84 protein-coding genes and 1 pseudogene are annotated in these 90,567 nt (G+C 69.1%); 42 read left to right on the top strand and 43 right to left on the bottom strand.

What is annotated here, in order from left to right:
• Positions 1–810, top strand: an 810-nt coding sequence (locus AOM45_RS44875; RefSeq protein WP_156249775.1) for a reverse transcriptase domain-containing protein, incomplete at its 5' end; no start/stop codon positions are given.
• Here AOM45_RS44875 and AOM45_RS44870 read toward each other — a convergent pair.
• A complete protein-coding gene (locus AOM45_RS44870) occupies positions 743–1,663 on the bottom strand; it encodes a helix-turn-helix domain-containing protein (RefSeq protein ID WP_156249774.1) in 921 nt (306 codons plus the stop codon). The two genes, AOM45_RS44875 and AOM45_RS44870, sit on opposite strands and share 68 nt — an antisense overlap.
• A 75-nt stretch (positions 1,664–1,738) precedes the next feature.
• Between AOM45_RS44870 and AOM45_RS44865 the strand changes: the two genes are divergently transcribed.
• Complete coding sequence (locus tag AOM45_RS44865; RefSeq protein WP_030472740.1) at positions 1,739–2,251, top strand: DUF402 domain-containing protein; 513 nt, start codon at positions 1,739–1,741, stop codon at positions 2,249–2,251.
• 62 nt (positions 2,252–2,313) lie between these two features.
• On the opposite strand, the gene AOM45_RS44860 is transcribed toward AOM45_RS44865, so the two are convergent.
• From AOM45_RS44860 to AOM45_RS44820, 9 genes are all read right to left on the bottom strand, one after another.
• Positions 2,314–2,874 (bottom strand): acyltransferase, encoded by a 561-nt coding sequence (locus AOM45_RS44860; RefSeq protein WP_030472741.1) that lies wholly within the window; start codon positions 2,872–2,874, stop codon positions 2,314–2,316.
• Positions 2,871–3,953: a DegT/DnrJ/EryC1/StrS family aminotransferase gene (locus AOM45_RS44855; protein WP_030472742.1), complete on the bottom strand. Its 1,083-nt coding sequence runs from the start codon at positions 3,951–3,953 to the stop codon at positions 2,871–2,873. Before AOM45_RS44855 ends, AOM45_RS44860 begins: the two co-directional genes overlap by 4 nt.
• Positions 3,950–4,597, bottom strand: coding sequence for a NeuD/PglB/VioB family sugar acetyltransferase (locus AOM45_RS44850; protein ID WP_030472743.1), 648 nt, complete (start codon positions 4,595–4,597; stop codon positions 3,950–3,952). Before AOM45_RS44850 ends, AOM45_RS44855 begins: the two co-directional genes overlap by 4 nt.
• 7 nt (positions 4,598–4,604) lie before the next feature.
• Positions 4,605–9,323: a DUF4082 domain-containing protein gene (locus tag AOM45_RS44845; RefSeq protein ID WP_236704062.1), complete on the bottom strand. Its 4,719-nt coding sequence runs from the start codon at positions 9,321–9,323 to the stop codon at positions 4,605–4,607.
• Positions 9,324–9,614: 291 nt separating this feature from the next.
• Positions 9,615–10,751 carry a DegT/DnrJ/EryC1/StrS family aminotransferase gene (locus AOM45_RS44840; RefSeq protein WP_236704061.1) on the bottom strand — a complete coding sequence of 379 codons (1,137 nt, stop codon included), beginning with the start codon at positions 10,749–10,751 and terminating at the stop codon, positions 9,615–9,617.
• A 209-nt stretch (positions 10,752–10,960) separates the two neighbouring features.
• Positions 10,961–11,935 carry an NAD-dependent epimerase/dehydratase family protein gene (locus AOM45_RS44835; RefSeq protein WP_030472746.1) on the bottom strand — a complete coding sequence of 325 codons (975 nt, stop codon included), beginning with the start codon at positions 11,933–11,935 and terminating at the stop codon, positions 10,961–10,963.
• Positions 11,932–12,957: a Gfo/Idh/MocA family protein gene (locus AOM45_RS44830; protein WP_236704060.1), complete on the bottom strand. Its 1,026-nt coding sequence runs from the start codon at positions 12,955–12,957 to the stop codon at positions 11,932–11,934. The genes AOM45_RS44835 and AOM45_RS44830 overlap by 4 nt, the downstream gene beginning before the upstream one ends.
• Positions 12,958–12,971: 14 nt before the next feature.
• The gene (locus AOM45_RS44825) at positions 12,972–14,465 is read right to left on the bottom strand and encodes a sugar transferase (protein ID WP_081902697.1); all 1,494 of its coding nucleotides are present in this window, start codon (positions 14,463–14,465) and stop codon (positions 12,972–12,974) included.
• 376 nt (positions 14,466–14,841) lie between these two features.
• On the bottom strand, positions 14,842–15,057 hold the full coding sequence (locus AOM45_RS44820; RefSeq protein WP_030472749.1) for an RNA-binding S4 domain-containing protein: 216 nt from the start codon (positions 15,055–15,057) through the stop codon (positions 14,842–14,844).
• 90 nt (positions 15,058–15,147) lie between these two features.
• Between AOM45_RS44820 and AOM45_RS44815 the strand changes: the two genes are divergently transcribed.
• Positions 15,148–15,840 carry a DUF2306 domain-containing protein gene (locus AOM45_RS44815; RefSeq protein ID WP_081902698.1) on the top strand — a complete coding sequence of 231 codons (693 nt, stop codon included), beginning with the start codon at positions 15,148–15,150 and terminating at the stop codon, positions 15,838–15,840.
• Here the strand turns inward: AOM45_RS44815 and AOM45_RS50270 are convergent.
• From AOM45_RS50270 to AOM45_RS44800, 5 genes are all read right to left on the bottom strand, one after another.
• Complete coding sequence (locus AOM45_RS50270; RefSeq protein ID WP_081902699.1) at positions 15,759–15,959, bottom strand: hypothetical protein; 201 nt, start codon at positions 15,957–15,959, stop codon at positions 15,759–15,761. The genes AOM45_RS44815 and AOM45_RS50270 overlap by 82 nt on opposite strands.
• Before the next feature lie 153 nt (positions 15,960–16,112).
• Positions 16,113–16,529, bottom strand: a complete 417-nt coding sequence (locus AOM45_RS44810; protein WP_030472751.1) for an SLATT domain-containing protein — start codon at positions 16,527–16,529, stop codon at positions 16,113–16,115.
• Positions 16,526–17,728, bottom strand: a complete 1,203-nt coding sequence (locus AOM45_RS44805) for a TRP family putative cation channel (protein ID WP_030472752.1) — start codon at positions 17,726–17,728, stop codon at positions 16,526–16,528. Before AOM45_RS44805 ends, AOM45_RS44810 begins: the two co-directional genes overlap by 4 nt.
• Before the next feature lie 43 nt (positions 17,729–17,771).
• Positions 17,772–17,930 carry a hypothetical protein gene (locus AOM45_RS52060; protein WP_169774301.1) on the bottom strand — a complete coding sequence of 53 codons (159 nt, stop codon included), beginning with the start codon at positions 17,928–17,930 and terminating at the stop codon, positions 17,772–17,774.
• Positions 17,927–18,646: an HAD family hydrolase gene (locus AOM45_RS44800; RefSeq protein ID WP_030472753.1), complete on the bottom strand. Its 720-nt coding sequence runs from the start codon at positions 18,644–18,646 to the stop codon at positions 17,927–17,929. Before AOM45_RS44800 ends, AOM45_RS52060 begins: the two co-directional genes overlap by 4 nt.
• Before the next feature lie 36 nt (positions 18,647–18,682).
• Between AOM45_RS44800 and AOM45_RS44795 the strand changes: the two genes are divergently transcribed.
• The 4 genes from AOM45_RS44795 to AOM45_RS44780 all read left to right on the top strand — a co-directional run bounded on the left by AOM45_RS44795 (position 18,683) and on the right by AOM45_RS44780 (position 24,560).
• The gene (locus AOM45_RS44795) at positions 18,683–20,068 is read left to right on the top strand and encodes an SDR family oxidoreductase (protein WP_030472754.1); all 1,386 of its coding nucleotides are present in this window, start codon (positions 18,683–18,685) and stop codon (positions 20,066–20,068) included.
• A gap of 127 nt (positions 20,069–20,195) precedes the next feature.
• Positions 20,196–20,858, top strand: coding sequence for a non-homologous end joining protein Ku (gene ku, locus AOM45_RS44790; RefSeq protein WP_081902700.1), 663 nt, complete (start codon positions 20,196–20,198; stop codon positions 20,856–20,858).
• 88 nt (positions 20,859–20,946) lie between these two features.
• Positions 20,947–23,811 carry a DEAD/DEAH box helicase gene (locus tag AOM45_RS44785; protein WP_030472755.1) on the top strand — a complete coding sequence of 955 codons (2,865 nt, stop codon included), beginning with the start codon at positions 20,947–20,949 and terminating at the stop codon, positions 23,809–23,811.
• Positions 23,812–23,945: 134 nt separating this feature from the next.
• Positions 23,946–24,560, top strand: coding sequence for an LPXTG cell wall anchor domain-containing protein (locus AOM45_RS44780; RefSeq protein ID WP_236704059.1), 615 nt, complete (start codon positions 23,946–23,948; stop codon positions 24,558–24,560).
• A gap of 65 nt (positions 24,561–24,625) precedes the next feature.
• Here AOM45_RS44780 and AOM45_RS44775 read toward each other — a convergent pair whose 3' ends face one another.
• Both AOM45_RS44775 and AOM45_RS44770 read right to left on the bottom strand, forming a co-directional pair.
• Entirely contained in the window at positions 24,626–25,375 is a 750-nt protein-coding gene (locus AOM45_RS44775; RefSeq protein WP_030472757.1) for a PIG-L family deacetylase, read from the bottom strand.
• Positions 25,376–25,489: 114 nt separating this feature from the next.
• Positions 25,490–27,160 (bottom strand): S8 family peptidase, encoded by a 1,671-nt coding sequence (locus tag AOM45_RS44770; RefSeq protein WP_030472758.1) that lies wholly within the window; start codon positions 27,158–27,160, stop codon positions 25,490–25,492.
• 320 nt (positions 27,161–27,480) lie between these two features.
• On the opposite strand from AOM45_RS44770, the gene AOM45_RS44765 reads away from it, so the two are divergent.
• The 3 genes from AOM45_RS44765 to AOM45_RS44755 all read left to right on the top strand — a co-directional run bounded on the left by AOM45_RS44765 (position 27,481) and on the right by AOM45_RS44755 (position 29,715).
• Positions 27,481–28,407 carry a LuxR C-terminal-related transcriptional regulator gene (locus tag AOM45_RS44765; protein WP_156094353.1) on the top strand — a complete coding sequence of 309 codons (927 nt, stop codon included), beginning with the start codon at positions 27,481–27,483 and terminating at the stop codon, positions 28,405–28,407.
• 82 nt (positions 28,408–28,489) lie between these two features.
• On the top strand, positions 28,490–29,062 hold the full coding sequence (locus AOM45_RS44760; RefSeq protein ID WP_030472760.1) for a hypothetical protein: 573 nt from the start codon (positions 28,490–28,492) through the stop codon (positions 29,060–29,062).
• A gap of 77 nt (positions 29,063–29,139) precedes the next feature.
• On the top strand, positions 29,140–29,715 hold the full coding sequence (locus tag AOM45_RS44755; RefSeq protein ID WP_156094354.1) for a hypothetical protein: 576 nt from the start codon (positions 29,140–29,142) through the stop codon (positions 29,713–29,715).
• Positions 29,716–29,768: 53 nt separating this feature from the next.
• Here the strand turns inward: AOM45_RS44755 and AOM45_RS44750 are convergent, their stop codons facing one another.
• On the bottom strand, positions 29,769–31,646 hold the full coding sequence (locus AOM45_RS44750; protein WP_030472762.1) for a S41 family peptidase: 1,878 nt from the start codon (positions 31,644–31,646) through the stop codon (positions 29,769–29,771).
• A 119-nt stretch (positions 31,647–31,765) separates the two neighbouring features.
• On the opposite strand from AOM45_RS44750, the gene AOM45_RS44745 reads away from it, so the two are divergent.
• Positions 31,766–34,111, top strand: coding sequence for a hypothetical protein (locus AOM45_RS44745; protein ID WP_030472763.1), 2,346 nt, complete (start codon positions 31,766–31,768; stop codon positions 34,109–34,111).
• Here the strand turns inward: AOM45_RS44745 and AOM45_RS44740 are convergent.
• Positions 34,108–35,355 (bottom strand): helix-turn-helix domain-containing protein, encoded by a 1,248-nt coding sequence (locus AOM45_RS44740; protein WP_030472764.1) that lies wholly within the window; start codon positions 35,353–35,355, stop codon positions 34,108–34,110. The two genes, AOM45_RS44745 and AOM45_RS44740, sit on opposite strands and share 4 nt — an antisense overlap.
• Before the next feature lie 143 nt (positions 35,356–35,498).
• On the opposite strand from AOM45_RS44740, the gene lanM reads away from it, so the two are divergent.
• The 3 genes from lanM to AOM45_RS44725 all read left to right on the top strand — a co-directional run bounded on the left by lanM (position 35,499) and on the right by AOM45_RS44725 (position 41,238).
• Positions 35,499–38,093 (top strand): type 2 lanthipeptide synthetase LanM, encoded by a 2,595-nt coding sequence (gene lanM, locus AOM45_RS44735; protein ID WP_051784599.1) that lies wholly within the window; start codon positions 35,499–35,501, stop codon positions 38,091–38,093.
• A gap of 12 nt (positions 38,094–38,105) precedes the next feature.
• Positions 38,106–38,294, top strand: coding sequence for a hypothetical protein (locus AOM45_RS44730; protein ID WP_030472766.1), 189 nt, complete (start codon positions 38,106–38,108; stop codon positions 38,292–38,294).
• Positions 38,295–38,361: 67 nt separating this feature from the next.
• On the top strand, positions 38,362–41,238 hold the full coding sequence (locus AOM45_RS44725) for a LuxR family transcriptional regulator (protein ID WP_030472767.1): 2,877 nt from the start codon (positions 38,362–38,364) through the stop codon (positions 41,236–41,238).
• On the opposite strand, the gene AOM45_RS44720 is transcribed toward AOM45_RS44725, so the two are convergent.
• Entirely contained in the window at positions 41,187–41,585 is a 399-nt protein-coding gene (locus AOM45_RS44720) for a hypothetical protein (RefSeq protein WP_156094355.1), read from the bottom strand. The genes AOM45_RS44725 and AOM45_RS44720 overlap by 52 nt on opposite strands.
• Before the next feature lie 92 nt (positions 41,586–41,677).
• On the opposite strand from AOM45_RS44720, the gene AOM45_RS44715 reads away from it, so the two are divergent.
• Genes AOM45_RS44715 through AOM45_RS44705 form a run of 3 tightly spaced genes read left to right on the top strand, consistent with a single transcriptional unit; the run spans position 41,678 to position 44,067 of the window.
• Complete coding sequence (locus AOM45_RS44715; RefSeq protein ID WP_030472769.1) at positions 41,678–42,109, top strand: DUF4383 domain-containing protein; 432 nt, start codon at positions 41,678–41,680, stop codon at positions 42,107–42,109.
• Entirely contained in the window at positions 42,093–43,070 is a 978-nt protein-coding gene (locus tag AOM45_RS44710; protein WP_236704063.1) for a carboxylate-amine ligase, read from the top strand. The genes AOM45_RS44715 and AOM45_RS44710 overlap by 17 nt, the downstream gene beginning before the upstream one ends.
• Complete coding sequence (locus tag AOM45_RS44705; RefSeq protein ID WP_051784601.1) at positions 43,045–44,067, top strand: iron-containing redox enzyme family protein; 1,023 nt, start codon at positions 43,045–43,047, stop codon at positions 44,065–44,067. Before AOM45_RS44710 ends, AOM45_RS44705 begins: the two co-directional genes overlap by 26 nt.
• Here the strand turns inward: AOM45_RS44705 and AOM45_RS44700 are convergent.
• Positions 43,989–44,216 carry a CDGSH iron-sulfur domain-containing protein gene (locus AOM45_RS44700; RefSeq protein WP_081902702.1) on the bottom strand — a complete coding sequence of 76 codons (228 nt, stop codon included), beginning with the start codon at positions 44,214–44,216 and terminating at the stop codon, positions 43,989–43,991. The genes AOM45_RS44705 and AOM45_RS44700 overlap by 79 nt on opposite strands.
• Positions 44,158–44,853 (bottom strand): HemK2/MTQ2 family protein methyltransferase, encoded by a 696-nt coding sequence (locus AOM45_RS52560; RefSeq protein ID WP_201780182.1) that lies wholly within the window; start codon positions 44,851–44,853, stop codon positions 44,158–44,160. Before AOM45_RS52560 ends, AOM45_RS44700 begins: the two co-directional genes overlap by 59 nt.
• A 73-nt stretch (positions 44,854–44,926) precedes the next feature.
• On the opposite strand from AOM45_RS52560, the gene AOM45_RS52555 reads away from it, so the two are divergent.
• The gene (locus AOM45_RS52555) at positions 44,927–45,460 is read left to right on the top strand and encodes a hypothetical protein (RefSeq protein ID WP_051784603.1); all 534 of its coding nucleotides are present in this window, start codon (positions 44,927–44,929) and stop codon (positions 45,458–45,460) included.
• Here the strand turns inward: AOM45_RS52555 and AOM45_RS44685 are convergent.
• From AOM45_RS44685 to AOM45_RS44675, 3 genes are read right to left on the bottom strand one after another with little or no spacing between them, the layout of a single operon-like run.
• Positions 45,455–45,931 (bottom strand): DUF1360 domain-containing protein, encoded by a 477-nt coding sequence (locus AOM45_RS44685; RefSeq protein WP_030472774.1) that lies wholly within the window; start codon positions 45,929–45,931, stop codon positions 45,455–45,457. The genes AOM45_RS52555 and AOM45_RS44685 overlap by 6 nt on opposite strands.
• The gene (locus tag AOM45_RS44680; RefSeq protein WP_030472775.1) at positions 45,928–46,119 is read right to left on the bottom strand and encodes a DUF2795 domain-containing protein; all 192 of its coding nucleotides are present in this window, start codon (positions 46,117–46,119) and stop codon (positions 45,928–45,930) included. Before AOM45_RS44680 ends, AOM45_RS44685 begins: the two co-directional genes overlap by 4 nt.
• A gap of 16 nt (positions 46,120–46,135) precedes the next feature.
• Entirely contained in the window at positions 46,136–46,930 is a 795-nt protein-coding gene (locus tag AOM45_RS44675; protein WP_156094356.1) for an SDR family NAD(P)-dependent oxidoreductase, read from the bottom strand.
• 140 nt (positions 46,931–47,070) lie between these two features.
• On the opposite strand from AOM45_RS44675, the gene AOM45_RS44670 reads away from it, so the two are divergent.
• From AOM45_RS44670 to AOM45_RS44660, 3 genes are read left to right on the top strand one after another with little or no spacing between them, the layout of a single operon-like run.
• On the top strand, positions 47,071–48,063 hold the full coding sequence (locus tag AOM45_RS44670) for an efflux RND transporter periplasmic adaptor subunit (RefSeq protein WP_030472777.1): 993 nt from the start codon (positions 47,071–47,073) through the stop codon (positions 48,061–48,063).
• Entirely contained in the window at positions 48,063–48,761 is a 699-nt protein-coding gene (locus tag AOM45_RS44665; RefSeq protein WP_030472778.1) for an ABC transporter ATP-binding protein, read from the top strand. Before AOM45_RS44670 ends, AOM45_RS44665 begins: the two co-directional genes overlap by 1 nt.
• Positions 48,761–50,086 (top strand): ABC transporter permease, encoded by a 1,326-nt coding sequence (locus AOM45_RS44660; RefSeq protein ID WP_030472779.1) that lies wholly within the window; start codon positions 48,761–48,763, stop codon positions 50,084–50,086. The genes AOM45_RS44665 and AOM45_RS44660 overlap by 1 nt, the downstream gene beginning before the upstream one ends.
• A 71-nt stretch (positions 50,087–50,157) precedes the next feature.
• On the opposite strand, the gene AOM45_RS44655 is transcribed toward AOM45_RS44660, so the two are convergent.
• Together AOM45_RS44655 and AOM45_RS44650 are read right to left on the bottom strand one after the other, a co-directional pair.
• Positions 50,158–50,949, bottom strand: coding sequence for an aldo/keto reductase (locus AOM45_RS44655; protein ID WP_051784612.1), 792 nt, complete (start codon positions 50,947–50,949; stop codon positions 50,158–50,160).
• A gap of 51 nt (positions 50,950–51,000) precedes the next feature.
• Positions 51,001–51,765: an SDR family NAD(P)-dependent oxidoreductase gene (locus tag AOM45_RS44650; RefSeq protein ID WP_030472781.1), complete on the bottom strand. Its 765-nt coding sequence runs from the start codon at positions 51,763–51,765 to the stop codon at positions 51,001–51,003.
• Between the two features lie 83 nt (positions 51,766–51,848).
• Here AOM45_RS44650 and AOM45_RS44645 point away from each other — a divergent pair, with 83 nt between their 5' ends.
• From AOM45_RS44645 to AOM45_RS44625, 4 genes and pseudogenes are all read left to right on the top strand, one after another.
• Positions 51,849–52,286 (top strand): MarR family winged helix-turn-helix transcriptional regulator, encoded by a 438-nt coding sequence (locus AOM45_RS44645; RefSeq protein ID WP_059363014.1) that lies wholly within the window; start codon positions 51,849–51,851, stop codon positions 52,284–52,286.
• A gap of 22 nt (positions 52,287–52,308) precedes the next feature.
• A pseudogene (locus AOM45_RS54070) lies at positions 52,309–52,515 on the top strand (acyl-CoA dehydrogenase family protein); the annotation flags it as partial.
• 634 nt (positions 52,516–53,149) lie between these two features.
• Positions 53,150–53,896 carry a thymidylate synthase gene (locus AOM45_RS44630; RefSeq protein WP_428829546.1) on the top strand — a complete coding sequence of 249 codons (747 nt, stop codon included), beginning with the start codon at positions 53,150–53,152 and terminating at the stop codon, positions 53,894–53,896.
• Positions 53,893–54,348, top strand: coding sequence for a dihydrofolate reductase (locus AOM45_RS44625; RefSeq protein WP_030472785.1), 456 nt, complete (start codon positions 53,893–53,895; stop codon positions 54,346–54,348). The genes AOM45_RS44630 and AOM45_RS44625 overlap by 4 nt, the downstream gene beginning before the upstream one ends.
• On the opposite strand, the gene AOM45_RS44620 is transcribed toward AOM45_RS44625, so the two are convergent.
• Together AOM45_RS44620 and AOM45_RS44615 are read right to left on the bottom strand one after the other, a co-directional pair.
• The gene (locus tag AOM45_RS44620; protein ID WP_030472786.1) at positions 54,345–54,704 is read right to left on the bottom strand and encodes an MmcQ/YjbR family DNA-binding protein; all 360 of its coding nucleotides are present in this window, start codon (positions 54,702–54,704) and stop codon (positions 54,345–54,347) included. The genes AOM45_RS44625 and AOM45_RS44620 overlap by 4 nt on opposite strands.
• A gap of 9 nt (positions 54,705–54,713) precedes the next feature.
• Positions 54,714–55,601 carry a proteasome assembly chaperone family protein gene (locus AOM45_RS44615; protein ID WP_035913404.1) on the bottom strand — a complete coding sequence of 296 codons (888 nt, stop codon included), beginning with the start codon at positions 55,599–55,601 and terminating at the stop codon, positions 54,714–54,716.
• 129 nt (positions 55,602–55,730) lie between these two features.
• Here AOM45_RS44615 and AOM45_RS44610 point away from each other — a divergent pair, with 129 nt between their 5' ends.
• From AOM45_RS44610 to AOM45_RS44600, 3 genes are all read left to right on the top strand, one after another.
• Positions 55,731–56,342, top strand: a complete 612-nt coding sequence (locus AOM45_RS44610) for a DUF4230 domain-containing protein (RefSeq protein ID WP_236704058.1) — start codon at positions 55,731–55,733, stop codon at positions 56,340–56,342.
• Between the two features lie 71 nt (positions 56,343–56,413).
• The gene (locus AOM45_RS44605) at positions 56,414–58,015 is read left to right on the top strand and encodes a serine/threonine-protein kinase (protein WP_051784604.1); all 1,602 of its coding nucleotides are present in this window, start codon (positions 56,414–56,416) and stop codon (positions 58,013–58,015) included.
• Between the two features lie 45 nt (positions 58,016–58,060).
• Complete coding sequence (locus tag AOM45_RS44600; RefSeq protein ID WP_156094358.1) at positions 58,061–58,576, top strand: hypothetical protein; 516 nt, start codon at positions 58,061–58,063, stop codon at positions 58,574–58,576.
• Between the two features lie 4 nt (positions 58,577–58,580).
• Here AOM45_RS44600 and AOM45_RS44595 read toward each other — a convergent pair whose 3' ends face one another.
• The 4 genes from AOM45_RS44595 to AOM45_RS44580 form a co-directional block, all read right to left on the bottom strand.
• The gene (locus tag AOM45_RS44595; protein WP_030472791.1) at positions 58,581–60,578 is read right to left on the bottom strand and encodes a transglutaminase TgpA family protein; all 1,998 of its coding nucleotides are present in this window, start codon (positions 60,576–60,578) and stop codon (positions 58,581–58,583) included.
• 226 nt (positions 60,579–60,804) lie between these two features.
• Positions 60,805–61,911 carry a DUF58 domain-containing protein gene (locus AOM45_RS44590; RefSeq protein WP_030472792.1) on the bottom strand — a complete coding sequence of 369 codons (1,107 nt, stop codon included), beginning with the start codon at positions 61,909–61,911 and terminating at the stop codon, positions 60,805–60,807.
• The gene (locus tag AOM45_RS44585) at positions 61,908–62,873 is read right to left on the bottom strand and encodes an AAA family ATPase (RefSeq protein WP_030472793.1); all 966 of its coding nucleotides are present in this window, start codon (positions 62,871–62,873) and stop codon (positions 61,908–61,910) included. The genes AOM45_RS44590 and AOM45_RS44585 overlap by 4 nt, the downstream gene beginning before the upstream one ends.
• Positions 62,870–65,032 (bottom strand): NHL repeat-containing protein, encoded by a 2,163-nt coding sequence (locus AOM45_RS44580; protein WP_156094359.1) that lies wholly within the window; start codon positions 65,030–65,032, stop codon positions 62,870–62,872. The genes AOM45_RS44585 and AOM45_RS44580 overlap by 4 nt, the downstream gene beginning before the upstream one ends.
• A gap of 324 nt (positions 65,033–65,356) precedes the next feature.
• On the opposite strand from AOM45_RS44580, the gene AOM45_RS44575 reads away from it, so the two are divergent.
• Entirely contained in the window at positions 65,357–66,001 is a 645-nt protein-coding gene (locus AOM45_RS44575; RefSeq protein WP_035913408.1) for a hypothetical protein, read from the top strand.
• 179 nt (positions 66,002–66,180) lie between these two features.
• Here the strand turns inward: AOM45_RS44575 and AOM45_RS44570 are convergent, their stop codons facing one another.
• Together AOM45_RS44570 and AOM45_RS44565 are read right to left on the bottom strand one after the other, a co-directional pair.
• Positions 66,181–66,834: a fibronectin type III domain-containing protein gene (locus AOM45_RS44570; protein WP_051784605.1), complete on the bottom strand. Its 654-nt coding sequence runs from the start codon at positions 66,832–66,834 to the stop codon at positions 66,181–66,183.
• Positions 66,835–66,848: 14 nt separating this feature from the next.
• Positions 66,849–67,451: a polysaccharide lyase family protein gene (locus AOM45_RS44565; RefSeq protein ID WP_030472797.1), complete on the bottom strand. Its 603-nt coding sequence runs from the start codon at positions 67,449–67,451 to the stop codon at positions 66,849–66,851.
• A 79-nt stretch (positions 67,452–67,530) separates the two neighbouring features.
• Between AOM45_RS44565 and AOM45_RS44560 the strand changes: the two genes are divergently transcribed.
• Positions 67,531–68,418 (top strand): LysR family transcriptional regulator, encoded by an 888-nt coding sequence (locus AOM45_RS44560; protein ID WP_035913410.1) that lies wholly within the window; start codon positions 67,531–67,533, stop codon positions 68,416–68,418.
• Here the strand turns inward: AOM45_RS44560 and AOM45_RS44555 are convergent.
• A complete protein-coding gene (locus AOM45_RS44555) occupies positions 68,321–69,184 on the bottom strand; it encodes an EamA family transporter (RefSeq protein WP_051784606.1) in 864 nt (287 codons plus the stop codon). The two genes, AOM45_RS44560 and AOM45_RS44555, sit on opposite strands and share 98 nt — an antisense overlap.
• Positions 69,185–69,277: 93 nt before the next feature.
• Here AOM45_RS44555 and AOM45_RS44550 point away from each other — a divergent pair, with 93 nt between their 5' ends.
• The gene (locus tag AOM45_RS44550; protein WP_030472800.1) at positions 69,278–70,186 is read left to right on the top strand and encodes an RluA family pseudouridine synthase; all 909 of its coding nucleotides are present in this window, start codon (positions 69,278–69,280) and stop codon (positions 70,184–70,186) included.
• Here the strand turns inward: AOM45_RS44550 and AOM45_RS44545 are convergent.
• Together AOM45_RS44545 and AOM45_RS44540 are read right to left on the bottom strand one after the other, a co-directional pair.
• Positions 70,181–71,074: a phosphotransferase family protein gene (locus AOM45_RS44545; RefSeq protein ID WP_051784607.1), complete on the bottom strand. Its 894-nt coding sequence runs from the start codon at positions 71,072–71,074 to the stop codon at positions 70,181–70,183. The genes AOM45_RS44550 and AOM45_RS44545 overlap by 6 nt on opposite strands.
• Positions 71,074–74,268, bottom strand: a complete 3,195-nt coding sequence (locus tag AOM45_RS44540) for a GH92 family glycosyl hydrolase (RefSeq protein WP_030472802.1) — start codon at positions 74,266–74,268, stop codon at positions 71,074–71,076. The genes AOM45_RS44545 and AOM45_RS44540 overlap by 1 nt, the downstream gene beginning before the upstream one ends.
• A 53-nt stretch (positions 74,269–74,321) precedes the next feature.
• Here AOM45_RS44540 and AOM45_RS44535 point away from each other — a divergent pair, with 53 nt between their 5' ends.
• From AOM45_RS44535 to AOM45_RS44525, 3 genes are all read left to right on the top strand, one after another.
• Positions 74,322–75,608: a BNR-4 repeat-containing protein gene (locus AOM45_RS44535; protein ID WP_030472803.1), complete on the top strand. Its 1,287-nt coding sequence runs from the start codon at positions 74,322–74,324 to the stop codon at positions 75,606–75,608.
• Between the two features lie 72 nt (positions 75,609–75,680).
• Positions 75,681–76,064 (top strand): VOC family protein, encoded by a 384-nt coding sequence (locus tag AOM45_RS44530; protein WP_030472804.1) that lies wholly within the window; start codon positions 75,681–75,683, stop codon positions 76,062–76,064.
• 240 nt (positions 76,065–76,304) lie between these two features.
• Entirely contained in the window at positions 76,305–77,339 is a 1,035-nt protein-coding gene (locus tag AOM45_RS44525; RefSeq protein ID WP_081902705.1) for a chitinase, read from the top strand.
• Between the two features lie 50 nt (positions 77,340–77,389).
• Here AOM45_RS44525 and AOM45_RS44520 read toward each other — a convergent pair whose 3' ends face one another.
• Positions 77,390–77,635, bottom strand: a complete 246-nt coding sequence (locus AOM45_RS44520; protein ID WP_030472806.1) for a mycoredoxin — start codon at positions 77,633–77,635, stop codon at positions 77,390–77,392.
• A 338-nt stretch (positions 77,636–77,973) separates the two neighbouring features.
• Between AOM45_RS44520 and AOM45_RS44515 the strand changes: the two genes are divergently transcribed.
• Positions 77,974–78,591, top strand: coding sequence for a DUF4360 domain-containing protein (locus tag AOM45_RS44515; protein WP_030472807.1), 618 nt, complete (start codon positions 77,974–77,976; stop codon positions 78,589–78,591).
• 57 nt (positions 78,592–78,648) lie between these two features.
• On the top strand, positions 78,649–79,293 hold the full coding sequence (locus tag AOM45_RS44510; protein ID WP_059363012.1) for a DUF4360 domain-containing protein: 645 nt from the start codon (positions 78,649–78,651) through the stop codon (positions 79,291–79,293).
• Positions 79,294–79,321: 28 nt separating this feature from the next.
• Here AOM45_RS44510 and AOM45_RS44505 read toward each other — a convergent pair whose 3' ends face one another.
• Positions 79,322–80,311: a helix-turn-helix transcriptional regulator gene (locus tag AOM45_RS44505; protein WP_030472809.1), complete on the bottom strand. Its 990-nt coding sequence runs from the start codon at positions 80,309–80,311 to the stop codon at positions 79,322–79,324.
• An 84-nt stretch (positions 80,312–80,395) separates the two neighbouring features.
• Between AOM45_RS44505 and AOM45_RS44500 the strand changes: the two genes are divergently transcribed.
• Positions 80,396–80,794, top strand: a complete 399-nt coding sequence (locus tag AOM45_RS44500) for a VOC family protein (protein ID WP_030472810.1) — start codon at positions 80,396–80,398, stop codon at positions 80,792–80,794.
• Here the strand turns inward: AOM45_RS44500 and ilvA are convergent.
• Positions 80,787–82,022 (bottom strand): threonine ammonia-lyase IlvA, encoded by a 1,236-nt coding sequence (gene ilvA, locus AOM45_RS44495; protein WP_030472811.1) that lies wholly within the window; start codon positions 82,020–82,022, stop codon positions 80,787–80,789. The two genes, AOM45_RS44500 and ilvA, sit on opposite strands and share 8 nt — an antisense overlap.
• A 68-nt stretch (positions 82,023–82,090) precedes the next feature.
• On the opposite strand from ilvA, the gene AOM45_RS44490 reads away from it, so the two are divergent.
• Both AOM45_RS44490 and AOM45_RS44485 read left to right on the top strand, forming a co-directional pair.
• Positions 82,091–82,957: a lytic polysaccharide monooxygenase auxiliary activity family 9 protein gene (locus AOM45_RS44490; RefSeq protein WP_035913436.1), complete on the top strand. Its 867-nt coding sequence runs from the start codon at positions 82,091–82,093 to the stop codon at positions 82,955–82,957.
• Between the two features lie 83 nt (positions 82,958–83,040).
• Positions 83,041–84,276: a ThuA domain-containing protein gene (locus AOM45_RS44485; protein WP_030472813.1), complete on the top strand. Its 1,236-nt coding sequence runs from the start codon at positions 83,041–83,043 to the stop codon at positions 84,274–84,276.
• On the opposite strand, the gene AOM45_RS44480 is transcribed toward AOM45_RS44485, so the two are convergent.
• Positions 84,263–84,637: a hypothetical protein gene (locus AOM45_RS44480; RefSeq protein ID WP_030472814.1), complete on the bottom strand. Its 375-nt coding sequence runs from the start codon at positions 84,635–84,637 to the stop codon at positions 84,263–84,265. The two genes, AOM45_RS44485 and AOM45_RS44480, sit on opposite strands and share 14 nt — an antisense overlap.
• Positions 84,638–84,755: 118 nt before the next feature.
• Here AOM45_RS44480 and AOM45_RS44475 point away from each other — a divergent pair, with 118 nt between their 5' ends.
• Together AOM45_RS44475 and AOM45_RS44470 are read left to right on the top strand one after the other, a co-directional pair.
• Positions 84,756–85,820: an ATP-dependent DNA ligase gene (locus AOM45_RS44475; RefSeq protein WP_156094360.1), complete on the top strand. Its 1,065-nt coding sequence runs from the start codon at positions 84,756–84,758 to the stop codon at positions 85,818–85,820.
• Positions 85,817–86,416, top strand: a complete 600-nt coding sequence (locus AOM45_RS44470; RefSeq protein WP_030472816.1) for a YigZ family protein — start codon at positions 85,817–85,819, stop codon at positions 86,414–86,416. The genes AOM45_RS44475 and AOM45_RS44470 overlap by 4 nt, the downstream gene beginning before the upstream one ends.
• Positions 86,417–86,487: 71 nt before the next feature.
• Here AOM45_RS44470 and AOM45_RS44465 read toward each other — a convergent pair whose 3' ends face one another.
• Positions 86,488–89,091, bottom strand: a complete 2,604-nt coding sequence (locus AOM45_RS44465) for a glycoside hydrolase family 3 protein (protein ID WP_030472817.1) — start codon at positions 89,089–89,091, stop codon at positions 86,488–86,490.
• A gap of 739 nt (positions 89,092–89,830) precedes the next feature.
• Here AOM45_RS44465 and AOM45_RS51540 point away from each other — a divergent pair.
• The coding region (locus AOM45_RS51540) for an IS110 family transposase (protein WP_169792652.1) at positions 89,831–90,567 on the top strand (737 nt) is incomplete at its 3' end.

Below are 90,567 nucleotides of genomic sequence, written 5' to 3'. Positions count from 1 at the left end.
GTGCCATGGGACCTCATCGTCACAGCGGTGGAGGAACACGCCGACGCCCCATGGGTCGTGCTGTATGTGAAGCGGTGGCTGCGAGCGCCGCTGCAACATGCGGACGGCCGCCTTGTGCAACGGGATCGCGGCACCCCGCAAGGGTCCGCGGTCTCACCGGTGCTGGCGAATCTGTTCCTGCACTACGCGTTCGACGCGTGGATGGCACGGGAGTTCCCGACCGTCCCGTTCGAACGGTACGTCGATGACGCCGTCGTGCACTGCGCCAGCAAGGCCCAGGCCGAAACTGTGGCCAGGGCGATAGCGCAGCGGATGGAACAGGTCGGGCTGCGACTGCACCCCGACAAGACGAAGATCGTGTACTGCCAGGACGGCAAGCGGCGAGGCTCGCACGAGCACACGTCGTTCACATTCCTGGGATTCACGTTCCGGCAGCGGCGGGCGCGGGGCAAGAACGGGAACTTCAACAGGTTCTTGCCCGCGATCAGCAAGGACGCCCTGAACAAGATCAACGCGGAAGTGCGGTCCTGGCGGCTGCACCGACGTACCGGTCACTCCTTCGCCGACCTCGCAGGCAGGATCAACCCTGTCGTGCGAGGCTGGATGCAGTACTACGGAGCGTTCTACCGCTCCGCCCTGTATCAACTCCTGTCGCGCATCAACGCCTACCTGATGCGCTGGATCCGTAAGAAGTACAAACGGTTGCGGGCCAAGAAGAAATCCTTCCAGTGCTGGTGGGGAATCACGCAGCGACACCCCCGCATGTTCGCGCACTGGACCTGGGTAACTTCGGTCCCGCGCGTCTGGTGACCAGAGTGACAAGAGCCCGGTGACGGGAGACTGTCACGCCGGGATCTGTGGGAGCCCAGGGGTGAAACTCCCCTGGGCTACCCGACTCCAGGGCGACCGCATCCAACCGCTCAAAGAGCTTCCTGGTCGCTGCGATGGCCGCATCGTCCTGGACGAATACCTTGGCCAGGTCGGACTCCGTGTAGGCCAGGGGTGCTGCCTTGGCGAACTCGAACAACGTGCACTTCGAGCGGAGCGTGACGGGTTTGACGCTCGCGGGTACAACTCGCAGGATGTGCGCGTTGAAGAGAAGGCGCAGGTACTGGTCCTCCATGACCTTCGCGTCGCCGATCCGCATCCGCAGCGCCAACTCGTGCACGTAGAACAGGCATTCGGGGCGGTACGGCCGCTGCCAGATGCTCTGCCGCCCCATGCGGCGCGAGACACCGTCCTCGACTTCTTCCGGCGAATGGCATCCGACCTCCGTGAACAGCGCGCGTGCGAAGGACTCCGTCTGCAGAAGACCCGGAATCGCCAAGACTTCGTAGACGAAGATCTTCGTTGCCATCGACTCGGCCATGGTGAGTGTGCGCAGTGTGGTCGGCCCCTGGGCGAAGTACAGGTCGAAGGCGTGGCGGTAGCGGTTGCCGAAGTCCTGGAGGTAGTCGAGGTCCTTGCCGCACGTCGCCAGGTACTGGGCGAGGTCGACGTCGCTCGCGCGGGCCTTGCCGGTCTCGATGTTCGACACCTTGCTCGGGTCCCACCCGAGTTGGGCGGCCATCGCGCGGCCGCCGAAGCTGGTGCAGGTCTCTCGTATCCTGCGCAGCTCGTCGCCCAGATCGCGGCTGTACGCGGTGGAAATGATCGCGGTCATGCTCTTGCACGCTAACCGTTGAAGCAACTCCAAAGAACGGCTCGTTCGGGTGAAAACAGACGGTACCGTCGCGTCATGGGGGAAAACGAAGTCCAGGTCGTGGTCCGCAAGTTCGACGGCAGTCCGCACCGGCACATTTCCATGATTCGGCTGGGTGAGGACGAGTACGGGATCTGGCTCGGTGCGAGGATCGGGACGATCTGCAGCGACGGCAGCCGGATCGCGTTGTACGCGACCGAAGAGCGCCGAGTCATGCTCTTTCCTCACGATGCCTGGTGGACGGCTCTGTTTCAGGCAGCTCCGGCTCGCCTGGACGTGTACTGCGACATCACCACCCCGGCCCACTGGCCGCACCCCGGGGAAGTGACCACGGTCGACCTGGATCTGGACGTCTGCCGCACACGGGCCGACGGGTCCGTCTTCGTCGACGACGAGGACGAGTTCGCGCTGCATCAGATCCGCTACGGCTATCCGCCGGACGTCATCGCACGTGCCGAGGCGACCTCCGGGTGGCTGTCAGCAGCACTGCGCGAGCCTGCGGAACCTTTCCGAAGCCGCTATCGCACGTGGCTCGACCAGGTCAGTTGACCTGAACACACGCAAGAGCCGCCGAAGCCTGCAAGCAGGGCTCCGGCGGCTCAGGAAGCGCGCTAGAGGGCCTTCAGGCCGTCCGGGGTCTCCTCGTGCCGGGTACCGCACTCCTGGCACGCCAGGTCGCCGTCGAGCCGCGCACCGCACGCGCAGACCCAGCCCTTGATCACCGCCGGGTTGCCCGCCACGAACGCGTGCGCCGGCACCGAGCGGGTGATCACGGAACCGGCCGCGGCGAACGCGTGCTCGCCGATCTCCGTGCCGCACACCACGACCGTGCCCGCGCCCAGCGTCGCGCCGCGGCGGACCAGCGTGGTCTCCAGGGCGTCGCCGGTCTTCTTGATGTGCGCGCGGGGGCGCAGGTCGTTGGTGAACAACACGTTCGGGCCGAGGAACACGTCGTCCTCGCACGTCACGCCGTCGAAGACCAACGTGCTGTTCTTGACCGTCACGTTGTTGCCCAGCACCGCGCGCGACTCGACGAACGCGCCGTCGCAGATGTTGCAGTCACGGCCGATGCGCGCGCCTGGCAGCACGTGCGCGAACGCCCACACGCGCGTGCCCTCCCCTACGTCGTCGGACTCGCACAGTCCCTGGGGGTGCACCCGCACGCCGCTCATCGCAATGCCTCCGTCAGCGCTTCAACGACCCGAGCCTGCTGCGACTCGGTGATCTCCGGGAACAACGGTAGCGACAACAGCTCCGCGGCCGACGACTCGGCGACCGGGAACGCGCCGTCCAGCGAAGCGAACGCGCCGGTCTTGTGCAGCGGCGTCGGGTAGTGGATGCCGGCACCGATCCCGGCGGCGTGCAGAGCAGAAAGCACGCGGTCGCGGTCCGGCACGCGCACTACGTACAGGTGCCACACCGGTAGGTTGCCGTCCAACACGACCGGCACCCGCACGCGTTCGACGTCGGCGAGCATCTCGGTGTAGCGCTGTGCAGCGAGACGGCGCGCCTGGTTCCAGCCCTCCAGCCGGCGCAGCTTCGCGGACAGCACCACGGCCTGGAGCGTGTCGAGGCGGCTGTTGAACCCGAGCACCGGGTGCTCGTACTTGCGCGGCGACCCGTGCTCGCGCAGCAGCTTCACCGACTCGGCGATGGCGTCCGACGTGGTGAGCACCGCGCCGCCGTCGCCGTACGCGCCGAGGTTCTTGCCGGGGTAGAACGAGGTGGCGGCGGCGACGCCGAGGCCGCCGACGGCGACACCGTTGCGGCGTGCGCCCTGGGCCTGGGCGGCGTCCTCGACGACCGGGAGGCCGGCGGGCAGCAGCTCGACCGGCGCGGCCTGGCCGTACAGGTGCACCGGCACAACGGCCTTGGTGCGGGAAGTGACCACAGAGGACACCTGCGAGTGGTCGATCAGCAGCGTGTCGTCGACGCAGTCCACGAGCACCGGCGTCGCGCCGCAGCGGGCGACGGCTTCGGCCGTGGCGATGAACGTGTTGGCGGGCAGGACGACCTCGTCACCGTGGCCGACGCCCAGCGCACGCAGCGCGAGCTCGATCGCGTCGGTGCCGTTGCCGACACCGATGGCGTGCGGAACTTCCTGGTAGGCAGCGAACTCCGACTCGAAGCGGGCAACCTGCGGGCCGTTGATGAAGGCTGTCGTCTTGAGCACCTCTGCCCAACCGTCGGCCACCTCGTCGGCCACCTGTTCGTGCTGGGCACGCAGGTCCACCAGCGGAATCTCGATCACGCGCTCTCCCCACGCAACGGGCGGGCCGGCACGCCGGCCCACGTCTCTCCTGCCGGAACATCCCGCAGGACAACGGCTCCCATGCCAACCACCGCACCGGAACCGATCTTCACACCCTCGCGCACCATGGCTCCCTGTCCCAGGTACGCGGATTCCCCGACGTGCACCGAACCCCCGAGCGAGGCACGGCCGGCGAAAGTCACGCCGTCAGAAACGACGTCGTCGTGAGTGATCAGCACGTGGGGCATGGCCACCACGTGCCGGCCAACGGAAAGCGGGGTCGTGATCACGACACCCGCGAGAAGAACCGTGCCGCAGCCCAGCGTCGCGCCGGAGGTCACGGCCGCCGGGTGCACGATCGTCGCCCACCGCTGCTCCGGCAGGTCGAGTCGCGACACCAGCGAGAGGCGGGACAACGGCCGTCGCGCGTTGGCGATGCACGCCACGACGGCCGCGTCCGGATGTTGGTCGATCTGGTCGAGCCCGCCCAGCACGGGCACCCCGTCGATCAGGGTGCCGTGCAGGGCGGTGGAGTCGTCCAGAGCCCCGATCGGGTTCCAGAGCTCCGGGAGGAGGCGGACCGCCGCGATCACCTCGCGAGCGAGTCCACCTGCCCCGATGAACAGCAGTGGTCGTGCAGTCACAGCGGTATCACTGGAACACCACGTCCACCCAGTAGTTGCCACCGTTGTAGGTCGAGGTCGGGAACCCGGACCCGCCGGTGAACACACCGGCCGACGCCGAGGCGGCGAGCGGCGGCGAGGTCACCGAACCGAAGTAGCCGGAGTTCACGGCGTAGTGACCCGTGGTGGTCGTGTAGGACGCCACGTACGTGGTTCCCGCCGTGATCGACACCGGCGACGAGAACGTCAGCGTCTGCCAGCCCGACTCGGTCTCGTTCGAGAACGTGCCGGTCGCCAGGCGGGTGCCGTCCGCGGACCAGAGCGATCCGGTGTGGGTGCCGGTGTTGCCGGCGCCCTTGTAGAACTTCACACCGGTGATCTGGCCGTTCGCCGTGGACGTGAACTTCACGCCCAGCTCGTACGCTCCGGCGTCGTCAGCCGAGGTGACGGAAGGCACCGTCGCCGCGCTGAACAACGAGCACGGACAGGTCTGCGTCGTCGCCGAGGTGAACGACCACGTGACCGGGTTCGCCATGACGTTGCCGAACGTGTCACCGATCTTCGCGCTCACCGAGTACACAGTGGACGCTGCGAACCTCGCGGCAGGCGTGAAGGTGACCATCCTGCCGTCCGGCGAGAGCGCCAGCGTGCCACCGATCTTCGCGCCACCGGGGTCGGTGACCGAGAACTGCGCCGTGCTCAGGTCGACCGCCTCGTCGAACGACACGGTGATCGTCGAGGTCAGGTCCACTTCGGACGCACCGGACAGCGGCGTGTGCGACTGCGCCACCGGCGCGGTGTTGTCCGCGTTCGGCTGGTAGACGACGTCGACCCAGTAGTTGCCGGAGCCGTACGTCATCGTCGGGAACCCAGTGCCAGGAACGAACACGCCGTTCTGGTCCTGCGGTGCCGTCAGCGGCGGCGAGTTCACCCCGCCGGTCGAGAAGTACCCGCCGTTCACCGCGTAGTGGCCGGTGGTGGTCGTGTACGACGCGGTGTAGGTCTGCCCGGCGCTGACGATCACCGGCTGCGAGAACGTCAGCGTCTGCCAGCCGCTCGCGGTCTCGTTGCCGAACGTGCCGGTCGCGAGACGCTGACCGGAGGCGCTCCACAGCGAACCCGTGTGCGTGCCGGTGTTGCCCGCGCCCTTGTAGAAGCGGACACCGGTGATCTGGCCGGACTGCGACGGGCTGAACCGCACACCGAGCTCGTACGCGCCGGCGTCGTCGGACGACGTCACCGTCGGCACCGTCGCCGTGCTGAACAGCGAACACGGACAGGTCGGCGTGGTCGTGGTCGTGAAGCCCCACTCCGCGGGTGTCGGCATCGCGATGCCGTTGACGTCCGCGATGCCCACGTGCGCCTGGTACCGCGTGCCGGCGACGAGCTTGCCGGACGGCGTCCACGTGACCGTCTTCTGGTCGGCGGACAGCGACACCGAGCCGGAGAGCTTGGCGCCCTTGGGGTCCGTCAGCCAGATCTGTGCCGACGCGGGGTCGACCGGTTCGTTGAACGTCGCCGTCAGCGTGGTCTGCAGGCCCACGTTCGTCGCGTCGACGGCCGGCGTGCGGTTCGTCAGCGACGGCGGCGTGGTGTCGCCGTTGAGACCGTTGCGGTAGATGGCGTCGACCCAGTAGTTCGTGGCGTTGTACGACGAGTTCGGGAACCCGCCGCCGCTGCCGTAGCGGTAGACGCCGTTGCCGCCGTCGACACCGTTCGCGAGCGCGTGCAGCGACTGGTAGTCCGCGCCCTGGCCGTTGAAGTAGCCGGAGCTGACGGAGTACCGGCCGTTCGGGGCGTAGTACGACACGACGTAGGTCGTGTTCGCCTGCACCGCCACCGGCGAGTTGAACATCAGCTTCTGCCAGCCGGACGTGGTCTCGGCGCTGAACGTGCCCTGAGCCAGCAGCTGGCCGGACGAGGTCCACAGCGAGCCGATGTGCGTGCCGGTGTTGCCGGTGCCCTTGTAGAAGCGGACGCCGAGCACCTCGCCCTTGCCGTCGAAACGGACCTTGGTGCCGAGCTCGACCGCGGTGTTGTCACCGGCGTCGATCACCGCCGGTGCCGCGAAGTCGTCCCAGATCGTGCACGGGCAGGCCGCGGGGCGCGGCGAGCCGGTCGTGAACGTCCAGTTCGACTGCGACGACATGTTGTTCGACGCGTCCGCGGCCTTCATCGTGACCGTGTAGGACGTCGCGGCCGCCAGTGGTGCCGACGGCGTGAACGTCACCGTGCGGGCGTCGGCCGACAGCGACTTCGTGCCGGTCACCGCGCCGGACGGGCCGGTCACCGTGACGACGGCCGAGTTCAGCGTGACGTTCTCGTCGAACGTGCCGGACACCGTGGTGTTGAGCGCGACCGAACCGGCGTTGGACACCGGGGACATCGCGGTCTGGATCGGCGCGCGGGTGTCGGGACCGGGGTCCTGCGCCCACACCACGTCGACCCAGTAGTTGGTGTTGTCGAACGTGCTGTTCGGGAAGCCGGCGCCGAAGCGGAACACGCCGTTCGGTCCGTCCACACCGGACTTCAAGCCGGTGACGGGCTCCATGTACGCCTGCTGGTCGTAGAACCCGCCGGAGTCGTACGCGAAGTGCCCGGTCGGCGTGTAGTACGACACGATGTAGGTCGTGTTGCCGGTCACCGCGATCGGCGACGGGAAGAGCAGCGTCTGCCAGCCCGTCGGCGACTCGTTGGTGAACGTGCCGGTGGCGAGCAGGTCACCGTTGGCGGACCAGAGCGAACCGGTGTGCGTGCCGGTGTTGCCCGTGCCCTTGTAGAACTTCACGCCACGGACGTAGCCGTTGCTCGCGGCCTTCCACTTCACCCCGAGCTCGAGCTGCGAGGCGTCGTCGGCGGAGGTGACCTTCGGGACCTCCTGGCCGGAGAACATGCCGCACGGACAGGTGCGGGCGGCCACGTTCGGCGAGGCCTGCACCGGGGTGGACAGGTTCAGCGAGTCGTCGACGGCGCGGACCCGCAGGGCAGCGGCGCCGGACTGCGACGGCGTGTAGGTGTAGCTCCACGTCGTCTGGCCCGCCTGCCAGGTGGCGTAGTGCCAGCGGGTGCCGCCGTCGGTGGACACCTCGACGCCCGCGACCTTGCCCGCGGCGTCGATCACGGTGCCGCTGAACGTGTACGGCTGCCCGACCGTCGACTGCGACGGCAGGTTCGTGATCTGCACGCCGGGTGCGGCGTTGTCGTTGATGGCGCCGGAGATGACGAGCTGGTCCGCTCCCCACAGCTGGTAGGGCTGCACGCCCATGTCCGCGAGGAAGTTGACCGTCGCCTGCTTGATCCGCTTGTCCGACGTCGGCGTGTTGGTGAGGAACGCGTGTTCGTCGTCCACGCCCCACGCCCACTGCACCGTGCCGGCGCCGAACACCAGCGCACCGGAAGGCGCGCGGTAGTAGGTGATCGCGTGCGTCTCGGGGCCGCCGCCGTACTCGTCGCCGTAGTTCTTCAGGCCGTAGTAGCCCTCGAGGTTCACGGTCGTGCGCGACATCTGCGCGACACCGGCGGGCTGGAAGCCGTTGTCGTACACGGTGTTCCACTCGTAGCCCAGCGTGCCGGGCTGGAACGTGTACGTGCTGCCGGAGGTCATGCTCTGCAGGTCGGTGTTGCGCCAGAGCCGCATCTTGCCGTACTCGGCCGGCACCTTCAGCGCGTCTTCACGACGACCGTTGACGGTGAACATGTTGCCCAGCAACGCGTTCTCCGGCCTGCCACCGTCCTGCGGCGGGCTGTAACGCGGGTCGCGCCACGTGCCGGTCCAGGTGTTCGTGCCGTCGTTCTGGGTGCCCTTGGTCTCCTTGAAGCAGGAGATCGTGCGCCAGTCCGTCTGGGAGGAGTCGATGCTCTTCTCCCACTTGGTCTTCCAGAAGATCTCGTTGCCGGTGAGGAACGCCATGTGCACGCCCGCGTCACGGGCGGCCATCACGTTCGCCATCTGCTCGTTCGACCAGTACTCGTCGTGGCCGACCGCCATGAACACCTTGTGGTTCTTGATCAGGTTGCCGCGGCGCGCCGAGTCCACATCGGTCGTGTAGCTCAGGTCGTACCCGTTGCGCTCCAGGAACCTCAGCATCGGGTACTCGGCGTTGAAGATGAAGTTCTCGTCGCCGTCGCCGCCGGTGTACGGGCGGTTGTAGCTGACCTTGTACGAGCTGCCGCCCTGGCCGGGGCCGTCACCGAAGTAGAGGCTGTTGCCGCCGTAGCGGTTGTAGGCGACCCAGGTGGCGTCGGAGGTCTGGAAGAAGATCTTCGACTGGGAGCTGTCGTCGCGGACGACGAACGCCATCTCGTTCTCGGCACCGGTGTCGTTGCGCGTCATGCGCACGTAGTAGATGCCGGACACGGCGTTGGACGGAATGTTCCAGGTGACCGAAACGGCCCAGTTGCCGCAGTCGATGAGCGCGGTCGGCCCGTCCCGCAGACATGGTGGCTGGTTCTGCGGGGTGTTCCGGTTGACCGTGCCCATGTACCGGGCACCCTTGCCGCCGTACCAACCCATCCGGTAGATGTCGAGCTTGTACGACGACGCGGACGTCAGCATCTTGAAGCTGACGGTCTGGCCGACGTTGTAGCTGATGTCCGTTGTGTACCCGAGGATCGCGTCGTCCCGGTACTGCGCCTGCCAGTTGTCCGCACCGGGCTGCGTGTTCTCACACGCGACCTTGTTGGTGACCGGGAAGTCACATGGTGCGGCGTGCGCGTTCGGTGCGTTGAAGACTCCTAGTACGAACAACGTTGATGCGACTAACGCTGTGATCACAAGCACCCGCACGAGACGCGACTGCTGAGCCACCATTGGTTTTCACCTCTCGGACGGAGTTACCGTGTGTGATCCGCGCACTACGCTGGACAGCACAGGGCTGCTACTCCGAACGTCGGCGATCTCGTTGGAACTGTTACGTGTCAACACAAAAATGTTCCGGTACAACCCGAATCTTTATCTTTCAACCACGTACGGTCAGATGAGGTGTGTGGAGAGTTCCCGACAACGCTGACACTGCTCACTTTCGAGCGCTGTCGTACATCAGGCCGGCACGCGCCCTGCGGTGAGCGCCGCCGACAGCGCCGACACGACCTGGTCCTGTTCGGACTCGGTCATGTCGTGGAACAGCGGGAGGATCAGCGTCCGGGCCGTGAAGGCCTCCGTCACCGGCAGTGCAGCGCTGGGGTGACCCTCGTAGGCGGGTTCGAGGTGTGACGCCATGATCCCGCGCCGTGCCGAGACTCCGCGTTCGGCAAGGCCCGCAAGGACTTCCTGACGGTCCGGCGCGCCTTCCGGCAGCCAGACCCAGAACGACTGGTAGTTGGTCGTGCCGTACTCCGGGTCGCGGACGGCGGTGACGCCGGTGCCTTCCAGCAACTCGTGGTAGCGCGCGGCCAACTCACGGCGACGAGCGATGATCGCGTCCAGTTTGGACAGCTGCACCAGGCCGACGGCGGCCTGGATGTCGGTCATCCGGTAGTTGAACGCGGTCTCCAGGTACTGCTCGATCACGGCGGTGTTGCCGTGGTGCCGATCGGCCGCGGACACGCTCATCCCGTGTTCCCGCAACCGCTTGAGCCGAACGGCCCAGTCGGCGTCGTCCGTTGTGACCATGCCGCCCTCACCGGTGGTGAGGAGCTTGCGCGGGTGGAACGACCAGGCGGCGAGGAGTGCGTTGGTGCCGACCGGCTTGCCCTTGTAGGTGGAGCCGGCCGCGCAGGCCGCGTCCTCGATGACGGCGATGCCCCTGGGCTCGCAGAGAGCTTTGAGCTCGTCGACGTCGGCGGGCACGCCGGCCTGGTGCACGACCATGACCGCGCGGGTCCTGCCGGTGAGGACCGGTTCCACAGTGGACGCGCTGAGGTTGCCGGTGGTGGCGTCGACGTCGGCGAACACCGGCGTCGCACCGGTGTAGCGCACGGCGTTGGCGGTCGCGATGAACGACAGCGACGGCACGACGACCTCGTCGCCGGGCCCGACACCGAGCAGGTGCACGGCGAGGTGCAGGCCCGTGGTGCAGGAGGAGACGGCGACGCCGTGCCGGGCTCCGACCGACGCGGCGAACGCTTCCTCGAACTCGCGGACCCGCGGGCCCTGCGCCACCCACCCGGACCGCACGGCCTCGGCGGCGGCGAGGGCTTCTTCTTCGCCGAGCAACGGCCGCATAACCGGAATCACTTGCGCTACCTCTTCGGTCTGGTGGGACGAACGTTCGTGCTGAGAGGGTGCGGCCGCGGCGCCGTCCGGCCTGGGGGTGTCCGGCGGCGCCGCAGCCGCGGCTTCTGGGATGCGGGCGGGCCGCATCTTGGTGCGGTGCGACCGCGGGTGCCAGACCCGCGGTCGCGACTTCTGCGGACGCGGGCGTGAGACCCGCGACCAGCCTGGTGCTACGCGTTCTGCTTCTCGGCGCGCCACCACGCGACCAGGTCGCGCAGCCCGCCGTCCATCTCGATCTCGGGCTTCCACCCGAGGTCCTTGGCCGCGGCGCTGATGTCGGCGAGCCGGCGCGTCACGCCGTTCACCTTGCGCTCGGGGCCGTGCTCCAGCGGCAGGTCGGAGTCCATCGCGGCGAGCAACGCGAGGGCGAGCTCCTTGAGCGAGGTCTCCTTCGAGGACGCGATGTTGTACACCGTGTCCGTGACCGGCGACTGAGCCGCGAGGATGTTCGCGCGGGCGATGTCGTGCACGTGCACGAAGTCCATCGTCTGCGCGCCGTCACCGAAGATCAGCGGGGACTTGCCGTCGACGATGCGCTCCATCCAGCGGATGAGCACCTCGGTGTACAGGCCGTGGACGTCCATCCGCGGGCCGTACACGTTGAAGTAGCGCAGTGCCACGTAGTCGAGGTCGTACATGGCCTTGAAGCTGCGCAGCATTCCCTCGTTGAACGCCTTCGCGGCGCCGTAGAAGGTGTCGTTGTTGTACGGGTGGTGCCGTTCGTTGGTCGGGAACGACTCCGCGAGGCCGTAGACCGAGGCCGACGACGACGCGATGACCTTCTTCACGCCGGCGGCCGCGGCGGCCTCCAGGATCGTGAACGTGCCGTCGACCAGACACTCCAGCGCGAGGCGCGGTTCCTCGGCGCACTGGGTGATGCGGATGGCGGCGAGGTGGAAGACGAGGTCCACGCCCTCGGTCAGCTCACGGACGAGCGCCTTGTCGTTGATGTCGCCCTCGACGATGCGGACGACACCGGACTTCAGGGCGGAAGCCAGGTTCTCGCGGCGGCCGCGCACGAAGTTGTCCAGCACGACGACCTCGGCCGCACCGGCCTCGACGAGCTGGTCCACCACCGAGGAGCCGATCGTGCCCGCACCACCGGTGACGAGGGCACGCTGCCCGGTGATCGGCTGTGCCGTCATGAAGAAACCCTGCTTTCCACTTGTTGAACGGGAACGAACACTCCGCCGGAGCGCAGCGACTCCGACGCCGCCTCCAGCACCGCGAGGACGCGCAGGCCCGCGCGGCCGTCGGTCAGGGGTGGGCGCTTCTCGGTGATGGACGCCGCGAACTCGGCCATCATCGTGCGCAGCGCCTCGCGTTCCACCAGCGCCGGCGCGACCATGTCGCCGGTGCGGTAGGAGATCTTCTGCTGTTCCACGGAACGGTCGACGCCGCGGTCGTAGATCGACAGCCGCTGCGCCGGGTTGTTGTCGTCCCACACGACCGTGCGCTGCGAACCGCCGATGACCATCGTGCGGATCTTGGTCGGCGACAGCCAGTTCACGTGCACGTGCGTGATCGCCCCGTTGGACAGCCGGACCGTCAGGTGGCCGACGCACGCGACGCCCGCACCGATCGGGTCCGAGCCGTGCGCCGCGACCTCCACCGGGCGAACGTCGTCGGGCAGGATCGCCTCGAAGATCGACAGGTCGTGCGGGGCGAGATCCCACAGCACGTCCACGTCCGGCTGCACCAGACCGAGGTTGATGCGCACCGAGTCGATGTACTGGATGTCACCGATCTCGCCGCCGCGAATGATCTTGCGCAGGTGCTGCACGGCGGAGGTGTAGGCGAACGTGTGGTCCAGCATCAAGGTCAGGCCGCGCTGTTCGGCGGTCTCGACGAGCTTGCGGCCGTCGGAGAAGTTCGCCGCGAGCGGCTTCTCGACCAGGACGTGCTTGCCGGCTTCCAGCGCTGCCATCGCGACGGGCAGGTGCGTGGCGGCCGGTGTGGCGATCGCGACCGCCTGGACCTCGGGGTCGGCGAGCACCTCGTCGAGCGACGCGGTGGCGCGCACCGTCGAGTACTCCCCCAGCACGCGCTGAGCCTTCTCCACGTCGAGGTCGCACAGGTGACGCAGGCGCAACGAGGGCGTGGCCTGCGCGTTGCGGACGAGGTTCGGGCCCCAGTACCCGGCGCCGATGACAGCAATGCCAATCACAGGAGACTTCTCCATCAGTAGGCCCCCTGACCGCCGAAGACGGCGCGGAAGGTCTTCCACAAGATCACGGCGTCGAGCGCGAGCGACCAGTTCTCGACGTAGCGCAGGTCGAGGCGGATCGACTCCTCCCACGACAGGTCGCTGCGTCCGCTCACCTGCCACAGACCGGTCAGGCCGGGCTTCACGAGCAGGCGGCGCCGCACGTCCGAGGAGTACTTCGCGGTCTCCTCCGGCAGCGGCGGGCGTGGACCGACGAGCGACATGCTGCCCGCGAGGACGTTGAACAGCTGCGGAAGTTCGTCGATCGAGTACCGGCGCAGGAACGTGCCGACCCTGGTGATGCGCGGGTCCTTCTTCATCTTGAACAGCAGACCGTGCCCCTCGTTGGCGGCGGCCAGCCTGGTGCGCAACGCGTCGGCGTTGGTGACCATGGTGCGGAACTTGATGATCGTGAACGGCACGCCGCTCTTGCCGACCCGCTTCTGGCGGTAGAACACGGGTCCACGGCTGTCGATCATCACGAAGGCGGCTACGGCGAACATCAGCGGCGCCAGCAGGATCAGCAGGAAGAACGCACCGACGCGGTCGACGACTTCCTTGACCAGGCGGCGGAACCCGCTCAGCGCGGGCTCGCTGACCCGCAGCAGCGGCATGCCGAGGACCGCGCTCATGTGCAACCGCGGGCCCGCGACCTCCATCAGGCCGGGCGAAACGACCATCTCGGCACCGGAACCCTCCAGGGCCCAGGCGAGCTGCTGGAGCCGGCGGGGCGTCCAGTAGGCGTCGGGAGTGACGGCGACGATGCGGTAGCCGCCGCGGCGCACGTGGTCGGCGAGCTCGCGCAGCTGGCCGACGACGGGCACGCCGTCGACCTCCGTGCCGGAGCGGCCGCGGCCGTCGATCGTGCAGATCGCGTCGACGCGCCAGCCCAGGTGGGCGACCCGCTTGGTGCGGTGGATGAGGTCCTCGACGGTGTCCAGGTTGCCGGCGGCGAGGACGGAGAGCAGGAAACGGCCTTCACTGCGGCCGCGGTGCAGCGGGCGGCGCAGCAGATAACGCATGGGGAACGCGACCAGGGCGATCGCGGGTACCACGACGAAGACCCACAGGCGTGCGCCGGGGATGTCGACGGCGAGCGCTCCGAGGCCGAGCGCCACGACTGCACCGAACAAACCCCGGCCCAGTCTTCGGAACTCCTCGGCCCCCTGACCGAGAACGGTCGGCGTCCAGACCCGGTTGATCGCGAGCGATCCGGCGACGACGACCACTGTGAGTATGTCCAGCAGGGCAAGAGAAAGCGGCCCGAAGGCGGCGTGGCGGATGCTCATGACGGCGCCGGTGGCGATGACGACCAGGGCAACGGTCAGCACATCGGCCGTGATCACGGCGTAGCGGTAGCGACTTTCCCACCGGGCGACAGGTGGGTGAGTCTGTCTGTGTTCGGACAGCGGATTGAGCGTGGAGCGCAGCCCGTCGACATCACGGGCAGCGCGGACCTGCTCACTCATCGTTCTGATCTCCCCGGCTCAGCGGCGATTCCGGACGTGCACGTACGCAGGTCACCCCGAGGACCCTGGAACCTGGATCTGTCGCGATCTTCTGCAACGCCTCTTTCAGGCTCGGCGCCCGAAGCTCGCAACCGGTGATTCGCGCGTCCCGGCATCCGCGTTACAGGCCACGGAAAAATCTTTCCCGGATGGCCCGAATATGGGAGTGACGCGCGTCTCACCGTCTTGAAACCCTGGCCGCGCAAGACGATTCCACGTGTCCACTTGGGACATAAAGATTACGTATGCCACGTGGAAATGGTTCAGAAGAGGTCTTCAGGCCCTAGCCTGATCGACTGCGATTGTGCATGCTCTTACCGCTGAACGGAGTAATGTCCTACCTCCGAACGGAAATGCGGACCTCATCACCCTCGACGACCACCACGTCGCCGTCGCGCAGCTGGGCACCGCGCCGCAGCTCCACAGAGCCGTTGACGTGGACTTCCCCGTCCTCGATGAGCTCCTTCGCGTGCCCGCCGTCCTCGGCGAGCTGCGCCAGCTTGAGGAACTGCCCTAGCCTGATCGGCTCTTCGGAGATCTCCACCGTCCGCATGAGCCCATCATCCCAGTAGGGCGCACCCCAGTGCTTGCTCGGGGGCACACACCAGCGCGTTCGGGTGAAGTCGTTGACAGGCTTGAACACATGAAAACTTCGAGGGGACACATCGCCTGGTTGGCGGTGTCCGGAGTGGTGTGCGTCGCGATAACGATCTTCGCCGCGAGCGCGTACGTCACTCTGGACATGGCCCAGGCGCGGCCCGCGTTGCGCGGACCTGTCCATTACGGCCTGCTCGTCACCCACATCTTCACCGGAACGGTCGCCGTCCTGGCGGGTGTCTCGCAGTTCTGGCCGGGTCTGCGCGCGCGGCATCCGCGCGTGCACCGGGTGCTGGGACGCGTGTACTTCGCCGGCGTGCTGCCGTCGTCGTTGCTCGGCGTCGTCGTGGCTCAGCTCTCGCTGTACGGCCTCGCCACGTCGGGACCGCTGACGGTCCTGTCGGTGCTCTGGTTCGTCAGCGCGGTCCAGGGCCTGCGAACGGCACGGCGGCGTCAGTTCGGCGAGCACCGCATCTGGATGATCCGCGGTTTCGCACTGACCACCGCCGCCGTGACCGGCCGGCTGTGGGGACTGCTGCTCGGCGCACTGCTCAACCCTGCCGACGACGCTGCCGGGCTGATGGTCTTCGCCACCGCGAACTGGCTGTCGTTCGTGGTGAACCTGCTGGTCGCCGAGTGGTGGATCCAGTCGCGGGGTTACACCCGCACCTTGCCCTCCTCGGCGCTCAGGCCGAGCATCTCGAGCAGGTCGGCGCAGTCGAGCGCGTCCGTGGCGTGACAGGCCACGGTCCGCGCCGCCTTGCTGTTCTGAATCGTGCTGTGCTCCTTCTCCAGAGCTTTGGCCTCGGCGAAGGTGCCGGTTTCGGGCTCGGCGATCGCGGGACGCGCCCAAGTCATGTCGTGCCTGCTTCCGCATCGGGGGATGCGGTCATCATGACAACGGGATCACCGAAACACCAGAACTTGTGCTTTCCGTAATCGATCACCCACGCTGCGTGCCAACGGTGGGAGCGCTTTCTTCGTTCGCATTTCAAACGATTTTCGCCGGTTTTATCGGCCGTACCTCAGCACCGACTCCACTTCGGTCACAAATGCAACCAGCCGTTCGTCGTCGACGTCATCCGGCGTGGGACCGTCCACCGCGAGCCGTTGCAGCGCAACGGAAGTGGTGGCGCTCTCCCGCGCCAGGCGGCGGAACCCGAACGTCGCCTCGTAGAGCGACACCGCGGTGGCCAGTGCGGCCAAAGTCGTTGCGGCGAAACCCCACACGGCCCTGCGCGGCCCGTCCGCCATCCCCACCGCGGCGGCGGCAGCGGCGGCGATGAAGAGGGCGGCCGCGATCGCGACCGTCCACGTCCGCGCGCTGGAGTACCGCTTGCGGGCACGCTCGAAGTGGTCGAGGCGGTCCTGGAAGCGGTGCCGCAGATAGGCTTCGACGAACTGGGCCTGGCGTTGCTTGTCGCTCATGTCCTGACCACCTCGTGCTTGCGGTCGCTGACCGCGGCCTCCAGATCCGCCACCTTGTCCTGGCGTTCTTCCTCGGTGCCCGGCGCGGGTGACGCCAGGTGCGCGAAGTACAGCGCCCGCAGGCGTTCCGCGCGAGAACGGGCGGTGAGGTACTTGTCGAGCGACTCGCGCTTGCGGGCCACGATCGTGATGGTCGCGGCGAACGCACCGCCCGCCACGACGAGCACACCGGGCCACGGCGTGTCCTTGAGCCACGTCTGCAACGCGGCGAACACCGTCGTCGTCAGCCCGCCCGCGATCGCGAGCACAGCGGTGAGGCGGTAGCGGTTCTGCTCGACCTCGGCCTGCGCGTCGAGCTCCTGGAACGCCGGTGCGACTACCTGGTTGGCGTCGTGGATGGCGTCCGCGAGCGTCGGGTACGCGACGACGAAACCGGGGTCGACCAACGGCCGCGCTTCCGGTGCCCGGTAACGGACCTTGGGCCAGATCCTCGGCGGCTTGACGGGCTTCTCCTTGCCCAGCAACCGTTCCAGCGCGGTGACGACCTTGCCGGCACCTTCGTCGACGTGCACGATGAAGATCTTGCCGCTGCGCACCAGGACCGCGAGGTCACCGGTGAGGTCACCGGTCGCGATGCGGTCGGCGAGGCCACCGGTGCCGGCGATCACCAGCAGCGGCCTGTCCCCGCTGAGGTGGTCGACGACCTCCTTCTCGTTCTCGCCTCCGACGACGAGAGCGATCACCGGCTTCTTGTGCCGGACGGCGTCGATCGTGCGGAACAGCACCGGGGTCGCGTCCGTCCACTCCGAACCGGGGACGATGACGGCGACGCTGTGGTTGGGTTCCAGCGCGATCTGACCGTTGGTGGAGGTTTCGGTGAGGTCGTGGACCTTGCTGCTCGGTGCGACACCGACGACGACGGGCCAGCGCTGCTCGCAGGCCTGCAAAGCCATGCCCAGCAAGTGGACAACGCCTCTGTCGGTACCTTCGGTGACGAACACGGCACTGTTGCGCGCCGCGGTCACGACGACGGATCTGAGCACCGGCAACAACTTCGCGGCGAGATCCGTCTCGATGTCTTCGGTGGAGCCGAAGACCGAGATCACCGTCCGCCCTCGGGGCAAGCCGAGGGCCTTGGGTTTGATGTCGGCGTCCGGCTGGGACAGCCGTTTGACTGTCGGGCCGCCTGCTGTGGGCATGCCGCGCACGATAACGCCGTGATCGATGCCAGACCAGAGCCCGTTAGATCTCATCCTCCTCGTCCACGGGCACTTCCTGCTGCTGCTCGTAGGCGTCGGCCTCGTTGGCCTCCAGCGGCGCCTGCGGCGTCTCAGCAGGCTCACGCGGGACGACCTCCCGCTGCTGCTCCTGCACGTCCGCTTCGGGTGCTTCGGGGTTCATGCCGAGCGGTTTCCCCGGGCGGCGGTCTTCCACACGTGCCTGATCAGCTCGTCGAGGTCGCTCAGGTCGTCGACGACCGCCGTCGCTCCAGCTTCGTGGAGGTCCTGCCTGCTGCTGCGTCCTGTCGCGACGGCCACCAGCCGCACGCCCGCGGTCGTGGCCGCGTAGACGTCGTGCGGGGTGTCACCGATGAGCACGACCTCGTCCGGTGTGAACGGGCGGATGTGCCCGGCGCGTTCGCGGGCGAACCTCACCAGCTCCGCGCGGTCGGCGTGGTCGTCGCCGAACGCGCTCACGTCCCAGTCGACGAGATCCGCGAGCCCGAACGCCTCCAGCTTGATCTTCGCGACGCTTCGGAGGTTCGCGGTCAGCACGCCCTGGTGCACGCGCGGGTCGTTCGCGAAGTGACGCAGTGCCTCCAGCGCGCCGGGCAGCACCTCGCTGTGACCGGGGAGGTCGTGGCGCCGGGTCTCGAAGGAGTTCGCGAGCGCGGTGGCGAGCAGCTGGGACGCCTCGTCGGTGTGCTCGATGTCGTGCTGCTTCAAGATCTCGGCGATGACGTCCAGCTCGGTGCGTCCACCGAGGTCGACGGGGACGCTGAGCTCCCTGCCGAACGCCTGGAGAAACGCCTCGCGGTACATCAGCTTGCCGAAGCCTCGTGCCGAGATCAGCGTGTTGTCGATGTCCCACAGCACCAGCAGTTCGGGCCCGGTCACCGGACCACCACCCCTCCACCCGTAAAATGCCTGCTCATGACCTCGATCGACCCCGCAGAGCTGGAAGTCTGCCTGCGCGTGCTTGCCCAGGTCGAGGACCTGCCCGCGGAGCACGAGGACGCGGTGCGCGTCCGCCGGGCCACCGCGAAGATCTTCAAGGCCGCGAAGAAGTTCCGGAAGTCCGAGCGCAAGGCCGCCATCACGGCCAACGACCGGGCCGTGACGGCGCTCACCGCCACCGGCTCGCCGGACCGCATCGACGACGAGACCCAGGGCCTGCCCCTGGTGTCGAACGCCGTCGGAGCTTCCGCCGGCACGTTGATGCGCGCCAGGTCCTGCTACACGTGCCGCAAGCGGTTCGTCGAGGTGGACGCCTTCTACCACAACCTGTGCCCGTCGTGTGCCGCGTTCAACCACAGCAAACGCGACGCCCGCACGGACCTGACCGGCCGCAACGCGCTGCTGACCGGTGGGCGCGCGAAGATCGGCATGTACATCGCGCTGCGGCTGCTGCGTGACGGCGCGCACACCACGATCACGACCAGGTTCCCGAAGGACGCCGCGCGCCGGTTCGCCTCGATGCCCGACTCCGCCGAGTGGATCGACCGGCTGAAGATCGTGGGCATCGACCTGCGCGACCCGGCCCAGGTGCTGGCGCTGGCGGACGAGGTGGCCGGGCACGGCCCGTTGGACGTGCTCATCAACAACGCCGCGCAGACGGTCCGCCGCTCTGCCGGTGCCTACGCGCCCCTGGCGTCCGCCGAGCACGAGGCGCTGACCGGCGACGCGCGCAGGCCGGAGCTGATCTCGTTCGGCGGCCACGGCCAGCTCGCACTGCCCGGCACGGCCGTTCCCGAGGCGCACTCGGTGACGACCCTGGCGTTGATGGCGGGCTCCAAGGACATCGACGCGGGCGGCCTGGTGCCGGACACCGCGGCGGTGAACTCGTGGATCCAGAACGTCGACGAGGTGGACCCGGTGGAGCTGCTCGAGGTGCAGCTGTGCAACTCGACCGCGCCGTTCCTGCTGATCTCGCGCCTGCGTTCGGCGATGGCGAAGTCGTCGTTCCGGCGCAAGTACGTGGTGAACGTGTCCGCGATGGAGGGTCAGTTCTCCCGCGCCTACAAGGGTTCCGGGCACCCGCACACGAACATGGCCAAGGCCGCGCTGAACATGTTGACGCGCACGAGCGCCGAGGAGATGCTGCAGACCGACGGCATCCTGATGACGGCCGTCGACACGGGCTGGATCACCGACGAGCGCCCGCACCCGTTGAAGATGCGGCTCGCCGACGAGGGCTTCCACGCCCCGTTGGACCTGGTGGACGGCGCGGCGCGGGTGTACGACCCGATCGTGCGCGGTGAGGCGGGCGAGGACCTGTACGGCTGCTTCCTGAAGGACTACGCGCCGGCTGCCTGGTAGGGCTGGTAGGCCTGGTAGGCCGATTGCTGGTCACGCACGTGTCCGAGGTACCCGTCGGACGCACCCGAACGAGCCCTTTCGTCACCGGTCAGGTCTATTCGACCACGTGTTCGAGTACTCATTTGTCATGAGGACTGTGTGGCGGGGAGCACTCCGGTTCGGGATGACGACGATGACGGTGCGGCTGGTGTCGGCGGCCACCGAGCACCGCAGCAGGGTGCACCTGGTGCACCGCGAGGACAGCGGGCGCGTGCGCCATCAGCAGGTGTGCGGCGAGTGCTCGTTGAGGCTGACGCCGGAGGACATCGGTCGGGGCTACGAGCTCGACGACGGCCGCATCGTGCAGATCGACCCCGGCGACCTGCCGACGCCCGAGGACGGCGTGATCGACGTCCAGCAGTTCGCACCGCAGGTCGACCTCGACCCGGTGGCGCTGCACCGCCCGTACTACGTCGAGCCGGACGACCTGTCGGTGCGGTCGTACGTGCTGCTGCGGGAGACGCTGGAGCGCACCAAGACGGCGGCGATCGTGAAGTTCGGGTTGCGGGGCAAGGACACCCTGGCCGCGCTGAGGCCGCAGCACGGGGTGATCGTCCTGCACACGCTGCTGTGGCCGGACGAGGTGCGGGAGCCGCACTTCGCGTTCCTGCACCGCGACACGGAGGTGCGGACCGGGGAGCTGGCGGCCGCGGCGGCGCTGGTGCGGGCGCAGACCCGGCCGTTCAAGCCGCACGACTACCCGAACACGCACCAGGAGGCGTTGCTGCACCTCGTGGAGGCGAACGTCTAGCTCCTGAGGGTGCGGGCGGACGACGCGCGTACCGGGGATGAACGCGGGTCGTCCGCCCGTGCTCCCAGGGGCACTACTATCGGCGACCATGCTCGCCGGCCCGTCCGACCTCGTCGACCTGCTCGAATGCGAGCACCGCAGCTACCTCGGCCGAGCCGACCGCCAGGGCGACCCGGACGCGCTGCACGTCGAGGCCGAGCGCACGGCCGCCGAGATGCGGGCCGGCAAGGACCTCGTCGAGAACGCCGTGTTCTTCGACGGCGTCTTCCACTGCACGGCGCAAACGCTCGTGCGCACCCCGGACGGCTACGAACCGTGCGAGGAGGCCCAGGAGGCCACTCCTCTGGCCGTTCTCGGCTTGACCGCGGCCGCGCAGGCGTTGGGGGCCGCTCGCGCGCACCTGGTCGTCGACGGCCGGCGCACGACGTTCCGGGTCGCCGACTTCACGCCGCTGCTGAGTCGGCTGAAAACCCGGCTCGCGAAGCCCTCACCTGCGCCCAAGCGGTCGTGGGGCGACGTCAGGGCCGCGTGCAACGGCTGCCGTTTCGCCCGTCACTGTGCCGCCGGACGTGAGGAGGCGCGTGACCTCTCGCTCGTGGCGGGACTGCGGGCCGACCAGCGGCGGAAGCTGGTTTCAGCCGGCATTGACACGATCGACGCGCTTGCGGCCACCGAGGAACGGCCCGCCACGCTGTCCCCCGCGAGCTTCACCGCGCTGACCGCGCAGGCCCGGCTCCAGGTGCAGCAGGAACGGACCGGCGTGACCACCTACGAGGTCGTCGCCCCGGAAGCGCTGCAGAACCTGCCCGACCCCGCCGACGACGACGTCTTCCTCGAAGTCGACGGCGACACGTTCCGCACGCCCGGCTGGGAGGGCACGTTCGCGGAGTTCGTCGGCCGCACACCGTCCGGCACGGTCTACCACTTCACGCCGCACGACCTCGCCGGCCGGGCCGCGCGGTCCGCGACACTCGAGTCCGAAGTGGACGAACTCGTGCGGAGGTGCGTCGACCTCGGTGCGTTGACGCGGCGGGTGCTGCGGGTGTCCACCCGGGAGTACACGCTGCAGGCGCTGAAACCGTTGCTGGACGACGAGAATCCGACCCGAGGTGTCCGCGATCTGCTGGAGCGGGTCAAGCGCGAGCACGAGATCGAGACCGCGCCGCCGCAGGAGCAGGACGAGGCGGCGCGCGAGAAGGCCGCCGAGCGGGCACGGCGGATGGCCGCGCTGACCGAGCCGTTGATCGCCGAGGGGCACGCGTTGTTCGCGGCGACGGTCGGCTACCACCGGCGTGAGGCGAGTCCGGCGTGGGGTGACTTCTTCCGGCAGGCCAGCGCGCCCATCTCCGACCTGGAGACCGACTCCAACTGCGCGGTGCCGATCACGCTGCGCGCCGAGGACTGGGTGCCGCCGAGCGGGCGGGTGCGCACGCACAAACGTCAGGTCCACGCGCGGATCGACCCGGAGCGGCCGCACCCGTTCGGCGCGGGCGAGCAGGTCCGGCTGCTCTACCCCGGCAACGTCACGCGCAACGCCGTCGTGGCCGACGACAACCCGTACGAGCTCGTGCTGACCGAGAGCAACGCGCAGGAGCACTCCGAACTGCCCGTCGCCGTGCTGCCGGGCAGTCCGGTGCCCGCCGCGCCCAAGGACGAGGCCGTCGCGGAACTGGCCGAGCAGGCGATCCACCTGCTGCCGCTGCTCCCCCGCAACCCCGGCATCGACCTGCTGCTGCGCACCCCGCCGGGGCCGTTGCCGCAACATCCGGACGTCGTGCAGGCCGTGATCAAGGCCGTCGACCAGCTCGACGGCGGCACGCTGGCCGTGCAGGGACCACCCGGCGCCGGCAAGACGTACCTCGCGACCAAGCTCGTGAAGCACCTGATCGACCAGGGCAAAACCGTCGCGGTGACGTCCACGTCGCACAAGGCCGTCGAGAACGTGCTGTCCAGTGCGGACCCGAGCATCCCGATGGCCAAGCGCCCCAAGGGAAAGCCCGAGGAGGGCCTGCCCTGGGACCAGCCAAGGGACAACGGCGCGCTGGCCCGGTGGCGCGAGGAACACCCGCAGGGGCACCTGGTCGGCGGCACCGCGTGGACGTTCTCCAACGCCGTGATCAAGGCGCAGCCGTTCGACGTGATGATCATCGACGAGGCCGGCCAGTTCGCGCTGGCCGACGCCGTCGCGGTCGCCACGGCGGCGAAGAACCTCGTGCTGCTGGGAGATCCGCAGCAGCTGCCGCAGGTCGTGCAGGGCGTGCACCCGCCGGGAAGCGACGCCTCCGCGCTCGGCCACCTGCTCGGCGACGCGGACGTCATCCCCGAGCACCTCGGCTACTTCCTCGCCGAGACGCGCCGGATGCACCCGGCCGTGTGCCGGCCGGTGTCCGATCTCTCCTACGCCGGGCTGCTCCATTCGCACGAAACCGCCGCCCACCGGTGGATCGACGGCATCGACCCCGGGATCTACCTGCGCGAGGTCGATCACCGCCACAACATCACGTCGTCGGCCGAGGAGGCGGACGCGGTGGTGGACACGGTCCGCGCGCTCGTCGGTCGTACGTGGACGGACAACGGCAAAACGCGCGAACTGGTCGATGGGGACATCCTCGTCGTGGCGCCGTACAACCTGCAGGTCAGGGTGATCAGGCGCAGGCTCGCCGATGCGGGCTTCGACGAAACGCGGGTGGGCACAGTGGACCGCTTCCAGGGCCAGGAGGCACCTGCGGTCATCATGTCCATGACGTCGTCGTCCACCGTGGACCTACCCCGTGGCCTGGACTTTCTTTTGTCACGTAACAGATTGAACGTGGCACTGTCCCGTGCCCAGGCACTCGCGGTGATGATCTGCTCGCCCAGGCTGCTCGACGCCGACGTTCGCGGCGTGGACCAGATGCGGCTGGTGGCCGGGATGCTCGGCCTCCTCGAAAAGGTGAAGAAATTCCCCATTTGACGATGCAAGTGTTGCCGGACAGTGACCTTTCCACCCCTCTGTGTTGCTAGCGTGGCGCGGTTCACCCAGTCGGGTGATCAAGAAACTGAATGTGCTCGATCCGCCGCGCACCAACCAGAGCAGGAGAAACACCGTTGGCAAGTAGAGTTCTCGGCGCGTTCGTGGTGGCTGGCACCGCGGTTCTGGCCTCGTTGGCGCTCACCACCCCGGCGTTCGCGCACACCCCGGCGGTGAACGTCGAGTGTGATGAGGCGGGTCAGAAGTCCGTGCTGAGTGTGGAACTCAAGGACTACAACACCTACAGGGGCAAGAACACCCTGACCGTCGAGGTCGACGGGAAGCAGGTCGACCAGATCAAGTTCGACAACGGCCTGCCGACCAAGAAGTGGCCGACCACCAGCACTGATGACCACACCTACAAGGTGACGGTCCTGGCCTCGGACGACCCCGACCTCGAGAACAAGAACCCGTACTGGAGCCGGGTCTTCACCCTCGACAACAAGAAGTGCGTGAAGACGCCGCCGGCCACGACGACGAAGCCGGTCAAGCAGGTCACCACGACCACGGAGGCGCCCTCGTCTTCCGCGCCGTCGTCGACGCCGACCGCGCCGGCACCCGGTGGCAGCACGCCGGAACCGCCGCTCGCGGCGACCGGTGCGTCCCCGATGTGGCTGCTGCTCTCGGGTCTGGGTCTCGTCGGTGCCGGTGCCGGCACGCTGCTGTTCCTGCGCCGCCGCCGCAGCGCGTGATGTGAGAGTACGCGGGGAGCTTTCGTACTCTCCTGGAGGACGAAGGCGCCCCGCGTGCGGTCAGATCAGAGGTCCAGAGCGGTTTCCTGTTCGTGGCCCTCGCGGATGAACCACTCGGTGCCGAACGCGAAGGCGAACGTCTCGTCGTCCATCGCCAGGAAGAACGACTGCTCCGGGATCTGTGAGGCGTGCGCGCGCATCGCGGCCCGCTTCACGTCCAGGTACTTCGTCACGTCGACCCGTGCGGTGATCTCCGCTTCCGGCGTGCCCGACTCCTCCGGCGCCTCGAGGTTCTCGACACCGACGCGCCGGAACGCTTCCCGCATGTTCTCGCGGCTCATCGTCGCCTGGTAGACGACCGGTGTGCCCGCGATCTCCGCGGCCCGCTTGCCCACCCGGTGGACCTGGATGTGGTCCGGGTGGCCGTAGCCGCCGAAGCTGTCGTAGATCGTGAGGACCTGCGCGTCCTCGTCGGCGAGGATCGCCGCCAGTTTCCGGGCCGCTTCCTCGACGTCCGCGGTCCAGAACGATCCGGGCCGGTCGTTGAGCTCGTCCCCCATCATCCCGGAGTCGTTGTACCCCAGGAACTCCACGCGTGCGACGCCCAGCAGGTCGGCCGACGCGTGCGTTTCCACCACCCGCCGCTGCCAGAGTTCCTCGTTCTCCTCCAGGAAGTCCGGGATCTCGCCTGCCTCGCCACGGGTCGCCACGACGAGCACGACCCGGTGCCCCTCCTCGAACGCCTTCCGCATCACGCCACCCGTCACGATGCACTCGTCGTCGGGATGCGCGTGGAACGTCACCAGTGTGGCCATGCCGACGACGTTACCCGCCAAGGGACTTCGGCAATCCCCAACGCATGTGAAAGGGCGGCGCCTCCCCCAGAACACCAGGTCTGGAAGGCGCCGCCCCTCGGCGAACAGGTGGAGCTATCGCAGGGTCAGGTTCCAGGCGTTGATGTACCCGGTGTCACCGGAGTACACGTCCTGGACCCGCAGCTTCCACGTGCCCGCCGCGACCTCGGACGAGGCGTTGACCGTGTAGGTCGCCACCACGTTGTCGGCACTGTCCGAAGAGGACGAGTTCTTCAGCCGGTAAGCGGTGCCGTCCGGCGCGATCAGGTCGATCACCAGGTCACCGCGGTAGGTGTGGACGATGTCCACGCCGACCTTGGTGGTGGAGGACGCGTTGCCCGTCACCGTCGAGGCGATCGAGGACGTGCCCGTGCCCATGTCGGGGATCGCGACGTCGGTCGTGTTCTCCAGGCCACCGCTGGGCGGCGGCGTGGTGTCCACGGCGTTGACGGCCTTGGTCGCGTCCGCGAGACCGGCGCCGCAGCCGCCCGAGCAGGTGCCGGGAAGCGGGCGGGCGGTGGTCTTGATCAGGTCCTTGACCTGGGCCGGGGTGAGCGACGGCTTCTTGGCCACCAGCAGTGCCGCGAGGCCCGCGATGTGCGGGGCGGCCATCGACGTGCCCTGGTAGGGCTTGTAGGTCTCGGAACCGGGGGTGGTGGCGCCGGTGTTCAGCGTCGACCAGATTCCGTTCTCCGGCGTGGTGATGGTGCCGGGGGTGTCGGTGCCGCGACGGGTCTCGCCGCCGGGCGCCGCGATGTCGATGCGGGTGCCGTAGTTCGAGTAGAACGCCTTGTTGCCCTCACGGCCGGTGGCCGCGACGGTGATGACACCGGAGCAGTTGGCCGGGGTGAAGTTCGCGACGTTCATGTTCGAGTTGCCGGCCGCGACGACGACCGTGGTGCCGCGGTTGATGGCACCGTTGATCGCGTTCTGGTAGGTCGTCGAGCAGGACGACTGACCGCCCAGCGACATGTTGATGACCTTGGCGGGCGTGGCGTTCGCGGGAACACCGCTCACCGTGCCGCCGGACGCCCAGGTGATCGCGTCGGCGATGTCCGAGGTCGCGCCACCGCACTGCGCCAGCACGCGCAGCGGCTGGATCTTGGCGTCGTAGGCGATGCCCGCGATGCCCTTGCTGTTGTTGGTGGACGCGGCGATCGTGCCGGCCACGTGGGTGCCGTGCCAGGACGAACCCTGGTCCTGGGCGGGCACCGGGTTGCCGTTGGCGTCGGTGCCGCAGTCACCGGCCTTCATCCAGTCGCCTTCGTCGGCCGGGTTGTTGTCGCGGCCGCCGCCGTCACGGGCACGCGAGGCGTCCGAGACGAAGTCGTAGCCGGCGACGATCTTGGCCGAGAGGTCGCTGTGCGCGACGTAGCCGGTGTCGATCACGGCGACGGTCACGCCGGAGCCGGTGGTGCTGGACCACGCGCCGGGCACGTTCATGCCGGCGGTGGCTTCGAACAGGTCCCACTGCCGGGAGTACTCGGTGTCGTTCGGGTCGGCGAACGGCTGCATCAGCAGGTCCGGCTCGACGTAGGCGACATCGGGGTCGTTCTTGAACGCCTGGATCGTGTTGTCCGCGTTCGCGGTCTTCGAGCCGAGGTCGACGACGACGGCACCACTCGACATGCGGCGGTGCACGGACTTGCCCTTGCTCTTCACGTCGTCCGAGGCAGCGGAGTCGGACGAGGCTTCAGCGGTGCCGGGCTTGTAGCCGACGATCAGCCGCTCGAAGGGGCGGTTCACCTGAGTTGAGTCCGGCTGGGACTGGACTGGGAGGGTGCCAGCCCAAGAAAAACCAACGTTGACTGGTGAGACAACGCTGAGCACAGCGGCGGAGACTGCCGCGGCGCACAGGCTCGTGCGTCGCAATCCGTTCACGAGACGGGTCCTTCCACACAGGGCCTTCGCGTGCCGTTGAGGGCGTCAGGGATCTGAACCGGCTGCGGAGGTGACGAGGACCGTAAGTCGCGGCAAACCCGCGAAAACAGGTCTAGCGGAGTCCGAATAACGACACTGGCGTGTTCACGACACGGCCACTGCTCTGAATGGCGCACAATATGGCCGTGTTCGGACACTTGGGCGTCTCATCGGAGCTGACCGCCGTCTACGAGCTCCTGGTGACGGGCGGCAGCCGCACGACCGAGGAGATCGGCGTCGCGCGCGAGCTGCTGGAACAGATGGCAGAGCTGGGCATGGTCCGCCACCTGCCGGGAGACGTCTGGCAGGCGGTCGCGCCGGACCTCGCCGTGGAGGCGCTCATCGCCACCCGCGAGGAGCAGAACCGCAGGGCGCGCGCGGACGTCGGCCCGCTGATGGAGCTGTACCTGCGCAACCGCGACGAGGAGCTGGCGGACAACGCGTTCGTCGACGTGGTGTCCGGTGCGGGCGCGGTGCGCGAGCTGTGGCACACCCTGCTGCGCGGCGCCCGCGAGGAGGTCTGCGTGCTGGACCAGCCGCCGTACGTGACGCCGCTGGGCGAACACGTGGCGCTGGAGGACGAAACGCGCGAACGGGACGTGCAGTGGCGCGTGGTCTACGACCGGTCCGCTGTGGACATCCCCGGCCGCGTCACCGAGATCATCGAACTGGTCGCGGCCGGCGAACGGGCCCGCGTCACCCCGACGCTGCCGTTCAAGCTCGCCGTGATCGACACGCACGCGGCCGTCCTGCCCGTGGCGAACGGCGACGTGGTCGACAAGGTGCTGCTGATCCGGCCGTCGGCGTTGCTGGACGTGCTGCGGTCGACGTTCGAGCTGTACTGGGACAAGGGAATCCCGTTCAGTCCGGGTGGGATCTACGCGGCGGCTGCTGACGTGGACCCGAACCTGCTCGGGCTGCTCGCGGCGGGACTCACCGACGAGTCCATCGCGCGGCAGCTGGGGCTGGCGCCGCGGACGGTGCAGCGGCGGGTGCGGCAGCTGATGGACCGGTGCGGGGCGCAGACGCGGTTTCAGGCCGGGGTGCAGGCGATGCGGCGAGGGTGGTTGTAAGACTTCGAAAGACTCGTGCAACCTCGCGCGACCCCAGCGGCATTTATCTCTGTGCAAGCACAAACCACAGCATGGGGGATACATGCGCAAGGTGTTGGCCGCTGCCCTGACGGGCGCGGCACTCGTCGGTCTCGCGAGCACGGCGTCCGCCGCTGACCAGACCGACTTCCCGTGGCCACCGAAGGACATCACGCCGGTCCACAAGACCAAGGCGGAACTGCAGAAGCAGGCCGAGGAGTTCTCCGCGCACCAGCGGCAGACCTTCCCGGTGATCATCTCCGGGGCCCAGTACGTCACGCCGGGCCTCTGGGGTGGCGAGCGCGGCGGACAGTTCGAAGAAGGCATGCAGTACATGGCGAACCAGGTCTTCTTCCGCCAGCACGGCGAGAGGGCCAGCGTGATCATGCAGGTCAACGCGCCCGGCTTCTTCGACCGCTCACCGCAGGAGTTCTGCGAGCACACGACGTGCACCGCAACGGTCAGCGACAACCAGGGGGGCGTGATCGTCATCTCCGAGGACAGCGCTTACCACGAACGGGACGCGCACAACTTCCGCCCGAACGGCGAGGTGGTGTGGATCCAGGGCAGCACTCAGGACGATCCCGCTGTGCTGGGAGCGGTGGCCTCCGACCGCGCCTACACGTTCACGCGCTAGCGAGAACTCGCGTGCAACCTCTGGTGATCTTGAAGCGTCTCCCTCTGTGCAAGCAAGAACTCGCCATTGGGGGATCAATGCGCAAGGTAATGGCGGCTGCCCTGACGGGCCTCGCACTCGTCGCTCTCGCGGGCACCGCGTCGGCACAGTCCACAACGGCCGACTACCCGTGGCCGCCGAAGGACGTCACGCCGGTCCACAAGACCAAGGCGGAGCTGCAGAAGCAGGCCGACGGCTTCTCCGCGCGTCAGGAGCAGACCTACCCGCGTGCCTTCCGGGGCGCGCAGAACGTCGAGCCGGGCCCGTGGGGCGGTGAGGCGGCGGGTGTGTTCGACGACATGCAGTACATGGACAACACCGTGACGTTCGACTACAAGGGCCAGAACGTCATGACGTACACGCAGGTCAACGCGCCGGGCTTCCTCACGTGGTCGCCCAGGGAGTACTGCGAGAAGTACGCCAAGTGCACCGGCAGCGTCCCGGACCACAAGGGCGGTCTGACCGTCTTCAGCAAGGACGAGCAGTTCGGCATCACCTCGGCCCGGAACTGGCGGCCGAACGGTGAGGTCGTCTGGGTCCAGAGCTGGACGCCGGGCACCGAGGCGCAGCTGGCGGTTCTGGCCGCCGACCGCGCCTTCACGTTCACCAGGTAGGGCAACAGGAGCGGGCGCTTCCGGTCGTGGAGTCACCGGAAGCGCCCGTTCTGTCAGCTGGCGACCTTGCGCGCGGCCACCAGTTGTCCGTCCGCGAAGCCCTCGACGCGCACCTCGCGTCCGGTCGCGGTCAACGTGGCGGTGTGCGCGCCGTCGGTCACGTCCAGGGAGGTGGCCGGGCGGCCGTCCACGTAGATGTCCACCCGGTCGAGGTTCACGGTGTCCAGCGAGACGGTCGTTCCCGCGACCGCCACTCCGAGCCGGCGCACCGGCAGCGCGGCGAGCAGCGAGCCCGCCCGTGCGAGCAGATCCACGTTGCCCTGCAACAGATCCGCACGCGTCACCTGGTGCTGGTGCGTCGGGCGCACGCCGAGGTCTTCCACCGGAGTCCCGGCGAGCTTGCCGACGCGCAACGTGCGGCGGATCGACACGCGCATGTTCGCCTTGTTGGGCAACGGCTTGTACGGCGAGTCGGGGTCGAGCGGCGCCGGGATCTTCAGCAGCGTCGTCAGCAATCCGTGCGTCCACACGTTCGCGCCGCCGGCACCGGTGTTGTCGTCCACGCCGAGGATCGGGCCGAGCTCGTGGTCGGCCCAGCCCGCGGCGAAGATGTCGGTGGCGGAGTAGCACCGCGCGTCGGTGATCAGCAGGACCGGGCCGTGGTAGGTCTGGCCCACGGCGTTCGCGCCGTCGACGGGCGTGATCGTGTGCGCGCAGGAGAACGCCTGGCCGGTCTCGGTCGAGGAGTCGAGCGACGGGAACCACGGGCCGAGGTCGATCTGCCCGGTCGGGTCGTCCGCGTGACGCCGGCAGATCCGCAGGTTCAGCGGCGTGCTGAGGAACTGCACGGGTTCCGGGTCGATGCGGCGCGGCGTCATCGTCTGCAGCAGGAACTCCGACGCGAAGATGTGACCGCCGCCGTTGTCGCGGACGTCGACGACGAGTCCGTTCTGCGGCAACAAAGCCGCGAGCCGCACGAACTCGGCGAGGAACGCCTCCGGGTCGTCCACGCTGAACGTGAAGATCCGCAGGTGCCCGAACTCACCGGACGGCGTGGTGACCGGACGCGCCCGGAACACGCCGGGCATGGTCGTCGGCACGTCCTGCGCCGCCATCGCGACAGCGCCACCCGCCGCTTCCGCCTGCACGACCTTGGGCGCGTGCAACAACTTCTTGGCGCGGGACTTCTCGTCCGAGTCCAGGTCGACGCCCTGCGCCGCCGCGGCCGGGCTGAGTGAGTCGACGTCGGTCATCGGCGGCAGGTTGTCGGTGACCTGCCAGTCGACCCGGATCTCCTCCTGAGCGCCGTTTTCGGTGCGGTAGCTGACGACCACCCAGTCCTCGTCGGGCGGGAGCTGGATCACCAAGGGGCGCAACGTGAGCGACTCGAGGCCGCGGGCGAGGTTCGCGGCGGTGTTGCTGCCCGCGAAGATCGCGCCGTTGAGCGCCACGGCACGCGCGATCGGGGTGCCGTTCCAGTGCGTCACCTCGGCGCCGACGGCCAGTCCGTCGAAGTTCGCGACCGTGCGGGCCACGAGGTAGTGCTCGGTGCCGTCCGCGGCGAAGCAGCGCTCCAGCTGGAACGGCAGGAAGGCGATCTTGCCCGCGAACGGCGCGGGCAGCAGGTAGTTCGTGTGCAGGTCGCGCACCGAGTGGAACGTGCTCGACAGCTCGCGGTGGAACTGCCACTCCGGCTCGGCGGTGGCGTCGGTCTGCCGTTCGAGTCTGGCTCTGAGCACCCTGAGTCTCTGCACGGGGTTCACCGCGTGCATCGCGACCTTCAGAGGCAGGTGCGCGTAGTTCTGCTCGAGCAACACCAATGCCTGATCGACGATCAGCTTGCGCTGCGCCAGGGTGAGCGTGCCCGCCGTGGCGAGGAACTCGGCGAGTCCGACGGAGTTCACGACGTTCGGGTGAGCGGTTGCGGTCATGGTGGGGCCTCCTTGCCAAGTAGAGGCTTTCCAGGGCCGCTGGATACACCTTTTTCACCCGTTCGGCCGCTAACCGGAGCAGTTTCGAGGACGACAACTGGAGTAAAGGGAGGGCGGCGATGAGTCCACGGACCCTGGAACTGCGCATCCACGGTGTCAACAACACGCCGCCGTACGCGATGCTGGCCCTCCCCGACCACGCGGTCGAACAGTTCCGCGGCGATCGTTTCGGCAGTTTCTGGGGCCCGAAGCCGGACAAGCTCGCCGAACTGCCTGCCGACCACGCCGGGCAGGTGGCGCAGGACGTGCGGCGCGAGGCGTACTCGTGGGGCGGCATGGCGCGCAGCAGCCCCGGCGTGCCGGGCAGCGGGGTGCCGTCGGTGCTCGCGAACGCGCTGGGGCGCGTCGGATGGGCGTTGCTGCTCCCGTTCGGCCTGGCGAACGTCGCCTACTGGTCGCGCAGGCTGCCCGACGACTCGATTCCGACCACCAAGCGCATGGTGTGGTGGAACGCGGGGCGCGGCGCCGCCTCGACCCGGCTGTTCGGGCTGGGGCTCACGGTGTTGTTGGTGCTCGCGGTGTGCGAGGTGGCGATCGACGTCTACGCGGTCCAGTGCTCGTTGCCCGGCGTCACGTGCAAGCGGCTGCCGGAGTTCATGGACCTGCTCGGCGATCCGCCGCGGCACGTCCGGGTGCTCGCCGCGTCCGCCGTGCCGGTGCTGCTGTTGCTCGGACTGCTGGCGCTGACCTCGTTGTCGCGCAGCAGGTACGAGATGACGACGATGCGCCGCGCCCCCGTGCGACGGCCGGGGGTGATGCTCAGCCGGTCGTCGATGTGGGAGGGCAGTCCGCGGATCCGCCGGCTCACCCGCCTGCACATCGCGGCGGGGTGCTGCGTGGTGGTGCTGGCGACGAGCACCCAGTTGTGGCAGCACGGGTTCTTCCTCGTGCTCACCGCGTTGGCGGGCGGAGTTCTGGCGCTCGTGACGGCACGCGTGGTGGTGACCGCGACCGACTGCCCGGACGTGCCGTCGACCGAGAAGGGCGGCCTGTGGTCGTGGCTGCTGATGATCTCGGCGGTGGTCGTGCTGGGAGCGCACGGGTTCGCGCTGTACGCGATCGCGCCGGCCTTCGACGGGCCGCTGTGGCTGACGTCGTGGGGACCGCCGGTCGTCACCGTGGCGCTGGTCGGGTCGGTGCTGGCGGCGTGGTCGTGGCGGCGCAACGACGCCAAGGGACCGCTGGTCCTGCTGGTGCTCTTCGTGGCGTTCATGGTTGCCACGTACTGGGTTCCGCTCGCCTGGGTCGGTGCCGCGGTGGTCGGCGGGGCGCTCGCGTGGCGGGCCAGGCCGCGTGCCGGTGACGAGTGGCAGGCCTGGCGCGGCGCGGGGCCCGGTGTGCTGCTCGGGTTGTCGCTGGCGTCGTCGGTGATGCTGTCGACGGTGCTGGTGCTGACGTTCCGCGGCTGGGTCGGCACGGGCCTGCGGGTGCCGTCGTTCTACTCGTGGTTCAGCGCGGCCTTCGCGTGCGCGCTGGTTCCGTTGGTGCTGCTGGTGATCGCGCAGGCTTTCGTGCTGTTGTCCCGGGTTGTGCGGCCTTCGGTGCTCGACGACGAGGCCGAGGTGCTCGTGGTGCGGGTGCGGCACGTCGTCGCCGTGACGCACCGCGCGGAGAACGTCGCCGGTGTGCTGTCGACGCTCGGTGTGCTGGCGCTGGTGCTGACGTGCTACCTGACGTTCGCGTCGCCGGCGTGGTCTGCCTGGTGGGGTGTGACGTGGGTGGTGGACAAGGGCGACTGGGTGACCGGGCTCGCCGGGGTCGCGCTGATCGGGTCGTTCGTGGGCGCGGGGATGCTGACCAACCGCAGGCCGCTCGGGCTGCTGTGGGACCTGATGTGCTTCCTGCCGCGCACGGCCCACCCGTTCGCGCCGCCGTGCTACGCCGAGCGCGCGGTGCCGGAGATCGCCGACCGTGCCCGCGAGTTCCTGGACTCCGGGCGTGATCACCGTGTCGTGCTGTCCGCGCACAGCCTCGGCGCGGTGCTGGCGGTGGCGGCGCTGTTCGCGTTGCCGGAAGGGTATTTGCAGCGCGTTCAGCTGCTGACGTACGGCGTGCAGCTGCGGCCGTACTTCGGGCGGATCTTCCCGGAGCTGCTCGGTCCGGCCGTGCTGGGCACTCCGGAGGTGCGGGCGGGCGCGATGTTCTCGTGCGACCCGTGGCGCCGGGAGCCCGGTGCGACACCGGACCGAGGGCTGTCGGTGCTGCTCGGCGCGAACTGGATCAACCTGTGGCGCCGCACCGACTACCTCGGTTTTCCGGTGCACGGCTGGGAACCGAACTCCGTCGACCGCCGTGCGTCCGAGACCGACGGGTCTCCGGACAAGGTGGAGACCCACGGCGACTACCACTGCAGCGCGGCGTACCGGCAGGCGTTCACCGACCTGGTCGCGCGTGACCTGGGCTAACAGGGCCAGGTCAGGGCCACACCTCCAGCGAAGTGCGGCCCTGACACCGGTTCCCGCACCGCCGCGCGCACGAGGTTGAGCACCTCGTATCGGGGTCCGGCGCGGCGGACCAGTCCGCGCACGCTCAGCGCGTGCGCGTCGTCGTGGCACTCGTGGTCGATCATGCGCTCCAGCGTCGCGCGTTGCTGCTCGTCCAATGTGGACAGCGAACGCCGCAGCGAGTCGCGCAGGTGGGCCGAGGTCGGGTCCATCGGGTTGGAGCGCAACCGTTCCAGCAGGTGCTGCGGCGAGTAGACCATGAACCAGCCCGCGGCGAACTCGAGCGCGGACGGCAGCCCGTCCAGCTCGCGCACGAGACCGGTGAGCGCGGCCTGGTTCGACGGCTCTGGCCGGAAGCCGGGCCGCACCCGGTGCACGAGCGTGAGCAGGAGCCTCAGCGCCGCGTCGTCGGCGAGCGGGCCGAGCGGGAACACGTGCTCGCCGGGCAGTCCGGTGGGGGCGAGCGCCGTGACGACGACACGCAGCCTCGGGTGGGCGTCGAGCAGGCGGAGGTCGGGCCGGTGGTCGGTGACGAGGAGGGTGTCCTGGTCGTCGTCGACCGACGGGCGGGCCGCCGGGTACCAGAGCACGGACCAGCCGCGGCGGAGGTGGAGCTCGCCGGCGACCTCGAGGGCCAGGCGGGTCTTGCCGGAGCCGCTGACGCCGGTGATGGTGACGAGTCGGCGGGGGACGCGGGATGGTCCTGTGTGGGTGCGTGGTGCGGGAGCTGTGGCCAGGCGGTGCTCGGCCGGGCCCGCGCCACCAGCCGGACCGGCCAGGCGCTGCCTCGTGGCCACCGAGCCCGACCCGGCCAGGCCTTGCCCCTCGCCCGAACCACCCGAACCTGGCAGGCACCGCCCCTCCTCCACACCGCCAACAGACGACCCGGCCCCCTCCACCAGCAGCGCCCCCAACGCCGCCGCCTCCGCCTCGCGCCCCACGATCGCCATCATCGGCGCGGGCGGCGCCACCGGCATGCGGCCGGACGTCCGGCCGCCCGCCTGCTGCAGGTCGGCTCGGCTGCCCTCGTCCAGACGCAGGCCGTCCGCGAGCAGCCGCACCGTCTCCGCGCGTGGTGAGCGGGTTCTGCCGCACTCCAGGTCGCGGATCGCGCGCACGCTCACCATCGCGAAGTCGGCCAGCTGTTGCTGGGTCAGGCCCGCGTGGATGCGGTGCGTGCGCAGTAGTTCCCCGAACTCCCTCATGCCCGTTCCCTCCTCGGTGACACGAGTCTCGGGGCGATCGGGCGGCAGAACATGGGGACGAAACCCCCATATTCACGTCCGGCGCAAATCTGGGGGACCGGTACCCATGTGCCGGCTCGCCCGCGCGTGCGAGGTTGGTCCCCGTGACCTCAGCGGCCGAGACCACCACGGGTGAGAGCTGGACAGCTGCCTTCGCCCACGCCCTGCGTCCGCTGATCGACGCCGCGCGCACCGAGGTGGCGCCGCCGTTCGACGCGTCGTTCGCCGAGCAGCTCGGACGCAAACTCGTCGCCATCGCCACCCGCACGCTGGTCCTGGAGCTGCACAAGGCACGCGGCACGCTGCAAAGCCACACCAGCGAAGAGCGGTTCACCGAGTTCACCAGGGCGCTCGACCTGACGGCGCTCTTCCACCGCTACCCCGTGCTGGCGCGGCTCCTCGCGCAGGCCTGTGAGCAGGCCGTTTCCACGCACCACGAGCTGTCGTCGCGGTTCACGCGCGACCGCGGCGAGATCGTGCGGACGGTGTTCGGCGGGCTCGACCCCGGCGCGCTGACCTCGATCGAGATGGGGCAGGGCGACGCGCACCAGCAGGGGCGCACGGTGGCGGTGCTGACCTTCGACTCCGGCGCGAAGCTCATCTACCGGCCTCGCGCGACGGCACTGCACGTGCGGTTCGTGGCCCAGCTCAGATGGCTTTCCAAGCGAACTGGAATATCCTTCCGGTCGCCGTGCCTGCTCCCCCGCGACGGCTACGGGTGGATCGAGCACATCGAGCACCGGCCGTGCGCGGACGTCGCCGGGGTCGCCGAGTTCTACCGGCGGCTCGGTGCGCTGCTGGCTCTGCTCTACGCGGTCGACGGCACGGACATGCACTACGAGAACCTCATCGCGTGCGGCGACCAGCCCGTGCTCGTGGACGTCGAGACGCTGTTCCACCCGACGCTCACGCCGGACACCGACCCCGCCGCGCTGGCCCTCGTGCGGTCGGTGCACCGCACGGCTCTGCTCCCCCACGTGCTGCTCGGCGACAACGGCGTCGCGGACGTGTCAGGTGTGGGTGGTGATCGTGGTGTGCCGTCGCCGTTGGACGTCGTCGACTGGGCCGACGCCGGGACCGACCGGATGCGGCTCGTGCGGCGGCCGCGGGAGACGTCGGGGGCGCACAACCGGCCGTTGCTCGGTGACAAGCCGGCCGAGCCCGCCGACTACCAGGACTCGCTGCTGGCCGGGTTCCGCGCGGGCTACGACGCGATCGTGGCTCATCGGGACGAGCTGCTGCAGCTGGTGCGCACGTGTGCCGACGACGAGGTGCGGTTCATCGCCCGTGCGACGCGTCAGTACGCACGGTTGCTCGACGAGTCGACGCACCCGTCGGTGCTCGCCGACGCACTGGACCGCGACCTCGCGTTCGGGGTGCTGGTGGTCGACGATCCGCTGCTCGACCGGCTGGTGCCGTTCGAGGTCTCCGACCTGTGGCGCGGTGACGTGCCGTTGTTCACGTGCCGTCCGGGGTCGGCCGACCTGTGGACCGCGTCCGGGCTCCGGCTGCCGGGGATGCTGCCGGAGCCCGGGCTGCTCGCGGTGGAACGCAAGATCGCGGCGATGAGCGAGGTCGACCGGCACGACCAGCAGTGGGTGATCACCGCGCTGCTGGCGTCACGGCCGCGGCCGGTGTCGCACCACAGCGGTGACGCGCTGCCGGGTCACGTCGCCGCGGTCGACCCGGACCCCGCGCGGTTGCTGGTCGCCGCGTGCGGGATCGCCGACCAGATCCTCGCGCACGCCGTCACCGGCAGGAACCGCGTCAACTGGCTCGGCCTCGAGCTCGTCGACGACCGGCACTGGACCGTGCAGCCGCTCGGTGCGGGTCTGTCCAACGGCTACACGGGCGTGGCGTTGTTCCTGGCCGAGCTCGGCGCGTTGACCGGTGCCGCCAGGTATGTCGACTTCGCCCACGACGCGCTGCGCCCGTTGCCCGCGCTGCTCGAGATGTTCGCCGCGGAGCCCGAGCTCGTCGAGGCGGCGGGCGGCGGGGTGCACGGCCTGGGCGGCCTCTGCTACGGCCTCAAGCGCCTGACCACGCTGCTCGGCCTCGACCCGTCGCTGCTGGACCGCGCCGTGTCGGTGATGCCGCGCGAGGACTCGGTCCCCGGCGTCGTGGACGGCCTCGCGGGGTCGCTGGCCGCCGTGCTCGCCGTCGGCACGCCCGAGTCACTCGCCCTCGCGGACCACTACGCGTCCGTGCTGCGCACCGTTCAGTGCAGCGCGAACGGCTTCGCTCGCGGCCAGTCCGGAATCGGATGGGCCCTGCGGCGTTACGCGGCAACGGTTCGCGACGAGTTAACGGGTGTGGCAGCGGAAGCGTTCCTGGAGAGCGACGCCATCGACCCGACGGATGCCGGGTGGTGCGCGGGACTCTCAGGTGCTGCACTGGCACGCGACGACGAACGACTGGCCGGTCTGCTGGCGTCACGGGAACCGTTGCGGGACATGAGTCTCTGCCACGGTGAACTGGGCGTCGTCGAAGCACTGGCCGCCCACCACCCCAGCGCCGCGACCCGCCGCACGGCGCTGTTGCTGGGAGCACTGGACGAGCACGGCGCACGGTGCGCCACACCGGGTGGCGTTCCGTCGCCCGGCCTGCTCACGGGTCTGGCCGGCATCGGCCACGGCCTGCTGCGCCAGGGCTTTCCGGTGCCATCAGTCCTGCAGCTCGAACCCGATCCGACACACTGAGGAGTGCACCCGATGAACGAGTCCCTGCACCGCACGGCCGCCCAGCCCGAGCCGGCCGAGCACGTGATCGGGGAGATGGAGCTCGCCCCGAAGACCCGCGCGGGAGCGAGGGCGCGAGCGTTGATGGGCCTGACCCTCGCGATGAGCGCGGTCTCGGCGATCACGCCCACGCTGGCCGAGACGACCGTCAGCGCCCGGTGATCCATTCGGCCTGAATGCGTCTGTGCAGCCGACACGGAGGGCTTCACACGGCCGTTAGGGTCCAGGAATGCAGACCCGAGCGCCCCACGTGGTCGGCCGCGACCGAGAGGTCGCGGCCATCACCGGGGCACTCGGACACATCCGTGAATCCCGTGGTGGCGCCCTCTTCCTGACAGGTGAGGCCGGCATCGGCAAGTCCAGGCTCGCGCGGTACGCGGCGGGCCGGGCGTTCGACGAGGGCATGCGGGTGCTCAAGGGACGCGGCACGACGATCGGGCCGATGGTGCCGTTTCGTCCAATCGCGGAAGCCCTTCTGGGTCTCTTCCGCGGCGAACCGCCGGACGACTCCGCGCTCGGTCCCTACAAACCCGTGCTGGGCACGCTGATCCCGGAGTGGCAGGACCACCGGTCCACGACGGAGTCGGTCGTGGTGCTGGCCGAGGCGGTGCTGCGGCTGCTCGCGTCCGTCGCGCGCAAGACGCCGTGCCTGCTGGTCCTCGAAGACCTGCACGAGGCGGACGCCGAGACGCTCGCCGTCGTCGAGTACCTCGCGGACAACCTGGAGGACCAGCCGGTCCTGCTGCTCGCGACGATCCGCACCGAACCCGGCCACGCGTGGGAGCTCGTCCACCGGATCGTGCAACGCGGTTCCGCCGTCCTGCTCGAACTGCACCGGCTCTCGCAGGCCGAGGTCGGGCAGATGACCGCCGCCTGCCTGGAGAGCACGCAGGTCCCGCACGAGCTGACCGATCGCTTGTGGACGGACAGCGCCGGAAACCCGTTCCTGGTCGAGGAACTGCTGCACAGCATGGTGAGCAGCGGGCTCCTGCTGTCCGGCGAGCACGGGTGGCAGGTGCTCGGCGAGCTCAAGCTGCCGGTGCCCGCGGCGTTCGTGCGCAGCGTCGCGCACCGCACGGACAGGCTCGGGCCGCAGGGCCGCGAGGTGCTGTCGATCGCCGCGGTGCTCGGCCACCGCTTCCCGCTCTCGGTGGTGCAGAAGGTGACCGGCACCGACGACCGCCGTCTGCTCAGCCACCTGCACGCGGGGGTCGCCGCTCAGCTCGTGACGCCGGACGAGCCCGCTCCCGACTGGTACGCGTTCCGGCACCCGCTCACCGCGGACGCGTTGCTCGCCCAGCTGACGCCCGCCGAACGTGCGGACCTGTCCCAGCGCACCGCCGACGTGATCGAGGAACTGCACCCCGGACTGCCAGGAGACTGGTGCCCGCTCGTCGCGAAGCTGCGGTCCGACGCCGGATCTCCCACGCAGGCAGGCCTTCTGTTCGCCGAGGCGGGCAGACGGGCGCTGGCGGGCGGCGCGGCGGGCTCGGCCGTCACGTTGCTCGACCGCGCGCAACAACTGCTGGCGGACGACATCTCCGCACGCGCCGACGTCCTGGACACGCTCCTTCCCGCGCTGGCCGAGACGGGCGACTTCGAACGGGCCTTCGCGCTGGACGTCCCCGGCCTGCACGGCCTGGAGGGCTCCCGCCGCGCCAAGCTCCACACGCGACTCGCCCGCGTCGCCCACATCGCCGGGTGGTTCACCGAAGGCGTGGAACAGGTGCGCATCGCCCGCACGCTGCTCGGACCGGACGCACCCGACGAGCTGACCGCACAGCTCGACGTGAACTCGGCCTACCTCACGCTGAACATCCCGAGCCCCGACCGGATCTCCTCGGCGGCGGCCCTCGCGCGGCAGGCGGCTCTCGCTGCGGACCGGGCGCACCTGCCGGCGGTGGCGTGCGAGGCGTGGCAGCTGCTGGGGGTCATCGCGCGCGAACAGGACCTCCACGAGGCCAACGCGTGCTTCGGCAAGGCACTCGCGCTCGCGGACACCCACCGGATGCCGATCCAGCACGTCTACGCGCTGGTGCGCCTGGCGGGCAACGACTGGCTCGAACACGGCAGCACCGAAGCACTGGGCCGCACGCACGCCGAGGCGTACCGGGCGGGTGCGATCACGGTGGCGCACAACGTGGACGCCATCCTGGCGTTGCAGTCCGTGCTCACCGGCGACTACGCGGTGGCCGCCGAGCAGATCGAACGGTGCCTGCACACGACCACGCGCCTGCGGCTGCACGTCCTGACCCGGTACCTGTTGATGGCGAAGGCGACGCTGGCCGCGCACCGCGGCGACCGCGCCGGAACCGACGACGCCATCAGGGAGTTCGAAGCGATCGCGAAGAGCGGCACGCAGGAGTTCCCGCTCTGCTACGGACTCGCGAGCGCGTTCTGCGCCCTCCTCGAAGAAAACCGCGCCCTGGCAACGCAGGAGCTCGACCGGGCGCGCGCCCTGGAGTCGCAGAACCCCACCACGTTCCACCTCTCCGGCACGCACGGCCTGGACGTGCTCCTCGGGGTGCTCGACGGCCGGTTCGACTGGCACGACTACCTCGTGCTGGCCAAGGGTTCTCCCTCCGGCATGCGGTGGAACCGGCAGTTCACCGAGCTCGCGCACGCCGTGCTGCTCGGCCGCGACAACAGGTTCGAGGAGGCTCTGGAGGCGTTCCGGTGCGCCCAGGACGCCGCCGCCATCTACCCGATGGCACGGCACCTGGGCCTGCGGCTCGTCGCACCGGAGGCCGCCGCGTGGGGTGATCCGGTGTCGTGGCTGCGTTCGGCCGAGGAGCACTTCCACCAGGCGTCGATCCCCGCGGTGGCGTCGGCGTGCCGAAGCCTGCTCAGGCAGGCCGGTGCACCCGTCCAGCAACGCCGCACCGGCACCGAACAGGTGCCGCAGCAGCTGCGCGGGCACGGCGTTACGGTGCGCGAGTTCGAGGTGTTCGTGCTGTTGGCGGACCGGATGGGCAACAAGGCCATCGGGACCAGGCTGCACATCTCGCCGCGCACGGTGGAGAAGCACGTCGCGTCGCTGATCGCCAAGACGGGTCAGCCGGACCGGGAGTCCCTCTCCGCGTACGCCGCCGCGCTGAGCCGCTGACGTTCGCGCTTGAGCCGTGCCTCGTACTCGTGACGCCTGCCGTTGCCCAGGGCGTCCCGCGTCGCCCGTTCCACGTCACGGAAGACGTCGTAGTAGGTGTCGTCGTACTGCTCGACGACCTCGAACGTCCACCGCCCCGGCAGCACGTTGCGGCCGAGCAGCTCCCGTTGCACCCGGTCCGCGTGCTCGTGGTGGCCCGCCTCGCGCAGTGCCGCGATCGCCTCGTCCAGCATGAAGTCGGCCGATCCGGTGAGCTGGTGGAACGAGTACAGGTGGCCGCGCGCCCGTTCGGTGGTCTCCAGCGCCTTGCTCAGCTTGCCCAGGGCTTCGATCGTCTGGTCGTCCATGCCGCACCGAATACCCCGCGAGCGTTTGTGCCTACCCTGCCCGGGTAGCCGGTGATCGACCACGTTCACGACCAAACCACGAGGTGAGTTCGATGGTCGACGTCACCACCCGCACGCGGGTCCAGCAGGCCGCACTCGTCGTCGCAGCGGTGTTCGCACTGGTCGGCGTGCTCGGCTTCATCCCGGGCATCACGACGGACTACGACCAGATGACCTTCGCGGGTCACGAGTCCGGCGCCATGCTCCTCGGCGTCTTCATGGTGTCGATCCTGCACAACATCGTGCACCTGCTGTTCGGCGTGGCGGGCTTCCTGTCCGCGCGCACGCCGGCGGGCGCGCGGGCGTTCCTGATCGGCGGCGGCGCGATCTACCTCGTGCTGTGGCTGTACGGGCTCGTGATCGACAAGACGAGCGACGCGAACTTCGTGCCGCTCAACTCCGCGGACGACTGGCTGCACTTCGTCCTGGGCCTCGGCATGATCGGACTGGGAGTCGCACTTGGCCGGCGTGCCGCAGTGCGCTGACACCGTTGGCGTAGAAGAAGAGTTCCTTCTGGTCGACACGGCGTCCGGACGCACCTCGGTGCGGGCGGACGCCGTGCTGGCGCGTGTCCAGGACAGCGAGCTCACCAGGTTCCACGCCGAGCTCGCGGGCACGCAGGTCGAGGCGGCGACCGGTCCGTGCACCTCGGTCACCGACCTCGGCGAGGCGTTGCGGCAGGCCCGCACGGCACTCGAGAAGGCGGCCGAGGAGGTCGGTCTGGGGCTGCTTTCCCGTGGCACCCCGCGGAAACCGTCGAAGCAGGAGATCGTCAGCCGCGGCAACCCGCGCTTCCGCCACGTGCTGGACACCTACGCGGGCGTCGTCGAGCACTACGAGGCGTGCGGGTGTCACGTCCACGTCGGTGTGCCCGACCGCGAGACCGGCGTGCGCGTGCTGAACCACGTCCGGCCGTGGCTGCCCACGCTGCTCGCCTTGTCCGCCAGCTCACCGGACAACGGCTACGCGAGCTGGCGGATGGTGGAGCAGTCGCGGTTCCCGGGCTCCGGTGTGCCTCCGGTCTTCTCCGGGGCCGCCGAGTACGACGCCGCCGTCGCCAGGATGGTCGCGTGTGGAACGCTCGTGGACCACGCCCAGTCGTTCTGGCTCGCCCGCCTGTCGCCGAAGCTGCCGACCGTGGAGTTCCGCGCGGCGGACGCGGCGGCGACGGTCGAGGACGCGGTGCTGCAAGCGGCCCTGTCGCGCGCTCTCGTCCACACGGCGTGCCACGGGGTCGAGTCACCCCCGGTGCGGGACGACGTGTGCGCAGCGGCCGTCTGGGCGGCTTCCCGGTACGGTCTGGACGGTGCGGGGGTCGATCCGTGGCGGGAGTGCCGGGTGCCCGCGACCGCTCTGCTCGAACGGCTGGTGGAGCACGTGACACCGGCGCTGGAGGAACGCGGCGAGCTCGCGCTCGTGCATGACCTGGTCGGGCAGAGGGTATGACACCGGGGTGAAGCTTCCCTCGCCCCGAGGCCCGCTCTCGGAGACCGTCATCAGCACGCTGAGCGGTGACCCGGACGGCCGCCCGATCCCGTTCACCGACGCCGACCCGCACGGCGAGGACCTGACCATCGCGCTGCACGTGCTGTACGAGCTGCACTACGGCGGTTTCGACGGCGTGCACCCCGCCTGGGAGTGGGATCCGCAGCTGCTCGCCCTGCGCGCCCAGGCCGAGATCGTCTTCCTCGCCGCGCTGCGGTCCGATGTGGACGGCGGGGACGACCTCGACACCGCGCTGGACGCGTTGCTGGTCGAACACGTGCCCGGCAGCGGGGTGTCGCACCACCTGCGGGACAACGGGACGTGGGACGAGATGCGGGAGTACTTCGCGCACAGGTCGGTGTACCACCACAAGGAAGCCGACCCGCACGCGTGGGTGATCCCGAGGCTGCGCGGCAGGGCCAAGGCGGCGCTCGTCGCGGTGGAGTTCGACGAGTTCGGCGGCGGCAAGGCCGACCGGATGCACTCGCGCCTCTACGCCGGCCTGCTCGAAGGCGCGGGGATGTCGCCGGACTACCTGCACTACCTCGACGACGTGCCGGCACCGGCCATCGCGATCGTCAACATGATGTCGCTGTTCGGTCTGCACCGGTCGTTGCGCGGCGCACTCGTCGGCCACTTCGCCGCCGCGGAGATCACCACCGCCCCGAGCGCGCACCGGATGGCGCAGGCGCTGGACCGGCTCGGCGCCGACCCGCGGTGCGTCGAGTTCTTCACCGAGCACATCGAGGCCGACGCCGTGCACGAGCAGATCATGCGCCGCGACGTCATCGGGTCACTGCTGGAGCAGGAGCCGGAGCTCAAGAGCGACGTGGTGTTCGGCGTCCAGGCCACGGAACTGCTGGAGGCGCGGCTCGCGGATCACCTGTTGTCCTCGTGGCGTTCCGGAGAGTCCTCGCTGCGCACGCGCTTGCGGTGGCTGGTGTCGCAGAACGGGTAGCGCTTGCTGCGGCGGCACGCGCACACCGCGACCACGAACCGGTCGCTGGTGTGCGTCACACCGTCGTCGGTGACGAGCTCGACCGGACCCTCAACGAGCACCGGGCCGTTCGGCACCACCGTCACCCTGCGGGCGTTCTGGCCGGTCACCGCGGATCACCACCAGTTCCTCTTGCCGCTGACCGGGCGCGATCAGCCCGTGCCTCTCCAGGAAGTCGGTCCTGCCGTTCATCACCGGCCCGAACGGCACCCAGCGCCGTTGCACGACCGCCGCTTTCAGGCCGTTGTCCCGCAGCTGCCGCACCGTCGTGTCCACTCCGCACAGTGCCGAGTGGACGATCAGCACGACCCCGCCCGGCACCAGGAGGTCGAACATCCTGGCGCACAACGGGTCCAGCAGCTGACGTCCGTCCACGCCCGCGTCCCACGCCCGTGCCGGACCGCGTGCCGCACAAGGGTCGGCAGCGGGCACGTAGGGCGGATTGGCGAGCACCAGGTCGAAACGCTCGCCCGCGATGACGTCCAGGGCATTGCCGAGCTTGACGCGCAACGGAAGTCGTTGCAGGGCCGCGTTGACCCGTGCGGTCCACACGGCACGCCGCGAGACGTCCACACCGGTCACCTCGGCGGCTCCGGCGCGGATCGCGGCGATGGCCAGCGCACCGGTGCCGGTGCCGATGTCGAGCACGCGGGCACCCGCCGGGATCGCCGCGGCGCGCATCGCCTCGACGAGGAGCGCGGTGTCGTCCTGGGGCGCGTACACGCCGGGAGCTCTGAGCAGCCTCACCCCGTGAGAGTCCCCCGCCGGAAGACCTTGAAACACCGCGTTTTTCCAGGCTTTTCCCGGGTACACACCGGATGTGCTGACCACCGTCTTCCGCCTGCTCGCCAAGGCGCGCGACGGCCGCGCACCGCATCCTCGCGGCCTGCGGACGACCGGCGAGCTGCGCGGCACCGCACCGTTCCCCGAGACCGCCACCGTCGTCGTGTGTCTGACCGAGCACACGGGCAAGCCCGAGGTGCTCAGCCTCGCGCTGCGGGTGCCGACCGAGTCGGGCGACTGGGACCTGCTGCTGTCGAGCACCGGCACGGGCAAGCGCACGCGGTTGCTGCCGAAGTTCGTGCGCCGCTGGGAGGACGCCCGCCTCGGCACGTTGACGCCGTACCGCCACCGCGGCGAGCTGGTGTGGTTCATGGCCGTTCCGGACGGAGGTGAGCCGCCGACGCGGTTCACCCTCCACGCTTCGGGAAAGGACGCGGAGTGGCGCCAGGTCGCCGCCGTGACGCTGAACCCGCAGAACGGGGACGCGCCACCGCCGGCGTTCGACCCGGCGCTCAACCGGCCACCGGACGTGGAACCGGCGCCGCGCCGGCGCGGCCTCCAGGAGTCATGACTTCAGCTTGTCGTACGCCAGGTTCAGCGCGTCCGAGGCCGCGACGGCGGTCAGCGCGGTCGCGACGAGGCGGGTGAGCCTCGGTGCGAACACGAGACCGGCCGTGAGCCCGCTCGCGATCCAGACGCCCGCGCAGAACGGGCACGTGAGCAGCTCGCCGATCGCGTGCTGCGCCGGGTGGTCGTCACGAGGGCTCTCCCTGAGTTCCGCGTGGCCCGCCGGTGCCTCGTAGCGGGTGAACGGGGCCCGCAGCGGGCTCGTCACCGCCTCCTTGGTCAGCAACCGGCTCGCCTTGTGCGTCGCCACGCCGACGAGCGCGGTGTCGCGCAGCGAGAACCGCTCGGGCAGCCGGACGCCGGTGAGGCGCCCGGCCACCGAGACGGCGCCGGCCAGAGCCGCGTAGCTGCCGATGGCGAGGAGGTAGCCGGGCAGCGGCCTGCCCTCGCCGTAGGCCTGCCAGATCTTCCTCACGCCTTCGTTACCTCCGCGCTCACCGCGTTCGGACCGTTGTAGTCGCGCTCCGGCAGCTTTTCCAGCGCGGCCAGCACGTCCTCGTCCGCGCCGTTCTCCCTGGCCTTGTCCAGCAACTGCCGCTTGGTGACCGGGTAGTCCACGCCGGAGAGGTACTTCTGGATCTCGATGGGGTTCGGTTGGCTCATGGCGCGCGAGTACCCGTCAGGAATCGGCTGAACCCGGCTCGGTCATGGTGCGCATCATCTTCGCCTTCACCGGATCCGGCGCGACCTTGCCCGCGATCGCCTGGACCTTGTTCTTCAGCGAACCCGCGACCACGTGGTCGTCGCCCTTCATCAGCGCGTCGAAGCCCTGCTGCGCCACCTTCGCCGGGTCGTCCTTGTCCCCCGCGGCGACCTTCGTGTCCTGCATGCCCGCGCGTTCGAAGAACTCGGTGTCCGTCGGGCCGGGCATCAGCGTCGTGACGGTGACGCCGGTGTCGCGCAGCTCCTCGCGCAGGCCCTGGGCGAACGACGCCAGGAACGCCTTCGAAGCCGCGTAGACCGAGTGGAACGGGCCGGGCGCGGTGGCGGCGATCGACGAGGTGAACAGGACCTTGCCCTCCTTGCGGTCCACCATGTCGCTGATCAGGCGGTGCGCGAGGTGCACGGCGGAGCGGACGTTCAGGTCCACGATCTCCAGGTTGTCGTCCACCGACGTGTCACGCACGAAATCGCCGCCGACGCCGACGCCCGCGTTGATCGCGAGCACGTCCACCGGCCGTCCCATCGCCCTGATGCGGGCCACGAGCGCCTCCACGCCGTCGTGGCCGCGCAGGTCGACGCGCACCGGCTCCACCCGCACGTCACCACTGCGCAGGCCGAGCTGCGCGGCCGCGTCGGCGATCTGTTCGTTCTCCGCGGCGACGACGACGTCGAAGCCGTTGTCCGCGAGGACTTTCGCGAGTTCGTAACCTATTCCACTCGAAGCACCGGTTACGACGGCAAGCGCATTCACAGGTCTTCTCCTTCCGGTCAACACACCGGATACCCGTGGCCACCAGGTCGATGCGACATCGGCCGAAAGTCCGATGCAACCTCCCGGACCGATCAGGTGTCCTTATCGGTAGGTTGGTTGAAACGACATGGGGGACATTCGTGCGCAAAATCGTTCTCGCGCCGCTGTGCGCGCTGGTCACGGTCGCCGTGGCGGCGTGCAGTCCGTCAGGTCCGGACAAGGCCAACCCGGAGCTGGCACCGCGCGGCACGCAGATGACCAAGGTCAAGCCGACCAAGCAGGACATGACCACGAAGCTCAGCATCGCCGGCAAGGTCGAGATGAACCCGACGTTCGGGCTCGTCGCGCCGGTCGCGGGCCAGGTGCGGTACTTCGACGTCCCGACGCCCAACGGCACGCCCACCAAGCCCATCCGGGTCGCGACGGTGTGGAAGGACGGGGCGCCGAACTACGTGGAGGCGCCGGCCGGTTCGACGTTCAGCGGACGTCTGGTCGACGACAAGGCGACGGTGACGGCGGGCATGCCGCTCGCGACGGCCAAGCACGTCGGCTACGCGATCGTCGGCGACATCGACGGCCAGCAGGCGTACAAGATCAGCGGTGCGCTGACCGACGTGACGGTGCAGATCAAGAACGGTCCAGGCCCGTTCCCGTGCACCGTGCTCGGCACGATCGCCGCGCTGCCGCAGGGCACGATCCCGGAGAAGCCGCCGGTCACGCCGGACACCAAGGACCAGAAGGACCAGAAGGACCCGCAGCCGCAGCAGCCCAAGGACCAGCCGCAGACGCCGAGCTCGGCGACCGGCCTGCGCATCGTGTGCACCGCGCCCGCGGACGTGCAGATGATCAACGGCGCCAGCGCGTCGATCGAGGTCACCACCGGCAAGTCGGCGCAGGCGCTGGTCGTTCCCGTCGAAGCCGTGGCCGGTCAGCAGGGCAAGGGCAAGGTCGACGTGATGCAGCCCGACGGTTCGCGCCGCACCACCGACGTGACGCTCGGCCTCACCGACGGCAAGGTCATCGAGATCAAGTCGGGTCTCACCGGCGACGAGGAGCTCGCGGTGCCCGGCCCGAACCTGCCGGAAGGCCAGCAGCAGGGCGGCGAGCCGCAGCAGAAGCCGACGGGACCGTGATGACCGCACCACAGGTTCAGGTCCAGGCGCCGCTGCTCCAGCTCAACGGCATCACGAAAGTCCTGAAGGGCCAGGAGGAACCGCGCACGATCCTGTCCGGTGTGGACCTGACCGTCCACCCGGGACAGAGCGTGGCGATCCTCGGCAGGTCCGGCTCCGGCAAGTCGACGCTGCTGTCGTTGATCGGGCTCTTCGACCGTGCCGACGAAGGCCAGTACTTCCTGCACGGCAACGACATCACACGAGTGCCGGAACGCAGGGCAGCCGCACTGCGCAGCGCCGAGTTCGGGTTCGTGTTCCAGCGCTTCTTCCTGCTCAAGCACCTCACCGCGGCGCAGAACGTGGCGATGGCGCTGGTGAACGGCCAGGGCTGGTCGGCCCGCCGCAAGCGCAAGCAGCAGGTGATGGAGGCGCTGGAGCAGGTCGGCATCGCGCACCTCGCGAAGTCCAAGCCCTCCAGGCTCTCCGGTGGTGAGCAGCAGCGCGTCGCGATCGCCCGCGCGCTCGTCCGCCAGCCGCGCGTGATCCTCGCCGACGAGCCGACCGGCGCGCTCGACACGGAGACCGGCAACCTCGTCGTCGAGGTGCTGCTCAACACGACCAGGCAGGGCTGCGGCCTCGTGCTGGTCACGCACGACCACGACCACGCGCGCAAGATGGGCCGCGTGCTGGAGCTGCGCGACGGGCGGTTCAACTGATGTTCTCCGGCAAGTTGCGGTCCGCCCTCGTCATCGGCGGACAGGGCATCCGCGCCCGCAAGCTGCGCACGTTCCTGTCGATGGTGTCGCTGTTCCTCGGCGTGCTCGCGGTCGTGACGGTGCAGGCGGGGGCCGCGATCGCCGAACGCGCGATGCTCACCGACGTCGAGCTCCAGGCCGGCAAGGACGGCACGATCATGGGCTACATCCCCGGCGAGAAGGGCGCGCCGGGCATCGTGGAGTCCACCCTGAAGGGTCGTGCCGACGCGGTGGCGATGATCAGCTCTCAGGCGATCATCGGTGAGCCGGGCGTGCGGCCGATCAACGAGGGCGGCATGCCGTTCGAGTACGCGGGTAAGGGCGGCAACTACTACGGCCCCGAGATGTACTGCGACTCCAGCGGCGTGTGCCAGGAGCAGAAGAAGCCCGAGAAGAAGCCGGACGGCCAGGCGATCGAGGTCAGCATGGTCGCGCTGACCGGCGACATCCGGCCGTTCAAGCCGTACCGGCCGATCTCCGGCAGCTGGCTCGACTTCACGACCGCGCCGGCGCTCGCGCCCAGGATCGTGCTGAACGAGGAAGCCGCCAAGGGCCTCACCCGGTACCGGATCCCCGGTGAGATGATGATCGAGGGCGCCACCCACCACGTGACCCCGCAGATCGTCGGCGTGGTGGAGGACGGCAGCGGCTCGCCGCGGATCTACATGCGCCTCGACGAGCTGCGCACGTGGATGCCCTCGGCGCCCGCGAACACCGACGCCAACAGGTTCCGCGGCGGCACCCAACTCGAGGTCTACCTCCAGCCGGACTCAGGCGACCTCCAGCAGCTGCTGAAGGCCAAGCTCGTCGGCGCCGGCATCGACCAGAACCAGCTGCACTTCCAGACGGTGAACTCCAAGGAGCGCATGGAGTCCCAGCTGAAGATCATGCGGCTGATCTTCCTCGGCATGGCGTTCCTGGTGCTGCTGATCGGCGTCGCGGGCATCCTGAACGTCGGCCTCGCCACCGTCGGTGAGCGCGTCGAGGAGTTCGCCCTGCGCCGCGCGGTGGGCATGTCGCGCATGCTGCTCGCGGGCATCGTGCTCGCCGAGACGTTGCTGACGGGCCTGCTGACCGCCGCGCTGGCGATCGGCGCGGGCGCGGCGGGGTTGCAGGTGGCGCTGATGATGTTCGGACACCGGTTCCCGTCGTTGCAGGGCACCGTTTTCCCCTGGGAGGCGGGCATGGCCGGTGTCATCGCCGGTCTGATCGCCGGTGTGCTCGGTGGCCTCATCCCGGCCATCCGGGCGGCACGGATCCCGATCGCCACAGTCATGCGGGCCTAGAAGAAGGAGGCAGGCCCGTTGCCGGCGAAGCCCCGGACCGCGAGAGAGGCGGACCGGGGCTTCGTACTTTCTCAGGCCTGGTTGAACTCGTCCGGGTTCGGGCCGATGCGGCCGCCGCGGTCCAGAGTGGACAGCGCCGCGATCTCCTCGTCCGACAGCTCGAAGTCGAACACGGCGATGTTCTCGCGGATCCGCGCCGGCGTCACGGACTTCGGGATCACGATCGTGCCGAGCTGCACGTGCCAGCGCAGCACGACCTGGGCCGCGGAACGCTGGTGGCGTGCGGCGATCTCGGTGACCACCGGGTCGTTCAACAGCTCGCCGCCCTGGCCGAGCGGCGACCAGGCCTCGGTCTCGATGCCGTGCTGGGCGTGGAAGACGCGCAGGTCGCTCTGCTGCAGGTACGGGTGCAGCTCGACCTGGTTCACCGCGGGGACGACGCCGGTCTCGTCGATCAGGCGGCGCAGGTGCGCGGGCTGGAAGTTGGAGACGCCGATCGCGCGGACGCGGCCCTCCTTCTGCAACTGCACGAACGCCTTCCACGTGTCGACGTAGAGGTCGCGGGCGGGCGTCGGCCAGTGGATCAGGTAGAGGTCGAGCACGTCGAGCTTGAGCTTCTTCAGGGACTCGTCGAACGCGCGCAGCGTCGAGTCGTAGCCCTGGTCGGAGTTCCAGAGCTTGGTGGTGATGAAGACGTCGTCACGGTCCACATCGGACTGTGCGATGGCCTCGCCGACACCGCCCTCGTTGCCGTAGGCGGCCGCGGTGTCGATGCTGCGGTACCCGGCCTTCAGCGCCTCCGCGACGGCGGGCGCGGCCTCGGCGTCCGGCACCTGCCAGACACCGAAACCGAACTGGGGCATGACGACGCCGTTGTTGAGCTTCAGGGTGTTCAAACCAGTTCCTAACTCGTGTTACGGGATCAGCGTCGGAGCGGTGCCGCCGTCGACGCGCAACGCGGCTCCGGTCGTCGCGGACGACAGGTCCGACGCGACGTAGGTGATGAGGTTCGCGACCTCGTGCGGGCGGATCAGCCGGCCCAGCAGCAGGGTGGGGCGTTCGGTGCGGACGAACTCGGCCTCGCCGCCCTCGCCCACGCGGTCGCGGATGAACTCCTCCACGCCGGGGGTGAGCGTCGGGCCGGGCAGCACCGAGTTCACGGTGACGCCGGTGCCCTTCACGGCCTGGGCCATGCCGCGCGCGACGGCGAGCTGCGCGGTTTTCGTCATGCCGTAGTGGACCATCTCGGTGGGCGTGAACACGGACGACTCGCTGCTCACGAAGATCACCCGGCCCCAGCCGCGTTCGACCATGCGGGGCGTGTAGTGCCGTGCGAGCCGCACGCCGGACATGACGTTGGTGTCGAAGAACCGCTGCCACTCGGCGTCCTCGATCTCGAACACCGGCCGGGCTCCGTAGATCCCCGTGTTGTTGACGAGCACGTCGACGTCCGGCAGCTGCTCGACCACCTCGGCCACGCCTTCGGCGGTCGCGATGTCGGCCGCGATGCCGCGGACGTCACCGTGGCCACTCAGCTTGCCGACCGCCTCGGCCACGCGTTCCTCGGTGCGACCGCTGACGACCACCGACGCCCCCGCCTTCAGCAGCGCCTCCGCCGTGGCGAAGCCGATGCCGGAGGTGGAGCCCGTCACCAGGGCCGTGCGTCCCGACAGATCCATGTCTCTCCCCGGTAGACTTGCTGAAGACGATTACAAGCGTACGCAATAGTTGCAGACGCTGTCTATTTGAGAAGGGTTGACCTATGTCACTGGACGACGACGCCGTCCAGGCGCGCGCGCAAGGCTGGCGCACGCTCGCGGCGTTGCACGCACGCATCGAGGACCGCCTCGAGAGAGCCCTGCAGAAGGCTCACGAACTCTCGGTCAGCGAGTACACCGTTCTGGACGTGCTCAACCGTCAGGACGGCTTCCACCTGCGGATGAACCAGCTCGCAGGCGCCGTGGTGCTCAGCCAGTCGGCGACGACGCGCCTGGTCACGCGCCTGGAGGACCGCGGCCTGCTCGCCCGCTACCTCTGCCCCACCGACCGTCGCGGCATCTACACCGAGGTCACCGAGAAGGGTCACGAACTGCTCGCGCTCGCCCGTCCCACCCACGACGAGGTGCTCTCCGCGTCGTTGGAGGAGGCGTCCGGAACTCCGGAGCTCAAGCCACTCGTTGAGGCGCTCGCCAAGCTGTAGCGCGCTCGGCAAGATCACGCGCATGGATCTCCACGCCCTGATCCGCGCCGAAGCGTCCGCGGCCGAGCACCAGCGCGCACTCACCGAACCGGTGGTGACCGCGCTCGTCGACGCCGGCGTGCACCGGCTGATCGCCCCGAAGCGCTACGGCGGCGCCGAGCTGGGCCTGCCCGAGTGGAACCGCGAGATCCAGGAGCTCTCCCGGTCCGACGCCTCCACCGGCTGGACCGCGATGACGACCACGATCTCGTCGTCGCTGGCCTGGTACCTGCCCGTCGACGCCGCCGACGAGGTCTTCGGCGACCCGCGCGCGTTGATCGCGGGCACCGCCGCGCCGTTGGGGAAGGCTGTCGAGACCGACGGCGGTTACCTCGTGACGGGCCGTTGGGGCTGGGGCAGCGCCGTCACGCATTGCTCGTGGATCATCGGTGGCACCCTCACGCCCGTTGGCCCGCGTCTGGCCGTGTATCCGCGTTCGGACGTGACGATCCACGACACCTGGCACGCTGCCGGCCTGCGTGCCACGAGTTCGCACGACTTCTCTCTCGAGAACGCCTTCCTGCCGTTGCGCCGTGCCGTGTGGCCGATCGGCGTCACGCCCGGCATCGAGGGTCCGATCACGGTCTTCCCGTACTTCAGCTTCCTGGCCGCGGGCGTCGCGTCCGTCTGCCTGGGCGCCGCCCGCCGCGCGATCGACGAGATCGAGGCGCTGGCCGTGTCCAAGACCCCGCAGTACGCGACGTCGCGCTTGGCCGAACAGACCGGGGTGCAGATCGCGGATCGGACTTCGATACAGGCGCTATGGTGCGTGCATGCCCGACACGCAGTACGAAGACCTGCTCCGCCACGTCCTGAAGGAGGGCGTGCACAAGGAGGACCGCACCGGCACCGGCACGCGGTCGATCTTCGGCCACCAGCTGCGCTACCCGCTCGCCGCGGGCTTCCCGCTGATCACGACGAAGAAGGTGCACTTCAAGTCGATCGCGTACGAGCTGCTGTGGTTCCTGCGCGGTGACAGCAACGTGCGGTGGCTCCAGGAGCACGGCGTGACGATCTGGGACGAATGGGCTCCTTCGGACGGTGAGCTCGGCCCGATCTACGGCGTCCAGTGGCGCTCGTGGCCCACCCCGGACGGCGGTCACGTCGACCAGATCGCCGAGGTGCTGCGGACGTTGCGGGAGAACCCGGACTCGCGCCGCATCATCGTCTCGGCCTGGAACGTGGGCGAGATCCCGCAGATGGCGCTGCCCCCGTGCCACGCGTTCTTCCAGTTCTACGTCGCCGACGGCAAGCTGTCGTGCCAGCTCTACCAGCGCAGCGCGGACCTGTTCCTCGGCGTGCCGTTCAACATCGCGTCCTACGCCCTGCTGACCCACATGATCGCCGCCCAGACCGGCCTCGGCGTCGGCGACTTCATCTGGACCGGCGGCGACTGCCACATCTACGACAACCACGTGGAGCAGGTCGAACTGCAGCTCAGCCGCGAGGCGCGCCCGTTCCCCTCGCTGCGCCTGGCCCCTGCTTCCTCGTTGTTCGACTACAGGTACGAGGACTTCGAGATCGTCGGCTACGACCCGCATCCCGGCATCAAGGCCCCGGTGGCGGTGTGATCGGCCTGATCTGGGCGCAGGCCCCCGGTGGCGTGATCGGCCGCGACAACGCGATCCCGTGGCGCATCCCGGAGGACCTGAAGCACTTCCGGGAGATCACCGCGGGCTCGGCGGTCCTGATGGGCCGGCGCACCTGGGAGTCGCTGCCGGAACGCTTCCGCCCCCTGCCGGGCCGCCGCAACCTGGTGCTCTCGCGCACCCCGCAGGAGGGCGCCGAGACGTTCTCCTCGCTGGAGAAGGCCCTGGCAGACGTGACCGGCGACGTGTGGGTGATGGGCGGGTCGGCGGTGTACGCGGCGACGCTGCCGTTCGCGGACCGGGTCGAGGTGACCGAGGTGCGCGAGCCGTTCGAGGGCGACACGTACGCGCCGAAGATCGACCGCGAGCCCGTGCACGTCGGCGAGTGGCTGGAGTCGAGTTCGGGGCTGCACTACCGGTTCGTGAGCTACTAGCGGCGCCTGGCCCGCGCGTGCCAGGCCTCCACGATCAGCTCCTCCAGCTCCCCCACCCCGATGTGCTCCAGCCGCACCAGGATCGCCGGATACCCGTTGAAGTGCGGCGTGGTGAAGTACACGGAGTCGTCGGAGGCGAGCAACGCCTCCTTGGCCCCCAGGTCCGGCACCCGCGCCGCCAGGATCGGCCCCGACGGCGCAGCGGCACCCAGCGCCGCCAGGTCGAGCTTGCGCAGCGGCCGTTCCCACACGAACAGCTTCTCCTTGACCCTCCAGTCGACGACGCCCTCCCGCACCCCCTCCGTCACGTCCGGCATGGAGGTGGCGATCCTGCGCACGTCGTCCCAGGTGGCCATCGCTCGCTCCTACAGGTGGTCCGGCGGACGCTGCTGCTCGGCCAGGAACCGTTCGAACTCGGCACCCAGCTCGTCCGCGCTGGGGAGGTCGGTGTTGCCGACAGTCTGGATGAACGCGTCGTACTGCCGCTCGAGCGCTTCCACCACCTGCGCGACCTCCTCGGACTCCGCGACCTGGCGGTGGATCTCGGCGTCGGCGGCCTGGGCCGCGTCGATCAGCGAGCCGATCGGCAACGCGAGGCCCGTCGAGCGCGCGACGGCGTCCAGCAGGGTCACCGCGGCGGTCGGGTACTGGGACTGCGCCAGGTAGTGCGGCACCTGGGCCGCGAAGCCCATCGCGTCGTGGCCCGCCTGGCCCAGGCGGAACTCCAGCAGGCCGGAGACGTTGCCCGGCACCTGCACGCGGTTGAAGAACGGCTGGTACTCGGACACCAGCTCGGGACGCGTGGCGTGGCCGATGACGTTCAACGGCCGTGTGTGCGGCACGCCCATGGGAATGCCGTGGAAGCCCACGGTCAGACGCACGCCCCACCGGTCGATGAGCGAGCGCACGGCGAGGATGAACGCCTCCCAGCCGCGGTCCGGCTCGGGGCCGGTGAGCAGCAGGAACGGGTGGCCCGCGCTGTCCCACAGCAGGTGCACGACCAGTTGCGGGGCGGCGTAGTCCTCCCAGTGGTCGGTCGCGTAGGTCATCAGCGGGCGGCGCGAGCGGTAGTCGATCAGGCCGTCGATGTCGAAGCGCGCGACGACGCGGCTCTCCAGGGTCTCCAGCAGGTGCTCGGAAAGCAGGCGGCCGGCGGCGCCCGCGTCCATGAAACCCTCGAAGTGGTGCAGCAACACCGCGCCTGTCAGGTCCGGCACCTCCGAGTCCACCTCGTACAGGTTCTCCGGGTCCACCGCACTCCTCCTGAACAATCGTTCCTGTCTCGTCCAAAGCCAACCATGTGGACACGGGACTGATTCCGCACGGGTCGATTAGCCCATACGGACCGTGTGAGCGCATCACCTCACGGGTATCACAACGTCGTGGACAGGCGCTGGGTCATGCGTGGAGCTTTGGTCGCGGCCGTCTTCATTCTCCTCGGCGCGGCGGTGTACGTCTTCGGCCAGTTCAGGCCCTTCGGTGACGAGTCGATCGACCGCAGCCAGCCCGCGATGCTGAAGTCGGTGCGGGACCTCAGCCAGTACCACGCGGCGGCGGGCGAGTTCCAGGTCGTGCTGGACATCGAGAACGACGTCAAGTGGGTGCCTTCGGCGCTGGCGGGTGAACGGACGCTGTTCGTCGCCGCCGGTTCGGTCAACGCCTACGTCGACCTGGGCAGCCTGAAGGACGACGGGCTGGTCGTGTCACCGGACCGCAAGACCGTGGAGCTGCGGCTGCCGAAACCGCAGCTGGACAAGCCGAACCTGCACCACGACCGGTCGTACGTCTTCAGCCAGGAGCGCGGGCTGATCAACGATCTCCAGGCCCTGGCGGGGCCTCCCGACACGCAGCGGTTCTACGTGGCCGCCGAGGCCAAGCTGACCGAGGCGGCGAAGCAGTCGGAGTTGCTGAAACGGGCGGAGGACAACACCCGCGTGATGCTGACCGGAATGCTGCAGTCGTTGGGATTCCAGGTGAAGGTGATCGGGGACTGAGACCCGAACCGTCGCCGCTTCCTCCACGAACGTCCAGCGGTGAGCCGACCTCACCGGGATAGGATCCGTTGGTGGAAGACGATCTGATGGCCTGGGCGCCCGCCACCGGTGCCGCGCCGGCACCCGCGATCGCGTTGCCGGGCTACAGCGGTTTCCGCGTGATCGCGCAGGGCGGCGAGGGCACGATCTACCGTGCCCGCCAGGACGGGCTGGGTCGCGACGTCGCGGTCAAGGTGCTCCAGGTGACCGACCCGGCGACGCTGAGCCGCTTCCGCCGCGAGCTGGAGATCACCGTCGAGCTCGGCCGCCAGCACCCGCACATCGTCACCGTGCTGGACACGGGCACGCTGCCGGACGGCCGCCCGTGCATCGTCATGGAGTTCTACGAACGGGGTTCGCTGCACGACCGTTTGCGCGCCATGGGCCCGTTGCCCGTGCCGGACGTGGTGGCGGCGGGCATCGCGGTGGCGGACGCGCTGGCGTTCGCGCACGGCCAGGGCATCCTGCACCGGGACGTGAAGCCGCAGAACGTCCTGGTGCTCCCGACTTCCTACGTGCTGGCCGACTTCGGCATCGCCCGCGGTGCGGACGCGGGCCACTCCGCGTCGTTGCAGATGGTCAGCTACCGGCACGCGGCGCCGCAGATGCTGGAGGGCATCGCGCCCGCGTTCGCCGACGACATCTGGTCGCTCGGCTCGACCCTGTTCACGTTGCTGGAGGGCAAACCGCCGTTCGCCTCGGACAACCCGGACGAGGACACGCTGCTCTCCTACATCGGCCGCGTCAGCAACGCCGAACCGCGGTCGCTGACGCGGTTCGACGTGCCCGCGCCGCTCGTGGCCGTGATCAACCGCTGTCTGCGCAAGGACCGCGCGGAACGGTTCGCCTCCGCCCTCGAACTCCGCGACGCGCTCATGGCGGTGAGCTCGGGCACCGCACTGTCCGTTGTGGACCCCGAGGCGACGTCGATGCTGGGCGAGCGCACGTTCTTCATCCCCGACGGCCCGACGGAGGCGCCCGGTTTCGGCCCGCGCGGGTTCGTTCCCGAACCGGAACCAGAACCGGAACCCGAACCGGAGCCGGACGACTCCTGGCGGGGCAGACTCGAGGACCTGACCTACCGGCAGCACGACTACGTGCCGCCACCGCCTCCCCGTCCGCAGCCGGTGGCCGTGCTGCCGACCGTGGACCTGCCTCCCGCCGAGCCGATGACCGCCCCTGTGCGCAAGAAGGGCCGCGGCGGTGTGCTCGCGCTGCTGGCCGTGCTCGCGGTGGTGGCCGGGCTCGTCGTGGGAATGGTGCTGAACCGCAAGGAGGACCCGCAGGTCCAGGCGCCGGTGACGACGACGACGCTGCCCGTGCCGACGTCGGAGTCCACCGACGCGGGCCCGCCGCCCAACTCGGACCCGAAGTTCATCCCGGTGCTCAAGCGCGCCGAGTACAAGGGCAAGGCGATCGAGCTGGAGTGGAGCGATCCGAGCGGTGGTCAGGCCGAGTTCGTCGTGATCGACGTGACCGGTGCCAAGCCGTTCGCCGTGACTCGTGTGACCGGTGGTGGCACGAAGTACGTCATCGAGGACGGCGGCGGTGTCCGGCGTTGCTTCCAGATCGGGGCGATCGGCTACAACGGCGGAAGAGGCAGTTCCGCGAAGGTCTGCGCCGCCAAGAACTAGGCCCTGAACCTGTATTTGCCCGGCGGACTGGCGTACGGTCCCCCGGTGCAAAGCGTTCGTCATGCAGGCCAACCGTTGTTCGCTCGTGGACGTAACCGCCGCACACTCGTGGCGTGGGCGGCCGTCCCGCTCGTCGTCGGCATCGGGATCGGTGTGCTGATCGGTGGCAACCTGAGGCCACCGTCCCCCGTCGACGATTCGCCCGCGACACCGAGCGAGCCCGTGCGGCTCGACTACACCGACATGCCGTGCGACCCGGGCTCGTCCGTCCTCGTCCTGCACTCGCTGGAGGGCGCGATGCGCGTGGAGGACGTCAAAACGTTGGTGGACTACGAAACCATGTGGGTGAAGCACCGCGAGAACGCGAACCCCGCGCTGCGCGGCCAAACCGCGTTGCTGAGCAGACGCGACGACGTCTGCGACGCCATCGTGCCCGAGGACTCGCGGTTCACCCAGTTCGTGTGGATCGGCCCGATCCAGTCGGACATCGCACCGTCCCTGTGCACGGCGTTGCTCAAGGTCACCTGGGAGAACTGCATTCCCGCCCAGGTGGTGCGCTGAGGAGTCAGCGCCGGAACAACGGCCGCGGGTCGATCGCCCACACCACCTTGCGCCACCAGGACGCCTTGCGCCGCACCGCTTTTCTGATGTCGCGGGCGAACCGCCAGCCGTGTTGCGGCGTGCTGGGCGGCGGTGCGAACGCGGCCTGGTCCACCATCACCGCGAGGTGCGCCCCGGCTTCTCCCCATTCGCGGGCGATGTCGGGCACGGTCCGGCTCGGTTTCGGTCTCAACCCTGCGAGCTGCAACGAGTCGAGCACCTCGTTCCACGCCCCCACCGGTCCTGCCGCGCGGTGCCGCAACCGTCGTGACGTCCGTGCGACGTACAACCCGATCAGCAGCAACACCGGCGCGAACGCCCAGAGCGGAAAACCTTGCCGCGCATCAGGAGCAGCCACGGCGTCCGGCTGCACCGCGCTCGGCTGCACCAGCGGCGGCACGGACGCCAGCGACGTCGGCGTGGGCTTCGCGGTGGTCGACGCGAGCCGGTTCAGCACCTCGCGCTTCGACGCGGCGCTGGGCCCGCTTCCGTTGCCGGACACGGGATCGAACGCGACCCAGCCCCACCCGCTGAAGTACACCTCCGGCCACGCCGTGGCGTCGGCGGCGCGCACGATGCGTTCACCGTTCTGCTCCGGCACGGGCTGGAACCCGACCACCACGCGCGTCGGCAACCCGACGGCCCGCGCGAGCACCGCGTACGCCGACGCGAACTGCTCGGCGGTCCCCGCCCCGGCACCGGATTCGCCGGGGTTGCCGAAGAGGAACGTCTCCAGCCGCGCGTAGGACGACCCGACCGGCGCCTCGGCATCGGGCCGCCGGTTGAGCCGCACGACCTGTTCCAGCGCCACGGCCTTCTCGTACGGCGTGCGCGCGTTCGCCGTGGCCTGCCGCGCGTACTCGGCCAGCGTGAACGGCAACCGCGGCAACGCCGTGTACCGCGTGGCGTCTGTGGGAACCTGCGCCTCGGCGAGATCGGCATCGGACGGCGTCTCCACCACCCCGCGCACCGTGTAGCTCAACCCTGTCTTTATTCCGTCCGCGATCACCAATGACCCGGTGTCCGGATCCACCATGGCGTTGCTCAACGACACCGCCTGCGGCCTGCCCACCCCGGGCAACCACTCACCATTGAGCCCGGTGATGGTGAGGTCGACGCTGGCGTCCTGGAACCTCCCACCGGTGGGCAGATCCGGCGCGTCCACCACCCCGAGCGGCCCGTACGTGCTGGCCGCCTCCCAGGACGCCCCCGAGTACCGGCTGAGCGTCACCAGCCGCACCGGCACCTCGGGCCCGCGCATCCGGAACAACTCGGCGTCCCCCTGCGCCGCCCACGCCGCGAGCTGTGGCAACGGGTTCGCGATGGCGATATCGGTGACCGGCGGCGTGACGAGCTTGCGCGGCTCAAACCCGTTGGCAGGCAACACGAACGCCAGCAACGTCAACGCGGCCAGCGCCGTGGCGAGCACCGCGGGCGGCACCACGGGCCCGCGCCGGTCGATGATCAGCCACCCCAAGGCGAGCAACACGACCAGGACGAGCGCAGTCAGCCCATAGCGGTCTGCTCTTCCGGTGGTGAGCAGGGCCGCCGCCACGTAGAGGGTGGCCGAACCCAGCGCGGGCACGAAGAGTGCAGTGCCGCGCTTGGTCACCGACAGGACCGTCACCGTGGAGACGCCGATGATGAGCAACAGACCCGGCACCAGGAGCTCAGGCGTCGCGGGAGCGGGGCGGGCGGCGGTGAGGAGGCGGGGGACGGTGTCGAGCAGCACCCACGTGGGGTCGCGGTCGGGTGACGCGCCTTTGGCGGCGAAGAAGCCTGCTGCCATGGCCAGCACCATGATCGCGAGGCCGGCCAAGCCTGCGGGGACCAGTTTTTTGAGGAGCAGGGCCAGGAAGCCGGTGAAGGCGGCCAGTCCGAAGTAGAGGGTCGCGCCGTCCCAGGCTTGGGAGAGCTGGAGGGAGGCTACGAGGAGAAGTGCGGCTACCCAGGCGTACTTCACGGGGTCACCGCCGGGTTCTGCGCATGGGCTGGTCGAGAGTGGATGGCCGGTGGGGTGGTGGGCGCGGAGGTCGGGGCGGGGGCCGAAAGCAGTTCGATCGCCACGGTCGAGAACCCCGGAACGCGATCAGCCGCCGGCACCGCGGCGACCCATCCCCGACGCCTCGCGGCCACACCGGCGCCCACCGGACCGCCCGTGCCACGAGCGCGAGGCCGCAGTGCGTGTTTCATCGCGCCACCACCGCGTTCCACGAGTCGACCAGGTCCTCCGCCCTCGCCCCGCTGATCACCAGCACCGAGCCCGCGGCGCTCACCGGGCGCTTCTCGTCCACCACGAGCACCGTGCCGAACGCTGCCCTGCCCGCCTCCAGCACCAGCGCCGGGACCGGCTCGCCGCTCACCACGGCCACCACGTCCAGGTCGCGGACCGGCACGGTCGGGCGGCCGTCGACGGTTTGTAGTTCCAGGTCGGCCAGGGCGGCGAGGATCGGGGCCGCGTCCTGGGTCTCTTCCAGGTCGGTGCTGCCGGACGACGTCAGCAGGCGCACCGGATGGCCCTGCTCCAGGGCCGAGGTGATCAGGGACGCGGCCACCTCCACCGCCTCCTCGAAGCGCTGGTCCTCGGCGTACGAGGACGTGTTGTCGTCGAGCAGCACCGCCAGGTGCGGGCGGGCCGGGTCGGCGTCCTCGCGGATCATCAGGGTTCCCGTGCGGGCGGAGGTCGCCCAGTGCAGGCGGCGGAGGTCGTCGCCCGGCACGTACTCGCGCAGGCCCACCAGGTCTGTGCCGCCGCGCTCCACGCGTTCGTCGGCGCCCACCTGGCCTCGGCGGGCTCCGGAGGGCAGGCCGCGCACCGGCAGGACGCGGGGGACGACGCGCACCTGCACCACCTCGCCCAGCACCGTCCGGGCTTGGGCCAGGCCCGCCAAGCCCTTGCGGCGCAAGGTCAGCGGGCCCACGTCGAACACGCCGCGCCGTTCGGTCGGGATGGCGTAGTCGACGGACTCCACGGCGCCCGGCTTGAGCAGCGGCACGTCCACCGTCATCGGCGCACCCGCCACCAGGTCCACGGCGTCCAGCGCCACCGGCCAGCGGCCGACGGCCGACAGCTCCAGGCGGCCGCTGCACCTCGCCAGGCGTGGCACGGTGCGCGGGCGGACCGTGCGCGACACCGACAGCGGTGACGCGATCAGCACCGAGACCGCGGACGCGATCACCAGGGCCACCAGGGCCAGGCCGAACGCCGTCATGCCCGGATAGCGCCACCACAGCCCGACGCCGAGCATCAGCAGGCCCAGCACCGCGGTTCCGGTGCCGCGCAGGGTGAGTCTCATTGCGCCGCGGGCTTGGGCACCGGCACGCGCGAGAGCACGTCGGCCAGCACCTCCGACGTCGTCACGCCCGCCAGCACGCTCTCCCGCGTCAGCACCAGGCGGTGGGCCAGCACCGGGTCCGCGATGTCCTGGACGTCCTGGGGCACGACGAAGTGCCGGCCCTTCGACGCCGCGTACACCTGCGCGCACCGGACCAGCGTCCGCAACCCGCGCGTCGACGTGCCGAGCCGCAGCCGTTCGTCGGTGCGCGTGCCCGTGCCCAGAGCAGAGATGTACTGCAGGATCGGGTCGGCCACGTGCAGCAGCGACAGCCGGCCGCTGAACGCGCTCACCTCGCGCGGTGACGTCACCGTGCGGACGTCGGCGATCCGGCCCGCGCCGCTGCCGGGACGCAGCACGTCCAGCTCGTCCTCGACCGACGGGTAGCCGATCGAGGTGCGCAGCATGAACCTGTCCAGCTGCGCCTCGGGCAACCGGTAGGTGCCGTCGAGGTCGATCGGGTTCTGCGTCGCCACCACGAGGAACGGGTCGGGCACCGCGTGCCCGACGCCGTCGATCGTGACGGTCCGCTCCTCCATGACCTCGAGCAGCGCTGACTGCGTCTTGGCCGCCGCGCGGTTGATCTCGTCGGCCAGCACGATGTTCGCGAACACCGGACCCGGCCGGAACCGGATCTGGCCCGTCTGCGGGTCGTAGACCGATGTGCCCGTGACGTCGGACGGCAGCAGGTCCGGCGTGAACTGCACACGCCGGGAGATGCCGCCCAGCGCACCGGCCACGGCACGGGCCAGCGTCGTCTTTCCCGTGCCGGGCACGTCTTCCAGCAGCACGTGGCCGCCCGCGAACATCGCCACGAGCACCAGGTCGATCACGTCGCGCTTGCCGCGCACCGCGCTCTCGACCGCGTCGCCGAGGCGGGTGTGCAGGTCGCGGAAGGCCGAAACCTCACCGGTGTCGATCACTTTTCCTCTTCTCTGCGAACACCGATGCGCAACAGGAACGCGCACGCCAGCAGGCCCAGTCCACCCGCGCCCATCGGCGCGGTCTGCTCTCCCGCGGGTGCCATCCGCGGGATGCAGCCGGGTTTGCCCTGACACTCGTCCAGGATGAAGATCGCGTTCTTCGACGCCGAGTCGACCTGACCACCGCCGGACGCCGCGTAAGCGCGCACGACGATCGTGTTGGTGCCCTCTTCCAGGTCGATCTGCGCGGTGGTGGCGGTGCACGGAATGCCCACCGAGTAGCCCTGGGTCTTGTTGACGACCTCGCAGCGCCCGTTGTGGCTCGCCCAGTCCGCCGGCGGCGCCATGTTCACCGTGCGCCTCGACGCCATCCGCCCACCGGTGATCGACGTGATCACCGTGGCCCCGGCCGTCGGCAACGACGGCGGTGGTGGCGGCGGAGGTGGAGGAGGCGGCGGCGGTGTGGTCGTCGTCGTGGTGGGCGGAGGCGGAGGCGGCGGGTTGTTGGGCGGTGGGTTGTTCGGCGGCGGATTCGGCGGAGGCGGGTTGTTCGGCGCCGTCACCGTGAACGACGCCATGCCCGCGGCACCGGCCGTGGACGCCGTCGACGCGCGCACCGTCACGTCCAGCCTGCCGCTCGTGCAGAACGTGGAACCCGTGCACGGCAACGACAGATCAGCGGACGTACCGGCCGACTGGGTCGACACCGAACCACCGCTGAACGATCCGGAACCCGTCACGGTGTAGCCCACGATCGGGTCCGTCGAGGAGACCGCGCTCCAGCTCACCGTCACGGTGACCGCGGCGGAGCTGCGCCCTTTCTCCCGCACCGTCACACCGGCGGGCGCGGCCGGCGCGGACCCACCCGGAGAGGACGGCGGCGTCGACGAGCTCGGCGGAGGCGACACCTCCGGCGGTGTGCCACCGTTGTTGTTGTTATTGCCGGGATTGCGCGGCGGCTTCACCGGCTCGTTGGGGTTCGGCGGCGGGGGCGGCGGCACCGAGGGCGGCGGCGAGCGGTCCGGGTCCTTCACCGGCACCTCGGGGCTGCGGATCGTCAACGACCGCGTCGCGCCGTCGGTGTCGACCAGCACACCCGTCGAGGAGCCCGGCACGTTCACGAACAGCCGGCCGTCGTCGAACACCAGCTCGGGGTCGGAACCACCGGACGTGCGCACGTCGTCACCACCGCGGCGGCCACCGCGGTCAAGGACGATGACCTTGCCGGATCCCTTGCACGGCACGTAGACCTTGTCGCGGAACACCGCGGGACGCCCCGGCTTCGGACACCCCATCGCACCGACGTCGACACGCAGCACCTGCCCGTCGACGACGAGCACGACCACCGACGAGTCCGGCACCGACGCGGGCACGAGGTCCGTCGGCGACATCTGCGCCGCGATCACCTCGGCATCGGTGCGGTCCGTCGACCGCGACACGTCCTCACCGGTGCCGTCGCGCACGACGACACCACCGTCGAGACCGATCAGCGTGACACCCTGGTCGTGCGGCACCAGAACCGTGCGCGGCCCGGCACCGGTGACCTGGCGCTGCGTCCGCTCCTGGAACCGCTCCTCGTCGTCGGACCAGTCGAGCGACCGCAACGTGCCGCCGTGGTCGACCACCCACAGGACGCCCCGCTCGTCCACGACGGCGTCGGCGAGCGGTTGCCCGGCCTCCCACTTCTGCCCGATGTCGGCCAGCGTCAACGGATCCGCGGTGTGCACGGTGCCGGCGGCGCGGTCGACGACGAACACCATCCCGTTCGCCACCAGCACCTTGCTCGTCGCACCGGGCGGCGCCTGCCGGCGACCGGACGCGAGCAGCGTCGCGAGGTCGATGACGGTGATCTCGCCGGTCCGCCGGTTCAACACGATCAGCCGGCCGTCCTCCTGCGCGATCTCCAGCTGCGAGTCGGGCCCGCTGATCTGCAGCCGCGTCTGGGGTTTGCCCGACACCGGGTTCACCTGGACGACCTCACCGCGCTGGTCGTCGCCCAGCCACGTGAGCCCGTCCGACACCTCGACGGAGGTGCGGGAGATGCCCTGCCCCAGCGCGGCGCCCGCGAGCACCAGAACACCCAGAAGTGCCGCTACGAAACTCGCCGATTCCCGCCCTCCACCGGAGATCACCCTTCTGATCCGGTGCCACCAAGCCATGCGCGCCTCCCTCGCCCGCCGGGGATGCTAACCCCCGGCTATGACAACTTCGGACGGTGCACGGTTCCCGGATCGCCCGGTCAGCCGACTGGCAGACATAGGTGAATGTAATGACGGGGTCTGACAGTTTCGGAAACCGAATGGCGCTGGGCCGAAGTGATCAACGCGCAGGGCAGGTCGGCGTAGCGCCCCGGCCGGCGGGCCAGAAGGCGGTCGATGATCACCGGTGTGGCTGACCTCGACGCGTTCGTCGCGCTGCCCACCGCCTGACTGAATAGAGTGGATTCACACCCGGTTGAACTCACACGACGGCAGAGTGGACTGATGGAGATCCCCGGCATGGGCCTTGCCAGGCAGGCGCTCACCACCGCGCTCGACACCACGGCGGCCGTCGCTGCCGTCCCCGGCCGCGTGCTGGGCCTGATCAGCGAGGTCGAGCAGCTGGTCCGCAAGGTCAACGGCACGATCGACGCCGTCGACGGCGTCGTGCGCAAGGCGGACGAGCTGGTCGGCCGCACCGCCAACGTCGTGGCCGACGCCGAGAAGGCCGTCGACGAGGTTCGCGCGATCACCGCCAGCGCCAGCGACGTCTCGGAACGGGCAGCGCAGGTCGTCACCACCGCGGGCCACACCGCGCACACCGCCAACGAGCTGATCGGGATCTACGAGCCGATCGCCAAGCAGGCCCAGCCGCTCGCCAAGCGGTTCGTGGACGAGCTCTCCCCGCACGAGGTCGAGGCCGCGATCAAGCTCGTCGACGAGCTGCCGGTGCTCACGGAGCACCTGACCAGCGACATCCTGCCGATCCTGGCGACGCTCGACCGGGTCGGTCCCGAGGTGCACCAGCTGCTCGAGGTCACGAGCGACATGCGCCAGGCGATCCTCGGGATCCCCGGCTTCGGGTTCATGCGCCGGCGCGGCGAGAAAAAAGAGGAAGAAGAAGGTGTGAGGTCTCCCCAAAACGGGTAACCGGGCCGCCATGACGGCTCACGCGCGCGAAGATCAACTCACCTGGTGGCTGCTCAGCGGCATTTTCGGGCTCCTGTCGGCGACGAACGTCCTGCTGGCGATCACCGAACGCACGGCCTGGCCCTACGCGCTCGCGGCGTTGCTGCTCGCCGCGAGCGCGTGGAGTGCCAGACACGCTCTCAGACCTTCCCCGTCTTCTGGTGCGTCAGGTTCGACGCTGCTCCGAACCGGAAAGGCCGCAGCCGAAAAGTCGCGGTTTTCTCGTCTGGGAGTGTGATCAGCCCGAACGAGGTGACGTCCGGATCGAGCCGCGCCGCGACCCGGTAGTCGGTCGCACCCGCCGGCTTGAGCTCGATCAGGTACCCCTCCTCGTCCGACGCGCGGTCCTCCCACGTGAACAAGATCCCGTTCGCGTGCTTCACCTCCGCCCTCAGGTTCCCCGGCGCCGCCTCGGGTGAGGACACGGCGTGCGTGCCGCCGCCCGTCTTCCGCGGTTCCGCCCACTCGTGCCCGTCGCTCTCCGGCACCTCGTCGCCTGGTGGCAACGCGATGTCCACAGTCTCCGAAGCAGGCCCGTGGTACGGCCGGACCCGGTAGTAGAACTGGGTTTCCGGGATCAGGTCCGGGTGCTCGTACGAGTTCTTCGACGGTGGCGTGAACTCCAGGACCACGTAGTCGCCGTCGGCCGCGTTCGCGTACTCGACGACCTGCCCGGCCGCTCCCGCCTCCGGACGCCAGTGCAGCGTCACGTCAACCGGCGAGGTCAGCTCGGACGTCAGCACGGGGTCCCGCTGCTCCTGGCCGCAGGCAGCCAGGAACAGCAGTCCCACCATTGACAAGCGACGAATCACTTGCGCCAGAACCGGATGTTGCTCCACACGACCGTGGCAGGTCCCTGCCCGCTGGCCGTCCGGTACGCGCCGAACTTGTCGTAGAAGTTCCCGCCGGAGCTCGAGACCGAGTGCTTCTGCGAGCCGTTGATATACGTCCGGTGAGTGCTGCCCACGACGTGCACGGTGTTCACGCGCACGGTCGTGCCGACGGTCGCACCGGTGGCGATGGTGTCGCCGCCGTGCACCGCGTAGAGCCGGCCGCCGCGTTCGACGGCCAGCATGAAGTACGGACCCGCGCCGGGGTCGTCCTTGAACGTCTGCTTGAGACTGATGCGGGTGCCACCGAGACTCGTGATCCGGAAGCTGCCCTCGAACTGTCGCGTGCCGCCGGTGTACGTGGCGTACCGGCGTTCCGCACGCTGGTCACCGCTCGCGGTCGAGCAGGTGAGCCGGAACGTGAGGTCGCTGACCGTCCCGCACCCGCGCTGCTGCACGGAGAACGACGGCGAGTAGCTCGTCCACGGACCGGATTCCACCTGAGCCTGTGCGGGCGAACCCGACACGAGCAGCCCGGTTGCCAGAGCGATCCCCGCGCCGGCGCGGAGTCGTTTGGACATACCGAAACCTCCTCAAGACGTGCTGAGAACAGCACGTGTTCCAGGGGGCGGTAGCGGCACTGTATCGGATAATGATCCGATGTTCGACCTCCACCGTCTGCGACTGCTGCGCGAACTTTCGCAACGGGGCACGCTCGCCGCCGTCGCGCAGGCGCTGAACTACAGCCCGTCCTCGGTGTCGCAGCAGCTCTCGTTGCTGGAGTCCGAGGTCGGGGTGCCGCTGCTGGAACCGGTCGGGAGACGCGTGAAGCTCACCCCGCAGGCCGAGATCCTGGTGCGGCACACCGAAGAGGTGCTGACGCGGCTGGAACGGGCCGAGTCGGAGGTCGCGGCCTCACTGCACGAGATCACCGGGACGCTGCGGGTCGCCACGTTCCAGACCGCCGCGCTGGCGCTGATCCCGGCGACGCTGGCGCGCATGAGAGACGAGCACCCCTCGCTTCGGATCGAGTTCCAGGTGCTCGACCCGGCGGAAGCGCTTTCCGCCTTGAACGCCCGCGACTTCGACCTCGTCTTCCTGGAGGAGTGGCCAGACCAGCCGGAGGCCCGGTTCGCCGGGCTGGAGTACCGGGAGGTGTGCCGGGACCCGATCCGGCTCGCCGTCCCGAGTGGACTGCCGCAGTCCGAGATCGAGTCGTACCCGTGGATCATGGAACCCACCGGCATGCCGCAGCGGACGTTCAACGTGAACTGGTGCCGCCACAACGGTTTCGAGCCGGACGTGCGGTTCTCCTCCACCGACGTCCTGGTGAAGCTGCGGTTCGTCGAACGGGGACTCGCGGTCGCGCTGCTGCCGGACCTGGTCTGGTACGACCGCGAGATCACCGTCGACCTGCACGAGCTGCCGGTCCCGCAGTCCCGGCTGCTGTTCACTGCGGCACGGGCAGGGCGAGGTCAGCATCCCGCTGTGCGGGCTTTCCGGGAGACGCTGGCGCTTTCCGTAGCGCCGCTCCGGCCCCGGCCGTGATCACCAACGCGATGCCGCACAACGAGATCACGCTCAGGTGCTGGCCGAGTAGGAGCGCACCGGCGAGCGCGGCCGCCGCGGGTTCGAGGGCCAGCGCGACGCCGAACGTGCTGGCCTGCAACGTCTTGAGCGCCCTGATCTCCAGGGTGTAGGGGATCGCGGACGCCAGCAGTGCCACCAGCGTGCCCAGCAGCAGGATCTTGGGCTCGAACAACGCGGCACCGGCCGTGGAGAGCCCGTACGGCAACGTGAGCGCCGCCGCGATCAGGCTCGCACCCGCGAGGCCGCCGGTGCCGAGCCCCGCCGTCGCGAGCTTGCGCCCCGCCAGGACGTAGAAAGCCCAGAACACGGCCGCGAGCAACGCCAGCGCGACACCGATCAGGTCGAGTTTCGCACCCGTGTACTCGCGCACGCCCAGCACCACGACACCCAGCAGCGCCAGCCCGACCCACACGAAGTCCCGCGCTCTCCTGCTGAGCACGGCCGCGAGCCCCAGCGGCCCGAGGAACTCGATCGTCACCGCCACGCCAAGCGGGATCCGGTCGAGCGCGAGGTAGAACGTTCCGTTCATGCCGGCCATGGTCATCCCGAGCACGAGCGTCTCCTGGCGGAACTTCGGACGGACGATCACCGCGAGCATCAGCGCCGCGATGCCGAGCCGCAAGGCCGTCGCGCCGGGCGCGCCGATCTGCCCGAAGAGCTGACTCGCGAACGCCGCGCCGAACTGCAGTGAGATGACCGAACCGAGGACCAGGAAGACCGCCATGCCCACAGCCTCGTTGACCAGCTCTCTTCGGTACAGCGAATGTTTCCGAGCGATATCGTTCGGTTTTCCCGACCATTTAGACTGACCGGTGCGATGAGACGCAAACCCTCCTCCCCTCTCCCCCAGCGCAACGGCCTGGACGCGGCCCGGCTGAAGCTGCCGCCGGAAGGTTCGTGGCCGTCCCTGCGCGAACACCTCGTGGAACGGCTACCGCGCGTGGCCCCCGAACGCATCGAGGAGATGCTGCGGGAGGAACGGATCTGGAGCGTCTCCGGGCCGTTGGGCGTCGACGCGCCGTTCGTCCCGGACAGCTACATCTGGTTCCACCGAGACCTGCCCGTCGAGGTCCCGGTGCCGTTCGAGGTCGGTGTGGTCCACCAGGACGAGAACATCGTCATCGCCGACAAGCCGCACTTCCTGGCCACGATCCCGCGCGGCCAGCACATCATGCAGACCGCGCTGGTGAAGCTGCGCGACTCGCTGGGCCTGCCCGACCTCTCCCCCGCCCACCGCCTGGACCGCGTGACGGCCGGCTTGGTGCTGTTCGTGGTGCGCCGCGAGCTGCGCGGCAAGTACCAGACGATGTTCCGGGATCGGTTGGTGCGCAAGGAGTACGAGGCGATCGCGCCGTACGATCCGGCACTGGAGCTGCCGCGCGTGGTGCGTTCGCGGATCATCAAGGAACGCGGGATCATCACCGCGTTCGAGGTCGACGGCGAACCGAACGCCGAGACCCACGTGTCCCTCGTCGAGCACCGCGACGGCCTGGGCCGCTACCGGCTGAACCCGCACACCGGCCGCACCCACCAGCTCCGGCTGCACATGTCCGGCCTAGGCGTGCCGATCGTGAACGACGACTTCTACCCGGTGCTGAGGGAACGCCCGCTGGACGACTTCTCGTCCCCGTTGCAGCTCCTCGCCCGCACGTTGTCCTTCACGGACCCCGTCACGGGCGAGGAACGCTCCTTCACGTCGAAACTCACGCTGTCCGCCTGGTCATGAGACGTGCGTGCGCCGGGCGTCGATCGGCTGCGGCTCCCAGATCCCGTTCATCCGCTCGAGCAACCGCCGGGCGAGCGCACTCGTCGCGGGGTGGGTCTCGGTGAACCCGGCCACCACCCGCGCCCGGAACATCAACCGGCCGCGCGCGGTCGTGCTGTACCAGAACCAGTCCTCGTCGACGACCCTGGCGAGGTGGTCGGTGCCGTCTCGCTCGGCCCGCTGCACCAGCGCGTCGCCCTGCACCAACCACCGCACGCAGGCGTCCTCCAGCGGCTCCTCCCAGCCGCGTTCGGCGAAGTAGGCCCGCTCGGCGGCCTCCCGCAGCTCCTTCGGCGTCTCAGACACGGTCGCGCAGGTCGGAAAACCGATCCGCAGGTACACCAGCTCCGTGAGCCCGTCGCCGAGCATCGCACCTTCGAGGTCGACGAACCTGGCTCCCCGGTCGGTGTACATGTCGTTGCCAGGACACGGATCGCCGTGCAGGAGGTCGAACCTGCCGGTGTCGGTGAAGGCCAGCTCGCTCTCCGCGTCCCCGATCTCGACCTCCAGCGCACGCACGAACCGCAGGAACGGCTCCGGGTCAGGAACCTCCTGACGCGGCAGCAGTCCGGCGTGCTCCGGACCCGTCGCCTGGTGCAGCCGGGCGAGGCCGCGCGCGTAGTCGATCACCCAGTCCTCGCCGAACGAATGGGACGGCAGCCGTTCCATCACGATCGTGCAGGTGTCCGGGTGGACCTCGTGCACGCGCGGCACCATCCCGGTGTGCCGGGCCAGCCGCAGCGCGGTGACCTCGCGGGTGAAGGCGGCCGCATCGCCAACTACCTGTTTGACGATGCGGTCGCCGTCGGCCCACACGCGGGACCGCACACCGCTTTTCAGTCGTTCCATCAGGCCAGTGTGACCGCGTACAGCTCCACTCGTGGATCATCCGGCAAAGTCACCGAGCGAACCGTCTTGGCCGCGTCCAGCCGCAACGACTGGCCGAACAGGCGCACCGGTGGTCCGTCGACGCCCTGTCCCGCCTTGATCCGGTGCGGCATCTCCAGCACCACCGGACCACCGCCCGCCCAGTCCGGCACCGACGCGGCGACCTCGGCCGACGTCCCGTCCGTGTACCAGACGGTGAAGGCGGTCGAGACCGGCCCGTTGTGCGACGCGCCCACGACGTGCAGCCAGGAGAACTGACCGGCGGGCAGCAGCAGGCCCTGACCGCGAGCCTCCACGAAGTTGGGCGCGGTGCCGGAGGGATCCGGTGCCTGGTAGGTGATGCCGCCCCACGTCACGGGCCCCGCCGCGGGCAGCAGTGCCGCGTCGTAGCTCCACCCGCCGCCGTCGAAGTTTCCGGAAGCGGAGTCGGCGACCGTCGCCGTGCCGTCGTGGTTGCGTTCCGCGGCGATGTCCACCGAACACGTCGAGAACGCGCACACCGCGGCCGGTTTGACCTCGACGACCGCCTTCACCGTCACCGACTCGACCGCGACCGAGATCTCGTACGAGCCGGGAGTCAGTCCGGCCGGCACCGAGACCGTCAGCGGCACGGTCTTCTGCGTCGGCAGGTGCCGCGACACGATGACGAACGGCCTGGCGCCGCTCACCTTCCACCCCGCGGGAGCCGTGACCTGGGGCCGCACGGTCGTCGCACCGGGAGACTGAGCGAGCACGTCGAGCTGCAACGTCAGCGACTGCGCGGAGTCCGAGGTCGGCAGCACGATCTCGGAGTTGCGCAACGACGCGGACAGCGCCCGGCGCGAGTCGGCGTTGCCGTCGTTGAGCGACGGCGGCTCGTCGGAACGCCCGGTGCCCCACGACGAAGGCTTCGACGACACCTGGTGAACCAGCTTTCCACCGCGCTGCAACGAGGACCACGAGAGCCAGGTCTTGCGGACGTCACGGCCACCGAAGGAAACGCTCTTGATGTACCGGTTGGTGTCGGACACTCCCGGCGCCGTCACGGTCAACGTCCCGCCCTGCGACCCGTACTGTCCGATTCGGACGGTCGCGGACTCGAACTGCGGCGAGGACAGCGCCAGGAAGTCAGCGCCGTTGAACGTCGGGTAGAGGCCCAGCGACGAGAAGACGTACCAGGCCGACATCGTGCCCAGGTCGTCGTTGCCGGTCATGCCGTCCGGACCGGTCGTGAACAACGTCATCGCCGCCCGCACGACCGTCGCGGTCTTCGACGGTGTGCCCGCCCACAGGTACATGTACGGCGCGAGCAGGTCCGGTTCGTTGTTCGGGTTGTAGGTCGGTTTGCCGTAGTAGTCGTACGGTTCGGTGATCCAGTCGTGCCGTGCGGTACCGGCGGGGTCGGCCAGCAGCTTCTCGTAGGCGAAGAACGAGTCGAGCCGCTTCTCCGTCTCACGCCGCCCGCCCATCAGCGACACCAGGCCGGCGGGGTCCTGCGGCACGAGCCACTGGTACTGGTAGGCGCCACCCTCGTGGAACTGGTGCGAGGCGTCCACCGGGTTGTACGGCGTGAGCCAGGTTCCCGCGACGGTCCGCGGCCGGAAGTGACCGGTCGAGGCGTCCCACAGGTTGCGGTACCACTGGCCGCGGTCGGCGAACAGGCGCGCGTCGGACCCGTGCCCGAGGCCGCGAGCCATCAACGCGAGCGACGCGTCCGCCGCCGAGTACTCCAGAGTCGCCGACGCCGGGTGCACGCAGTCGTTGTCGCCGCCCTTGTGCGCACAGTCCTTCCCGAGCTCCAAGCCGGACGGGATGTACCCGCGCTCGTTGTAGTAGGTGACGCCCGACCGCCCGTTGTAAGGAGAATCGGCCGGAGGCAACGACAGGGCGTTCTTGCGCAACAGCTGGTACGTCTCCTCCTCGTACCCGCGCAACAACCCCTTCCCCCACGCCTCGACGAGGAACGGCGTCACGGGGTCACCGGTCATGATGTTCGTCTCGGAGGACGCCAAAGCCCAGCGCGGCAACCATCCTCCGTCACGGCCACTGGCCACAACGGACAGTGCGACGTCACGGGCGACCTTCGGTTCCAAGAGCTGCAGCAGCTGATTTTGTGGTCTGTACGTGTCCCACAACGAGAAGTTCTGGTACGGCGTGTACCCCGACGCCGTGCGCACCTTGCCGTCGAACCCCATGTACCTGCCGTCGACATCACCGGCGAGATTCGGATGCAGCACCGAGTGGTACAGCGCGGTGTAGAACGCGACCTGCCGTTCCCGCGGGCCACCGGAGACCTTCACGGCGTCCAGCTGTTTCTTCCACACCGCCTTGGCCGCCGTCACCGTGCTGTCGAAGTCGTGGGAAGGAGCCTCCGCCGCGAGGTTCTTCCGCGCGCCCTCGATGCCGGTGTAGGACAGGCCGACCTTCAGCACCACGTCGCGGTCGGCGGTGGCGTCGAACGTGACCCACGCGCCGTTCCCGCCGGTTCCGGACGCGTCCCGGCCGCCGGGCGTGGGAACGCTCCCCCGCCACGAGCCGAACGACGCGAACGGCCGGTCGAACGAGGCCGTGAAGTACACGGTGTGCTCGTCCTTGCCCGCGCAGAACCGGCCGTTGCGCACCCGCCCCTCGATGGTCCGGTCACCCACGACGTGGATCTCGGAGTCGAGCACGGTCTGGTTGGACCGGCCGGTGTTGAACAGGACGTTGGCCGCCGCGCTGGAGGGGAAGGTGTAGCGCTGCCACCCGGTCCGCGGCGTGGCCGTGACCTCGGCGTTCACCCCGTACCGGGACAGCCCGACGCGGTAGTAACCGGGCTGCGCGACTTCGTCCGAATGGCTGAAAGGCGACTTGTAAGCGTTGATGTCAACGTTGTCAACGGACCCGACTGTCGGCATGACCGGCAGCTCGCCCATGACGCCGCAGCCCACGCCCGACAGGTGTGTCTGCGAGAAGCCGTAGATGGAGGTGGCCTTGTAGTCGTACCCGCCCTGACCTCCCGTGTCAGGGCTGACCTGCACCATTCCGAACGGCACCGAGGCGCCGGGGAAGGTGTTGCCGAAGTTCTGCGTACCCACGAAGGGGTTCACCGAGGACGAGGGGTCCGGATCGGCCTGTGCCGCTTGAGCAGGAACTGTCAGACCCAGTAACAGCCCGGCTACAACCAGTGTCCGCATGGGAGGCAGTATTGTCCGATCGTCGCCGCCCCGACACCCATCGGAGGTCGGCGATGCGCGCACTGGCCGCAACGCTGCTGCTTCTCATCGCGTTCGCGCTACCGGCTCAAGCCGCTCCCGCACTCGACACCGTCACGACGGCGAGCGTCTACGGATGCCTGCGCACCAACGGTGCCGGTGTGTACGACGCGACGGTGAACAAGACGTTCGTGACGTACTCGGGGACCAACCACGACATCTACGTGAAGGCGTACGACCACGCCGCGAAGACGTGGTCAACTGTGGTCAGGGTTGCCCCGCTGAACCTGACGCACGACAACGCCTACCACGACTACCCGGTGCTGACGCAGCTCGGCGACGGCCGGCTCGCGATCTTCCGCGCCACGCACACGAGCTCGATGCAGCTCTACACCGCACCGACGCCGCGGGCGATCAGCGGCACGTGGACCGCCCGGACGATCAGCACCGACAGGAACACCTACCCCGAGCCGATCGTCACCGGGAACACGATCCACCTGTTCTACAGCCAGAACACGGATCTCTCGCACCCGTACCGCACGTACAGGATGATCAAGTCGACGGACAGCGGCAGGACGTGGTCCGCGCCGCGCACGATCATCGACTCCGGCCGCACCGCCGACCGGTACGCCGAGGTGTACGCGTTCGGCGTGACGCACCGCAACGGCCGGATCTACCTGACCTGGTCGCTGCACGGCGGGCCGAAGGGCCACAACGGCGGCGGCAAGAACATCTACGTCGCCTACCTCGACACGGCGTCCGGAACCCTCTTCACGGTCAGCGGCGCGTCGCTCGGCACCGTGGTCGACGCGTCCGACATCGGCAAGACCCGTGTCGTCACGACGAACCCGACGGATCTGCCCGCGGACAAGACGTTGCCGGAGGAGAACCCGGTGACCGTGCCGTTGGACGACGGCTCGCTGGTGCTGGGCTACGGCGTGCACACGAGCACCAGCGCCAAGATCGTGCTCTCGCGGTTCGCCGGCGGCAGCTGGACCTCGACGACGGCCGACGGGTCGACGTCGTTGTTCAAGGACCTCGTCGCGACCGGCACCGGCGTGGACTTCTCCTACGCCAGCGCGGATCGCAAGCGGTTGCTCGTGAAGTCGTGGACGCCCGGCGGTGCCGCGACCGCGAAGCACGACGTGACGGTGCCGTACTCGGCCGGTGCCGACACGACGTTCTACGCGAACTTCGTGGAGAACCGGCCGAGCGACCTGGTGGCGAGCACGATCGACTACGAGACCCGCAAGACCAGCCACACGGGCAAGTGGCCGGTGTTCTCGATCAGGGCTGATCAGCAGCGTGCGCGACGGCGATGATCTCCTCCTTCACGCGGGCGATCATCGCCGTTCGCGCTGACAACTCCCTGACAGGCGAGTAAGCAGGGAAACATGCCCGTACAGCTCAACCACACCATCGTCCACGTCACCGACCAGGAGCGTTCGGCGCGCTTCGTCACGGAGCTCCTCGGTCTGCCGGAACCGGTCCGCTTCGGTCCGTTCCTCGTCGTCGAGGTCGCGAACGGCGTCTCGCTCGACTACCTGACGAGCCCCGGCCCGATCACCTCGCAGCACTACGCGTTCCTCGTCACCGAGGACGAGTTCGACCAGATCTTCGGCCGGATCCAGGAGCGCGGACTCGACCACTGGGCCGACCCGTTCCACAGCCGGCCACAGGAGATCAACCACAACGACGGCGGGCGCGGCGTCTACTGGGACGATCCCGACGGCCACGCACTGGAGATCATCACGCGCCCGTACGGCTCCGGTTCCTGAAAGGTATGGACCAACTCTTGTGCCGCGCACCCCGTTGCTGCCACCGTGAGAGCGGTAACACACCGTGGGCGCGCAGGGTTCGAACCTGTACTGCTGAACAGGTCTAGACCCTTGACTGGTCTGGACCACTGGTGCCAGTCTCAGCACAGTTCACATCCTTGATTCCTCGGGCGCGCAGACTCCAGGAGTGGGTGACCTTTGCTGAGAAAACGCATCTTGGCGTCTCTCGCGGCAGGTGTGATGGCGGCGGCGCTCGCCGTCATCACGCCGACCGCGTCTTCACAGGCGGAAGTGTCCGCACAGGCGTGCACGTACACCGACTGGGTGCAGGGTCAGTGGTACGTCACGGGCTCCATCGTGAGGTACGAAGGCAACTTCTACATCGCCGAGCACGACAATCCCGGCTACAGCCCAACGATCTCCACCTGGTACTGGGAACCGACGAGCTGTGACGGTGGTGGAGGTGGCGGCGGCGGCACCTGCACGTTCACCGACTGGGTGCAGGGACAGTGGTACGTCACCGGCGCCATCGTCAGGTACGAAGGCAACTTCTACATCGCCGAGCACGACAATCCCGGCTACAGCCCAACGATCTCCACCTGGTACTGGGATCCGTACGACTGCAACGGCGGCGGTGGAGGCGGTGGTGGCGGCGGCAGCTTCGTCGTCAGCGAAGCCCAGTTCAACCAGATGTTCCCCAGCCGCAACGGTTTCTACACCTACAGCGGTCTCGTCCAGGCGATGAGCGCGTTCCCCGGGTTCGCGAAGACAGGCAGCGACACCGTGCAGAAGCAGGAAGCGGCGGCGTTCCTCGCCAACGTCTCGCACGAGACGGGCGGTCTGGTGCACGTCCGCGAGATCAACCAGGGCAACGACCTCTGCGACGAGAGCAAGCCCTACGGCTGCCCCGCCGGAACGTTCGGCTACTACGGCCGCGGTCCGATCCAGCTGTCGTGGAACTTCAACTACTACTCGGCGGGTCAGGCCCTCGGCATGGGCGACGAGCTGCTGAGGAGCCCCGACAAGGTGGCGACGGACGCCGCGATCTCGTGGAAGACGGGTCTCTGGTACTGGATGACGCAGACCGGCCCCGGCTCCATGACCGGCCACAACGCCATGGTCAACCAGGCCGGCTTCGGCCAGACGATCCGCAGCATCAACGGATCCCTGGAGTGCGACGGCCGCAACCCGGCACAGGTGCAGAGCCGCGTGTCGAGCTACCAGCAGTTCGCCGGGATCCTCGGCGTGCCGACTGGAGCAAACCTGTACTGCTAGAACGACCGGCGCGCCCCAGGTGGATCTGTCCGCCTGGGGCGCGTTCGGCTTCAGGCCGCCAGCTGTTCCTTCACCTGGGCGAGCGACGGGTTGGTGAGCGCGGACCCGTTCGGGAAGTGGACGGTCGGCACCGTGCGGTTGCCGCCGTTCACGCTCATCACGAAGTCCGCCGCGCCGGGCGTCTCCTCGATGTTGATCTCGACGTACTCGATGCCCTCGCGGTCGAGCGAGCTCTTCAGGATCCGGCAGTAGCCGCACCACGAGGTCGAGTAGACGGTCAGCTGGTCGGGAGCCATCAGCGGCACTCCTCGTCGAGGTTGGTCAGCGTTATCAACCTCAACGTAAGCCGAGGGTGCTTCATGCCGGGTTGCGGCCCACATCACTCCGCGGACCCGCGCCACTCGGACGGCCCAGCGAACGGCGATCGTCAGGCAATCGTCAGGTCAATTCGGCACACGGTGGGTGAGCATGGTTCGCGCACGGCCGAAAACTTCGGGGCGTGCAATTGCTCGTGCCCCAATTCAATCATTGCCGGAAAATTCAGTCACCCATTCGGCGGCCCTTCGCAACACAGGGTTTCCGATATCGTCTGGATTCCGCCGCCGGTACCACACTTCAGAAAGAAAGGCTGGCCATGCTGAAAACGGTGCTGGCTGCTGCCCTCCTGGTGTCCGCTGTGGTGACCGCGCCTGCAGCGCAAGCGGCCGACGTTCCCGATTTCGTGATGATCGACGTGGTCACCGTGAACGGTTCCGGCTGCCCGGCCGGTACCGCGGCGATCGCGGCGGCGGACGACCGCACGGCGTTCACGGTCACCTACAGCGACTACCTGGCCGAGGCCGGACAGGGGTCCGATCCCACAGACTTCCGCAAGAACTGCCAGCTCAACATCAGAGTGAGCTACCCGCAGGGCTTCACGTTCGGCATCGCCCAGGCGGACTACCGCGGATTCGCCAACCTGCAGCAGGGGGCGACGGGCACCGAAAAGGGCAGCTACTACTTCCAGGGCATGTCGAACGGCGCGAGCCGCACGCACAACTTCTACGGCCCGAAGAGTGACAACTGGCAGGCCACCGACCGCGCGACGGTCTCGGAAATCATCTACGCGCCGTGCGGAGAAGTCCGCCACCTGAACATCAACACCGAACTGCGTGTGAACGCGGGAGCCTCGAAGCTGAACAGCTTCATGACGATGGATTCCACGGACAGCAGCGTGAGCACGAAGTACCAGTTCTCCTGGAAGCGTTGCTGACCAGGCACCAATTGCCGCCGCCCGTTCTCGGTCGAACTTCAGACGGAAAGGTGCCCCATGCTCAACACACTGGCCGCGGCCGCGCTCGCGATGTCGACGATCATCATCCCGCCCGGTGGCGCCCCCGGTGACACGCCTCCGCCGGACCACATCACCATCGACGTCGTGACGATCAACGGGTCGGGCTGCAGAGCCGGAACGGCCGCTGTCGCCGTGAGTCCGGACAACAAGGCGTTCACGGTCACCTACAGCGAGTTCATGGCGCAGGTCGGCCCACAGGCCCTGCCGACCGACTTCCGCAAGAACTGCCAGCTGAACCTGCGCGTCAACGTGCCGCAGGGCTTCACCTACGGCATCTCGTCCACCGACTACCGCGGCTTCGCGCACCTCGAGCGCGGCTCCACGGCCCTGGAGAAGGCCAACTACTACTTCCAGGGCATGTCGCAGACGGCGTTCAAGCAGCACAACTACGCGGGTCCGTTCAGCGACGACTGGCAGGCGACCGACACGACCGAGGTCGCGGCGATCGTCTACCACCCGTGTGGCGAGAAGCGGAACTTCAACATCAACACGGAGCTGCGGGTCAACCAGGGCACTTCGGACAAGACGAAGACCAGCTTCATCTCGATGGACTCCACCGACGGGTCGATCGAGACGACCTACCACTTCGCGTGGAAGGTCTGCCCGCCGCCGAGGCCGTAGTCCCTCACCCCGGTGCCGGGCGTCCCGTTCAGGGGCGCCCGGCACTTCCCCGTTCCCCGCGGGCGGACGACGTGAGGCGGTCGGCGAACGCGACGACCAGGTCGCGGAGCTCGTCGGGGCGCTCGACGACGAACGGCCGGTCGAGTGCGGCGAGCACCGGGGGCACCCAGTCGAGCCGTTCCGCCCGCACCTCGACGCGCCGCCAGCGTTCGGTCGCGGGCTCGTGTTCTTCCAGGCTCGCAACGGTTTCCGGAAGACGGGCGCGGATCTGCGCCACCGTCCCGTGGATCCGCAAGGTCACCTCGTGCCGGTACTCGGCCGTGGCGAACCCCGACACCACGCGCTGCGCCGGATCGGGACCCGCCGGTGCCGCGAACGAGCCGGGCAGGGTCCGCGCGTCGTCGATGCGGTCGAGCCGGAAGGTCCGGTCCTCCCCCAGCTGGGCGTCCTCACCCGTCACGTACCACCGGCCCGCGTGGGCGACGACGCCGTACGGGTGCAGCGTGCGTTCGCTGCGGCGTCCCTCACGGTCGGTGTAGCGGATCGAGACCGGCCGGAGGTGGCGCACCGCGTCGGCGATCGTGAGCAGCACCCCTGCGTCCGGGGTGTCGAACTCGCCGGGCTGGTCCGTGAAGGCGAGAGCCGCCAGCAGGGTGTCGAGTCGGCGGGCGACGTGCCGGGGCAGGACCCGGCGGATCTTCGCCGACGCCGTCTCGCTCGCCGTGCGATCCGTCGTCAGTCCCGTCCGGCGGCCCGCGATCAGGCCGAGCAGCACCGCCAACGCCTCGTCGTCGCTCAGCATGAGCGGAGGCAGGCGGTAGCCGGGGGCGAGCCGGTACCCGCCGTAGCGGCCGCGCACCGACTCCACGGGTACGTCGAGGTCGATCAGCTGGTCCACGTACCGGCGCACGGTGCGTCCGTCGACGCCGAGCCGGTCAGCGAGCTCGGCCACCGTCCGAGTGCCGCCGGACTGCAGCAGCTCCAGGAGCGTCAGGACGCGGCCGGTCGGTCGAGGCACCTCCGCAGCCTAATACCGGACCGATTCTGTCCACTATTTCTCCTAACCTGCGGCGGACAAGCCTCACCCCAAGGAGAATTTCCGATGGACTTCGTCTCGATCCGCATCATCACCGGCGACGTGGCGCGCCTCGTCGGCTTCTACGAGCGCGCCACGGGGGCGCCGGCGACGTGGGCCACCGAGGACTTCGCCGAGCTCAGGATCGGCGGCGCCACCCTCGCGATCGGCAGCACCCGGACCGTCGGGCTGTTCGCCCCGGGCTCGGCCCGTCCGGCGGACAACCACAGCGTGATCACCGAGTTCCTCGTCGACGACGTGGACCGCGTGCACGAGAACCTGACGGGCTTCGTCACGGACTTCGTCACCGAGCCCACCACGATGCCGTGGGGCAACCGGTCGCTGCTGCTGCGCGACCCCGACGGCAACCTGGTCAACTTCTTCACCCCGGTCACCCCGGCGGCCGTGCGGAAGTTCGCTAGATGAGGAAGCGGTACGCCGTCGTGCCAGGAGCGACGTGCTGGATCTTCAGCGGGGACTCCTTCATCCGCCCCCACAGCAGGTCGTAGTCCTCGCGGCGGCCGAGCTCGATGCACACCAGCGCGGCACCGGTCTCCCGGTTGTCCCGCTTGATGTACTCGAACTGCACGATGTCGTCGTCCTTGCCGAGCACCTCGTCGAGGAACCGCCGCAGCGCGCCCGGCTCCTGAGGGAACTCGACCAGGAAGTAGTGCTTCAGGCCGCGGTGGACCATCGACCGCTCGACGACCTCGGCGTAGCGCGAGACGTCGTTGTTGCCGCCGGAGAGCAGGCACACCACCGTCGAGTCCGGCGCGACGGTGATCTCCTCCAGCAACGCCGCCGACGCGAGCGCGCCCGCGGGCTCCGCGATGATGCCGTCGATCTGGTACAGCTCCAGCATCTCCGTGCACACCGCGCCCTCGGCGACGGTGAGCAGCTCGGCGCCGCTGTCGCGCACCATCGGGAACGTCACGTCCCCGGCCCGGCGCACAGCGGCGCCGTCGACGAACGAGTCGACCTCGGGCAGCGTCACGGGGTGGCCCGCCTGCAGGGCGGCCATCATGCTCGCCGCACCCGCGGGCTCCACGCCGATGACGCGGGTGCGGGGGAAGCGCTCGGAGAACCACGTGCCGACGCCGGAGAGCAGGCCGCCGCCACCGACGGGCACCACGACGACGTCCGGTGCGCCGCCGAGCTGCTGGACGATCTCCAGGCCGACGGTGCCCTGGCCCGCGACCGTGCGGGGGTCGTCGAACGCCGGGACCAGCGTCGCGCCCGTGCTCAGCGCGTACTCCTTCGCGAGCGCGGCCGCGTCGTCGTAGGTGTCGCCGTCCACGACCAGCTGCACCATGCCCTGCCCGAGGGCGGAGATGCGGTCGCGCTTCTGGCGCGGGGTGGTGCGGGGGACGTGCACGCGGCCCTCGATGCCGAGGCGGCGGCACGCGTAGGCCATGCCCTGGCCGTGGTTGCCCGCCGACGCGCAGACCGCGCCACCGAACGCGAACTCGGTCTGGCACAGCAGGTTGAACGCGCCGCGCAGCTTGTACGAACGGCCGACCTGGAGGTCCTCGCGCTTGAACCAGACGCGCGCGCCGGTCCTCTCGGACAGCCGCTGGTTCACCTCGAGCGGCGTCGTGCGTGCGACTCCGCCGAGCCGGGCTGCGGCGGCGGACACCTCATCAGCGAAGGACATGTCAAAACATCTTCCGTGAACGACTCGGGTCTTGCACGCGTACCCCTAGAAAGACAGGGGAGGTGCTCGTGTTTCGCCTTGTGGGCGTTCTGACGCTGCTCATGATGGTCTCCGCGGTTCCCGCGCACGCCCATGGCGCGCCCACCGACCCGGCGAGCAGGGCTTTTCTGTGCTCGCCCGGTCAGTCAGGAGCATCATCCTCGCCGTGCCGCAGCGCCATTCAAGCGGGGTTGCCGTCCAAGGAGTGGGACAACATCCGGCTGCCGAACGTGGCGGGGCGCGACGCCCAGCGCGTTCCGGACGGCAAGCTGTGCAGCGCCGGGCTCGCGAAGTACGCGGGGCTCGACCTCCCCAGCGCGGAGTGGCCCGCCACGAAGCTCAAGAGCACGGACTTCACGTACCGGGCGACGATCCCGCACCAGGGCTCGTTCCGCTTCTACGTGACGCGCGACGGCTACTCGCCGACGGCACCGCTGCGGTGGGCGGACCTGGAGCAGTTCCTGACCGTGCCCTCTCCCCCGCTCGTCAACGGCGCGTACGAGTTCAACGTGCAGCTGCCGAAGGACAGGACGGGACGGCACCTGATCTACACGGTCTGGCAGAACACGGACACGCCCGACACCTACTACTCGTGCACGGACGTGGAGATCGCGGCGGCGGTCAAGCCGGTGACCCCCGCACCCGCCCCGGTGGCGCCACCGGCACCGGCCGCGCCGCCCGCGCAGGTGGCGCCACCGGCCTCCAGCACCACGACGACCACCACCACCGCGCCGCCGTCCTCGAAGCAGAGCACCCCGCGACCCGTTCCCGTTGCGTCGAGTGCCGAACAACCTCCTTCCAGCGCAACGCGTTTCGGCCTGTCCGCCGTGGTGGCGGCACTGGGCGGGCTCGCCGTGCTCGGCGGGATCATGTTGTGGCGCAAAAGAATTCTGTGAACGTCCCGGTCCCCAATAGGTCTGGACCATCCCTACGATGATCTTCGGGCGCGCAACCCTGCGATGTGAAGGTGCGTGCCCGCATGGCTCGAAAACTGTTGACACTGCTGGCTTTGATAGGCGCGACGCTGTTCCCGGTCGGCATCTCGGCCACCGGCCCGGCACAAGCCGCCCCGTTCAAGGTGCTCGGCTTCTACTACGGCACCAACGACCTGGCGCACATCTCGTTCGTCAAGGAAGCGAACCCGTGGCTCGCCCGCGCCGCCCAGGAGAACGGCTTCACCTACGAGGCCACCACCGACTGGAACCGGCTGAACACCCTCACGCCGTCCCAGGCCCAGGTCGTGATCTTCCTCGACGACCTGCCGAGCGGCACGCAGCGCGCGGGCTTCCAGCGGTACATGGAGGCGGGCGGCGCCTGGCTGGGCTTCCACGTCAGCGCCTTCACGCAGAACGCGAACGAGTGGTCCTGGTACCACAACACGTTCCTGGGCAAGGGGAACTTCGTCAACAACACGTGGGGACCGACCACCGCGACGCTGAAAGTCGAGACCCGCTCGCACCCGTCGACCCTGCGGCTGCCGGAGAAGTTCACCTCGTCGGTCAGCGAGTGGTACAGCTGGTCGCGTGACCTGCGCACGAACCCGGACATCCAGGTCCTGGCGAGCGTCGACCCGTCGAGCTTCCCGCTCGGCACCGACCCGAACCAGCAGTGGCGCAGCGGGTACTACCCGATCATGTGGACGAACAAGAACTACAAGATGATCTACGCGAACTTCGGCCACAACGCGATGGACTACGCGAACAACCGGCCGCTGTCGTCCACGTTCGCCAGCGCCACCCAGAACACGTTCCTCATCGACAGCCTGCTGTGGCTCGGAGGTGGCGGCACCCCGCAGCCGCAGCCCGACTGGAAGACGGTCACCAACCGCGGCAACGGCAAGTGCGTCGACGCCCGGTCCGCCGGTCTCGCGAACGGCACGGTCATCCAGCAGTACTCGTGCAACGGGACCACCGCGCAGAACTTCCGCGCCGTGGCGACGACCGACGGCTACTCGCGCCTGGAGTACCGCAACGACCCCGCGAAGGTGCTCGACGTGAGCGACGTGTCCACGGCGGACGGTGCCGGCATCCACCTCTGGGACTACGTCGGCGGCGCCAACCAGCAGTGGCGCGTCACGACCGGCACGGACGGCTACTCGACGCTGACGGCGCGGCACTCCGGCAAGTGCCTCTCGGCGGTGGGCAGCACCGACGGCGTCCAGCTGGTCCAGGCGACGTGCACCGGCTCGGCGGCGCAGAGCTTCAGGATCGGCTAGTGCCGGTCTGAGGCCACGTCACCGTCACTCGTTCCCCCGGTCTCCCGTCCGCGGAGACCGGGTGGGCGAGGAACCCGTACATGTCGTTGAGCTGGTGCAGCGCCTGCACCGCGTCCCGCCACACCGGGCAGGGCCACGCGCGGTGCCGTCCGTACCAGGCGCGGCACGACCGGCAGCGGTGCTTCTCGTTCGGCTCGTGCATCTTCAGCAGACCCCGCCACCACGGCAGGGCGGCGCGCAGCTGTTCGCGCAGCTCGAAGACCTCGTCCGGCGAGTCCGTCCTGGCGAGCTGGTCCATGGTCTTGTAGACGACGTCGATCACCGTCCGGTGGAAGGACTGCTGCCGTTCCGCGAGTGCCATCGCCGAACTCCTCCTCCCGCGGTCGACACCGACCCGCCCAGGAGTCTATGTCGACCGTTGAGGGTTCAACCACCTCTTCGCGCCGCACACCGCCACCGGCTCGCTTATGGTCACGGGCGTGGACCTGCCCGTGATGCCGCCGGTGAAGCCGATGCTCGCGAAGTCCGTGCCCGAGCTGCCGCGCGGGGACGGGTTGTCCTACGAGCCCAAGTGGGACGGCTTCCGCTGCATCGTGTTCCGCGACGGCGACGAGGTGGAGCTGGGGTCGCGCAACGACAAGCCGCTCACCCGCTACTTCCCCGAGGTCGTCGAGCTGCTCAAGAAGGCGCTGCCGCCGCGGTGCGTGGTGGACGGCGAGATCGTGCTGGTCACGCCGGACGGGCTGAGCTTCGACACCCTCCAGCTGCGGCTGCACCCGGCGGCGTCGCGGGTGCGGAAGCTCTCCGTCGAGACCCCGGCGAGCTTCGTGGCGTTCGACCTGCTGGCGTGCGGCGACTCCGACCTCACCGCGCTGCCGCTGGCCGAGCGCAGGGCTCGGTTGGAGGAGGTCGTCACGGAGGTGCCCGGCATCTACCTGACACCGGCCACGACCGACCCGGACGTGGCGCAGGACTGGTTCACCCGGTTCGAGGGCGCGGGGTTCGACGGCGTGGTGGTGAAGCCGCTGGACGGCGTCTACGAGCCGGGCAAGCGCGTGATGTTCAAGGTCAAGCACGAGCGGACCGCCGACTGCGTGGTCGCGGGCTACCGCCTCCACAAGGACGGCGAGACGGTCGGGTCGCTCGTGCTCGGGCTCTACCAGGACGGCGAGCTGCACAACGTGGGCGTGGCGAGCAGCTTCACCGCGGCCCGCCGCCGTGAGCTGGTCGACGAGCTCAAACCGCTGCTCAACCCCGCCGAGCACCCGTGGAGCGCGTGGGCGACGTACGAGGGGCCGGGCATGAACAGCCGGTGGAACCCCGAGAAGCAGCTTCAGGTCGTGTTGCTGGAACCGTCACGTGTGGCCGAAGTGCGGTACGAGCACGTGCAGGGCGGACGGTTCCGGCACACCGCACGGCTCGTGCGTTTCCGCGACGACCGCGACCCGGTCAGCTGCACGTACGAGCAGCTCGAAGAAGTACCGCCGGCCGAGCTGGACGCCCTGTTCGGTGAGGCGGAGCGGCGCAGGACAATCGACGGGTGAAGGTGATCAAGCGGGACGGCACGCACGAGATCGAGATCCAGCGGTCGCGGTTCCTGTGCCATGTCGCTCGTGTCGCCTCCGAGAGAGAGGCGGCCGAGTTCTTCGCCCGTGTGCGCAAGGAGCACTGGCAGGCCACGCACAACTGCACGGCGTTCCGGACCGCGGACACCCAGCGCTCCTCCGACGACGGCGAACCGGCCGGGACCGCAGGCGTTCCGATGCTGGAAGTGCTCACACGGCGCGATCTGGTCGACACGGCCGTTGTCGTCACCCGCTACTACGGCGGCATCAAGCTCGGTGCCGGTGGCCTGGTCCGTGCGTACGGCCGGGCGGTGTCCGAGGCGATCGACTCCATAGGGACGCTCACCCGCGAACGGCACGAGAGCGTTCTTCTGGCCGTGGACCACGACCAGGCCGGGAAGCTGGAGAACGCGTTGCGCGCAGCCGGGTACCACGTCGCGGACACGGAGTACGGCCACGACGTCACCTTCACCGTGCTCACGAAGGAGCCGGAGGCGTTCGAGGTCTGGCTCGCCTCGCAGACCGGCGGCGCGGTGACCGCCATCCGCGGCGAGCCCGTGGACCTCGACCACTAGACCGTGCCGAGCGGCGCCCCACCGAGAGGAAGGTGCCCTACCGGCAGGTCTGCCGGTAGGGCACCTTCGGGCTACGTGCAGGGAAGCACGTCCGGATCAGCGCCCGCCTTGGGCACCCACCGCACGTTCGCGAAGGACGCCTGGAAGGTGCCTTCGGTGTAGACCAGGAACGGCGTGTTGACGTTCTCCAGGTCCAGTCCCTTGTCGGCGAAGCAGTTGACCGCGATCTTCACCGTGGCCTTCTGCCCGATCGGCAGGTTGCGGAACGCCTGCGTGGTATCGAGCTCAGCCAGGCACGGGTAGTTGCAGTGCGCGCTGACGACCGTGCGGGCGGCCGGGGCCTCGTGCACGATCACGTCGAACTCGAGGGCCGCGTTGGCGTTGCCGTAGCCGCGCAGGTCCGTACCGGTCGGGCTCTGCAGGTATACCTGCCCGGGTCCGGCGCCGGTCCACGTCGTCTTGAGCGCGTCCTGCTGGACGTTGACGTCGGACTGCACGACGTTGATGTTCGCCTGCGAGGCCTGGCCGTCGGGACCGATCTCGAGGCCCCAGTTCTCCGGCGAACCGAGGAAGCTCTTGTACGGCGCGACGTCCGTGCGGTTGAAGATCTCGAGGTCTTCGGTCGCCGTGCCGCCACCACCGCCGGAGCAGCTGCCGCCGGGGCTCGTCTCGTCGAGCTTGCCGACGTTGCCGGTCTGCCAGTCGCGCAGGCCGTAGCCGAGCTTGAACAGCGGGTCCTGGCTCGGGTCGTTGAGCGGCGTCTGGCAGGCGCTGCGCGGCCACGAGTAGGACAGCTTGCCGCTGAACCCGTTGTGGCGACCCCTGATCAGCAGGTCCGCGATGCCCTGGCCCTCGGTGCCCGGCAGCCAGGCGGCCACGAACGCGTCGGAGCGGTTGATCTCCTTGTTCATGTACATCGCGCGGCCACCGACGTAGACGGTGATGACCGGCTTACCCTTGCCGGACACCTTGTCCAGCACGGCGAGGTCCTGCGGGTACAGGCGCGCGGTCTCGAGCGTCCGCTTGCCGATGTCGCCCACGCCCTCCGCGTACGGCGTCTCACCGATGACGGCGACGACGGCGTCGAAATCCGCGGGGTTCACGTTGTCCGCGGTCTCGGCAAACGTGACGTTGGCGGCGCCGAGCGTGTCCTGGATGCCCTTGAGGATGCTGGTGGCGTTGGGGAAGTCGGCGTTGGTGTTGCCGGTGCCCTGCCAGCTCAGCGTCCAGCCACCGGTCTGGTTGCCGATGTTGTCGGCGCTCTTGCCGACCACCAGAACCTTGCTGCGCTTGGAGAGCGGCAGCACCCGGTTGTTGTTCTTCAGCAACACGGCGGACTCCCGCACGGCCTCGCGCGCGAGTTCCTTGTGCAGCAGCGCCTTCTGGTCACCGGCGTGCTCACGCTGAGAGGGCTTCGGCGCGTCGAACGTGCCGGCGCGCAGCTTGACGCGCAGGATGCGGGTCACCGCGTCGTCGATGCGGGCCATGGGGATCACGCCGGTCTCGACCTGCGTGATCGTGTTGGCGATGAACGCCTTCCAGTCGTTGGGCACCATGATGATGTCCATGCCGGCGTTGATCGCCTGCGGGCAGCTGGCGTTCGTGCAGCCCGTGACCTGCCCGATGCCGTTCCAGTCGGAGACGAGCAGGCCGTCGAAGCCCATCTTCTCCTTGAGGATGCCGGTCTGCACGTACTTGCTGCCGTGCACCTTGCCCTCGTTGATGACGTCGTTCGTCCAGCTGTTGAACGAGATCATCACCGTCTGCGCACCCGCGGCCAGAGCACCGTAGTAGCCCTGCCCGTGAATGTTGATCATTTCCTGCTCGGTGGACGGGTTGACCCCCTGGTCCTTGCCACCGGTCGTACCGCCGTCACCGAGGAAGTGCTTGGCGGTGGCGATCACGCCGTCCTCGCCGATGCGCCTCTTCGCGTTGTCCTGCAAGCCCTTGATGGCCTCGAACCCGTAGGCCCGAGTGATGCGCGGGTCCTCGGAGAACCCTTCGTACGTCCGCCCCCAGCGGTCGTCGCGCACCACGGCCAGCGTGGGCGAGAACGCCCAGTCCTGCCCCGTGGCCCGGATCTGCTCGGCCGTGGCCTCGTTGATGTCGCGGACGAGACACGGGTCGTGCGCCGCGCCAAGACCGATGTTGTGCGGGAAAACCGTTGCGCCGTAGACGTTGTTGTTGCCGTGCACCGCGTCAATGCCCCAGATGACGGGAATCTTGGTGCGAGTGGCCTTCGACGCGTCCCAGTAGGCGTCGGCCTTGGCGAGCCAGTCCTGCGGCGTGGCCTTCTTGTTGGCGTTGGGCCAGCTGCCACCACCGTTGAGAACAGACCCGAACCCGTACGTCGTCACGTCCTGCGGCGTGATCGCGCCGATCTCGGGCTGCGTCATCTGGCCGACCTTCTCGGCCAGCGTCATGTCCTTGAGGATCGCCTTGATCCTCGCCTCGTCCCGGCGATCACCCTTGAGCTGGCTCTCGACCTTCGGCCAGTCCTTGAGCGTGGGCAGAGACTTCTCGATGCGGGCGCACCCGTGCTCAGTCCTGGGCTGCCCGATGACAGTCTGCTTCGGTCCGTGCTGCGCTTCCGGCGCTTCCTGCGCGGCGGCCGATGTCGCGCTGGCGGCGAGCGTCAGCCCCAGCACTGCGGCAAGAGTGCTTCTCCATTGCATGCCGCAGATCCTCAACTTTGTGTTACGTCTGCGTCAATGGGAACGCTCTCATGAGTTTTTCCCGGGACGTCGTGGGAGGAAGTTCGCGTACCGGACTGGTGGGTGCTCGCGGGCGCTGGGGTGGTGGGCTGGTTGGGGGCGCGGGTGGGGCGGTTGGGTGGCGGCCGGTTGAGTGATTTTGGGGCGGGCTCGGGTGGTGGGACCGGGCGGCGGGGCGGGACGGCTAGGGCGAAGTGGCTGGGGCGAAGTGACGGAGACCGGGTGGCGGGACCTTGTGGCAGGACCGGGTGACGGGACGGGGTTGCGGGAGCGGGTGTGCAGGACCTGAGGTGCGGGACCGTGGTGCGGGACGGGGATGCGGGACCGCGGTGCGGGACCGGGTGGCTGGGCTACAGCAGCCGGATCGGTCGCCAGACCGGGTGGCCGACTGGGTAGCCGGGACGGAGCTTGCGGGGTGTGGGCGACTGCTGCGTGTGGGGTCGGTTTGCGTTGGCCGGTTCCAGGTGGCACCGCGCGGGTTGGCTTGAGCGGTTCGGCGCAGGTTCCAGCGGAGGGGTCACCTTTTGTTGCCATGTCGCCTTGCGTTGGTGGGCGCGTGAGTCCTGACGAGCCGGGTCATTTCATCGCCGCTTCGCGACGATTGCGATTGGGGCTTGATGCGATGAAGGAGCGGGGCCTCGCTCCTGGTGGGTCCCGAGCGGACACTCGGGTTGCTCACTCCAACTCAAGGGAGGCCCCTGTGTCTGAGTATGACGGGAAACAGTTCGTCGGGATCGATTTGCACCGGTCTCGTTCGGTGATCGTGCGGATGACCGCTGAGGGTGAGCGGTTGGACGCGGTGCGGATCGTGAACGATCCGATGCGGTTGATGGCCGAGATCGGCAAGGCCGGTGAGGCGCCGGAGGTGGTGCTGGAGGCCACCTATGGCTGGTACTGGGCCGCGGACGTGCTGGCGGAGGCGGGCGCGCACGTGCATCTGGCGCATCCGCTGGGGATCAAGGGATTCACGACCCGGCGGGTGAAAAACGATGTGCGGGATGCCACGGATCTGGCGGACCTGCTGCGGATGGGCCGCCTGCCCGAGGCGTGGATCGCTCCGCCGGCGGTGCGGGAGCTGCGGGAGTTGGTGCGGTATCGGTGCCGGCTGGTCGGCCGGCGGTCGGGGTTGAAAGCGGGTGTGCACGCGGTGCTGGCCAAGCAGGGCCTGCGGCTGCCGGTCACCGATCTGTTCGGGGTGCGCGGGCGTGTCCTGCTCGCGCAGGTTCCGCTGGAGCCGGTGTTGCGGGCCAGGGTGAACTCGCAGTGCCGGCTGATCGACGCGTTCGGTTTCGAGATCGACACCGTCACCGGCCTGCTGCTGCGCCGGGCCGCCAAAGACCCCGGCTGGACGGTGATCCAGCAGATCCCCGGTATCGGCCCGATCCTCGCGGCGGTCATCCTCGCCGAGATCGGCGACATCGGCCGCTTCGCCGGGCC

This window comes from Lentzea aerocolonigenes, from assembly GCF_000974445.1.
GTDB classification, from domain to species: domain Bacteria; phylum Actinomycetota; class Actinomycetes; order Mycobacteriales; family Pseudonocardiaceae; genus Lentzea; species Lentzea aerocolonigenes.
Note: the sequence above shows the minus strand (reverse complement) of the source record. Positions and strands in the feature narration are given on the sequence as shown.

Coding starts and splice junctions, on each gene's coding strand:
- AOM45_RS44465 (WP_030472817.1), bottom strand. CDS start 89,091: ATGCAATGGAGAAGCACTCTTGCCGCAGTGCTGGGGCTGACGCTCGCC.
- AOM45_RS44720 (WP_156094355.1), bottom strand. CDS start 41,585: ATGGACGACCAGACGATCGAAGCCCTGGGCAAGCTGAGCAAGGCGCTG.
- AOM45_RS44680 (WP_030472775.1), bottom strand. CDS start 46,119: ATGAGCCAACCGAACCCCATCGAGATCCAGAAGTACCTCTCCGGCGTG.
- AOM45_RS44815 (WP_081902698.1), top strand. CDS start 15,148: ATGAAAACTTCGAGGGGACACATCGCCTGGTTGGCGGTGTCCGGAGTG.
- AOM45_RS44725 (WP_030472767.1), top strand. CDS start 38,362: ATGCAGACCCGAGCGCCCCACGTGGTCGGCCGCGACCGAGAGGTCGCG.
- AOM45_RS44560 (WP_035913410.1), top strand. CDS start 67,531: ATGTTCGACCTCCACCGTCTGCGACTGCTGCGCGAACTTTCGCAACGG.
- AOM45_RS44660 (WP_030472779.1), top strand. CDS start 48,761: ATGTTCTCCGGCAAGTTGCGGTCCGCCCTCGTCATCGGCGGACAGGGC.
- AOM45_RS44590 (WP_030472792.1), bottom strand. CDS start 61,911: ATGAGACTCACCCTGCGCGGCACCGGAACCGCGGTGCTGGGCCTGCTG.
- AOM45_RS44820 (WP_030472749.1), bottom strand. CDS start 15,057: ATGCGGACGGTGGAGATCTCCGAAGAGCCGATCAGGCTAGGGCAGTTC.
- AOM45_RS44655 (WP_051784612.1), bottom strand. CDS start 50,949: ATGCCCCAGTTCGGTTTCGGTGTCTGGCAGGTGCCGGACGCCGAGGCC.
- AOM45_RS44785 (WP_030472755.1), top strand. CDS start 20,947: ATGCTCGCCGGCCCGTCCGACCTCGTCGACCTGCTCGAATGCGAGCAC.
- AOM45_RS44480 (WP_030472814.1), bottom strand. CDS start 84,637: ATGGCACTCGCGGAACGGCAGCAGTCCTTCCACCGGACGGTGATCGAC.
- AOM45_RS44540 (WP_030472802.1), bottom strand. CDS start 74,268: ATGCGGACACTGGTTGTAGCCGGGCTGTTACTGGGTCTGACAGTTCCT.
- AOM45_RS44835 (WP_030472746.1), bottom strand. CDS start 11,935: ATGACGGCACAGCCGATCACCGGGCAGCGTGCCCTCGTCACCGGTGGT.
- AOM45_RS44810 (WP_030472751.1), bottom strand. CDS start 16,529: ATGAGCGACAAGCAACGCCAGGCCCAGTTCGTCGAAGCCTATCTGCGG.
- AOM45_RS44755 (WP_156094354.1), top strand. CDS start 29,140: ATGCGCAAGGTAATGGCGGCTGCCCTGACGGGCCTCGCACTCGTCGCT.
- AOM45_RS44520 (WP_030472806.1), bottom strand. CDS start 77,635: ATGGCTCCCGACCAGCTGACCGTCTACTCGACCTCGTGGTGCGGCTAC.
- AOM45_RS44580 (WP_156094359.1), bottom strand. CDS start 65,032: ATGGCTTGGTGGCACCGGATCAGAAGGGTGATCTCCGGTGGAGGGCGG.
- AOM45_RS44575 (WP_035913408.1), top strand. CDS start 65,357: ATGGAGATCCCCGGCATGGGCCTTGCCAGGCAGGCGCTCACCACCGCG.
- AOM45_RS44705 (WP_051784601.1), top strand. CDS start 43,045: ATGACCTGGTCGGGCAGAGGGTATGACACCGGGGTGAAGCTTCCCTCG.
- AOM45_RS44750 (WP_030472762.1), bottom strand. CDS start 31,646: ATGACCGCAACCGCTCACCCGAACGTCGTGAACTCCGTCGGACTCGCC.
- AOM45_RS44620 (WP_030472786.1), bottom strand. CDS start 54,704: ATGGCCACCTGGGACGACGTGCGCAGGATCGCCACCTCCATGCCGGAC.
- ku (WP_081902700.1), top strand. CDS start 20,196: ATGAGGACTGTGTGGCGGGGAGCACTCCGGTTCGGGATGACGACGATG.
- AOM45_RS44730 (WP_030472766.1), top strand. CDS start 38,106: ATGAACGAGTCCCTGCACCGCACGGCCGCCCAGCCCGAGCCGGCCGAG.
- AOM45_RS44545 (WP_051784607.1), bottom strand. CDS start 71,074: ATGGAACGACTGAAAAGCGGTGTGCGGTCCCGCGTGTGGGCCGACGGC.
- AOM45_RS44795 (WP_030472754.1), top strand. CDS start 18,683: ATGACCTCGATCGACCCCGCAGAGCTGGAAGTCTGCCTGCGCGTGCTT.
- AOM45_RS44510 (WP_059363012.1), top strand. CDS start 78,649: ATGCTCAACACACTGGCCGCGGCCGCGCTCGCGATGTCGACGATCATC.
- AOM45_RS44865 (WP_030472740.1), top strand. CDS start 1,739: ATGGGGGAAAACGAAGTCCAGGTCGTGGTCCGCAAGTTCGACGGCAGT.
- AOM45_RS44805 (WP_030472752.1), bottom strand. CDS start 17,728: ATGCCCACAGCAGGCGGCCCGACAGTCAAACGGCTGTCCCAGCCGGAC.
- AOM45_RS44530 (WP_030472804.1), top strand. CDS start 75,681: ATGCCCGTACAGCTCAACCACACCATCGTCCACGTCACCGACCAGGAG.
- AOM45_RS50270 (WP_081902699.1), bottom strand. CDS start 15,959: ATGACTTGGGCGCGTCCCGCGATCGCCGAGCCCGAAACCGGCACCTTC.
- AOM45_RS44745 (WP_030472763.1), top strand. CDS start 31,766: ATGAGTCCACGGACCCTGGAACTGCGCATCCACGGTGTCAACAACACG.
- AOM45_RS44740 (WP_030472764.1), bottom strand. CDS start 35,355: ATGAGGGAGTTCGGGGAACTACTGCGCACGCACCGCATCCACGCGGGC.
- AOM45_RS44555 (WP_051784606.1), bottom strand. CDS start 69,184: ATGGCGGTCTTCCTGGTCCTCGGTTCGGTCATCTCACTGCAGTTCGGC.
- AOM45_RS44870 (WP_156249774.1), bottom strand. CDS start 1,663: ATGACCGCGATCATTTCCACCGCGTACAGCCGCGATCTGGGCGACGAG.
- AOM45_RS44645 (WP_059363014.1), top strand. CDS start 51,849: ATGTCACTGGACGACGACGCCGTCCAGGCGCGCGCGCAAGGCTGGCGC.
- AOM45_RS44860 (WP_030472741.1), bottom strand. CDS start 2,874: ATGAGCGGCGTGCGGGTGCACCCCCAGGGACTGTGCGAGTCCGACGAC.
- AOM45_RS44525 (WP_081902705.1), top strand. CDS start 76,305: ATGGCGGCGGCGCTCGCCGTCATCACGCCGACCGCGTCTTCACAGGCG.
- AOM45_RS44535 (WP_030472803.1), top strand. CDS start 74,322: ATGCGCGCACTGGCCGCAACGCTGCTGCTTCTCATCGCGTTCGCGCTA.
- AOM45_RS52060 (WP_169774301.1), bottom strand. CDS start 17,930: ATGAACCCCGAAGCACCCGAAGCGGACGTGCAGGAGCAGCAGCGGGAG.
- AOM45_RS44500 (WP_030472810.1), top strand. CDS start 80,396: ATGGACTTCGTCTCGATCCGCATCATCACCGGCGACGTGGCGCGCCTC.
- ilvA (WP_030472811.1), bottom strand. CDS start 82,022: ATGTCCTTCGCTGATGAGGTGTCCGCCGCCGCAGCCCGGCTCGGCGGA.
- AOM45_RS44715 (WP_030472769.1), top strand. CDS start 41,678: ATGGTCGACGTCACCACCCGCACGCGGGTCCAGCAGGCCGCACTCGTC.
- AOM45_RS44650 (WP_030472781.1), bottom strand. CDS start 51,765: ATGGATCTGTCGGGACGCACGGCCCTGGTGACGGGCTCCACCTCCGGC.
- AOM45_RS44665 (WP_030472778.1), top strand. CDS start 48,063: ATGACCGCACCACAGGTTCAGGTCCAGGCGCCGCTGCTCCAGCTCAAC.
- AOM45_RS44565 (WP_030472797.1), bottom strand. CDS start 67,451: ATGTCCAAACGACTCCGCGCCGGCGCGGGGATCGCTCTGGCAACCGGG.
- AOM45_RS44760 (WP_030472760.1), top strand. CDS start 28,490: ATGCGCAAGGTGTTGGCCGCTGCCCTGACGGGCGCGGCACTCGTCGGT.
- AOM45_RS44485 (WP_030472813.1), top strand. CDS start 83,041: ATGGCTCGAAAACTGTTGACACTGCTGGCTTTGATAGGCGCGACGCTG.
- AOM45_RS44775 (WP_030472757.1), bottom strand. CDS start 25,375: ATGGCCACACTGGTGACGTTCCACGCGCATCCCGACGACGAGTGCATC.
- AOM45_RS44570 (WP_051784605.1), bottom strand. CDS start 66,834: ATGGTGGGACTGCTGTTCCTGGCTGCCTGCGGCCAGGAGCAGCGGGAC.
- AOM45_RS44550 (WP_030472800.1), top strand. CDS start 69,278: ATGAGACGCAAACCCTCCTCCCCTCTCCCCCAGCGCAACGGCCTGGAC.
- AOM45_RS44825 (WP_081902697.1), bottom strand. CDS start 14,465: ATGAGTGAGCAGGTCCGCGCTGCCCGTGATGTCGACGGGCTGCGCTCC.
- AOM45_RS44515 (WP_030472807.1), top strand. CDS start 77,974: ATGCTGAAAACGGTGCTGGCTGCTGCCCTCCTGGTGTCCGCTGTGGTG.